Source organism: Brasilonema sennae CENA114, assembly GCF_006968745.1.
GTDB classification, from domain to species: Bacteria; Cyanobacteriota; Cyanobacteriia; order Cyanobacteriales; family Nostocaceae; genus Brasilonema; species Brasilonema sennae.
In genome coordinates this window covers 2,916,066-3,031,408 of the sequence record NZ_CP030118.1, presented here as the reverse complement: position 1 = coordinate 3,031,408, position 115,343 = coordinate 2,916,066, and the positions used below count along the sequence as shown (strand labels likewise).

General features: G+C 42.3%; 89 protein-coding genes, 1 tRNA gene and 5 pseudogenes (2 of these 95 cut by a window edge). 53 read left to right on the top strand and 42 right to left on the bottom strand.

The features are described 5' to 3' along the window. Positions 1–12 carry the 5' portion of a hypothetical protein gene (locus tag DP114_RS12915; RefSeq protein WP_171976271.1) on the bottom strand. It extends 189 nt beyond the left edge of the window, so only the first 12 of its 201 coding nucleotides appear in the window; it begins with the start codon at positions 10–12; its stop codon lies off the left edge, out of view. A 517-nt stretch (positions 13–529) separates the two neighbouring features. On the opposite strand from DP114_RS12915, the gene DP114_RS12910 reads away from it, so the two are divergent. From DP114_RS12910 to DP114_RS12885, 6 genes are all read left to right on the top strand, one after another. Next, positions 530–2,602: a hypothetical protein gene (locus tag DP114_RS12910; protein ID WP_171976270.1), complete on the top strand. Its 2,073-nt coding sequence runs from the start codon at positions 530–532 to the stop codon at positions 2,600–2,602. Beyond that, positions 2,589–3,665 (top strand): hypothetical protein, encoded by a 1,077-nt coding sequence (locus tag DP114_RS12905; RefSeq protein ID WP_171976269.1) that lies wholly within the window; start codon positions 2,589–2,591, stop codon positions 3,663–3,665. Before DP114_RS12910 ends, DP114_RS12905 begins: the two co-directional genes overlap by 14 nt. A 6-nt stretch (positions 3,666–3,671) precedes the next feature. Further along, the gene (locus DP114_RS12900; protein WP_171976268.1) at positions 3,672–9,347 is read left to right on the top strand and encodes a DEAD/DEAH box helicase; all 5,676 of its coding nucleotides are present in this window, start codon (positions 3,672–3,674) and stop codon (positions 9,345–9,347) included. A 334-nt stretch (positions 9,348–9,681) separates the two neighbouring features. Beyond that, positions 9,682–10,881 carry a sigma-70 family RNA polymerase sigma factor gene (locus DP114_RS12895; RefSeq protein ID WP_171976267.1) on the top strand — a complete coding sequence of 400 codons (1,200 nt, stop codon included), beginning with the start codon at positions 9,682–9,684 and terminating at the stop codon, positions 10,879–10,881. Positions 10,882–10,893: 12 nt separating this feature from the next. Further along, positions 10,894–12,072, top strand: a complete 1,179-nt coding sequence (locus DP114_RS12890; protein WP_169266741.1) for a DUF1822 family protein — start codon at positions 10,894–10,896, stop codon at positions 12,070–12,072. A 158-nt stretch (positions 12,073–12,230) separates the two neighbouring features. Next, positions 12,231–13,148, top strand: a complete 918-nt coding sequence (locus DP114_RS12885; protein ID WP_171976266.1) for an ABC transporter permease — start codon at positions 12,231–12,233, stop codon at positions 13,146–13,148. An 88-nt stretch (positions 13,149–13,236) separates the two neighbouring features. Here DP114_RS12885 and DP114_RS12880 read toward each other — a convergent pair whose 3' ends face one another. Continuing rightward, positions 13,237–13,797, bottom strand: coding sequence for a hypothetical protein (locus tag DP114_RS12880; protein ID WP_171978180.1), 561 nt, complete (start codon positions 13,795–13,797; stop codon positions 13,237–13,239). Then, positions 13,794–14,447, bottom strand: a complete 654-nt coding sequence (locus DP114_RS12875) for a phycobiliprotein lyase (RefSeq protein WP_171976265.1) — start codon at positions 14,445–14,447, stop codon at positions 13,794–13,796. Before DP114_RS12875 ends, DP114_RS12880 begins: the two co-directional genes overlap by 4 nt. Before the next feature lie 1,258 nt (positions 14,448–15,705). On the opposite strand from DP114_RS12875, the gene DP114_RS34395 reads away from it, so the two are divergent. The 4 genes from DP114_RS34395 (at position 15,706) to DP114_RS12855 (ending at position 27,568) form a co-directional block, all read left to right on the top strand. Continuing rightward, entirely contained in the window at positions 15,706–20,673 is a 4,968-nt protein-coding gene (locus tag DP114_RS34395; RefSeq protein WP_216669995.1) for a hypothetical protein, read from the top strand. A 354-nt stretch (positions 20,674–21,027) separates the two neighbouring features. Beyond that, positions 21,028–24,759 (top strand): substrate-binding domain-containing protein, encoded by a 3,732-nt coding sequence (locus DP114_RS12865; protein ID WP_216669994.1) that lies wholly within the window; start codon positions 21,028–21,030, stop codon positions 24,757–24,759. A 520-nt stretch (positions 24,760–25,279) separates the two neighbouring features. After that, positions 25,280–26,203, top strand: coding sequence for a pentapeptide repeat-containing protein (locus DP114_RS12860; protein WP_246163149.1), 924 nt, complete (start codon positions 25,280–25,282; stop codon positions 26,201–26,203). A gap of 9 nt (positions 26,204–26,212) precedes the next feature. Next, positions 26,213–27,568, top strand: a complete 1,356-nt coding sequence (locus DP114_RS12855) for an AAA-like domain-containing protein (protein WP_171976262.1) — start codon at positions 26,213–26,215, stop codon at positions 27,566–27,568. 109 nt (positions 27,569–27,677) lie between these two features. On the opposite strand, the gene DP114_RS12850 is transcribed toward DP114_RS12855, so the two are convergent. Further along, positions 27,678–27,989 carry a hypothetical protein gene (locus DP114_RS12850; protein ID WP_171976261.1) on the bottom strand — a complete coding sequence of 104 codons (312 nt, stop codon included), beginning with the start codon at positions 27,987–27,989 and terminating at the stop codon, positions 27,678–27,680. Between the two features lie 156 nt (positions 27,990–28,145). Continuing rightward, positions 28,146–28,292 (bottom strand): annotated as a pseudogene (locus DP114_RS12845) (photosystem I reaction center subunit XII); the annotation flags it as partial. A 359-nt stretch (positions 28,293–28,651) separates the two neighbouring features. Here DP114_RS12845 and DP114_RS12840 point away from each other — a divergent pair. After that, positions 28,652–28,822, top strand: coding sequence for an NblA/ycf18 family protein (locus DP114_RS12840; RefSeq protein WP_169264966.1), 171 nt, complete (start codon positions 28,652–28,654; stop codon positions 28,820–28,822). 154 nt (positions 28,823–28,976) lie between these two features. On the opposite strand, the gene DP114_RS12835 is transcribed toward DP114_RS12840, so the two are convergent. Continuing rightward, on the bottom strand, positions 28,977–29,597 hold the full coding sequence (locus DP114_RS12835; protein ID WP_256379390.1) for a transposase: 621 nt from the start codon (positions 29,595–29,597) through the stop codon (positions 28,977–28,979). An 85-nt stretch (positions 29,598–29,682) separates the two neighbouring features. Next, positions 29,683–30,180, bottom strand: a complete 498-nt coding sequence (locus DP114_RS12830) for a helix-turn-helix domain-containing protein (RefSeq protein WP_169263472.1) — start codon at positions 30,178–30,180, stop codon at positions 29,683–29,685. A 290-nt stretch (positions 30,181–30,470) separates the two neighbouring features. Here DP114_RS12830 and DP114_RS12825 point away from each other — a divergent pair, with 290 nt between their 5' ends. The 4 genes from DP114_RS12825 to DP114_RS12810 all read left to right on the top strand — a co-directional run bounded on the left by DP114_RS12825 (position 30,471) and on the right by DP114_RS12810 (position 33,794). Then, complete coding sequence (locus DP114_RS12825) at positions 30,471–31,028, top strand: globin family protein (RefSeq protein ID WP_169264968.1); 558 nt, start codon at positions 30,471–30,473, stop codon at positions 31,026–31,028. Between the two features lie 72 nt (positions 31,029–31,100). Next, entirely contained in the window at positions 31,101–31,592 is a 492-nt protein-coding gene (locus DP114_RS12820; RefSeq protein ID WP_169264969.1) for a globin family protein, read from the top strand. Positions 31,593–31,887: 295 nt separating this feature from the next. After that, positions 31,888–33,180 carry a HEAT repeat domain-containing protein gene (locus tag DP114_RS12815; protein WP_171976260.1) on the top strand — a complete coding sequence of 431 codons (1,293 nt, stop codon included), beginning with the start codon at positions 31,888–31,890 and terminating at the stop codon, positions 33,178–33,180. Continuing rightward, complete coding sequence (locus DP114_RS12810) at positions 33,177–33,794, top strand: HEAT repeat domain-containing protein (RefSeq protein WP_171976259.1); 618 nt, start codon at positions 33,177–33,179, stop codon at positions 33,792–33,794. Before DP114_RS12815 ends, DP114_RS12810 begins: the two co-directional genes overlap by 4 nt. Positions 33,795–33,842: 48 nt before the next feature. Here DP114_RS12810 and DP114_RS12805 read toward each other — a convergent pair whose 3' ends face one another. The 5 genes and pseudogenes from DP114_RS12805 to DP114_RS34940 all read right to left on the bottom strand — a co-directional run. Then, positions 33,843–35,219: a protein kinase domain-containing protein gene (locus DP114_RS12805; protein ID WP_171976258.1), complete on the bottom strand. Its 1,377-nt coding sequence runs from the start codon at positions 35,217–35,219 to the stop codon at positions 33,843–33,845. A gap of 57 nt (positions 35,220–35,276) precedes the next feature. Next, complete coding sequence (locus DP114_RS12800; protein WP_171976257.1) at positions 35,277–35,675, bottom strand: type II toxin-antitoxin system VapC family toxin; 399 nt, start codon at positions 35,673–35,675, stop codon at positions 35,277–35,279. Positions 35,676–35,681: 6 nt separating this feature from the next. Then, positions 35,682–35,918, bottom strand: coding sequence for a hypothetical protein (locus tag DP114_RS12795; protein ID WP_169264974.1), 237 nt, complete (start codon positions 35,916–35,918; stop codon positions 35,682–35,684). Between the two features lie 132 nt (positions 35,919–36,050). Continuing rightward, entirely contained in the window at positions 36,051–36,800 is a 750-nt protein-coding gene (locus DP114_RS12790; protein WP_171976256.1) for a serine/threonine protein kinase, read from the bottom strand. 120 nt (positions 36,801–36,920) lie between these two features. Beyond that, a pseudogene (locus DP114_RS34940) lies at positions 36,921–37,031 on the bottom strand (DUF4351 domain-containing protein); the annotation flags it as partial. Positions 37,032–37,507: 476 nt separating this feature from the next. Between DP114_RS34940 and DP114_RS12780 the strand changes: the two are divergent. From DP114_RS12780 to DP114_RS12770, 3 genes are all read left to right on the top strand, one after another. Further along, the gene (locus DP114_RS12780; protein ID WP_171976255.1) at positions 37,508–38,539 is read left to right on the top strand and encodes a ComEA family DNA-binding protein; all 1,032 of its coding nucleotides are present in this window, start codon (positions 37,508–37,510) and stop codon (positions 38,537–38,539) included. Between the two features lie 187 nt (positions 38,540–38,726). Continuing rightward, positions 38,727–39,695: an FTR1 family iron permease gene (locus tag DP114_RS12775; protein WP_169264977.1), complete on the top strand. Its 969-nt coding sequence runs from the start codon at positions 38,727–38,729 to the stop codon at positions 39,693–39,695. Between the two features lie 98 nt (positions 39,696–39,793). After that, a complete protein-coding gene (locus tag DP114_RS12770) occupies positions 39,794–40,594 on the top strand; it encodes an MOSC domain-containing protein (RefSeq protein WP_171976254.1) in 801 nt (266 codons plus the stop codon). A 13-nt stretch (positions 40,595–40,607) separates the two neighbouring features. Here DP114_RS12770 and DP114_RS12765 read toward each other — a convergent pair whose 3' ends face one another. Then, entirely contained in the window at positions 40,608–40,835 is a 228-nt protein-coding gene (locus DP114_RS12765) for a hypothetical protein (protein WP_171976253.1), read from the bottom strand. Positions 40,836–41,034: 199 nt separating this feature from the next. Further along, positions 41,035–41,433, bottom strand: a complete 399-nt coding sequence (locus DP114_RS12760; RefSeq protein ID WP_169264980.1) for a hypothetical protein — start codon at positions 41,431–41,433, stop codon at positions 41,035–41,037. 652 nt (positions 41,434–42,085) lie between these two features. On the opposite strand from DP114_RS12760, the gene DP114_RS12755 reads away from it, so the two are divergent. Further along, a complete protein-coding gene (locus DP114_RS12755) occupies positions 42,086–45,703 on the top strand; it encodes a WD40 domain-containing protein (RefSeq protein ID WP_246163147.1) in 3,618 nt (1,205 codons plus the stop codon). Positions 45,704–45,865: 162 nt separating this feature from the next. After that, positions 45,866–46,756, top strand: coding sequence for an ion channel (locus DP114_RS12750; protein ID WP_171976252.1), 891 nt, complete (start codon positions 45,866–45,868; stop codon positions 46,754–46,756). A 135-nt stretch (positions 46,757–46,891) separates the two neighbouring features. Here DP114_RS12750 and DP114_RS12745 read toward each other — a convergent pair whose 3' ends face one another. From DP114_RS12745 to ssuD, 4 genes are read right to left on the bottom strand one after another with little or no spacing between them, the layout of a single operon-like run. Further along, positions 46,892–48,046 (bottom strand): PstS family phosphate ABC transporter substrate-binding protein, encoded by a 1,155-nt coding sequence (locus DP114_RS12745; RefSeq protein WP_171976251.1) that lies wholly within the window; start codon positions 48,044–48,046, stop codon positions 46,892–46,894. A gap of 7 nt (positions 48,047–48,053) precedes the next feature. After that, complete coding sequence (locus DP114_RS12740; RefSeq protein WP_169264984.1) at positions 48,054–48,857, bottom strand: ATP-binding cassette domain-containing protein; 804 nt, start codon at positions 48,855–48,857, stop codon at positions 48,054–48,056. 23 nt (positions 48,858–48,880) lie between these two features. Next, complete coding sequence (ssuC, locus tag DP114_RS12735; protein WP_171976250.1) at positions 48,881–49,663, bottom strand: aliphatic sulfonate ABC transporter permease SsuC; 783 nt, start codon at positions 49,661–49,663, stop codon at positions 48,881–48,883. 24 nt (positions 49,664–49,687) lie between these two features. Continuing rightward, positions 49,688–50,821 carry an FMNH2-dependent alkanesulfonate monooxygenase gene (gene ssuD / locus DP114_RS12730; protein WP_169264986.1) on the bottom strand — a complete coding sequence of 378 codons (1,134 nt, stop codon included), beginning with the start codon at positions 50,819–50,821 and terminating at the stop codon, positions 49,688–49,690. A gap of 153 nt (positions 50,822–50,974) precedes the next feature. On the opposite strand from ssuD, the gene DP114_RS12725 reads away from it, so the two are divergent. Further along, positions 50,975–51,238 (top strand): hypothetical protein, encoded by a 264-nt coding sequence (locus tag DP114_RS12725; RefSeq protein WP_171976249.1) that lies wholly within the window; start codon positions 50,975–50,977, stop codon positions 51,236–51,238. Between the two features lie 72 nt (positions 51,239–51,310). Here DP114_RS12725 and DP114_RS12720 read toward each other — a convergent pair whose 3' ends face one another. Next, positions 51,311–52,435: a sulfonate ABC transporter substrate-binding protein gene (locus DP114_RS12720; protein WP_246163145.1), complete on the bottom strand. Its 1,125-nt coding sequence runs from the start codon at positions 52,433–52,435 to the stop codon at positions 51,311–51,313. Between the two features lie 349 nt (positions 52,436–52,784). On the opposite strand from DP114_RS12720, the gene DP114_RS12715 reads away from it, so the two are divergent. Both DP114_RS12715 and DP114_RS12710 read left to right on the top strand, forming a co-directional pair. After that, positions 52,785–53,003: a hypothetical protein gene (locus tag DP114_RS12715; RefSeq protein ID WP_171976248.1), complete on the top strand. Its 219-nt coding sequence runs from the start codon at positions 52,785–52,787 to the stop codon at positions 53,001–53,003. Positions 53,004–53,298: 295 nt separating this feature from the next. Beyond that, positions 53,299–53,967 (top strand): Fe2+-dependent dioxygenase, encoded by a 669-nt coding sequence (locus tag DP114_RS12710; RefSeq protein ID WP_171976247.1) that lies wholly within the window; start codon positions 53,299–53,301, stop codon positions 53,965–53,967. Positions 53,968–54,097: 130 nt separating this feature from the next. On the opposite strand, the gene DP114_RS12705 is transcribed toward DP114_RS12710, so the two are convergent. Both DP114_RS12705 and DP114_RS12700 read right to left on the bottom strand, forming a co-directional pair. After that, entirely contained in the window at positions 54,098–56,068 is a 1,971-nt protein-coding gene (locus tag DP114_RS12705; RefSeq protein ID WP_172195205.1) for a WD40 repeat domain-containing protein, read from the bottom strand. A gap of 171 nt (positions 56,069–56,239) precedes the next feature. Then, complete coding sequence (locus tag DP114_RS12700; RefSeq protein WP_171976245.1) at positions 56,240–57,811, bottom strand: P-loop domain-containing protein; 1,572 nt, start codon at positions 57,809–57,811, stop codon at positions 56,240–56,242. Positions 57,812–58,244: 433 nt separating this feature from the next. Between DP114_RS12700 and DP114_RS12695 the strand changes: the two genes are divergently transcribed. The 8 genes and pseudogenes from DP114_RS12695 to DP114_RS12665 all read left to right on the top strand — a co-directional run bounded on the left by DP114_RS12695 (position 58,245) and on the right by DP114_RS12665 (position 64,829). Next, a complete protein-coding gene (locus DP114_RS12695; RefSeq protein WP_169264991.1) occupies positions 58,245–58,613 on the top strand; it encodes a BON domain-containing protein in 369 nt (122 codons plus the stop codon). Between the two features lie 334 nt (positions 58,614–58,947). Continuing rightward, positions 58,948–60,067, top strand: a protein-coding gene (gene prfB, locus DP114_RS12690) for a peptide chain release factor 2 (protein WP_171978177.1) whose coding sequence is annotated in 2 segments (ribosomal slippage) — positions 58,948–59,019 and positions 59,021–60,067 — 1,119 coding nt in all. Because the reading frame shifts where the segments join, the coding sequence is not laid out codon by codon here. Between the two features lie 155 nt (positions 60,068–60,222). After that, on the top strand, positions 60,223–60,378 hold the full coding sequence (locus DP114_RS12685) for a DUF3285 domain-containing protein (RefSeq protein WP_169264992.1): 156 nt from the start codon (positions 60,223–60,225) through the stop codon (positions 60,376–60,378). 38 nt (positions 60,379–60,416) lie between these two features. After that, complete coding sequence (gene ybeY / locus DP114_RS12680; protein ID WP_171976244.1) at positions 60,417–60,944, top strand: rRNA maturation RNase YbeY; 528 nt, start codon at positions 60,417–60,419, stop codon at positions 60,942–60,944. A gap of 141 nt (positions 60,945–61,085) precedes the next feature. Further along, positions 61,086–61,565, top strand: a complete 480-nt coding sequence (locus DP114_RS12675) for a diacylglycerol kinase family protein (RefSeq protein WP_169264994.1) — start codon at positions 61,086–61,088, stop codon at positions 61,563–61,565. Positions 61,566–61,753: 188 nt separating this feature from the next. Beyond that, positions 61,754–61,972: pseudogene (locus tag DP114_RS34935) on the top strand (glutamine amidotransferase-related protein); the annotation flags it as partial. 12 nt (positions 61,973–61,984) lie between these two features. Then, on the top strand, positions 61,985–62,755 hold the full coding sequence (locus tag DP114_RS12670) for an MBL fold metallo-hydrolase (protein WP_171976243.1): 771 nt from the start codon (positions 61,985–61,987) through the stop codon (positions 62,753–62,755). A gap of 400 nt (positions 62,756–63,155) precedes the next feature. Beyond that, entirely contained in the window at positions 63,156–64,829 is a 1,674-nt protein-coding gene (locus DP114_RS12665) for an MBL fold metallo-hydrolase (protein WP_171976242.1), read from the top strand. A 132-nt stretch (positions 64,830–64,961) separates the two neighbouring features. Here DP114_RS12665 and DP114_RS12660 read toward each other — a convergent pair whose 3' ends face one another. From DP114_RS12660 to DP114_RS12650, 4 genes are all read right to left on the bottom strand, one after another. Then, positions 64,962–65,222: a DUF6679 family protein gene (locus tag DP114_RS12660; RefSeq protein WP_246163144.1), complete on the bottom strand. Its 261-nt coding sequence runs from the start codon at positions 65,220–65,222 to the stop codon at positions 64,962–64,964. After that, complete coding sequence (locus DP114_RS34930) at positions 65,140–65,454, bottom strand: hypothetical protein (RefSeq protein WP_246163502.1); 315 nt, start codon at positions 65,452–65,454, stop codon at positions 65,140–65,142. Before DP114_RS34930 ends, DP114_RS12660 begins: the two co-directional genes overlap by 83 nt. 509 nt (positions 65,455–65,963) lie before the next feature. Beyond that, positions 65,964–66,764, bottom strand: coding sequence for a Nif3-like dinuclear metal center hexameric protein (locus DP114_RS12655; RefSeq protein ID WP_169264998.1), 801 nt, complete (start codon positions 66,762–66,764; stop codon positions 65,964–65,966). Positions 66,765–66,996: 232 nt separating this feature from the next. Next, on the bottom strand, positions 66,997–67,413 hold the full coding sequence (locus tag DP114_RS12650) for a secondary thiamine-phosphate synthase enzyme YjbQ (RefSeq protein WP_169264999.1): 417 nt from the start codon (positions 67,411–67,413) through the stop codon (positions 66,997–66,999). 346 nt (positions 67,414–67,759) lie between these two features. Here DP114_RS12650 and DP114_RS12645 point away from each other — a divergent pair, with 346 nt between their 5' ends. Further along, a complete protein-coding gene (locus tag DP114_RS12645) occupies positions 67,760–69,616 on the top strand; it encodes a hypothetical protein (RefSeq protein WP_171976241.1) in 1,857 nt (618 codons plus the stop codon). A gap of 184 nt (positions 69,617–69,800) precedes the next feature. On the opposite strand, the gene DP114_RS12640 is transcribed toward DP114_RS12645, so the two are convergent. Both DP114_RS12640 and DP114_RS12635 read right to left on the bottom strand, forming a co-directional pair. Then, positions 69,801–70,883: a glycosyl transferase gene (locus DP114_RS12640; protein ID WP_171978176.1), complete on the bottom strand. Its 1,083-nt coding sequence runs from the start codon at positions 70,881–70,883 to the stop codon at positions 69,801–69,803. Positions 70,884–71,212: 329 nt separating this feature from the next. Next, positions 71,213–72,433 carry a S8 family peptidase gene (locus DP114_RS12635; protein WP_216669993.1) on the bottom strand — a complete coding sequence of 407 codons (1,221 nt, stop codon included), beginning with the start codon at positions 72,431–72,433 and terminating at the stop codon, positions 71,213–71,215. Positions 72,434–72,757: 324 nt separating this feature from the next. On the opposite strand from DP114_RS12635, the gene DP114_RS12630 reads away from it, so the two are divergent. The 6 genes from DP114_RS12630 to DP114_RS12605 all read left to right on the top strand — a co-directional run bounded on the left by DP114_RS12630 (position 72,758) and on the right by DP114_RS12605 (position 84,425). Next, the gene (locus DP114_RS12630) at positions 72,758–75,088 is read left to right on the top strand and encodes an ATP-binding protein (RefSeq protein WP_171976240.1); all 2,331 of its coding nucleotides are present in this window, start codon (positions 72,758–72,760) and stop codon (positions 75,086–75,088) included. Then, positions 75,066–75,518, top strand: coding sequence for a response regulator (locus DP114_RS12625; protein WP_171976239.1), 453 nt, complete (start codon positions 75,066–75,068; stop codon positions 75,516–75,518). Before DP114_RS12630 ends, DP114_RS12625 begins: the two co-directional genes overlap by 23 nt. Positions 75,519–75,639: 121 nt before the next feature. Continuing rightward, positions 75,640–79,014: a PAS domain-containing protein gene (locus DP114_RS12620; protein ID WP_171976238.1), complete on the top strand. Its 3,375-nt coding sequence runs from the start codon at positions 75,640–75,642 to the stop codon at positions 79,012–79,014. 314 nt (positions 79,015–79,328) lie between these two features. Continuing rightward, a complete protein-coding gene (locus DP114_RS12615; protein WP_171976237.1) occupies positions 79,329–80,936 on the top strand; it encodes an NHLP bacteriocin system secretion protein in 1,608 nt (535 codons plus the stop codon). Between the two features lie 286 nt (positions 80,937–81,222). Further along, complete coding sequence (locus DP114_RS12610) at positions 81,223–82,149, top strand: MauE/DoxX family redox-associated membrane protein (RefSeq protein ID WP_171976236.1); 927 nt, start codon at positions 81,223–81,225, stop codon at positions 82,147–82,149. Positions 82,150–82,205: 56 nt separating this feature from the next. Next, positions 82,206–84,425 (top strand): NHLP family bacteriocin export ABC transporter peptidase/permease/ATPase subunit, encoded by a 2,220-nt coding sequence (locus DP114_RS12605; RefSeq protein ID WP_171976235.1) that lies wholly within the window; start codon positions 82,206–82,208, stop codon positions 84,423–84,425. Positions 84,426–84,453: 28 nt separating this feature from the next. Here DP114_RS12605 and DP114_RS12600 read toward each other — a convergent pair whose 3' ends face one another. Then, entirely contained in the window at positions 84,454–84,699 is a 246-nt protein-coding gene (locus DP114_RS12600; RefSeq protein ID WP_171976234.1) for a type II toxin-antitoxin system YoeB family toxin, read from the bottom strand. Then, a pseudogene (locus DP114_RS34925) lies at positions 84,674–84,799 on the bottom strand (type II toxin-antitoxin system Phd/YefM family antitoxin); the annotation flags it as partial. The gene DP114_RS12600 and the pseudogene DP114_RS34925, both read right to left, overlap by 26 nt. On the opposite strand from DP114_RS34925, the gene DP114_RS12595 reads away from it, so the two are divergent. After that, the gene (locus DP114_RS12595) at positions 84,799–85,032 is read left to right on the top strand and encodes a hypothetical protein (protein WP_171975124.1); all 234 of its coding nucleotides are present in this window, start codon (positions 84,799–84,801) and stop codon (positions 85,030–85,032) included. The pseudogene DP114_RS34925 and the gene DP114_RS12595 sit on opposite strands and share 1 nt — an antisense overlap. Here DP114_RS12595 and DP114_RS12590 read toward each other — a convergent pair. Continuing rightward, positions 84,950–85,126, bottom strand: a pseudogene (locus tag DP114_RS12590) (type II toxin-antitoxin system Phd/YefM family antitoxin); the annotation flags it as partial. The gene DP114_RS12595 and the pseudogene DP114_RS12590 overlap by 83 nt on opposite strands. 122 nt (positions 85,127–85,248) lie before the next feature. Here DP114_RS12590 and DP114_RS12585 point away from each other — a divergent pair. Beyond that, positions 85,249–85,443, top strand: a complete 195-nt coding sequence (locus tag DP114_RS12585; RefSeq protein WP_171976233.1) for a hypothetical protein — start codon at positions 85,249–85,251, stop codon at positions 85,441–85,443. Positions 85,444–85,792: 349 nt separating this feature from the next. Here the strand turns inward: DP114_RS12585 and DP114_RS12580 are convergent, their stop codons facing one another. Beyond that, positions 85,793–86,062 carry a hypothetical protein gene (locus DP114_RS12580; protein WP_169267412.1) on the bottom strand — a complete coding sequence of 90 codons (270 nt, stop codon included), beginning with the start codon at positions 86,060–86,062 and terminating at the stop codon, positions 85,793–85,795. A 513-nt stretch (positions 86,063–86,575) separates the two neighbouring features. Between DP114_RS12580 and DP114_RS12575 the strand changes: the two genes are divergently transcribed. After that, positions 86,576–89,335, top strand: coding sequence for an NHLP bacteriocin export ABC transporter permease/ATPase subunit (locus tag DP114_RS12575; protein ID WP_171976232.1), 2,760 nt, complete (start codon positions 86,576–86,578; stop codon positions 89,333–89,335). Positions 89,336–89,519: 184 nt separating this feature from the next. Here DP114_RS12575 and DP114_RS12570 read toward each other — a convergent pair whose 3' ends face one another. The 3 genes from DP114_RS12570 to DP114_RS12560 all read right to left on the bottom strand — a co-directional run bounded on the left by DP114_RS12570 (position 89,520) and on the right by DP114_RS12560 (position 93,441). Beyond that, positions 89,520–90,077, bottom strand: coding sequence for a DUF4334 domain-containing protein (locus DP114_RS12570; protein WP_171976231.1), 558 nt, complete (start codon positions 90,075–90,077; stop codon positions 89,520–89,522). Positions 90,078–90,216: 139 nt separating this feature from the next. Next, positions 90,217–92,178, bottom strand: coding sequence for a serine/threonine-protein kinase (locus tag DP114_RS34920; protein WP_171976230.1), 1,962 nt, complete (start codon positions 92,176–92,178; stop codon positions 90,217–90,219). A 63-nt stretch (positions 92,179–92,241) separates the two neighbouring features. Continuing rightward, entirely contained in the window at positions 92,242–93,441 is a 1,200-nt protein-coding gene (locus tag DP114_RS12560) for an aminotransferase class V-fold PLP-dependent enzyme (protein ID WP_171976229.1), read from the bottom strand. 402 nt (positions 93,442–93,843) lie between these two features. Here DP114_RS12560 and DP114_RS12555 point away from each other — a divergent pair, with 402 nt between their 5' ends. Then, positions 93,844–95,394 (top strand): TM0106 family RecB-like putative nuclease, encoded by a 1,551-nt coding sequence (locus tag DP114_RS12555; protein ID WP_169267628.1) that lies wholly within the window; start codon positions 93,844–93,846, stop codon positions 95,392–95,394. A 348-nt stretch (positions 95,395–95,742) separates the two neighbouring features. Here DP114_RS12555 and DP114_RS12550 read toward each other — a convergent pair whose 3' ends face one another. Further along, positions 95,743–96,627 carry a DUF4394 domain-containing protein gene (locus tag DP114_RS12550; RefSeq protein WP_171976228.1) on the bottom strand — a complete coding sequence of 295 codons (885 nt, stop codon included), beginning with the start codon at positions 96,625–96,627 and terminating at the stop codon, positions 95,743–95,745. Positions 96,628–97,265: 638 nt separating this feature from the next. On the opposite strand from DP114_RS12550, the gene DP114_RS12545 reads away from it, so the two are divergent. The 7 genes from DP114_RS12545 to ftsH2 all read left to right on the top strand — a co-directional run bounded on the left by DP114_RS12545 (position 97,266) and on the right by ftsH2 (position 105,429). Further along, positions 97,266–98,453 (top strand): esterase-like activity of phytase family protein, encoded by a 1,188-nt coding sequence (locus DP114_RS12545; RefSeq protein WP_171976227.1) that lies wholly within the window; start codon positions 97,266–97,268, stop codon positions 98,451–98,453. 300 nt (positions 98,454–98,753) lie between these two features. Then, positions 98,754–98,827 (top strand) — tRNA-Asp (locus DP114_RS12540). 131 nt (positions 98,828–98,958) lie between these two features. Further along, the gene (gene gltX / locus DP114_RS12535; RefSeq protein WP_171976226.1) at positions 98,959–100,407 is read left to right on the top strand and encodes a glutamate--tRNA ligase; all 1,449 of its coding nucleotides are present in this window, start codon (positions 98,959–98,961) and stop codon (positions 100,405–100,407) included. A gap of 300 nt (positions 100,408–100,707) precedes the next feature. After that, positions 100,708–100,884 carry a helix-turn-helix domain-containing protein gene (locus tag DP114_RS34915; RefSeq protein WP_256379369.1) on the top strand — a complete coding sequence of 59 codons (177 nt, stop codon included), beginning with the start codon at positions 100,708–100,710 and terminating at the stop codon, positions 100,882–100,884. 12 nt (positions 100,885–100,896) lie between these two features. Beyond that, positions 100,897–101,799: an RNA-guided endonuclease InsQ/TnpB family protein gene (locus DP114_RS12530; RefSeq protein WP_248277369.1), complete on the top strand. Its 903-nt coding sequence runs from the start codon at positions 100,897–100,899 to the stop codon at positions 101,797–101,799. A 705-nt stretch (positions 101,800–102,504) separates the two neighbouring features. Then, positions 102,505–103,002, top strand: a complete 498-nt coding sequence (locus tag DP114_RS12525) for a hypothetical protein (protein ID WP_169267632.1) — start codon at positions 102,505–102,507, stop codon at positions 103,000–103,002. 540 nt (positions 103,003–103,542) lie between these two features. Further along, complete coding sequence (ftsH2, locus tag DP114_RS12520; RefSeq protein ID WP_171976225.1) at positions 103,543–105,429, top strand: ATP-dependent zinc metalloprotease FtsH2; 1,887 nt, start codon at positions 103,543–103,545, stop codon at positions 105,427–105,429. A gap of 308 nt (positions 105,430–105,737) precedes the next feature. Here ftsH2 and phoU read toward each other — a convergent pair whose 3' ends face one another. The 4 genes from phoU to DP114_RS12500 form a co-directional block, all read right to left on the bottom strand. Then, positions 105,738–106,424, bottom strand: a complete 687-nt coding sequence (phoU, locus tag DP114_RS12515) for a phosphate signaling complex protein PhoU (protein ID WP_171976224.1) — start codon at positions 106,422–106,424, stop codon at positions 105,738–105,740. An 11-nt stretch (positions 106,425–106,435) separates the two neighbouring features. Then, on the bottom strand, positions 106,436–107,749 hold the full coding sequence (locus DP114_RS12510; protein WP_169267634.1) for an ATP-binding protein: 1,314 nt from the start codon (positions 107,747–107,749) through the stop codon (positions 106,436–106,438). Positions 107,750–107,790: 41 nt separating this feature from the next. After that, entirely contained in the window at positions 107,791–108,543 is a 753-nt protein-coding gene (locus tag DP114_RS12505) for a response regulator transcription factor (protein WP_171976223.1), read from the bottom strand. A gap of 366 nt (positions 108,544–108,909) precedes the next feature. Further along, positions 108,910–109,926 carry a metal ABC transporter solute-binding protein, Zn/Mn family gene (locus tag DP114_RS12500; RefSeq protein WP_171976222.1) on the bottom strand — a complete coding sequence of 339 codons (1,017 nt, stop codon included), beginning with the start codon at positions 109,924–109,926 and terminating at the stop codon, positions 108,910–108,912. Positions 109,927–110,010: 84 nt separating this feature from the next. On the opposite strand from DP114_RS12500, the gene DP114_RS12495 reads away from it, so the two are divergent. Together DP114_RS12495 and DP114_RS12490 are read left to right on the top strand one after the other, a co-directional pair. Continuing rightward, a complete protein-coding gene (locus DP114_RS12495) occupies positions 110,011–110,757 on the top strand; it encodes a metal ABC transporter ATP-binding protein (RefSeq protein ID WP_169267637.1) in 747 nt (248 codons plus the stop codon). Positions 110,758–110,896: 139 nt separating this feature from the next. Then, positions 110,897–111,775, top strand: coding sequence for a metal ABC transporter permease (locus tag DP114_RS12490; protein ID WP_171976221.1), 879 nt, complete (start codon positions 110,897–110,899; stop codon positions 111,773–111,775). A 286-nt stretch (positions 111,776–112,061) separates the two neighbouring features. On the opposite strand, the gene DP114_RS12485 is transcribed toward DP114_RS12490, so the two are convergent. Next, positions 112,062–112,430 (bottom strand): hypothetical protein, encoded by a 369-nt coding sequence (locus tag DP114_RS12485; protein WP_216669992.1) that lies wholly within the window; start codon positions 112,428–112,430, stop codon positions 112,062–112,064. Positions 112,431–112,547: 117 nt separating this feature from the next. Here DP114_RS12485 and DP114_RS12480 point away from each other — a divergent pair, with 117 nt between their 5' ends. Then, on the top strand, positions 112,548–112,856 hold the full coding sequence (locus DP114_RS12480; RefSeq protein ID WP_169267640.1) for a hypothetical protein: 309 nt from the start codon (positions 112,548–112,550) through the stop codon (positions 112,854–112,856). A 986-nt stretch (positions 112,857–113,842) separates the two neighbouring features. Beyond that, the gene (locus DP114_RS12475; RefSeq protein ID WP_318284472.1) at positions 113,843–114,535 is read left to right on the top strand and encodes a hypothetical protein; all 693 of its coding nucleotides are present in this window, start codon (positions 113,843–113,845) and stop codon (positions 114,533–114,535) included. Here DP114_RS12475 and DP114_RS35745 read toward each other — a convergent pair. Both DP114_RS35745 and DP114_RS12470 read right to left on the bottom strand, forming a co-directional pair. After that, positions 114,532–114,660, bottom strand: a complete 129-nt coding sequence (locus DP114_RS35745) for a hypothetical protein (protein WP_256379368.1) — start codon at positions 114,658–114,660, stop codon at positions 114,532–114,534. The genes DP114_RS12475 and DP114_RS35745 overlap by 4 nt on opposite strands. Before the next feature lie 100 nt (positions 114,661–114,760). After that, positions 114,761–115,343 carry the 3' portion of a sulfate ABC transporter substrate-binding protein gene (locus DP114_RS12470; RefSeq protein ID WP_171976220.1) on the bottom strand. 524 nt of this gene lie beyond the right edge of the window, so the window shows 583 of its 1,107 coding nt (coding positions 525–1,107); its start codon lies off the right edge, out of view; its stop codon occupies positions 114,761–114,763.

Below are 115,343 nucleotides of genomic sequence, written 5' to 3'. Positions count from 1 at the left end.
TTCATTTTCCATTTTTGTCTATGGAAAATGAAGCGGAATTTCATGTTCATAAACTAAATGTGATTGCTGTAGGGAGGAAATTACTTTTGAACAATTTTGTCTCCAAACTAAAGTTCCAATGGTATTTGTCCCATCAGAATCTATTTATACCAGGCTTACCGTGTGGAAACCTGCCTGCTCGATCCCCAGATCTAAACCAAAAGCTCCCGCAAACAGACTAGTAGATATAGGTTTATCGTTGCTGTCCCACTCGTATCTCAGAAATTATACCGTGACGTTTTGATTAATCCAGAAGTGGGGAGGTAGAGAGAAACTCTCCCATAACTGCATCTGTACCATCCCATCATTACGCCGTTATACTTCCCCATACCTTCATTACCTCGTCATAGCGTGTGTGGCGAACTACTAGGTTCAAAATTCGCGTCAATAAGGCGCGCATAAATCTTCTATGAACTAAACTCTGTTTTTCACGTCTTGTGAAAAGTAGACTTTATGCAATATCAATAAATATACACATTATAATAAGTACATGAAAACTATAAATCTATCTGTAAAAACTACTATAAATTACTCAGAGTGGAACGATAAAATCGCACAGCATTTCTTCAACCCAGAAATGGCTGGGCGTACTGTTTGTCTTTACGTCACAGAGGATTTAATTAATTCCTTAGGCGCATCTAAAGGCGTTGCCTACCAAGACTTTATCCAAACAGTAAAAAATGCAATAAATATAAATGGTATCTGTAAAAAAGCCTGGGGGAGTATGCAAAACCCGCAATGGCGATACCAACGACAAGGTTATCCTCCATACATAGGCTACTTAGCTTTATTTGTTTTGGCAGCGGGTACTAAAGGTGATTTTTCTTCTAAAGCCTACTATCCCCGCTTGCGGGAATTACTGGGTGAAGAACCGACATCCCGACCATTTCCCCACTTTGACCAGATGCAAACACTCTGGAAAGATTTAGAGAAATGGGCAAATGTCGATAAATCAGGTGAACTGGGCATTTTCAACGCCAACATTACTGGTAGGTTGGTTCACGTCGGTATACCCATCGCCCAAACTCTTTTGACGCAGAGGGAACTGAAGGCACTACCCGTTATTTTTGCACAAGCAGGCTTAGAACCTATTTCCCTTGCCTCTGAAAGACATACAGCTTGTTTGTTAGTCAAACACGGACGTAACTATCTGCGAAGACGAACGTTGCGATTACTGGAAGAAACCAGCGAAGGCGATGAACTACGTCACGCACTGATTGAAAGGATTGTTGATGAGTTATGCACTTGGGATGGAACTACCGAAATACCGTCTGAGGGAAGAACTCAGGTTTACGGTGTTTTAAGACTGTGTTGCAAACTCGACTTGATTGCCAAACGTGCCAGCTTCACCTTACGTTGTACGACAAAGCATGAATTTCCTGAAGATGGTCTGATTTTGAATTCTAATCACGATTCTTACTCTTGCACCGAACAGGGTAATGGTTGGTCTTCACCCATCCGCTGGGAATTAAATAGTAAAAATATCGACGCATCCCAGTTGGATTGGCGTCAGGGTTTGCGGATGGAATCCACTGACAAACAATGGTGTTTTAAGTTGCCGGCTTCCCCAATCCGAGTGTTTGTTGAAGGCAGAAGTTTGGGGTTAGCAGGACTTGTAGAAGTAGCGCGAATTCCTAAAGGTTTGCCCTTTTATTTAGCAGTTCAGCAAGAGTGTTGCAGTTTGCTAGAAAAATGGGGTGCATCCAGTTGTGAAGGGTTTGAGAAATTGCATACTGTCAAAGGTTTACCTACCGGATGGCACTTATTTAAAGTGGCTGCTGCCCATAGTGATGAAATAGTAAAAAGCGAATATCCTATCTTGTCATTTTCGACTAGCATCAGGCTTTATTTAGAAGGTGGTGTACGCCTTGACAGAGGAAACTATTTCTTTAAATTCGCACCACCAAAATTAGTTTTACAAGGTGGTGATGAATCGGTAAAAGTATATTGCAATCGCAAACTGTTACAAGACAAATCGGGAGAAGGTATTTATGAACTCTCTCCAGATATCCCAGCCGACACCAAGCTTGAAATTGAAGCCTGTAAGGGTAAAGATATTATTAAGCGTTTCTCTCTGTTTTTAGTAGAACATTTTCCTTTACTCACCAGCATTAAGACGCCATATATTGACAATTTTAGTTCGTCGGTGACAACAAATCTAGATGACAATTCTCCAGGGGTGATTGGAGCATTGGTAAAGGGAGTTGATTGTCCTGCTTTTAACTTCAATACTCTCTTGCCAATTCAAGGAAAGCAACGCATTGTTTTTGTGGGTAAAGAACCAGGGCAAGTTGCAATTTATCCAGAAGAATCATTACCTATTGATTGGTATCCTGTTTGGGCTATTGCCAAAGGAAGTCTATTTGATCGAGCAATGTTTTGTGGCACAAGCTTAAAAGAATCAGAGCCTAAGCTATCAATTTGTAAGGATAAGAAAAAATTGTTTGATTGGAGAAAAAATTTATTGGATAATCACAAACGAACTCTGCCTCCTATCGGCGATATTCGCCTGAATCAATTATGGGAAAAATTCCAAAAGGAGGCAAAGCGTGTCCAGGGATAGCGACGAACTACTCTATGTCATTTCTGCTAAAAAGGAAATGCCTTGGTTATCTTTTAAACAGGCATTTAATTATCTTTACAGTCTTAATCGAACTGCTTGTAGTGAGGAGGGAGATGACATTAAAGACAAAAGATTATCAACTGTTCGTGGGCTGGATTCATTGGGTCACTGTGAATTTGATTTCACTGACAATAACAGAAAAGTTTATGTCACTCCCCCTGTATTAATAAGATTACCTAGCGCTGGTTTTCCCCAAGCTATTTTAGCAGGATTTAGAACACCAAATACTATAGATAAATTAAGAAAAGTTTGTCAATCTGTTGAACAAAACATCAAGATTGAGGTAACAGAACAAAGGGAAGAATTAGTATTAGTACCTAAGCGAATAGCTGTGCAAGTTGAGAATGTATCAGAATTACAGGAAATTGCTTCTCAATTAGCAATAAATTTTATAGAAACACCATCTGCTTGGTCGCTTTTAAATTTTTCCGCCTCCCTTGAAGATTATTTAAGTAATTGCCAATGGTCTAATGAGTCAGAATTAAACTGGAAACATCAAACATTTGACCCTAATATATTACGCTTTCTCCCCTCTCCCTCATCAATGGGAGGTGCGTCGGGAATGAAAGTGCCGAATATCCGTCTCAGCCAATATCAACATCCCTCTCGCAATACCCAAATATATTATCTTTGGCAAGAAGAAAGATGTACCCAAGTTGAACGTGACTGGGGACGATATGCTGTTATTAATGCTGCTAATATTAAAGTTCTAATTTACGACAAACGTCGATTTCTGATGGCAGTTCCGGTCGGCGCTAAACTACCAAAACTGCTAGAAAGAGCTTTAACTTTATGCTCAGGATACGTACCAAGATTTGTAGAAAAATTACCATTACAAAAACTCACTTCTAATTCTTCTATCCCAAAGCCTAAGGAAGTGGTCAACGGTTTTAATGTAAAAGGTTTCAACTTATTTCGAGACGTTCCTCCTCAAATAGCAGAAATGACTGCTGCTAAATTAGGTCAAACTCTATTACTACAATCTTTAGATGTCAAATTGTGAGGATAAATGAAAGACCCTATCGGCGCTTTTGAAAAGCTACGCGACAACTTAATCCTTTATGTTAAAACGGCTTTCGGTACACAATTTCCTGAAATTGAGAAGGAACGGGAACGACGTTTGCGTGAACCGGGAGTATTTTATCAAGAACCTTGGATCGAACCTTTACCTCGTTATCAAAAATCTGGGAAAACAATCAATAATTTACAACTTTCAGATGTTCCAGGTTTAGATGAGTCTGCACTGCTAGATTTTAAAGAATTAGCTTCCTGTGGACTGGTTGGTGATTTTGAATTATACACTCACCAACTGGAAATGCTCCATAAAGGATTATCGGGTCAAAATGCAGTTGTTACTGCTGGTACTGGTTCAGGTAAAACAGAATCTTTCCTCTTACCGTTGTTTGCTTACTTAGCGAAAGAATCAAAAAATTGGGAAGCGCCGGGAACTCAGCAACCTCACATTAATGATTGGTGGGAAAACAAAGATTGGCAAAATAAATGCAAACCACTTGTTAATAAAAAACGCAATTTTAAGCAACCTTATCGCGTACCTCAAAGGAATCATGAAAAACGAGATGCTGCGGTAAGGGCACTAATTTTATATCCGATGAATGCCCTCGTTGAAGACCAGCTTACCAGGTTACGCCGCGCTTTAGATTCTGACAAGGCGCGAGATTGGTTTAAAAATAATAGAAAAGACAACAGAATTTATTTTGGCAGATACAACGGCGTCACACCTGTACCAGGACATGAGTACAAGCAAAATGGTAAACCTAACGGGGACAAGATAGAAGAACTTCTTGAAGAAATGCAGCAGATGCAAAAATCAGTCCAAGCTGCTGAGGAACATTTTAAGAAAACTGGTGACAAGGATGTGACATTCTTTTTCCCGCGTTTAGATGGGGCGGAAATGCGCTGTCGTTGGGATATGCAAGATGATCCACCTGATATTTTAATTACTAATTATTCCATGCTCAGCATTATGCTGATGCGAGATATTGATAAAAATATTTTTGATAAAACACGGGAATGGTTAAAGAAAGAAGGCAGTGTTTTTCACTTAATTCTTGATGAATTACACCTTTATCGTGGCACTGCTGGGACAGAAGTTGCTTACCTGATTCGCCTGCTGCTGCAACGTTTGGGACTTTATCCTGGTCATCCTAAATTAAAAATTCTTGCCTCTAGTGCGTCTCTTGAACCAAATGACCCAAAAAGTTTAAAATTCTTATCTGAATTCTTCGGTACAGAATGGCATTCCGAACAAATTATCCCTGGTCATCCTGATCCAATTCCAGCAATTGTCGGACAAAAATTTTTAGAGAGTGAACCATTTATCGCCTTAGCAAACGCACCAGAAGACGCCAATTTACTCAAGAAATGTTTATCATTATTTTCATCACAAAGCGACACTGTTGGCGCTATAATGCTTAACGCTTGTAAGCTCGACAATATAATTCGTGCAGTATCTCTCACGCAATTTGCTAAAGGGATTTTTGGTGATAATTTAGATGATTTAGATGAAGAAAATCTCAATTTAGCAGTAAAGGGATTGCTAATTGCTCGTGGTTTATCTGAAGACAAATCTTTAGAATCATTTCGGTTTAGGTTGCACTGGTTTTTTAGAAATATTGATGGACTTTGGGCTTGCACTCAGCCAAATTATGATTGTGATAAGGATGAAAGTAGTAAAAACCGACCAGTAGGTAGACTCTTTGTAAAGAATCCACCAATAGTTCATGAGGGATTTCGAGTGCTAGAAATGCTGTACTGCGAACAGTGCGGTACTGTTTTTTATGGTGGAAACCGTTTGGAACTAGAGAACGGTAATGGTTGGGAACTTTTGCCTACAGAACCAAATATTGAAAGCATTCCTGACCGCCAAATTGGTAATTTTTTGGAACGGCGAACATATCGTGAATATGCTATATTTTATCCTTCCAGAGATATTCATGAAGATGCTAAAAAATTATGGAAACAGCCACCAAGAAGTGGTGTACGTACAGAGAATGCTTGGTGGGATAAAGCCTGGTTAGACACTCGTAGTAGTCGCGTTATTTTGGGAGAACCTGATTCAGATACAGCAGATAATCAATGGGTTGAAGGCTATATCTATAACTTGGGAAAAACATCACCAGAAACGCAAGCATTTATGGCAGCACAACCCTCTATTTGCCCATGTTGTGGTGCAGATTACACTAAGCGAAGGTCTTGGAAATCTTCAATTAGAGGCTTCCGTACTGCATTTTCTAGGTTGAGTCAACTGCTATCTAAGGAAATATTTTATCAGTTACCAGAAAAATCAGACTCTCGTAAATTAGTCGTATTTTCTGATAGTCGTGAAAATGCCGCTTCAATATCAAATGGAATTGAACGTACTCATTACTCTGACCTTGTTCGTGAGGCGATATTTGATGAACTTAATCAATTGGCAGTTGGTGAAGTTTACCTATTAGAAGATATCCAAGAACATGGTCAAGCAGTTCGGCAAGAAGCAAGAGAATTTGCTCGTAACTCTGATGCGATTAAGCAATTGCAAGAAAAAATTCAAGTTGCTAACTATCCAACCACTGGACTTCCGCAAGCATTCCAGAATTTACGAGAACAAGCACAAATAGAACTTAGTGAAATTAAACAAAGAGCTAAAACGCGCATCGTTTCACTTAAGGTTTTATTTGAAGGAGAAAAAGACACACCAGGAGTACTTGTTCAGAGATTAGCTGGTTTAGGCATAAATCCTGCTGGTAACGATATCAATGACCAAGAGTTTTATTACGACAATAAATTACATCATTGGACAGGATTTTTTGATTTTGCGTCTCAACCACCAAAATGGAAAGCTGGTTCTTCTAGGGAAGCAATTGACAAGCGATATACTCTTAGATCAAAAACACAGTCTGAAGTATGCGATGCCTTCTTTAGTCGTTTATTTTATAGTATTGAAGCATCTGGCTTAGGTTATGCTTGTCTGAAATTGCCACAAGAAGAGGTCAACAAATTAGCTGCACAATGCAAACTTGCACCACAAGTTTTTCTCGAAATATGCAACGGATGCTTGCGCGTCATTGGTGATTTGTATCGGTATCCTAAGTATGATGTTGAGGACTGGAACAGTTGGCAAGATGCAAAAGCCAGATTGAAAAAATATGTCACTAAATGCGTGACACAGCATAAGCTTTCTGAGAAGCAATTATTTGATGCATTGTGGTCAGCTATTTGCCAACATGGTAAACATGAGCATTTAAAAATTAACCCGCTGCATTTATGGGTACGAGTTGCAGTTCCCGGTGATCCAGTTTGGCAATGCACATCATGTGGACGCCCTCACCTACATCGTGCCGGCGGTATCTGTACAAATTGTCTTGCAGAATTACCCACATCACCTAATAAAAAATGCTCAGATTTATACGCTCGTAATTATTACGCGACAGAAGCAGTTAATAAGCGCCAACCTGTGCGTTTGCATTGTGAAGAATTGACAGGACAAACCGACGATCAAGCAGAAAGACAGCGCCATTTCCGCAATATTGTTGTCAACATCGGCGAACAAGATAGAGATTTTATCCCAGTGGTAGATACTATCGACATCCTTAGTGTTACTACCACAATGGAAGTAGGTATTGATATTGGTAGTTTAATGGCTGTAGTCATGGCAAATATGCCACCCATGCGTTTTAATTACCAACAAAGAGCAGGTCGTGCAGGTCGTCGAGGTCAACCTTTCGCCATTGTATTAACTATTTGTCGTGGTAACAGTCACGATGAATTTTATTATCAACATCCCGAAAAAATTACAGGTGATCCGCCACCAGTTCCCTTTCTATCGATGTCAAAAATTGAAATTGCACGACGTCTATTAGCAAAAGAATGTCTGCGACGTGCGTTTCTATGTGCTGATGTTAAGTGGTGGGATGGTCCCACGCCGCCAGATAGTCACGGAGAATTTGGTACAGTAAAAGACTGGCTAGAAAAAGAATCTCGTCGTCAGAAAGTTTGTCAATGGTTGCAGAGTTCACCTAAAGTTACCGAGGTAGTAAATGATTTGCTTATTGGTGTAAAAAATATCGACCCCATCACCTTTGAAAATTATGCGCGTCAGAACTTGTTTAACAAGATAAACGAGTGTGCAAATAATAAAGAATTGACAGGAAAGGGATTAGCAGAACTACTTGCAGAAGGTGGTGTTTTGCCCATGTTCGGTATGCCATCCAGAGTTCGGGATTTGTATCATCACAATCCATCAAAAAACAAGAAGATTGCTACTATCGACCGTGATTTAGATTTAGCTGTTGCGGAATTTGCCCCAGGTGCAGAAAAGACTAAAGATAAACGAATTTACACCTCTATCGGTTTTACTGCACCGTTACTTCCAGACAGTAAAAATGGTGTTGTTCCTGCTGATAATGACCCGCTTTCTCAGCGAAGATGGATGTTAAGATGTCAGCGCTGTCAACATACAGATACTTCTGATAATGAATTGAAAAATACAGTCTGTCCCAAATGTGGAGCAACACCAGAACAAGGTTTTAAAGTTTTTAAATACGCTGTACCATTGGCTTTTCGTACCACCCTGAAGCCAGGTTCTGATGCTAAGGAAGAACACGATGTATTAATCTCAGGTGCGGGTAGTGTTGCTGAGTCACAGCAAGAAAATGTTATTGACCCAATACCGGGTACAAATACCAAGGCAGAGTTTTCTGAAACTGGCAGAGTATTCCGTGTAAATGATAATCGCGGGAATTTGTTTAAAGGAGCAGTAGGTAAAGCTTCTTTTGGACGTGGCGGCGAAAAATTTTTAGAATTTCAATGGATTGATGAGCGATTTCAAAATCAACCCAATGGGGTAAATTTTCAAGAACCGACCGAATCTGAAGCACTGGCTATTGTTGCTCCGAAAACAACTGGCGTTCTCCGCATCAAACCCGCATCTGTACCCACTGGATTATGTCTCGATCCCATTGCACCTGGTTCTGCTATTAAAGCTGCTTTTTATTCTGCGGCTTTTATTATCCGTGCTGTCGCAGCACAGGAATTAGATATTGATCCAGATGAATTAGATGTGAGTGGTTTACGGCAGGTTGAACTAGAAGAAACTGGTGAAAAAGTAGGAGAAATTGTAATTAGCGATCGCCTCCCCAATGGTTCTGGTTTTACATTATGGCTTGCCGAACATTGGCAACACATCCTCATAGAAAAAATCATCAAAGCACAAAATACTTTTGTTTCTGCCATGATGTCACAGGAGCATCGCAATAAATGTGATTCTTCCTGTTATCAGTGCTTACGACACTACCGCAATATAAACTATCACGGCTTGCTCGATTGGCGTAGTGGTCTCTCTTTACTTAGGGCATTAGCTGATAAGAATTTTGGTTGCGGCTTGCACGGCGATTTTTCTGCCCCAGACTTAGAAAACTGGCTACAAAGAGCAACTGAACTTCGAGATAGTTTTTCTGCATCTTTTAGTAGTTGTTCTCCGCAAAATATCGGAGATCTGCCTGGTTTTACAATGGATGAGATAACAGTTATTATTGTTCATCCGTTGTGGAACCTCAATAACCCCATTGGCTTATTAACTGATGCTGTTGCTACAGTAGCACCAGAGAGCCAAATTCGTTACATTGATACCTTTAATCTTTTGCGTCGTCCTAGCTGGTGTTATCAGTCACTAGGTTCGCCGTAGGCATATTCTGAAAATTTTTATTGTATAAATGCCATTTCATGATCGCGCCTGATACAAATCATGGGTTTCTAATTCTTTCTCCCTCCTCCCCTCTTCCTGCCCCCTGCCAATACAGTTAAAGGGTGGCGCGGGAAAGGTGCTTTATTTCACAGCAAAGCATTTAGCGTTTTCAAATGCAAAAATGATTCAAGTATGATACCTTAAGGGCAAAACCTGGCTGTAAGTGTTGTCGCACCCTTAGGGACTGCATAAGTGTATTTGTCATGCGCCTATATATTTATGTCATGATCCTTTTTTAAGTTATTTAGTAGACCATTTACGAGTTGCTTAGTTTATGCGTCCCCGTCAAGGTATTACTGAGCTATTTACAACTTTCTTACAATTCGACGCTGACAGAGTCATTGGTTGGGCTAGCGATGCTAAACTACGTCGAAATATGCTCAACTCTCAGGCGCGTCTATCAGAACCAGAAAATTCTGATAATTTTTGGGTTGCTTTTTGGTATAAATTGTGGCATGAAAAACCTGAAAGTCTGGGAAGAGGACATCTGTCAGCTTATTTACAAGAAGTATGCTATTGGGCAGCTCACAAAACAGTTGCTAGTTTTTCCCCTGGACAAAACACTTTGTCAGACTGCTTCCAAATGGTAGCAACTCGCACAGATAAAGTTTTGAAAGGCTTTAAACCCGAAATGGGTTTTAACCTCAAGAATTACGCCAGTGCGATTTTTAGCAGCGAGATCAAGGAAATGCTGCGCCAGCAGAACGAAGTTGATATTTGTACTGATTGGCGATTGTTGCGCAAAATCACTCAAAAGCGGTTAGTGGAATCTTTACAAAATGTTGCACTGAATCCGGACATAATAGAGCGTTATGTATTAGCTTGGAAATGTTACCAGTCCCTATATGCTCCACAGCAACCAACTAATACTCGCAAACTGACAAGACCAGATGATGCTACATGGAAAGCGATCGCCCAACTTTATAACTTTCAACGCCAGACTCAACTTTCACAACCAGGAGCAGAGTCTAGTATTGAAACAATAGAAAAATGGCTACTTGCTTGTGCAAAAGCTATCCGCGCTTACTTGTACCCAAATGTGAATTCCCTGAATGCCCCGAAAGGGGAGGACGATTCTGGGGAATTCCAAGATTTTTTACCGCAACTCCAGCAGGAATCCTTACTGACAGAAGTGATTGCTCAAGAAGAACTGCTTGAACGACAGTCAAAGCAATCACAAATCAGTACTGTCTTAATCGCATCTTTGAACGAACTGGATCCAGAAGCGCAAAACATCATAAAACTTTACTATAGCCAGGGGTTGACTCAACAGCAGATTGCACAAGAATTAGGAGTGAAGCAGTACACTGTTTCTCGTCGGCTCGGCAAGTCTAAAGACACATTATTACTCAAACTTGCTACTTGGACTAAAGAATCGCTGCATATTTCTCTAGACTCACTGGTACTAAGCTATATCAGCACAACTTTAGAGGAATGGTTAAAAGTTCACTATAGCCGTCCCTCCCTACAATAGGAGCACATCACCATGACATTCAACCAAAGCACACTAACACTGACAAACTCTACAGATTTGTGGTTAGAAATTCCTGAAACCGAGCAAACAAAGGCTTGGGAACAAAGCCAAGCTTTTTCTAGTTCTAATCGTCGTTGGATTGCGTATCTCAACCGCTTAAGCTTAAACACTTTTTTACCTTGGGTACGGGATGAATACGCTCCTGATGCGACTGCTTTTCCTAAAGCAGCGGCTAATCCAAGCATTTGGGAAGTCGTCAATGGTACAGGTATTTCCTTTGGAACGTCACGAATGGTATTGATCCCGACTGAGGCGGTTGATTTGGACGAATTGCGTGTTCCTCAAGAATGGGTGGACATTCCTAGCTGGAGTGCTGATTATTATGTAGCAGTGCAAGTCAATTTGGAAGAGGGCTGTATTCGGGTTTCGGGGTATACAACCCAAGCGCAACTTAAGAATATGGGAACTTATGATGCGGGCGATCGCGCTTACTGTTTAGATGCAGAAAATTTGATTTCTAATCTAAATATCCTGTGGATGGCGCGTCAAATATGTCCAGAAGAAGTGACTCGCACAGAAACTGCCCCCTTACCAACTTTATCTGTCACACAAGCAGAAAACTTGCTTAAACGTTTAGGAAATTCCGCGCTTATCCTACCACGCCTGGCAGTACCGTTTCAAACGTGGGGAGCACTCCTAGAACATGGAGGTTGGAGACAACGTTTGTACGAACAACGTCAAGGAATGCAACCACAGTGGTCGATTCGTGAATGGGTGCAAGGTGGTGTCTCAGATTTTGCCCAAAAATTTGGTTGGGGAAGTATCGAGTTACAGTCCAGTTTTCAAGGATCACGGGGTTCAGTACAGGAAGCTGAATTGCCAACAATGGTACGGAGATTAACCATTGATGGACAAGGATACGAATTGCGGTTACAACCTAAAGGTAATATTGAAAATAATATATGGCGCTTTGAACTGCGAAATGGAAATAGAGACGAGCGGATTCCCAGTGGATTTATATTGAAACTCCTGACTGAAGATTTACAGCCATTCGATGGTAATCAAGTAAAAGCTACAACTCCTAAAGAGAGACTTTACATTGAAGTCGCTTTGGGCGAGTCTCGCGAAGGATTGGTTTGGCAGATAGAGCCAACTCCAGAAGACTATGAATCTGAAATATTGTATTTTTAAGTAGTCATTATAAACTGCGTTCACCAACATACAAAAAAATCTTCTTTCCCTGACTTCTTATTTTCAAAACGCTGCGTTCAGCAACACACAAAAAAAATCTTCTTTCCCTGACTTTTTATTTTCAAAACACTGCATGAAAAAATTAGTTTTAGAAACTTGTGTCTACTCAAATTCCTCATCCTCAATTACATTCCCCAAGTGATATTGCCAAAGCGCCAAAATGGGAGCATCCACGGCTAAGCTGGCTACAACCCTTGGTACTGCTTGCACCAGCGGGAATTTGGTTGTTACTTTTGCTGGTGCTACCAACACTGATCATTTTTGAGTTGAGTTTGGTACCAAATATTCGACCTGGGGATTTAGTCAATCCCAGTGGATTGGATAATTACATCCGGATATTTGACCCTTTATATTTGCAAGTTGTGGGGCGATCGCTCTTTTTTGCACTCACCTCCACAATCATTTGTTTAACCTTGGGTTTCCCAGTCGCTTATTGGATTGCTCAAATGGCACAAGAGCGTTGGCGAAATTTGCTTCTGATTGGCTTTGTCTTGCCTTTGTGGACTTCCTCTTTACTCCGCTCTTATGCTTGGATTACAATTTTGCGTCCGACTGGATTACTCAACAGTGTTCTTAGCAGTTTGAGTTTACCAACTTTAGATGTCCTTAACAGCAGTCCAGCCGTCTTAATTGGCATGAGCTACAGCTTGCTGCCTTATATAGTTTTGATTTTATATGCAGCGCTAGAAAAACTAGATAAGCGTTTGCTAGAAGCAGCAGCTGATTTAGGCGCGAATCCTATACAAACTTTTTGGAAAGTCACGGTTCCACAAACTCTCACTGGAATTACCAGTGGTTCTTTTTTGGTATTTATCACTGCATTTGGGGATTTTGTCAATCCAGAATTACTTGGCGGTGCTTCTAGTATGACAGCAGCGCGGCTAGTTTATAATCAGTTTCTTGGATCTACTCAAAATTGGGGATTTGGTTCGGCTTTAAGTATGACGATCATCTTGGTTGTCAGTCTGGCTATTGCTCTTTTAATTAAGTTTGGCGAGGCGACACCAAGGCAATAACAATTCAAAATTCAAAATTCAAAATTCAAAATTCAAAATTAAAGACAGTTACAGTTGGGGATAGTTCTACAGGCACCATTAATTCAGTTTAATCGCCGTGGTGAAGGGTTTCTCCTCTCCAAAATGCCAACGGGTCTAGGATTGAAGGGTAGGGGGGCCAGCTACGTAAGATTGTCGCGTCCATTTGCGCCCCAGGTGTTTCTAGTCCTAGCCCGAGACAGAGATGGAACAGAACCGCTGCAAAATCTTGATGATGACCGGGAGTACCTAGATGAGCATGGGCATATTCATGAGCAACAATACTCAACCAATTCTGTGGAGCGACTCGACCTGCATCGATTAAGATTGTGATTGGGATTGTCGAAATGTTACATAAACCATCTAGCCCAAATGATTGAGCTAGGGGAACTGCAAAGATTCTCATAGCGCGACGTACTTCAGGGTAGAAACATTCGTGGCAAGCTTCTAGACAGTTTCGCAGAGATTCATTTACCACATCAATGTTTTTGCCAATCCAAGTACAGATGGTCATGCGATCGCGTAGGTTCTCCATCACATCCACCATCGCTGGATCTAGCACAAAGCTTTGTGCCACCCGCAGATACTCGACTCCACGGGTGTATGCGTCAGTGCTATGACAATCAATCACCAACCTAACAAAGAGAAATATTGTGGGGAGGTGTCTTGTCGGGCTTGAAGGACTTCTTGAGCTTGAGTCGGGGTTACATCCGATACGATCGCATCCCCCTGATTAACTTCTGGATGGCTCAATGAATCTGCCCCAACGCGGCTTTCAGTGCAGAATGATGCTGTGTTGAATCCGCCGAAGCGTTTCACTGTACTGCAACGCATTCGCAAATCAGGACTGGCAAACCAGAACCGCTCAATTGAACTCATGGTGTCATATTCGGTGATCAGAACCAGTCCACCATCATCATCCATGTGGTACTGACCAACAACCGGCACGATTTCAGCATAGCCTCTATCGCGCAGTAATCGACCTTGCCGAGGATTATCTGTATCAGGTACCAAAGCGAATACAGTGTTTCCCTCGTGATTTTCGCCCTCTTGATCCCAGCCCATTGAGCCTCCCCATCTGACGCTGCAACCCCCAATAGCCAGACTTGCATCAATCTGATGGAATTCACATAAAGCAATGATTTCTGGATCGTCCGCCGCCAGAGCATCTACCTGGATTTGCGACTCACCAACCTCAGATCGTTTGAAGGCGAGGTGATGGGTTGTGCGTTGCGATCGCCAAGAACCAGCACTTTGTTGAAAAAACTCCATTGCGTCCATCAATAAGTCCAAGCCTCCAAACTCAAATATTTGTTCCCTAGTCTACTCTTTATCATAAAGCTTGAAAGATTTGATTGAAGCGACCTATTACGCACTTTATAAATAAACTATTATATGAATTGCGCAAAAAGTGCCAACTTCCGTGCGGTTCTGCAATAGTCAGATTTCGCAAGAATTTCCCTCTATCTACTGGTGCATAAGTTGATTTTGCTTGCATTTATATAAAGGAAGGACAGCAAATAACTGTCCGTTTGCTCATTTTCGCAATGCCAGAGATAATTATGCCTTACCAGCTTGTAATCCTGTCGATTAAAGAGATTCAGCCATTTTCGTTTCCAACAGACTTTGCAGCCATTTCATTAAACTTCGTGGCAGTTGTCGGGAACGCTTAACGCTTAACAGAACCATCAAAAATCTCACTTTTGCAATCTTGTCTATTATTTACCGTTCTACAACACTTGGACAAAGCTAGTACCGCTGGCGTAGGCATTGTATTTTTTTAGATAAAATCGGAAAAATTATAATTTTGGATAAAGTCTCGCTTAGCAAAATCTTATTTTTTGTTCACAAATATGTGAATTTTATGAATTGACAATAGCACATATCTTATGATTACTATTTAAAATTTCTATCTTTTTTCTTAGTAAAAATCAATACCAAGTATGTTGAAAAATAAGCCAAATTGTGTAGTAAGATATATGTGAATATCTATCAAGAAATAAAAAAATATGAAATTTATATATTTTTGTATTCCAACAAAGCAAGTAACCTAATAAAAGATGTAAAGTCTTCTAATCATTTAATGCTCAAAAATATTTGAGATAGTTCTGTAGCTATTTTCACGTAAGTAAACCACAGTCCTAGCGAGCCAAGGCATTGTTGGTTCATTTATGATAAAACTGCTGTCAAGCCAAAATGGTAGGAATTAACACTGTTTCAATAAAAATTCAATCTAAGTATCCCAAACATATAAATTTTCCTGCGCCTTGGCGCAGGGGAGTTTGAACAGGCTTAAAGTGTAGACGGCAGACGGCAGTTTGCATATATGAATAATTTTGCGTACGCTTTGCGCTTACGTAACAATGTGCATTGACAGAGTTTGGAGGAGTTCGCAATTTCCGTGCTAACTCCTCTGTAATACTCCTGCCAAAAGATTTGCCTTGGGTTACCAAACTAAATCTGCCTATGAAGTTCAAACGGGATCTGTATGAAATTATTCGGTTTCCAATTCAACCAAAAGGGAAAAAAAGAAAAAAGCATGAGTAAACAAGCAAACTCTATACCTCCTGTTGATTTAGTCATTGTTATCGATACGAGTCCATCGATGAAAGACGAAGCACAGGGTTTGAGTAATGCTGCTGCTGCTGCGATCGCCAAAGCCAAATCCAGTTGTCCTTCAGACTTAAGGGTTGTTTGGTTAGGCATAGAAGGTACTTGGAAAGGTACAAGCTTTGATCAAACTATCAGAGCCTATCTGACTCAAAAGTGCAAGGTGTCAGAATCCAAGCTCAGGGGTCGAAAAAAAGGACAAGTTGCAGACGCAGGAGCTCAAGAAGATGCAGCTCGCGCCATTGAAGATATCTCAGATTATTTTGACTGGCGCTCAGATGCAACACGCGCGATCTTTTATCTCGGCGATGAAGCGCTCGAAGGGGGCGGAGATAAAACAGATCGAGAGGATATTAAAGCTGCTGATTTAGCTATTCAAAAAGCCCAAGCAGCAGGAGTGACTGTTCACACCTATTTTGGAACTTCAAAGAGCAAGCATCAAGAAAGTATCAAAACCGAATACGCCAGACTTGCAACCTCAACAGGTGGACAATCTTTTACGGATAAAGACGCTATCAATGGTTTTAGTGAAGTCTTAGAAAAAGTTATCTGTGGGAGTCGCACAGCTAAAACTATTAAACTCAAACCCGGCGCAGTTTACATTCAAGATTGTGTCTCCAATCGATTAAGCAAACTTTACACTCTGGATTTAGCCAGAGGTAAAGCTACTTTTATTGGCGAGATAGTCACAGAGGTTTCTGACATTGCTTTTGTCGGTTCTCAACTATATGGACTTACTCGAGATGGCGACAAGACTCGACTGGTTAAAATTGACCTAAATTCAGGTGATGCCACTGTAGTTGGTGATATTGGCTTTGCCTGTGCTGGCTTAGCATATAATCGCCAGCGTCAAACCCTCTACGCCACAACTGCTAAACAGCTGATTGCTATTAATCTCGAAACAGGTAAAGGTACATTAGTATTTGCGGTAGCAGGTAAAGACTACAACTGTGGCGAAGTTGCCTTTGATGCTGATGGCAAAGCTTATATTACCTTGATTGGTTACAACAAGAAGAAGTTATTAGCAAGCTGCAACCTCGATACAGGTGAAGTCAAAACTATCGGGGACATTGGCTTTGCTGCTCTTGCCAGCATGGAATTTGTTGGTGATGTTCTCTATGGCGTGACTGGCAACTTCTTTAAGTTAGGTAAAGACGGTCAGTTAATCCGTATCGACACTACCACAGGTAAAGGAACTTTAGTTGCCACAACCGATCCTATCTGTCGTTGGGCAGGCATCACTCTTTATGAACCAGCAACGGTAGTAACGACGAAAACCACTTCAGAAGTTAACTCACCAGCAAGGGTAGTAACAACCCAAAGCACCTCAGAAGTCAACTTACCAGCGACGGTATTAACGACCCAAACCGCTTCAGAAGTCAACTCAGAGGAAAAATCTGAAAAGACAAAAGTTTCTCAAGAAATTAAAGCTATCAACGAGGAAGGTATGAGCGTTTTAACAATCGATACCAAAAACAATTGTTATGTTATCAACCCTGATCAAATGAACAATCTGCAACAAAATGTTGCAACTTCATTTACTTTTCAAAAAGGGACTTTTGATATCAGAATTACTAGCGGTCACTACAGATATGCCAAAGCAAAAAAAGAAGGAGAACCTTTTGTTCTACTCTGGATATATGGGGCTGATGGTAGTACATTTATCAATCAAAATACAGGGTTTGAGGTTGGCGCAACTTGGACAACCTTAAATGGTTATAATGATAGTTTGAAATTAGAAGTAAAACAAAAAGCAGTTCTTCATGCCTTGTTTTTTGATGTTAGCAACAATGACAATAGTGGATCAATTAGCCTTTTAATAACCAGTAATAAGGCTTTCTTCAATCCTCAAACTTTAACAGTAGATAGCAAACGCAATAGTTATGTTCTAGATGAAAACTACCTGTCGAGTTTGAAGCAGTCGGAAGGTAACTTCGTTGAGTTAAATCCCGGAAACTATCGCATCAAAATCCGTGAAGGCAGTGCTAGCTATTGGTCAGATAGCAAGAAGTTTAACATAGAACCTTGGGCTTTACTTTGGGTCAAAGGCGGAAAGTTTATTACAAAACTAACTGGCATTGAAGTTGAAGAAAGTTGGTCTTCCTTGAATGGTCTCAAAGATGAAGTCATTTTAGAGGTCAAAGAAAAAACAACCATTACAGGTTTATTTGTTGACACCTATAAGGAAGATAACGAAGGACAAATTATTCTGGCAATAGAACCAGTGAGTGCAGCTGAACTGGCTGAGAAGAAAAAGCAAAAGACAAACACAACAAGCACAACCAAGACTGTCACAAGTCAAGGACAAACCACTACAACGAAGACTGTGACAAATATTCAAAGCACAGGTGGACCTGTCAGTCGTGAACCAGTGGGTGCGAACAGCTCAAGCGAGACTGTGACAAATATTCAAGCCACAGGTGGATCTGTCAGTCGTGAACCAGTGGGTGTTAACAAGTTCACCATACAGATTAACGAAGCCGAGTACAAGCAGAAGTTAGAAGAACGCTTGCAGCAGATTAGTGCATCTTTCAAGGTGATAAATGAAAATGATGCTGAGCTAGAAGCTAAGTATTGGGATCAGCTCGAACATTGGCTCTTGAAGAATTATGAGAAACACTTCAAGAACCTGGCTATAGAAGTAGAGAAAGTCAGGTACACGATGGATGCCTATGTAGAGCAGATGGAGTTTAGTGTCACTCAGCACTTGCAAGACTGGTCTGGTTACATAGATAGGCTTCTGCAACAAAGGATTAACGTTGAGATATCTCAGAGAATTAACCAGCAGATCAGCCAGTACTTTGACCAAAACTTTGAGCAAAAGATACGCAGCAATATCGGATTAATTGTCAACAATATTCTCAATAAACAGGAACTCAACCAGTACATTGATCGGCATGTTAATCAGCAAATCGACCAAATCTTTGAGCAAAAGATACGTAGTAATATCGGATTAATTGTTAACAGTGTCTTACGTAAGCAGGAACTTAACCAGCACATCGACCAACATGTTAATGGGCAAATTGACCAAACCTTCGAGCAAAAGATACGTAACAATGTCGAATTAATTATTAACAACCTTGTAAATCAGCAGCAACTCAACCAATACATAGATCGCCATGTTGATGGGCAAATCGACCAAACCTTTGAGCAAAAGGTACGCAATAACATCAACCTAATTACTCAAAATATTGTCAACAACAATACTGACCTTGACCAGTACGTCAGCCAGCAAATTGACAACACCTATGAGCAAAAGATACGAAATCACATCCCTGCGATAACTCGCAACATTGTGAATAACAATGAGCAATTAAACCAGTACTTCGACCAGCGCTTACAGCACAGTGTCACCAACAACACTGACGTGAACAACCAGATTGTCAACTTGGTTGCCAACAGTACTGAAATTAACAACAAGATTTCAAACCTGCGCAACGAGTGGAATCAGACATTCATCAATCTGGCTACACAGCATGTGGATGAACTGAGCAACATCGTCGGTGGTACAGATACATTCAACAGACTGATTATTCAGAAAATTGTCAATAATAATACTGACATTGACCAGTACGTCAGCCAGCAAATTGACAACACTTTTGAGCAAAAAGTACAAAATAACATCTCTGCGATTACTCGCAACATTGTGAATAACAATGAGCAGTTAAACCAGTACTTCGACCGACGCTTACAGCACAGTGTCACCAACAACACTGACGTGAACAATCAGATTGTCAACTTGGTTGCCAACAGTACTGAAATTGACAACAAGATTTCAAACCTGCGCAACGAGTGGAATCAGACATTCATCAATCTGGCTACACGGCACGTTGATGAACTGAGCAACATCATCGGTGGTACAGATACATTCAGCAGAGTCATTACCCAGAAGCTTGTTAATCATAATGCTGATATTGACCAGTACGTAAGCCAGCAAATCGACAATACTTATGAGCAAAAGGTACAAAATAACTTGCATCTGATTACTCAGAAGATTGTCAATAATAATGAGGGCTTAAATCAGTACATCGACCGACGCTTACAGCACACTGTAAACAACAACACTGAAGTGAACAACGAGATTGTCAACTTCGTTAGTAATAGTCCAGAAATTAACAACAAGATTTCAAACCTACGCAACGAGTGGAATCGGACATTCATCAATCTGGCTACACAGCACGTCAATGAACTGAGCAACATCATCGGCGGTACAGATACATTCAACAGACTGATTACTCAAAACCTTGTCAATGATAATATTGAACTCAACCAGTATATCAGCCGACAAATCGACAACACTTATGAGCAAAAGGTACAAAATAACTTGCATCTAATTACTCAGAAGATTGTCAATAATAATGAGGGCTTAAATCAGTACATCGACCGACGCTTACAGCAAAATGTAACCAACAACATTGAAATAAATAATGAGATTGTCAACTTCGTTGTCAACAGTCCAGAAATCAACAACAAGATTAACAACGTCTACAGAGATATTGACATCAAGATTGACAACGTCCGCAACGAGTGGAGTCAGACATTCATAAATCTGGTGAGACAGTACGTTGACCAAGTGATCAACATCATAGGCGACACAGACACATTCAATACCCGGATCGCAAATATCATCAACATCAAGGTGGATGATCTTGTCAATCAAATCATCACAACCAAGAACGAATTGACTGTGCTGATGAACAATTCAGACAGACAACTCTATGAGTGGACTCTGGGAGAACTCATGGCAATCAAAGGCTGCTTAACCGACCGTGAGGTTCTTGTCGAGATGCTAGTCACCTTTAGCGCTGAACTCAGAACCAAGCTGGATGGAACCGCCTGCGTAGACATCAAGAGCGTCAAGCCGTTCAAACCTGCCTTGCTACAACCTAAGCAATAAGAGCAGATTGTCATCATCAACAAACAGACTTGTTCATAACTGCGGTCTGGATGAGCAAGCCAATGTAATTGCCACCCTGAATAACTACATCAAATTGTCACCCGTGCAACCACATTAGTATTTAGGAGGTTAATAACCAGAATTACATGATTTGATTGTGGGACGGGCATTTTGCCCGTCTTTTACTAAAATAAGGAAAATTAAAAAAAATGAAACTAATGAAACATCATACTGTTCCCAAGCATGAAAACAGTATTTGCTTTCGTCCCTGCGTAAAACTGCTAACTGTTATTGAGGTCAATATAAATGTTTCGCTCTAAAAAATCCTTTAGGAAAAAATTTGCGCAGATTGTGATGGCAGTGCTAGGCCTGACAGCTACTCACTCGCTAGTGGCATCTTTGCCATCGATTCTGCTCGCTCCTGTTGTTGCTCAATCTAACAGTCCAAGCCCCTCTTTCCCGCTTCCCAATTCACTACCGAGTGGGACAACGGTGAAAGTGGACGGTTCGAGCAGCATGACAGTAATTAATCAAGCGTTGAGAAAACGGTTTGAACAGAAGTTTCCGGGCACCAAAGTTGAGCTGGCATCGGGTGGAACAGATGGAGCATTAGCAGCACTGCTGCGAGGTGACATCAATATGGCAGCCATTGGACGCCCACTCACGGATAAGGAGAAGGGTCAGGGACTTGTTGCCACTCCTGTTAGTCGGGAGAAGATCGCGATTATCGTAGGTTCTGACGATCCATTTAAGAAAAACCTCACCTTCGAGCAGTTCGCCAAGATGTTTCGAGGGGAGATCACAAACTGGTCACAGGTAGGAGGCACTCCTGGTAAGATTCGATTTATTGACCATCCCGAGTATAGCGACACGCGGCGTTCGCTGAGCACTTACGCTATTTTCAAAAAAGCCCCGTTTAAAAATGGAGCTAACACAACCAGGCTGTCCCAAGACGACACTGCAACGATTGTGCAGGCACTGGGTAAGGATGGAATTAGTTATGCGATCGCAGATCAAGTACTGAATTTGCCGAATGTCCGGGTTTTGCCCATGCACAAAACCATGCCTACTGATCCCCGTTATCCCTATTCCCAACCTCGGGGGTATGTTTATCGAAAGGAAACTGCTACTCCAGCAACCCTAGCTTTTCTGGGCTTTGCAACTTCAGCACCGGGACAAGAAATTTTAGCAGCTGCCAAACAGCAGGAAGCTGAAGCAGTGCGCCAATCTATAACGAGTGGTTCTAGTGCAGCAATCAGTGGTTCCGGTTCAGCAACCAGTGGTTCTGGTTCAGGAACATCAGTAGTAGCCACTGGTTCTTCTCCCAACCCTGCATCTACTGCTAATGTTGCGCTTGTACCTACAGCTAGTGAGGCAACCGGGCAAGGATTTCCCTGGTGGTGGCTTCTCTTGTTAGCAGGAATTCCTTTACTAATATTACTTTGGTGGTTACTTAACAGACGGCGACGCAGAACAACTGAAATTAACAACGAAATTGTGAACTTGGTTGCCAACAGTCCTGAAATTAACAAAAAGATTGAGAGCCTGCGTAACGATTGGAATTTGGCTTTTATGAGTCTGGCTGCACAGCACGCCGATGAACTGGTCAACACAATAAGTAGCCGAGAGGCATTTAACAGAATTATTGCCCAAAAGCTTACCAATAATGATGCTGATTTGAACCGCTACATCAACCAGCAAATCGACAACACCTATGAGCAGAAGATCCAAAATCACATTCCATTGATTGCTCACAACATTGTCAATAACAATGAGGAATTAAAGCAGTACATTGACCGACGCTTACAGCATAGTCTAAACAACAGTCCGGAAATTAACAAAAAGATAGAGAGCCTGCGTAACGATTGGAATCTGGTTTTTATGAGTCTGGCTACAGAGCATGCCGATGAACTGGTCAACACAATAAGTAGCCGAGAGACATTCAACAGAATTATTTCCCAAAAGCTTGTCAATAATGATGCTGATTTGAACCGCTACATCAACCAGCAAATCGACAACATCTATGAGCAAAAGAGCCAAAATCACATTCCATTGATTGCCCGCAACATTGTCAATAACAATGAGGAATTAAAGCAGTACATTGACCGACGCTTACAGGATAGTGTAAACAACAGTCCTGAAATTAACAACAAGATTGTAAACCTGGTTGCCAACAGTCCTGAAATTAACAAAAAGATTGAGAGCCTGCGTAACGATTGGAATCGGACATTCATTACTTTGGTTACACAGCATGTGGATGAGAGAATGAACACAATAGGTAGCCGAGAGACATTCAACAGACTTATTACTCAGAAGCTTATCAATAATAATGCTGAATTTAACCAATACATCAGCCAACAAATCGACAACACCTATGAGCAGAAGATCCAACATCACATTCCATTGATTGCTCACAACATTGTCAATAACAATGAGGAATTAAAGCAGTATATTGACCGACGCTTACAGGATAGTGTAAACAACAGTCCTGAAATTAACAACAAGATTGTAAACCTGGTTGCCAACAGTCCTGAAATTAACAAAAAGATTGAGAGCCTGCGTAACGATTGGAATCGGACATTCATTACTTTGGTTACACAGCATGTGGATGAGAGAATGAACACAATAGGTAGCCGAGAGACATTCAACAGACTTATTACTCAGAAGCTTATCAATAATAATGCTGAATTTAACCAATACATCAGCCAACAAATCGACAACACCTATGAGCAGAAGATCCAACATCACATTCCATTGATTGCTCACAACATTGTCAATAACAATGAGGAATTAAAGCAGTATATTGACCGACGCTTACAGGATAGTGTAAACAACAGTCCTGAAATTAACAACAAGATTGTAAACCTGGTTGCCAACAGTCCTGAAATTAACAAAAAGATTGAGAGCCTGCGTAACGATTGGAATCGGACATTTATAGATCTGGTTACACAGCACGTGGATGAGATGATCAACACAATAGGCGATCAAGAGACATTCAACAGAGTTATTTCCCAAAAGCTTGTCAATAATAATACTGATTTGAACCACTACATTAGTCAGCAAATTGACAACATTTATGACCAAAAGCTCCAACATCACATCCCATTGATTACCCACAACATTGTCAATAACAATGAGGAGTTAAACCAGTACATTGACCGACGCTTACAGCATCGTGTAAACAACACTGAAGTGAACAACGAGATTGTCAACTTAGTTGCCAACAGTCCTGAAATTAATAACAAGATTGAGAACCTGCGTAACGATTGGAATCGGACATTTATAGATCTGGTTACACAGCACGTGGATGAGCTGATCAACACAATAGGCGATCAAGAGACATTCAACAGAGTTATTTCCCAAAAGCTTGTCAATAATAATACTGATTTGAACCACTACATTAGTCAGCAAATTGACAACATTTATGACCAAAAGCTCCAACATCACATCCCATTGATTACCCACAACATTGTCAATAACAATGAGGAGTTAAACCAGTACATTGACCGACGCTTACAGCATCGTGTAAACAACACTGAAGTGAACAACGAGATTGTCAACTTAGTTGCCAACAGTCCTGAAATTAATAACAAGATTGAGAACCTGCGTAACGATTGGAATCGGACATTTATAGATCTGGTTACACAGCACGTGGATGAGATGATCAACACAATAGGCGATCAAGAGACATTCAACAGAGTTATTTCCCAAAAGCTTGTCAATAATAATACTGATTTGAAATACTACATCAGTCAGCAAATTGAGAATATTTATGACCAAAAAATACAAAATGAAATCTCTGTGATGATCCAGAATATTAGCCAGGAAATCGATAACACTCATATCAACCAAATCATAACAACTAAGAACGAACTGATTGTACTCATGAACAGTGCAGACAGACAGCTCTATGAGTGGATTCTGGGAGAACTGATGGCAATTAAAGGCTGCCTAACCGACCGTGAAACTCTTGTCGAAACGCTAGTCACCTTGACCACTGAACTCAGAACCAAGCTAGATAGAACTGCCTGCGTGGACATCAAGACATTTAAGCCGTTTAAACCTGTGTTAGAGTTAAACCAATAAGTAAGTAATTGCAATTACAGCCATTTTCAGGTAAATAAACCACAGTCCAAGGGAGGCAAGGCATTGCACCCTTACAAACGGTGTGGTTCATTTAAATGAAAACTGCTGTAAATATAAGATGTCTGTAGCGTTAATGTAGCGGACAAGCGAGAGCATACGGATCCAAGTGAAGCTGGGGTCAGTCTTTGCTCAGCCTTCACTTGCATCGCAATGACAAGCGATCTTATATTTATAGCAGTTGCCAGGTAGATTAGGACATCAACTAATGAGAAAACACGGAAACCACGGGATTTTCAAGCCTGCTCCCTGCTCCCTGCTATATTTTGACCCATCTACTTAACAGCAGATTATCATTATCAACAAACAGACCTCTTAATAACTGCGCTCTAGACTAGCAAGACTACGAATGAAAAAAAGAGAAGTCTGATTTCATACAGATCTCCTAGTGGCAAAAACTGAATATCCAAACGGGACTCCCCTGAATCTATTGAAAATGAAAAATCAAAAATCAGGAAAGAATGTGAACCCAAATGACATTCCTCAAGACTATGCAGCAATGGAAAGAGAATTCCAGAACCTGAGCTTCAGTGAAGCTTCCTTGAGCGGTGTAGATCTTAGTGGTACAGATTTTAGTCATGCCAATTTCAATGGTGCTGATCTCAGTAAGGTAAACTTGAGTGGAAGTAAATTGGTTTGGGCAGACTTGAATCGAGCTAATTTGAATCAAGCTAATTTGAGTTGGGTAAATCTATTTCATGCTTCTCTGTTATGGGCAAATCTCAATGAGGCGACTTTAAGCGGAGCTAACTTAAGTAGCGCTCGATTAAATCATGCCAACCTAAAGTTTGTTAAATTAATAGAGACAAATTTAACAGAGGTTGATTTGCAAGGAGCAGTTTTAACTCACGCTGATTTAACTAGGGCGAATCTTTTCAAAGCAATTCTCAAAGAAACTGATTTGACTGACGCAAATCTTGATGATGCCATTCTCAGGGAATCTAACTGTGAAGGTGCTATTTTGCGTGCGGCTTGCTTGCGGCGGGTTGACTTGGAGAAAGCGCAATTACAAGAAACAATTTTGAATGAAGCTGACTTGACTAAAGCTGATTTAATTGGTGCAGATTTGAGTCATGCTGATTTAACTAATGCAATATTAGTGGAAGTTTCTTTGGAATTAGCCAGTTTGTTAAACACAGATTTGAGTGGATCCAATTTAGAACAAGCTTCCTTATTTAATGCCAACCTAGAAGGTGCAGTGCTAAAGAGGGCAAATCTGAGAAATACAGATTTAAGACACGCGAATTTTAAAAACGCCTACCTTGAAGGAGTTGATTTTTATGGTTCTCGTGTCAAAGGAGCGCTTTTTAATGATGTTGTTGGTTTAACCGCTCAACAAAAACAATGGCTAAAAGGAAATGGAGCTTTAAATATATGTTACCTGTAAAAATAGATAATGATCACAGAAAAAATTCTCGAATCAATAGAAGGGATGATTCTTGACAAAACAGGAAAATCGCTCTCGTTTATCCAAAAAACTATTTTGTCCGAATCGATATCTGAAACAAAAAAAACCTATCCACAAATCGCGACAGAAAACAACTACTCAGAAACCTATATTAAACAAATAGTTGCCCCTAAATTATGGCAACTCATTTCAGATATTGTTGGGGAAAAAATAAATAGAACGAATTGTCGTGCTGTTCTAGAGCAACGACTGGAAACTTTATCTTTGCAGATAACATCCGAGCCTGCACAGACGCAACGAAAGATAGCTTTAGAATCTCCAGAAGGACAAGTTCCTCTTTCTTCTACTTTGTATATTGAGCGGGATTTAGAAAAAATCTGTTATCAAGAAATTCTCCAACCTCGTGCATTGATTCGCATCAAAGCACCTCAAAAGATGGGGAAAACTTCCCTAATGACAAGAATTCTCGCTTATTGCAACTCTCATAATTATTATACAGTACGGTTAAGTTTAAATTACGCTGAAACAGAAGTTTTCACCTCATTAGAAAAATTTATGCGCTGGTTCTGTGCCAATGTTACTCATCAATTGAAACTAGAATCAAAGCTGGAGGATTACTGGGATGAGGAAATAGGTACTTTGATGAACTGCACTATTTATTTTCAAGAATATCTATTACAGCAAATCTCTAGTCCCGTTATCTTGGCATTAGATGAAGTGAATAAGTTGTTTGAATATCCGAAACTAGCTCGTGATTTTCTCGCACTATTACGCTCATGGCATCAGGAAACGAGAGATATTTCGATGTGGCAAAAAATTCGGTTTATCATTGTTCAATCTACCGATATTTATATTGCCTTGGACATTAATAAATCTCCCTTTAATATAGGATTAGCAATTGATTTACCTCCTTTTACAAGATTCCAGGTAGAAAAGTTAGTACAGCGTCACGGACTCCAGATGACATCTTCTGTACTGGAACAATTAATGGAACTCACGGAAGGATTTCCTTACTTAGTGCGGCTGGCGTTGTATCATACTGTAAATGATGATATTTCATTAGAAAGTTTACTGCAAAATGCCATAAATGATAACGGTATTTTCAGGAATCATTTACAAGAACAATTGTGGTATCTCCAACAATATACTGACTTAGCAGATGCTTTTCAACAAGTCATAATGGCGACTGCGCCGATTCCGTTAAAACAAGAGATAGGGTTTCAGTTAAAAAGTTTGGGATTGGTAAAGCTTTTAGGAGAACAAGCAAGTATTAGCTGTGGATTATATCGAGAGTATTTTAGTTATTACTTTAAACGGAATTCCAAAAAAAAACCTTATAGTTAGTCTAAAATAGTCAATAATTATGTGATTTCCAGCAATTTTACAAGCTACATCAACGATTAAAATGTGTTCGGTCTGGTATTAAACCCCAGAGTTGTCCTGGGGTTATTCATTAGCTATCTTCAAATGTAAACCACTTACCTTTAACCAGTTCTTGACGGTGTTCTGGTAATATATCTGCCATAGCATCTAACCTAGATAGGTATATAAGGTATCGTCCTAAATGCTGGGGTTTTAATAGATCGAGTGGTCTTAAAGGAGTCTGTTTGTCGTCTTGATCTTCGTATTTCCAGTCTGATATAACTCGGTAATGCTCACCCATTTTGGCTACTACACAGTACTGTAAAACAGGCTGCCCTAGGAAAAGTGTGGAGCGATAAATACGAGTTAACTCTGGCTCTACACAGATGTCCTCTTGGTTCATTAGTTTTTCTCCTGGAACTAGTAGTGGTACTTATTAGGTTGCCCAGCCAGTCAGGCAGTGCTGCAGTCCTTGTTTCTCTTATTCGTTTGTCGTTGCGATTGTCCGGATAACTGGCAGCGATACGCACAAGCTAAAGCCTCTGGCTTATCGCACTTTGGCATAGCCCCGATACAGACGAAACATGCGGGTAAAACCAACTGTTTTCTGACCGAGTTGGGTAGAAAAACCGCGATAGCAGGGGACAATGAAATCGCCAAAGCTGACATCATACTCCGCCGAGTCGATATAGGAGTCGATATCTGCATTAAAGCTTTCATTTTTGATGACACCAACTTTAAAAAAGTTAACTAAACTTTAGATAATTTGCCAAGAACAATATGTGGAGTGAACTACCTACACTCTTCACAAGCCGAGGTAGTTTATACGATCAAATCTTCATCCCATCGGTTGATCTTTTTTCCTACCGGAGTTCCTACCGGAGTATCATATTCAGGTTGGTTCTATTGTCAATTTTTTGTTATATTAGTTAACAACAGGATAAAGATCTAAATACTTATAAAAAAGTGTAGTGAAAGGTTGTATTTAATACAGTGATAATTGAAGTCTGAATTTTATTGGTTATTTCACATCTCACTAAATTCACACCATTTGAGGCAATTATCATGGAACTTCCGATAGAACTTAGCTTAGAACAAGAATTTAGCCTGAAAACATATGAGCGACAGGTCAAAGGACTGAATGAGGAGCAGGCTCAGGGGCTGCTGTTGGAAGTCCTGCGGCAATTAATGATTAAAGAGAATGTGATTAAGCACCTGATCGCCCAGATAGAGTAGGTTAGACGCTCATTGGCTTTGAGTCAAAAGTCCATAACAAAAACAAAGCCGACAACAGGACTAGGCGTCCGACTCACCCCGCCCATAAATTTGATCTGCCCCACACTGTTAGGCGCGATCGCTCTAGTACAGCACGGCGTAAATAAACCAAGTATTAGACAGCTAACACTTTACCCTTATATGTCCACTGAAAAGGTTTAGCCATTGTTTTATTAAAGTAGTCGATAAATTCAAGAATTCGGGTTTTTAGGTCATCCTGACTCTTGAAGCTAGCACGCTGAAGTAACTTACGAACCAAAATACTGAACCAAATTTCAATCTGGTTGAGCCAAGAAGAGTGTTTAGGGGTGTAATGGAAAACAATTCGATGTGTTTTGTCACTTAAAAAAGCAGCACGGGATTTCATGGATTTGAGTATTCCCCTTTTTCCTTTAATACCCAGATCGATATTCAAACCTTCTTTTTCTGCAACCAAACGAACCAGCGATTCAGACTGATGCGTATTCAGACAATCCATGATTAGATGCCATTTTTTAGCATTGGGTTCACTTTCAATGATTCGACGAATATTGAGAACAAAATCAACTTCTGTTCGAGAATCTCCACAAGTAGGCTCGATAATCTTACCAGTAGCGACATCAAAATTAGCAATTAAACTCTGTGTACCGTGACGAATATACTCAAACTCCCTTCTTTCAACTTTACCAGGTCGCATCGGTAAATCTTTTTCTAGACGCTCTGTAGCTTGAATACCCGTCATTTCATCAATTGATATTGTACGCTCTGCGTTTTGATAACGTTCAATCGCACTTATGTATAAACCAGTAATATCTTCAACTTTTACGTCAAATTCTTCGTCCTTAGGGGGGGGTTAACCAGTAACTACTCTGGTGGGGTTTAAGTTCTGCCTCTTCTAGTAATCTTCCAACATGGCGGACAGATATGCTTTCAATAATCCCTTGCTTTATAATTTCGTCTGCTAGTTCTCTTGGTGTCCAATGACTTATTGGTCGTCCGTAGTCTTCGGGTTTTGAACATGCAAGGGCAAACAGTTTGATTACTTGCTCCATACTAAATTTTACTGGTGCCCCAATACGCTCCGAATCTCGTAGTCTCTCAAAAGTAGGCAACTTTTTATCGCTAGTTTTAAACCATCGGTTTCGCCATAAACGAGCCATATCCAGACTTATATTTAATGTTCGAGCAATTTCGCCATTATTTTTCCCCTCTGACGCTAGAAGAATTATTTTTGCACGTAGTACTATTTGTTGCCCTGTATTGTGTCGGTTTACCAACTCTTGCAGTTCTGAGCGATCGCCATCGCTTAAGTTTAATTGTTTTGGAGCTAATCCTGCCACATCCTAATTCTCCGCTTCTCAGCAAAAACTACTTTTAATCTAATTACTCATTCTCCCACAGTAATACCTGGTTAACTTACGCCGTGCTGTACTAGGCATTGCCCTTACACTGCTAGTTTTTGTAACTGTTAAAGGGTTAAGAGCTAACTTTCCTTGGCTTAAAAAATATAGCAATTGTTACAGATTATTACTTTGTTTCTCAGAAGTGAGACACTAGCATACCTCTTCTTTTATCTTCAAAGATGTCTTGTCCAATACAAGATAAGAACTTAGAAGATAGGGAGAGTTCAATGGTACTCGACGCATTTTCCAAAGCCGTAGTTACAGCAGACGCTAAAACTGGCATCTTAAGTGGAGAAGAAATTAGTAAACTCCGCAGTTTTGTTAGCGAAGGTAACAAGCGTCTTGATGCTGTAAACGCGATCGCCAGCAACGCTAGCTGTATCGTTTCTGATGCTATCGCTGGGATGATCTGCGAAAACCAAGGCTTGATCCAAGCTGGTGGTAACTGCTATCCCAACCGCCGCATGGCTGCTTGTCTGCGTGATGGTGAAATCGTCCTGCGTTATATCACCTACGCTTTATTGGCTGGTGATGCTTCCGTTCTTGATGACCGCTGCCTCAACGGTTTGAAAGAAACCTATGCTGCTCTTGGTGTACCCACCACCTCCACAGTCAGAGCTCTTCAAATCATGAAGGCTAGCTCACTGGCTCACATCAACGACACCAATACAGAAGCTAATGGTGGTAAGAGATTCCGCAAAATGGGTTCTCAGCAAGGTGACTGCTCTGCTTTGACAGCTGAAGCAGCTAGCTACTTCGATCGCGTTGTTTCTGCTCTGAGCTAAGCAATAGCCAAAGCAATTGACGAATTGAATTGAAATAAACGCTTAAATATCTATTTCTGGAGATAGCAAAACATGAAATCAGTTGTGACTACAGTCATCGCTGCTGCTGATGCGGCTGGTCGTTTCCCCAGCACCTCTGACCTAGAATCTTTTCAAGGTAGTATCCAGCGTTCTGCTGCCCGTTTAGAAGCTGCTGAAAAGCTGAATAACGTGGACAGCGTAGCTAAGGAAGCTTACGATGCTGCTATCAAAAAGTATCCTTACCTGAACAATGATGGTGAAGCTAACAGCACTCAAGTCAAGAAAGATAAGTGTCTGCGTGACATCAAGCACTACATGCGCCTTATCCAATACTCCTTAGTAGTTGGTGGTACTGGCCCATTGGATGAGTGGGGTATTGCTGGTGGTCGTGAAGTTTATCGCGCGTTAGAACTGCCCACCGCTCCTTACGTTGAAGCACTCAGATTTGCTCGTAATCGTGGTTGCGCTCCTCGCGATATGTCTGCTCAAGCTCTAGTTGAGTACAACGCTCTTATCGACTATCTGATCAACTCCCTCTCATAGGTTCATAATCTCTCATAGCTGATTGGACTTAGGTTCGTCAGTCCTGGGGATTCTTAATCTAGTGCTTTGCCCAGAAAGGTTAAGTATTGGTTTGAGAATCCCCAGGTTCATGTTTTTAATCAGTTATCAGTCATCAGTTATCAGTGAAGGAGTCACCAAGTCACCAAGTCAGAAGTTCGGAAGTAGGAAGCCGGAAGCCGGAAAACTAAATTTTAATTTCTTTCTTCTGAATACTGAATTCTTCTTCAAATTGATAACTGTTAACTGTTAACTATTAACTGTTAACAGGTAACTTATGGATAAGCGCTTTTCCAATCTTTTTGGATTCACCGAAGAACAAGCTATTACTCTCTTGGATACGCCTTTAGACCAGTTAGCGGAAGATGACTCTCGCTACGTGGCTGCCTCAGAGTTGGTAAACTTCGCGACAGAGCGCTCTATCAACGCGCTGATTCGGGCAGTGCAAAACACGGATCCGTCCTTAGATAACCGCATCGTGCGACGCAAGTCAGTGGAGTCGCTGGGAAAGTTGCGCTCATTGCAAGCACTGCCAGCCATTAGCGGCTGCTTGGCAGATGAAGACTCCTATCTTGTGGAAAATGCGGTATGGGCGATTGGTGAAATAGGCACCCAAGACTCAGATATCCTCGAAGAAATTGCTCAATTACTCGAAAAGCCAGGACAAACCTATCGGGTGATTATCCATACCCTGGCAAAGTTAGATTATCCGCCAGCAGCGGAGCGTATCCGTAAATTTGTGGATGCTACCGACAAACCCACAGCAAGTGCAGCCATCTCTGCCGTTTGTCGCTTCACTGGAGACTACTCCCCAATTGAGAAGGTGCTTGCCTTACTTGAACACCCGAATGTGTATGCACGTCGGTTGTGCATCCAAGATTTGATCGATTCTCGGTATTACGCTGCTATTCCTCAGATTGCTCAGTGTCCGGTATCACTTGTGTTTCGTCTGCGGGGGATTCGCTTGTTGGCAGAAGCTGGTATTCCAGCAGGAGCGATCGCCTTTACAGATATTCAACCATCACTAGAGCAAGTCATTTTTGACCATCCAAGAGATTTGAAGTTGGTACATGGCTACGATCAGACTCCAACACTGGAATTTGTGATTAGAGAACTTTATGATACCGATTTTGGGCGTTGTTATCTGGCGACACAGACTATATTAGAAGAGTATCGTGAGAGTGCAGGTGAAGCCCTGATGGCAACCTATGCCGCTGAAGCTCACAATGACTATGGAGCACACTACCATGTGATGAAACTCTTGGGTTGGCTCAAGTATGCTCCAGGTTACGATTTGCTTGTTGAAGGTTTGAACAATCGCGAACCTCAGTTTCAGAAATCTCGGGCGGGGGCGGCGATCGCTCTAGGTGAATTGGGCGATACGAGTGCGATTCCTGCTCTGGTAGCCGTTCTGGAAACTAAAATCTGGGATTTGAAATATGCTGCATTAATGGCTCTGGAGAAACTTGGCGATACTAGTGCTCACACAATTGCAGCAAATGACCAAAACTGGTTGATTCGAGCCAAAGCAACTCACACTCCTGCATCCAGCAAAGTAATAAACCCATGACAGTAGATTCGCTATTTGAACAACTCAAACACCCAAATCCCAATCTACGGGAACGGGCAATGTCACAGTTGGCAGAAAACCGTGATCAAAATACGATTCCTCGTTTGATGAGTGTTCTCAATGATGAAGACGTCGTCTTTCGTCGAGCAGCAGTCAAAGCTTTAGGTATGATTGGCGTAGATAGTGTGCCACCTTTGGTAGAATCATTACTTAACAGCGACAATGTGACTGTCCGGGGTAGCTGTGCGAAGGCGCTGGCACAAATTGCGGTAAACTATCCAGATGTTCCTTTTCCAGCTGAAGGTTTGCAAGGATTACAAACTGCCATCAATGACTCCAATCCAGTGGTTCATATTGCAGCTGTGATGGCGTTGGGTGAAGTTGGTTCCCCTGCTTTTGATATCTTGGTTGAGGCGCTGAAAACCACAGATAATGTAGCGGTGGCGGTGTCAGTCGTCAACGCACTTGCAGCATCGGGAGATGAACGAGCAAGAGAAGTCCTCAAACCGTTGACTAATGATGAGTCTGCTGATTCTTATGTGCAGGAGTCAGCGGTGAGTGCTTTATCTCGCTTGGAGCAAATTATTAATTTCAAAGCTAGGCGACAACAGTGAACAGTTAACAGTGAACAGTAATCAGTCAACAGTTAACAGTGGTTTATATCACAACACATCCAACAACGCCTGCTTAAACTGAGTCGCACTCTTAAAGTAAATCTCTGGCTTCTCCACCAAAGCTAAATCAATCACCTCCGCCAGTCGTCGAGGTATACTTGCATCACGCTGGCGGATAGGTACAGAGTCATCTTCCAATACGGCTTTCCAGACGTCTCTGTCAGTGAAATTACGAGGATAAAATCCAGTCAGCATATAGTAGAGACAACCCGCAGCAGCCCACACATCGACTTCTGGTTTAACACGCTTATAATTTAAGAGTTGTTGGCGACATATCAAAACGGGAGTACCCGCTCTAAAACCTGTAAAAGTTTGACCACTTAAACCTGCTAAATCAAACGCCTTTGATAAACCGTAGTCTCCGATTTTTACTGTTAGTTTACCATCAACATTGCCCAGGAAAATATTACTTGGTTTGAGATCGCGGTGAACCAAACCCCTACCTTTACCAAATCCACCATTACCTAATTTGACATTAGGAATTTCTGCGTTGTGGGTATATTCTAAACCGTCTAAAACTTGGAGAGTAATTGGGACAGCAATATCTATTGATAACTTTCCTCCCTGTCGCTCCATTAAGTCAGCAACAGTACCACCTTCACAATACTCCATTGTGAAAAAGAAAATGCTCTCCGAGTAACCATAATCAAGCAATTTAACCACATGAGGATGTCGCAACGCTTTCGTATTTTCTGTCTCCCGCATAAACATTTGTACAGCCCAGTCATTTGCAGCAACAGCTGGTAGCATGACTTTCAGGGCAACAAAGTTTTTTGTTTGATTATGCTGTGCTAAATAAACTTCGCCACAACCGCCTTTTCCTAATAGTTTGATAATGCTATAACCGCGAATTGCTATGAGATTTTCGTCGCCTTTTTCTGCTAAACCCAACAAGCGTTTAATCAATTCCAAGAAAAATGGTGCTTGTGTTGGGCGTTGATTGACATTATGGATGTTAGCTGTACCAGGGACGAAATCAGGAATATTAAGTGATTGTAATTCAACTTCAATTCCAACGACAAATACTGTATTACCCAGTTTAATTTCATCTCCATCTTGCAAATCATACTCTGTCAATTCCAACTTCGCGGCTTCTTCTGGAGTTTGCTTGGATTGGCGTTGTCCAATTTTTTTACCGTTTACATAAGTTCCATTTCTACTACCAAAATCCCGCACGCGAATATTTGGCGGGTTGATATCTAATAAGCAGTGATAGCGGGAAATGGTAAGATGATCATCATCATCTGGTAGTTGCGGGTTGCAGTCTTTTGCTCTACCAATGATACAAGTTGTGCGGGAGTCGAAGGTATATTGTCTTCCTGGTGATTTGCCTTCAGTAATTGTGAGGGTGACTTTGGCAGGCATATTATATTTTTATATCTATTTGATATATCTTTGATATTATCATCACTAAATTTGAAGTTACCAAATAATAGTTACCAATCCTGATGCGGTAATATTTTGGTCACAGGTTAACAAAACAACTGTTTCTCCTTGATTGACCAAAACTATCGCAGTTGCAACAATTTGTCGGTCGTGCATTTCTGCGATCGCAGCTAAACCGATAGTTTGTTGAATGACATTTGTACCTAATGGATATACTACGATACGACTGTCCGCATTGACTGCTGAGAGTAAAGCAGTTGCTGAAGAAATCGATGTTCGTCCACGTTCCACAATCCAAACAGCCTCAGCTAAAGCTGTAGCAGGTATAATTAATTGGCTCTCAGGGTTGGAAAGAATTGTTTTCGCGTTACTTCCCAAGCGGGGATTACCTTCTAGAAACCAAATGAGAGCATGAGTATCGATAACATACTTCACTTTTATCTAAGACCAGTTTAATTCATCGCCAAAATCACCATGAAATTCTGCTATTTTGAAATCTTCCTCGCTTGATTGTTGATTTGAACCAGCCAACATACCAAAGTACATCATTTGTGGAGTAAATTGAACTGGCTTTGCTTCTAAAAAAGTAACAATGACGCGGCTTTCTACTACATCGGATGGTACTTCAGATAACTCAATCGTACCGTTTTTATAAACTCCTTCAACTGACTTCAACATTACCGCTAACCTCGTTGTTGGAATATAGTCTGATGGTTATTACATTTTATAGCAATCCTAAATCATTCGTGAAAAACAAGACCCCGACAACTCTTACGAAGTCGGGCATCTGTTGTATTTTTCCGGTTACTTTTAATTGTTGGGATTGGTGCAAAATATTATAAGAAGATAAGCTGACAGACTTTGGGAGGAAAAATGAAAGCACAAGAAGTAATGGGAAGCGTTGACGAAAACGGTAAACTGTGTTTGGATGAACCGCGTTGCGGCTAAACCATAAACATCAGTATAAGCACCAAAATTGCCCTTTCTTCTGTACTGTTCAATGGGTGCATAACCTTCAGTTCCATCACTCGTCATGCTGATGGATTTTTCACCAGTGCTAAACTGACGAGCAAGACCAAAATCAATCAATACTGCTTCTTGTTTGCCACGGCGTAAGAGAATATTATGAGGCTTGATATCCCGATGTAAGAATCCTTGTTGATGGACACATTCTAAAGCTTGCCCAATTTGGTTAATGTAAAGTAAAGCTTCATCCTCTGACAATTGCCCACCCTCATCAACATAAGTCTTTAAATCCACGCCATCAATATATTCCATCAGCATCCCCCACAGTCCATCTTCTTGGATGACATCCTCAAATTTCACAATATGGGGGTGAGCGCATCGTGCTAACCGCGTCATCTCTTGGACAAATTTTACCTGTCGTTCCGAGAAGTCTTTTCTTATTTGCTGAAGGTGGTTGAGGGTTTTCAGGACAAATAATTTACCTGTACGCTGTTCGAGGATGCTATAGGTAATACCAAAGCCACCGCTACCAAGGACTTTTTGAATGATGAAGCGTCCGTTTTGCAGTGATTGATTGGGCGTCCAAATTTTCATTGTTCCAGCTTGCGGTTTGAGAGCTATATATATACTGAGCTTAATACCCTCGCTTGGAAAAATGTTTCCTGACAACATTCTTTGTGATTCAAGATGTGGGGAAGCCTGTATGGTAAGCTGCTACTCGCTTTGATTTGCTTGCAACCAGTTGAGCAAATCCTCCATCGCCGTAAAATCTAACAAAGCTTCGCCAAGTGCTTCTAGCTGAGAAAGAGTTAGAGATTGGATGTGCGATACCTTCGGTGAGCTTCGCTAACGCAATAAGAGTGATAATTCTCCCACCCGTCTTTGTAGTATAAAATCAGCGTCTGTGTCTGTAAGCGCGGTATGGGCAATTGAAGAGTGGTTGCTCATACCGTACTTTTTACACATTCAAACATACTAAGAATTTATATTAAATCATAATCAAAAAATTAGCAAGTAGTTGAAAAATGATATCATTTGTGGGAAAGTATCATAGCAAAATCTAAGATCCACTGTCAAATTCAGAGATTGACACTCGTACAAAAAGTATGCAAAAAGCAGCACGTTATGTCAGGCAAAGCGCAGTATGTGCCTTGCGCTCAGCTTTGCTGTTGGATAGGCGAAAATGCAATATTGCAAAGCTTTTTGTATCTTTTTAACGGTGAAAGGTAAAAGTCTTTTTCCCGTGAAAATAGCAAAAAAATGTTTCAATGATTACCTTTTAACTACTTTGAGGAGCACAAATGATAAGATTTCGTTACATCTGCCTAACTATTGCTAGCGCAATCATCTTCGCTTTGACTTCCTGTAACGGTACACAAACCGCAGAAAATTCAACAACACCAGCGGCTAACTCCAGTCCCCAGGCTGCTACTGAAGCAGTTAGTCATAGCGGACACAGTAGTAAAAAGAAAATCAACATCAACAATGCGATCTTGTCGGAATTGGATAAGTTTGAGGGACAGCTTGGTGTTCCAGCATTATCAAATAAAATTCAGGCAAGTCGTCCCTATGGTAGTCCTGAGGACTTAGTTTCTAAAAAGGTAATTACTCAAGAGCAATTCGACAAGATTAAGGAGCAGGTTACGACTCAGGAAGTCGTTCTAACTGGGGAACCAAAAGACGTAGACTACATGACCAAACTAGGACTGATGAAAGGACACCTTTTGGTAGCAAAAGAACTGTTGGATCAAAATCAACCGAAAAAAGCAGAACCTCACATTGGTCATCCAGTTGAAGAGATTTATGTTGATGTAGAAGACCAATTAAATGAGCGCAAAGTCAAAGAGTTTAAGACATCTTTGGTTAGTTTGCAAGATTTTGTTAAATCCAATCCCAAAAGTCCCAAGATCAAAACTGATTTTACCTCTTCGATGCAAGCAGTTGATGGTGCTGTAAATGCTTTACCAGCAGATCAGCGATCGCAACCCAGATTCGTGCTACAAGTCATTAACGGATTGCTAGATGCAGCCAACTCAGAGTACACTGCGGCAATTGCAAATGGAAAAATTTCTGCAGAAATTGAGTATCAAGATTCCCGTGGCTTTGTCAACTACGCTGATGACTTATATAAAGGGATTTCTAGCAAAGTGGCTAAAGACTATCCCCAAGAATCTAAAGGAATTGAAGCCAGTATCGCTGAACTGATAAAAGTTTGGCCCTCTGCTATTGCACCCGCTAAACCAGTCAAAACCCCTGAAGATGTTACCAAGCTAGTGAAAACTATTGAGGAAAATTCCCAAAAAATCATAGATAGTTCCAGCACATCTACATAGCTATAGTATTTTGAATTGTTTGTAAGTGAAAAAGATGTTACGCGATTTCACTAAATAGTTATTGGTTATTTAGTCATTAGTCATGAGTGAAATAAAACCACTCATGAACGGCGGGTGCACTCAACGCTTAAAGTCGCAAAGGTGCACTGCCTCATTCGCACCCAGAACAAAAGAAAAAGGACAAATAATGAACTTTAGTGCTGCCTTACCCACTTTTGTGATTACACTCCGAGAAGGAGTAGAAGCTGCTCTCGTAGTTGGCATTGTACTAGCTTTGCTAAAAAAAGCTAAGCAATCTCGTCTGAACCCTTGGGTTTATGCTGGTGTCGGCGTTGGCATTATTGTCAGCGCACTCATAGGTTTTCTTTTCACTTGGGTGGTTCAAGCACTCAGTGCAATTAATCCTCAATACTCAACCGTGGTTGAGCCAATGATGGAAGGTGTGTTCAGTCTGTTGGCGATCGTTATGCTCAGCTGGATGCTAATCTGGATGACCAAACAAGCCAGATTTATGAAGGCTCAAGTTGAAGGAGCAGTAACAGATGCTTTAAAGCAGAATAAGGTTGCTGGTTGGGGTGTTTTCAGTTTAGTATTTATTGCCGTTGTACGGGAAGGTTTTGAAACGGTTTTGTTCGTTGCTGCTAACCTTCAACAAGGGCTTTTTCCTGCTTTTGGCGCTCTTGCTGGTATTGCAGTCGCAGCGGGAATTGGTGTGCTTTTATTTAAATGGGGTGTTAAAATTAATATCCGCCAATTTTTCCAAGTCATGGGTATTTTCTTGGTGTTAATTGTGGCGGGGTTAGTGGTGACTTCTTTGCAGAAGTTTGACGAAGCTTTTGCAACCCTTGCTCTTAGTAATCGCGCCTCGGAAGGTCTTTGTTTTTATTACGAACGGTTCACAAGAATTCACTCTTGTATCTTAGGTCCAATGGTTTGGAATACTTCCAACATCTTGCCTGATGAAAAGTTCCCTGGCGTTATTTTTCAAGCCTTATTTGGTTACAGGCAATATCTTTATGTTGTGCAAGCTGTGGGATATGTCCTGTTTTTAGGAACAGTTGGAGGTTTGTATTTCCGCAGCATCATGGGTGGAGGAAATAGTCGTCCTAAAAAGCAGTCAGTTGCACAAAAATCGATGGGTTCTGTAAAAGATTAGTCAAAATGAATAAAGGGTTTACCCTGACCGTAGTCGAAGGGTTCGTAATGAGCGCTGAAACGCTCATTACAAGCCAAATAATTAACAACTAATTTCCAATGACTAAGATTTGTGTCCAAGAGTTATTTATCTATCCATTTAAAGGTTTGAGCGCCCAGAAATGTGCTTGCGTTGAGTTGCAAGTTGGACATGGTATTCCGGGCGATCGCTCTTTCGGCTTAATGTTCAAAGAAGACGCACAATATCCCGACTCAACAAAAGTACCTTGGATGAAGAAGCACAACTTCGCCATGCAAAATGACTGGGGAGGACTAGCAGCGTTAGATTGTGATTATGAAGCAGCTACTAGCACCTTTACAGTGAAGCGCAAGGGTGTGGAGTTATTAGTTGCTGATACGACTAGCACAAGTGGACGCGACAGCATTGCAACCTTCTTCACAGGATACCTTGCAGGAATTTCCCCTAATCAAGCTGCGAGACATCCAAACCGCGCACCCTTGCAAGTTGTGGGAGAGTTTGGCAAAACTCGATACCCTGACAGGGAAGCCCTGCATATTTCTCTTGTCAGTCAAGCAACTCTCAACCATTTGAGTGAGATAGCAGGACAACAAGTAGATGTTCGTCGGTTTCGTCCTAATATTGTTTTAGATGCTGTACCCGCTTGGGGAGAATTTGACTGGGTAGGCAAAGAAATGCAGCTTGGTACAGCACGAATTGCTATTACAGCCAGGATTAATCGCTGCTTAAATATAGAAGTGAATCCAGAAACAGGAGAACGTGATATCTCCTTGTTAAGTTTGCTACAAAAGAATTTTCAACACACACAGACGGGTGTTTTGGCGCAGGTTATCAATGGTGGTACAGTGGGAATTGGTGATACTTTAAGCTGGGCTGAGTAAGTACTAAATTAGCTTAACGGAAGGAATCAAAAATGACTGTTATTGCTATCACGCAAAATAGGATAAGTCCCAATCGCCAAACTAAGCTCACAAATAGCGACGACAGCATGAAAGCAATCTTTGCTGCGCCAAAAGTCATTAACACAATATAGGCGATCGCAAAGCCGAAGAGTCCTAGTACAAAAAATTTGAGAAAATAAGCAGCCAATGTAAATAGGCGACTATTCTGATTTGGTTTCATAGTTCCTGTTCTCCATGTAAATTGGATTTAAGCAAAAAGCCGGGATGTGCTTTTATCACATCTCCGGCTTGTAAACTTCTCGTTTCTCGAAAGCCAAATGTCTCATAATTTGTAGATATTTTGTTGTACTATTAAGTCCGCCTCAGCTCTTGTATATTTTCTGAACTCTCAAGTAGCTGTAGAAATTGGATGCAGCTTTTTAGGTTTTTTTATGAGATAACCTCCATGCAATCCAATTTTCTAGAATGTGTTCGTACATCTGTTGGATTTCTTGCAGTTCCTTGTGATCAAGATGGTAGCGGTGACTTATGTGTCCACCAAGTTCAACAATAGTTTCGTAATTACCTTTTTTACTACGGGTGATGAACTCACCATGTTGAGTCGCAGACAATGCCTCAATCAGTAGAAAGCTCATGTGAGAAAAAACTGGGTGCAATTCAATCAAGCAGGGTTGCTCCAAAAAATTATCTTGCTTTCCTTGTTCTTGTAGTGTGACCATTGGCAAGGCTTCCAAAGGCGAATCTCCAATTTTTAACTGCATTTTGATGCCACTAAAACCGCTGAAAAACTCAGGAAATCGTGAGCGTGAGAAGGTCATATCAGTTGCTCCGTGAGGTTGACCGTTAATCTCGACTGCAATTATCTTGTGATGGAAAGCCGTAAATTATTTAGATTCAAAAGAAACAAGACTGTTACTGCTTACCTCACATATATCTAAGTTACATATAAGTATAAACATTTTTTTTCTCATGAGCAAGTTTTAAAAAAATATTCTGCTCCATGTAGAGGCTTTTATGAAGTATCGTATACTATTTGACTATACTGTTCTCACACGTATATAATTATTTTAGTTACCTTTGATACAAAAAACTGCTTAGGAGATAAATGCGATAAAACAAGAAAAGTTACGTTTTTCTATAAAATTATCTGATTTTATGGGTAAAACCATCTTATTTATGATGAAAAATCAGTCTATATCGTAAAATCTGCTTTATTAGTCTTCTAAAAAACAACATTCTTTGATATGTCGCGTATAGCTATAGAATAAGTGAGTTTTATTGCGACATCGTTATTATCACTGTATGTGAGAAAAAAAGAGAGTGGAAAATGAAAAAAAGTTCATGAAACAGAGTGATGCAGTCCCAACATACCATATACTCTTTTCTGAATTATTCAGCCATGCTATAAAAAATTATCTCACATACTAATATGTTGTATGGAGTAAGGGTAAAATGGAGGATGCTGCCCATATGTCTCAGCTTCCAGAAAATTTCATCATAGAGTTCGCAACTAACTCTGGTGTAACTAAGACAGAGCTAGATGCCCTGCTCTTGGCATTGAATGACTTCTCAGGTGCGCAGATAGCTTCCAAGTTGGAGATTTCTCAAGCAGCAGTCAGAAAAAGATTAGGAGAAAACTACCGTAAATTAGGAATAGAAGGCAGTGGCAACAAAAAACTCAATAACCTCAAACAAAAGCTCTTAGCACAATATCAAGCAAGTAAAACAATTGACAGAATACCCCAAGAAGATTGGGGAGAAGCAGTTGATGTAGATGGTTTTTGGGGTCGAGACAAGGAAATTTCAGAGTTAGAACAGTGGATTGTGGGTGATAGTTCTGTTCGCTGTCGGCTAGTAGCGGTGTTAGGAATAGGAGGCATTGGCAAAACTGTATTCGCAGCACAAGTTGCCAAAAAAGTGCAGAAAAATTTTGATTATCTCATTTGGCGATCGCTAAACAATACTCCAGCTGTAGGTGAGCTTCTCACACAGCTGCTACGATTTTTACCTAAAGGTAGTGAACCTGACATACCAGATAACGATAACAGCAAGATACTACGGCTGATTGAGGTTTTGCGGAAACATCGTTGTTTAGTGGTTTTAGATAAAGTAGAAGCAGTGCTGCGTAGCAGCGCAGGCAGTACTTACGAAAGAGCCGGAGAATACCAACCTACGTATGAGAAATACGGCTACTTGTTTAAAAAAGTGGCAGAAGCGGGACATAAGAGTTGTTTACTGCTCATAAGCCGGGAAAAGCCCAAGCAAGTTGCACTGCTAGAAGGAAAAAACCTACCAGTAAAAGTGTTGCACCTTTTGGGACTAAACCTAGAAGAAGCTAAGGCAATGCTGAAAGATAAGGGGTTTTCCTGTCCAGATAATCAGTTAAGGGAATTAGTGGAGCGATATTCTGGCAACCCCTTAGCGTTAAAAATTGTCGCTACCACCATCTATAACTTATTTAGCAATAACATTACTGAATTTTTAAACCAAATTCAGCAGGAAACAGCAGTTTATGGAGATATTCGCTCTCTTTTAGACCAACAATTTAATCGCCTGTCGGAGTTGGAAAAACAACTGATGTACTGGCTAGCAATTCATCGTGAATATGTTTCTCTTAAAGAACTCAAAGATGACTTAATCACAACACAGCAGCCAGCAATCAGTATATTAGAAGCTGTAGAGTCTCTATTACGGCGCTCTCTCATTGAAAAAGAAGCAGGTTCCGGCAGGTTTCGCCAGCAGTCTGTTGTGATGGAATATATCACAGAGCAATTGATTGAAAAGGCATATCAAGAAATGCGTCTAGGAAATTGTCTAGGAGTTATTGACAATTATCCACTGATGAAAGCGCGATCGCTTGACTATATTCGCAAAACACAAGAGCGATTAATTCTTGAACCAGTTACAAAAAAGCTACTGAGTGCTTTTGGCAAAGAACTAGAATCCAAGTTACGTCGGATGCTAGCCCACTTACAACAGCAATCTCCTTTACAGAGGGGATATGCTGCTGGAAACTTGATCAATCTGCTGCGTCAACTTCAGATTGATCAATCAAGAATTGATTTGAGTGGGCGTGATTTTTCCAATCTGAGTATCAGTCAGACATATTTTAAAGATGTCAATTTACAGGATACTAGCTTTACAAATGCTGATCTAACGAGTTCGGTATTTACTGAAACATTGTCAAGTCTGGTATCAGTCAGATTTAGCACAAATGGAGAGTTTTTTGCCACAGGTGCAATTAATGGAGAAGTGCGTCTGTGGCGAACTTCAGATACCAAACAACTCCGTATTTATAAGGGTCACACTGCTTGGGTCTGGTCATTTGCCTTTAGTCCAGATAACCAAATTCTAGCCAGCGGTGGTGCAGATTACGCTATTAAATTATGGAATGTAGACACAGGCGAGTGTCTTCATACATTGACAGAACATACTAATAAAGTATATTCTGTTGCCTTTAATCCTCAAGGCACTATCTTGGCAAGCGCTAGTGAAGATCAAACCATTAGATTGTGGGATGTGAGCACTAGACAGTGCTTAAAAATCCTCTATGGTCACACGGATTGGGTTTGGTCCGTCACCTTCAATCCTGTTCAATATGACATCCTTGCTAGTAGCAGCGCTGATGGTACAATCAAGCTCTGGGATATTAATACGGGTGAATGTTTAAAAACCCTAAAAGGACATAGTAGCGAAGTTTACTCTGTGAGTTTTAGTCCAAATGGGCAAATACTAGCAAGTAGCAGCGAAGACCAAACTATCAAACTTTGGGACATTATCACAGGAAAGTGTAAGAAATCCTTAAATGGGCATAGCAAAACAGTATACTCTGTCCGCTTTAGTCCAGATGGGAAAATCATTGCCAGCTGTGGCGAAGACCGAACAATCAAGTTATGGGATATTGAGACAAGTAAATGTCTGAGAACCTTACGAGGGCATAGTAGCCAAGTATGGTCGATCGCCTTTAGTCCCGATGGGCGCACACTCATCAGCAGCAGTGATGATCAAACAGCAAGGCTTTGGGATGTAGCAACAGGCAACTCTCTCAATGTATTGCAAGGTTATACCCGTGGTGTCTATTCAGTCGCATTTAGTCCAGACAACCAAGTTCTAGCGAGTGGTCTTGATGACTACACAATAATCCTGTGGGAATTACGTACAGGAAAATCCCACTTTGTGGGGAAACATCAAGGACACGTTCGTTCGGTTGCCTTTAATCCAAATGGACAAATTCTTGCGAGCGCCGGTGGTGATAATAATATCAAGCTTTGGGATGTTCAAGATGTAAGTCAGAGCAAGTGCTTAAACACTCTTACAGGACACACGAACTGGGTGTGGACAGTGGTTTTCAGTCCAGATGGAAAAACTCTTGCTAGCAGTAGCGAAGATCAAACTGTGAGGATCTGGGATACTTGCACAGGTGAATGTCTCAAAATATTGCAAGGACATAGTCATTGGGTGTGGACAGTTGCTTTCAGTCCTCAAGGTACTCTCCTTGCTAGCGGCAGTGCTGACAATACTGTTAAACTTTGGGATGTTCCCACAGGGAAATGCATTGCAACTTTGGCAGATCATAAAAACTTAGTTTGGTCGGTCGCATTTAGTCCTGATGGAGAGTTTCTGGCAAGTGGTAGCGAAGACCAAACTGCTAAGCTGTGGAAGATCAGTACAGGTGAGTGCCAAAAAACTTTAGAAGGGCACACTCAGCAAGTTTACTCAGTAGCATTTAGTCCGGATGGGAAAACCCTTGCTACTGGTAGTGGTGATGGAACTGTAAAGTTATGGCAAGTTAGCACAGGTATTTGTTTAGACCCGCTCACTCGTGGACATACAGGAGCAATTCGTTCGGTGGCGTTTAGTTCTGTTAGCGCAGCGTCCCCGGAGGGGATTGGTCGCTTACTTGCTAGTGGTAGTGAAGATGAAAATATTCAGTTGTGGGATGTACACAAGTGTAGCCGACTACGCCAACTGAAGTCTGACCGACTTTATGAGCGCATGGAAATTACAGGTATTACTGGTTTAACAGATGCAGAGAAATCTTCTTTGAAAGCTTTAGGTGCAATTGAAACAGGTGAGCGACTGATTTAAATAAGTCGCAATTGTTTATTGACAGAGATTTGCTGGCTTTTGGTCTAGAGAAGCGATGACAAGGGAATATATGCGATCGCTCCTCTAGAAGATTTCGCTGGTATTTAATTAGATAATAAGTAATAAACATCCTTACTTCCAACTACCATAACTCAGTCGTCGATGAAAAAGACCCGTGGAAAAATCCCAAAAACTCGGAAGATTAACCGGGAGGGCAGCTACAACGTAGTGCGTATAGGTGCATCCAACAACCATTGGCGGGATCCATATCATGTGCTACTCACTCTTTGCTGGTATAAAACTCTAGGACTTATCAGTTTTGGGTATATACTCGCTAACGCTTTGTTTGCCTTGGCATATCTTGCAGGAGGCAATGGTATTGAAAATGCGCGTCCGGGTAATTTCCTGGATGTCTTTTTTTTCAGTGTCCAGACTATGGCATCTATCGGCTATGGCGCAATGTATCCCAAAACACTTTATGCTAACATCTTAGTGACTATCGAATCACTGTTAGGGCTGATGGGGTTGGCGATGGCAACTGGGTTAATGTTTGCTCGCTTTTCTCTTCCCACAGCGCGAGTCTTGTTTAGCCATGTAGCGATAATTACCCCGTATAACGGTATACCAACTCTCATGTTGCGGGTTGCCAATGAACGTCAAAACTGGATTTTAGAAGCACAAGTCAGAGTCAGCTTGGTACGCACCCAAATCACCAAAGAAGGAGATCTGATGCGTCGATTTTATGATGTGCATTTGCTTCGCAGTCATTCTCCACTTTTTGCCCTGACTTGGACAATCATGCACCCAATAGACGAGAGCAGTCCTTTGTACGGAGTCTCAACAGAGGAGATGGTTGAGGATGAGATGGAAGTGATAGTCACCTTCACTGGGCTTGATGAAACTGTATCCCAAACTATCCATGCCCGTCACTCGTATATTCCAAAGCAAATTCTTTGGAATATGCGGTTTGTCGATATTTTATCGAAGACACGGGATGGCAAGCGCAGCATTGACTACTCCCGCTTTCATGATGTCATGCCGATAGACAATTAACTCATCAGTTATCAGTTACCAATTATTAGTTATCAGTTATCAATTGTTCACTGTTAAGCGTTAAGCGTTTCCTAGCGAGACGAGTTCCTATGGCTTTGCCACGCAAGCTAACATAAACCAAACCGGATTCCTATACTAATTACGAATAGGAACGAAACCAGCCTTCTCAATATACTGCTGTCCTTCTTGAGACAGCAACAAATTAGTATATGCTACTCCGGCAGCCTCATCGATAGTACCGTCTCGGCGAATGACTATAAACAGACGCCTAGTCAGGGGGTATGTGCCATCCCGCAAAGCTGTAGCGTTAACCTGCTTGCCATCATCTGTAAAGGGTGGCACGTAACTCTTAGAGTTGCCATGAGCGATCGCAAGAGGGCGGATTGACTTTTGACCGAGAATTGCTCCAGTAGAGCCAATGCCGAGCGCACCTCGAATTGAGGAAACTTTACGAACACCATCAGTGTAATCGCGCATAAACTGTACTTTAGGACTGAGTTGATCCAATTCTGGACCAAGAAGAATGTTGAGTGAGGAACCAAACTTCGGGTTGAAAGCAAAAGCTGTGATTGCTAAGTCCGGTCCTCCCACCTGGTTCCAATTGGTGATTTTTCCTTTAAAAATATCTTTAACTTGCTCAACAGCAAGTCCAGGGATAGACACATCTGGATGGGTAAACAACAGGAAGCCGTCGATACCTATTGCCACCTGCTGTAGGGAAAAACCACGTTCTTTTGCCTTGCTGTAATGAGTATCCTCTAATGGCTTAGAAGACTGGGCAAAGCTGAGTTCGCCATCAAGCAACATAGTGATCCCAGTATTTTGACCAGGGTTGTTGTACTTAGGTTCGGTGAACCGCAACCCAAACTTTGGGTAAACTTGATTGATAGCCTTATGTAAACTGTTCCTCAGAGGTGCGAAGACGACAGCACCACCGTAATTGAATGTTCCTTCGGGCACCTTCGGAACTTCCTTCATAGAATTATAGAGTCGGATATCCGAGGAAATGTTATCGGCAGAATTGTTGAGATTGCTTGGGGTTGAAGCTACTCGGACTTGCTGCCAGAAAAAATAACCTCCGATAGCAAAAAATAACACTGTGGCTACTACACTAATCCCACCTACGAGCAGTGTAGAATCAGAGGCAGGGCTGGGATCGCTGTTAGGTACAGAAGCTATAACAAGGGGCGTACCACACTTTTGACAATGTGTAGCCCCACGAGGATTTGCATCGTAGGCACATCGACCACAGATGATGTTTCCCTTGTTATTCGATTCGTCAGTATTCATTTCATTTTTAGGGGAGTATGTTGTAGGTAGCAATTGGTGCTATGGTAGATTCCCCTTTTGTCGATTTTTCGGAACTGGGTTTTGTACTTAACACCCGCTCCAAGATTTTATCGACTAATGTTGCAAATATAGCATCACTTCGCTGACGAGGACGAGCCAGGGGCACAGATAAATTCATAGCCACTTCACCTCGTTCTATGAGAATAATTCTATCAGCTAAAGTAACTGCCTCTTCTACATCATGAGTAATTAATAATGCAGTAAACTGCTGTTGTTGCCAGATGTCTTCTATCAGACGCTGCATCTCAATCCGAGTTAGGGCATCCAACGCTCCCAAAGGCTCATCTAGTAAGAGTAAACGTGGTTCACTCACCAATGCTCTTGCCAGTGCTACCCGTTGGCGTTGTCCTCCTGAAAGCACACTCGGCCATTCAAAAGCACGTTCTCCAAGTCCGACTTGTTCTAAAGCCCAATGTGCCTTTTGTCGCCAGTGTTCCTTTAATCCCAAGCCTACATTTTCTATCACTCGCTTCCACATTAAAAGACGAGCATCCTGAAACATCACTCGTGTTTCTGGATTGAGCTTACGCAATTGCTTGCCATCAAGTAATATACTGCCGTCACTTGGGGGTTCCAATCCTGCTAATAGCTTTAATAGGGTAGTTTTTCCACAGCCACTACGCCCAACAATCGCTACAAATTCCCCTTTAGCTATTTCTAAATCCAAGTTTTGCAATACACGAATATTCCCAAAGGTTTTACTTAGACCGATTACTTTTAAATCGACTCCTACGCGCTTGGATTTAATCATAAAAAACTCCTATCAACTTTGGGTTAGAGATTTTGGTAACTAGGATGCCAAGAAAGCAATTTCTTTTCTAAAAATTTTGCAAATACATCTGCTAACTTTCCTAACAATGCATAGAGTAGAATGCTCAAGACGACTACATCTGTTTGCATAAATTCACGAGCATTCATTGCCATATAACCGATCCCAGAGTCATAAGAAATTGTCTCAGCAACAATCAGAGTCAACCACATAACTCCCAAAGCGTAACGTACGCCAATCAAAATTGAGGGCAATGCGCCAGGAAAAATGATTTCCCAAAACAAAGACCAAGGCTTGAGTCCGTATACTTTTCCCATCTCAATCAAGTTTGGATCAACGGTTCGGACACCATGAAACGTATTTATATAAATGGGAAACGATACACCGATCGCAACCAAAAAAATCCTCCCTTCTTCTCCAACTCCAAACCATAAGATAACCAAGGGAATCATGGCTAAATGCGGAATGTTACGCAACATTTGAATCGGTGTATCTAACAACTTTTCTGCTATGGGAAGGATGCCATTTAATAATCCCAAAACAAAAGCAATGCTACCACCAATTAAAAACCCAAGAACTGCCCGTTGTGCGCTAATGCCAAGGTGAAAAAAAAGTTCTCCCGATTTAGCAAGACGAATTCCTGCCAGGAAAACATTTGTGGGAGCAGGTAATACTCTTTGAGAAACAAAACCAAATTGCACAAGTAACTGCCAAACGACAACTAACAGAAGAGGGACGCACCAAGGAGCTAATCTATCGAAGTATGGCTTGAGAAATTTGATTTTCATTATCCAGGTCCCTTGGACTATCTGTTATTGCTGTTTTGGAAAGTTTTCAAAGCCAATAAGTTCGCCAACAGGACTGAACATTTGTGTTTGATTTATATTAGACGGTTTTTGCAGCGGTAGGCGAGGAAATAGTAATTCAGCAACTCGATAGGCTTCTTCTAAGTGAGGATAACCAGAAAGAATAAAGATATCAATTCCCAGTTTTGCATACTCCTCCATTCTGGCAATGACGGTGTCAGAATCTCCTACCAAAGCGGTACCAGCACCACCGCGCACTAAGCCGACTCCTGTCCATAAGTTGGGGCTGATTTCTAGTGCTTTGCGATCGCCATTGTGCAGCTGCGTCATCCGGCGCTGTCCTTCAGAATCCATTCTGGCAAAGATTTTTTGTGCATTGGCGATCGCCTCATCACTCACATATTTAATCAGATCATTTGCTGCGTCCCAAGCTTGAGTTTCAGTATCCCGCACAATAACATGTAGCCGAATACCAAAGCGTAGAGTTCTGCCCTGTTCTGCTGCTAATTTACGCACAGATGCAATTTTTTCTGCCACTTGTTGCGGTGGTTCTCCCCAAGTCAGATAGACATCAACATGCTTAGCAGCAATCTGTTGTGCAACAAATGACGAACCTCCAAACCATAAGGGTGGATGAGGTTTTTGTACAGAAGTAAATAATAGTTTACCACCTTTTATCTGGAAATACTTCCCACTAAAGTTAATTTCTAAACCACTTGAAATGTCTTTCCACACTCTCAAAAATTCGTCGGTTAATTCATAACGCTCATCATGAGAAAGATGCACGCCATCCCCTGCCAATTCTACGGGATCACCACCAGTTACAACGTGAATTTGCAAGCGTCCGTTAGATACGCGGTCAAATGTCGCTGCCATTCGTGCTGACAATCCAGGAGACATTAACCCAGGACGGATTGCAATCATAAAACGCATTTGACGAGTCACAGCAATCAGAGACGAAGCCAATACCCAAGCATCTTCACAAGAGCGTCCAGTGGGTAGCAAAGCCCCAGAAAATCCCAAATTATCTACAGCTTGAGCAATTTGCTGAAAGTAAGAAAAATTACATTCGCGACCACCAATTGCTGTTGCTAAATAACGACCATCTCCATGTGTTGGAATAAACCAAAGTAATTCCATGTTCCTCTGTGCTCATTATTAATTACGTTTTTATAGCAGTCTTCTTTGAGTTGTAAAATTCATGATTATGAACGTCCTTAGTTATTTGTCTTTTTTTTCTACTTTTAACTAAGGACACTAGACTTTTTACAGCCTCAATCGAATATTTCACAAATGCGAGTTGTGCCCGTTGCGGCTCAGGATTTAGGATTACTATATCTGTTTGAACTACTAAAACAATCAAACATTTCCATCTATTCTGAATACCACGCTATAGCAGTTTTATTTGATGAGTGGCTTGCATTCATACGCATCATCTCACCCCATATTTATGCGTCAAAATTATTTGTCTCACGCTTACGAATACATGAATTTGAGCATAATGACTGGGCTGAAATTATTGAGCCACTTAGTTATAGCAGTTGCCAGGTAGATTAAGACATGAACTAATGAGAAAATACCAACACTACGATACTTTCACATGCCTGTTAAGCGTTCGTTGCTATATCACTATTTAGGTTTCCAAACAGCATCTGCTACTTTGATTTGTTTGGGTATTAATTTCTGACTTAAGAAAGTATCAGCAACTTTTTGTTGCTCTGCAACCACTTCATTGCTAAAGGGTAGTACATCGTAGCGTTTGCGGCGAGTTTCTGCTAACTCTAACGAAGCAACATCAATACCCATTTGCGGCGATAATACTTCAGCAACTTGGCGGTGATTTTTCTTTGCCCACTTCCCTACCTTGTCAACTGATTCGAGAATTTGCTTGACAAGCTGTGGGTTTGCGTCCGCAAAGCTTCGCGACGTCACATAAAATTCCCTCCATGACGCCAAACCCTTAGCATCTCTTAATATCCGCGCTCCTCCACTCTTTTGAGCTGCTGCTAGAAATGGGTCCCATATTCCCCAAGCATCAATCTTGCCTTGTTCAAAGACAGCACGAGCATCTGCTGGAGAAAGATAAGTCGGCTGAATGTCACTGTACTGTAATCCTGTAGATGACAACGCTTGCACCAACAAGAAATGAGCGCTTGAACCTTTAGCAACGGCAACTTTTTTACCTTTGAGGTCGGCTAGAGTCTTAATTGGCGAATTATTGCGAACTAGAATTGCTAAACCTTCTGGACTTGCTGAAGAGTTACCAACATACACCAGTGGAACACCAGCTGATTGAGCAAATACTGGTGGTCCCTCCCCTACAGCTGCGAAGTCGATACTGTTTGCATTCAAGGCTTCCATCATCGGAGGACCAGAGGGAAATTCTAGCCACTTGACACTAACCCCAGAAGGGGACAATTGTTTTTCTAAAGTGCCTTGTTGCTTCACCAAAGCGAGAACTGCAGATTTTTGATAACCCATCCGCACAACGTTAATAGCAGCGATTGAAGTATTCGCTGCAGGATTCGCACCAGAATTTTGAGTAGAACTTTTTGCGTAACTCGGACTAAAAGCAGAAAAGCTCAAACTTAGGCACAAACTAAAAGTAAATAGCACAGCAAAAATTTTGGCTGAATCTAGCTTCAGTACCTTGATAGATTGACGAAAAAAACTTGTGATGCTTGAAAGCAGCTTTAAGATAATGAAAAGATTCATAGCTCCACCACAACCCTGATTATATTGAGATTCTCGCATGGTAGACGTAAAAATCTATCATCGAATTTGATAGTTTCTGTAGCCTGTTGAATATTTTATTGAAAACACAAAATTGCAGGTGCAGCATTGACGACTCCCGCCATCATAGTATTATGTTGATTGAATGTTATAAACTGTAGAAAAAATATTTAGTTGCTAACTCAACCACGTACGTAAACTGAAATGATACAGAGTGTAACGGGTTTCTCTTTTTGTGCGTTTTAGAGGTGGCGTGTTCATAGAGTATTTTCTCTCTAGCAAAAATTAAGTGCTTGTTTATCGTTTGTAACTGCCTGATTTTGTACAATTAACAATGTGCAATTATTCACAAGCAACTAGGGAGTCTATTATGGGTTCTAAAAAAGCAATTGCATTATTTCTTGCCCTAGGTCTCGTAGGTACTACTGCTGCCTGTAGCCCAGCAAAGGATGCTGGGGAAGGGGGTGAAGGTGGCGAAGGAACGGAAAATACCCCTAAAACGGAACAAACTAAAGCACCTACAAAATCAAATGACGCTGGTGAAGCGGGTGAAGCGGGTGAACGTGGTGAAGGTGGAGAAGGCAAGTAATTACAGCAGAATTCAGAATTCAGCAATTCTTGAGTCAGAAGTAAAAAGGGTTGATAAGTCTGCCTTTTAGATCTCAGTACTGTACTTCATTTATTTGCAATGTGCTGTATTTTGAGTTTTGATGAGAGAAGTTAACTCCTAAAAGTCTAAATGCTATAACGTTGATATTTTTTTTATTTCACAGGTATAAACTGAGAGTACTTTATTCGTTTTTCATGCCATAAATGATAGTTTTTACAGGTTAATAAACAAAATTATTTTGATAGTTGGAAATAAATAAAAAATACTTATTATCATGATTATTTGTATTGATAATATTCTTAACTCTGAGGAGTTAAAGTTAATTCATTCAAAATTAACAAATTCGGAATTTAGAGACGGCAAAGAAACAGCAGGATGGTACGCAAAAGAAGTTAAAAATAATCTACAACTACCATCAAATGAACTCACAGAAGAAATGAGAAGCATTGTGATGCAAGCACTGCAACGTAATCGCTTATTTCAAGCAGCCGTCAGACCAAAAATTATTCGACCTATTATATTTAGTCGCTATGAACCGGGAATGTACTACGGTTATCATACCGATAATGCCCTGATGGGAAATCAAGTTTTGACTCGTTCTGATATCTCATTAACTCTATTTCTCAGTTCTCCTAGTAGTTATGTTGGCGGAGAATTAATGATTGATACTTCTTTGGGTGAACAAGTTTTCAAACTAGAAGCAGGTTCGATGATTGTTTATCCATCTTCAACGCTGCATCAAGTGACAACTGTAACTAAAGGTACGAGATTTGCCGCTATTAGTTGGGTACAAAGTATTATTCGCGATCCTGGAGAAAGAGAAATTTTATTCGATTTAGAAACTGCACGCGAAGCCCTTTTTCAGAAGCATGGAATAACGCCAGAATTTGACTTGATTTGTAAAACTCATGCCAATTTGTTGCGGAAATGGGCTGATATTTAACAGTTATCAGTTATCAGCTATCAGTTATCAGTTACGCGAACATGTGAATGACGCGTGCAGGACGGTTCACTGTTCACTCTTCGGGTTTGCCAATTGATTTGGGTTGGGGATCGAAGTGGAGTGTTCATGGTTACGTCTGCATTCCTTCGAGGCGGAGGAAATGCACACCTCCAAATTGATCGCCTGCTACTATTGTCACTCCATCGCGTGCAACCGCACAGCAACGTAACGGATTATCCGCAGTGAAACTAGCAATGACCTGCGCCGTTTCCAGATTCCAAACTTTGATTGTGTTGTCCCATGAACCAGAAATCACGTGCTTGCCATCAGGAATGACAGCGACTGCAATAACTGAGTTGCTATGACCAGTGAGGGTACACTTTTCCTCCCCCGTTTCTAGATTCCAGACTTTGAGTGTATTGTCACCTGAACCAGAAATCACCTGGTTGCCATCAGGGGTGACAGCAACTGCAATAACTGAGTTGCTATGACCAGTGAAGGTAGACTTGTGCTGTCCCGTTTCCAGATTCCAGACTTTGAGTGTCTTATCCCTGGAACCAGAAATCACCTGCTTGCCATCAGGGGTGACGGCGACTGCATAAACTGAGTCGCGATGACCAGTGAAGGTAGACTTGTCCTGTCCCGTTTCCAGATTCGAGACTTTGAGTGTGTTGTCCCTGGAACCAGAAATCACCTGCTTGCCATCAGGGGTGACGGCGACTGCATAAACTGAGTCGCGATGACCAGTGAGGGTAGACTTGTCCTGTCCCGTTTCCAGATTCCAAACTTTGAGTGTGTTGTCCCTGGAACCAGAAATCACCTGCTTGCCATCAGGGGTGAGTGCGACTGCTTCAACCCAGCTGCTATGACCAGTGAAAGTAGACTTGTGCTGTCCCGTTTCCAAATTCCAGACTTCAAGTGTGTTGTCCCTGGAACCAGACATCACCTGCTTGCCATCAGGGGTGATAGCGATTGCTTCAAACCAGCTGCTATGACCAGTGAAAGTAGACTTGTGCTGTCCCGTTTCCAGATTCCAAACTTTGAGTGTGTTGTCCCTGGAACCAGAAATCACCTGCTTGCCATCAGAGGTGACAGCGACTGCATAAACCCTGGAGCTATGACCGGTGAGAGTAGACTCCTCCTGTCCCGTTTCCATATTCCAAACTTTGAGTGTCTTGTCACCTGAACCAGAAATCACATGCTTGCCATCAGGGGTGAGTGCGACGGCTTCAACCCAGTGGCTATGACCAGTGAGGGTAGACTTCTCCTGTCCCGTTTCCAGATTCCAGATTTTGAGTGTATTGTCATTTGAACCAGAAATCACGTACTTGCCATCAGGAGTGACGGCGACTGCATTAACCCATCTGCTATGACCAGTGAGGGTAAACTTCTCCTGTCCAGTTTCCAGATTCCAGATTTTGATTGTCTTGTCCCCTGAACCAGAAATCACGTGCTTGCCATCAGGGGTGAGTGCGACTGCATTAACTGAGTTGCTATGACCAGTCAGGGTACACATCTCCTGTCCGGTTTCCAGATTCCAGATTTTGAGTGTGTTGTCCGATGAACCAGAAATCACGTGCTTGCCATCAGGGGTGAGTGCGACTGCATTAACCGAGGCGCTATGACCAGCGAGAGTGCGGATTAACTGTCCCCCAGGCGGCGTTAAGTTAGGGGTCAACGGACGCAGCCAAGGAATAACTTTCCACTGTTTTGCTACCTCCAGCATTGCCTGAATCTCAGGCACTTCAAAAGACATCAAACGCCCCAACAATTGCTCTATCAGTTGCGTTTTATCCTGAGAGAAAACATGCGCTGACAGTTTCAGCGCTCCTTGAATCAATTTCAGCGCTTTTACCTTATGGGGGTTGTACTCTGGATTTGTTAAAACTTCTGGATCATCAACAAAATCATAATCATTAATCAATGGATCTACCCCAAACTCAGGATGGTTAATCTTTTCTGCTATGAACTGAAAATGAGTCAGGAGATTGTAATACTTTTCTAAGTTTCCTGACTGCACAAAATTATAGGGAAATCTGCTGAGATAAGCTTTTTGGAAGTAATATTTTTTTGATGTTAATTTGTGAGCGATTTCGACCATTTTTTGTTATTTTATTTTTTAATATATGAGCTAAATCTGGTTTCTAGGTTCTACCTGGAAATGCAGTTCTAGCAGCTCTGCCGCTTTCTAAGGGAGGCAGAGCCTCGCAATAGGCATTCCCAGTCTGAGACTGGGAACGAGGGAACTGGGAACGAGGTAAATCTTGTTTTATCAAGCCATCTGCCTTTCCCAGTAATCAACAATGCGTTGATTAACCTCTTTAAATAACTGTCGCTTGGAATCCAAAACCCGTTTTTTCTTCAAAAAATCTAGAAAACTAGCATGATAAATGCTATAGCAAATTTCCTCGTCAATTTCTTGCGGCTTTAAAAACTCAATCAATTCCTTCAAAACCTCTTCTACCTCATAGATATCTTGCTCTGCAATATCCGCTATCATCTCTAAGGGAATCGGTGTACCAATCTCCGCTAAAATAAACAGGATAATCACCCTTAATTCCTTGGGTGCTGTATTCATCCCCATTTGTACCCAATCTTGTTGATAACAGTCTTCAAGACCATCGGGCAATTGATTTAAGGTTAGGTCATTATAAAAACCGCGAGCAATTCCTGGTAAAACATAGCGCAGGTACATAAAATTGTTTTCGCTTTTTTGTGCTACCTGCTCAATAAACGTTTCATAATTGAGATTGCGATCGCGTATCCACTTTTTCAGGTTATATTTATAATTTGAGTCTTCATTAAGAAATAACCGAATATACTCTTTCACATCATCATGACTCAAATCTTTATACTCACCAGCCCTTAAATCCAACTCCTGCATCGGAACACCAGGAGAAACAGATAATCGCTTTGTTTCTTTAGTATAGTGTCGTCTCGTGAGCAGGAAATAGACTTTTTCTGGAAGCGCCGTAGGTAAATATAAAAGATTATCTCCTGGTTCTTGCTCCACTTCATCAAGCGCATTAACCACAATCACCAGACGTTCGTTAGAGAGAAGTTTTTTACTCACTTTTTCCAGTAAAGTTGGCAAATCAGCTTTCTCCGAATTCTGCAACTGGTAACGCTTAATCAGTTGTTGACGAATACTTTCTAAAAACTGTTCAGGTCGATTTCGACCTTCAGCGCGAATATTAAAATAGCAAGGAGACTTGTGGTCAAAGACGTATTTAGCAGCAATAGTGCTTTTCCCGCTTCCCGGATCCGCTATAACTGTAAAGTAACCGTTAGGGTTGTCTTTCAAGAATTGAGCAAAAGCATCAAAAACAAATTCACGACCACAAAAAAACCGATTTTTTTCTTTTATTAATGATTTAAACTCCTCTGGATACTCATCCATATTCCAGTCTGGGTAAGGCTGAAATTCTGCTGATTTCGTACGTTGTGCTACATCGATAAAAACTCTGCCAAACTCTTCTAACTCAGTTTGGATTTCAATTTCCGCTTCTCGTATCTCGTTCCCCAAAGTGTTCCAATTCAGAAATTTTCTGACTTCATTTAAAAAACCTAATGAATTCTTTGAAGTATAAGCTTGCCAAAAAGCATTTTTAATCTCTTTTTCTCTAAAAAGCTTCAGAATTGGCTCTGGCTTATACACCCCATACTCTACTAAAGCGTAAGCATAAACACCATCAACATCTTTGGGGGGTTGTGTTGGATCAAGTTTCAAACTTTTTAAAACTTGGATCACAGCTTCATTACGTTGAGCGTTTTTGATGACTTGCTTTCCAACAGAACCGGCAAAAGGTTTAATCGCACTCATTACGGAATCAATATTTATCATTTTTCATATTCGGTATCACTAGACACTTGTCACTTATTCTAAACTGTGCATTAGAAGTGCGTCGGTGAGAAGTAGATTGGTGAGAAGTGCGATACGCTCAGCGTCAAGCCTCCGGCTTATCGCCACTCAGCAGTCAGCGCAAAAAACATAAAACTACTACAATTTTTCTTCGTACTAACCAGTAAATTCCCCTCTCCGCGAATTCGGAGAGGGGTGCCCGTCAGGGCGGGGTGAGGTGAGACCACCAGCGTAACGCACTGGCTTCTCTGCGCCTAGTGCGGTTCATTAAACAAACCCTCCGACAGAGAGATTATAAATTTACCCCCAAAGCAGTAATTAATAATACAGCATATATTTTTCCAGGCAGATGTCGCCATTTATCCAGCCTTCTATATTCAAATGTAATGAAACCCTTATAGGAGGCAATAGTATTATGGGCTGGTTAAAAAGACTTTTTGGAATGGAGAAACCTCAAGAAGCACAAGTCAATCCAGAACCACAACCTGTAGAACAAGCGCAGCAAACTGCTGCTCCTGCTGCGACAGTTCAACAAGTTCCCCCAGAACGCGTAGGATTGAATGGAGAATATGACCAGAGCGGTTTGGCAAAGCGCGTGGCACTTGCATTTGACCAAGACCAACAATTAGATGATATAGAAACTCTGTGGGTAGCTCAAACAGGTGGCACTGTAGTCCTCAAAGGCAAAGTTCCCAGCCAAGACATTCTCAACAAGATGGTTTCTGTAGCGCGTTCCGTTAATGGTGCGACTGCGGTTGACAGCAATCAAGTTACCGTCGGCTAAAGGTTTTTCATCAGGTGGGTATAACAAAATATTACCCACCCGACAAAATTTCTACGCCCCCAGATCTGGTACAACCCAAAGTCTCCTGCATAGTGCTAGTTCATAATTCATCATTATGACTACTCAGTTGTGTAGAGTCCAAGGGCGCAGCCCATTGTTTACTTCGGTCAAGGTTGTCAAGAATCAGTAAAATTAATGTAAAATTTGTTACGCTACAAATGCCGCACAGGTCTATATTTGCTAAAGTAAAAACAAATAAAATAGAGAGCAATAGTGCAAAGCAGCCGCCGGGATGCAATTGCACCTTCAAACCGATTATTATCAATTAGGTAGTATGGAAGTTTTAGAACTCAAACGCGAAATCGAAACGTTGTCTGATCGCCTGGGTAAAACCCAGGACTATCTTTGACATACCCGCACTTTCTGCCAAAATTCAAGATTTAGAACAAATAGCAGCTCAACCAGAGTTGTGGGATGACCAAACGCAGGCACAAAAAACACTGCAAGAACTCAACGATCTTAAAGCACATTTGCAACAGTATCACCAGTGGCAAGCGAGTTTGGAAGACACTAAAGCAGTTTTAGAACTGTTGGAGTTAGACACAGATGAAGGGCTTTTGCAAGAAGCTGAGTCTAATGTTGATAAGCTTAAGCGCGAACTGGATCAATGGGAGTTACTCCAGTTGCTTTCTGGTCCTTATGATCAAAAGGGCGCTGTACTCACAATCAATGCTGGGGCTGGTGGTACCGATGCTCAAGACTGGGCAGATATGTTGCTGCGAATGTACACCCGTTGGGGGGAAAAGTATGGCTATAAAGTCAGTTTAAGCGAACTTTCCGAAGGTGATGAAGCGGGGATCAAATCTGCGACTGTAGAAATTGCTGGGCGCTATGCCTATGGTTACCTGCGTTCAGAAACAGGCACACATCGTCTTGTGCGGATTTCACCCTTCAACGCCAACGGTAAGCGGCAAACAAGCTTTGCTGGCGTGGAAGTGATGCCCGAGATAGATAACAATATACAGCTAGAAATCCCAGAGAAAGATTTGGAAGTGACCACAACTCGTTCTGGAGGTAAGGGTGGGCAAAACGTTAACAAAGTAGAAACCGCAGTGCGGGTTGTTCACATTCCGACTGGAATAGCGGTGCGTTGTACGGAAGAGCGCAGCCAATTACAAAATAAAGAAAAAGCCCTCGCCCGCTTGAAGGCAAAACTGCTGGTGATCGCTCAAGAGCAACACGCCAAAGAAGTCGCAGAAATCCGGGGGGATATGGTAGAAGCCTCTTGGGGTAACCAAATCCGGAACTACGTTTTTCATCCTTACCAGATGGTGAAGGATTTGCGGACTGCGGAGGAAACAACTGCGATCGCGGATGTAATGAACGGTGAAATCGATATGTTCATCCAAGCCTATTTACGGCAAGAGAACCAGTTGGTAGAAGCTTCTGCATAATTAGAATCAGCAAGAGAAAGTCTGGGAGTGTGGGAAGAAATCCTTTGTTCGGTGTTTCCCTCCCTCCTTCCCTCCTTTCCAAAGGGGGCACAATGGCAACTTGGTGCTATAAGAACTGTTACATTATGAGAAGAGTTTGTTAACAAATCATCATTATGAGTGACTCTCGTTCTGCAGAACCTCAACCTTCCTACGTCAAACTCGCCATGCGAAACATGGTGCAAAAGCGTCTGACCTCTTTGAAGCATTTTGTATTAACGATAGTAGGTCTTTTAGCAGTACTTGTAGGTCTGGCTTACTTAACTCGTTAAAGTATAAAAAAACGTATAACTAGGAGACTTTGTAGCTGGTGCAAGTTGAAGTGTATGTGCAGGATTACTATCATGAATCATCCGCTCCAGAAGCTCTGCAGTCTGGAGAAAAGGATGCGCATATTACTGTTGAAACTTGGGAAGACTGGTTTGAGTGCTGGTTAGAAATACTACAGCCAAGTATTTCTCCAGCACATACTTATGAAGTTGGACTACGTTTAACAGACAACAGTGAAATTCTGACACTCAACCAGCAGTATCGTCATCAAAATAAACCGACAGACGTTTTATCTTTTGCTGCATTAGAGGTAGATGCCCCTGATGTGACAGAAATAGACGCCGAGGAACCGTTATATCTCGGTGATATTGTAATTTCTGTCGAAACTGCTCAACAGCAAGCTCAACAGCAAGAACATCCTTTGCCAACAGAGCTAGCTTGGTTAGCAGCTCATGGGTTACTGCATCTTTTGGGTTGGGATCATCCTGATGATGAAAGTTTGAGCCAAATGCTTAAGCAACAAGTCATATTACTGAAGGCGATAGGTATTGACACTGACTTTGAATAGCAATGACTTACCATTAGAATCTAAGTGTTATTCTGTATTTAATATTTGATATTTTTCTGTTACATATTGCTAATAAGTGCACTATTCTCCTAACATCTGCTGTCTGTTCCCCACCTACTCTGCTGTTTGGTCTTTACACTTATGTCTCAACAAGTCTCATCTCCACCAAAAGCTTCGCTACCGCCAGTACCGGACTGCTTAGAAACGGTTGTTAGTAGCCAACGTCAATTATCGTGGCAAGTTGCCTCTAATTTATTTGTCAGTTTTAAGTATGCTTGGTGCGGAATTAGCTACGCTTTTCAAACACAACGTAATTTTCGCATTCATATTTGTGTTGGAGCTTTGGCAATTACCTTGAGCATTTTCTTGCATCTTAAATCTGTGGAAATCGCTGTGATTGGACTAACGAGCGGTTTAGTTTTGGCGTTGGAGTTGCTGAATACGGCGATCGAGTCAATTGTGGACTTAACAGTTAAACAGACCTACCATGAGTTGGCAAAAATTGCTAAAGACTGCGCAGCAGGTGCTGTGCTTGTCTCTGCCTTGGTAGCAGTGATAGTAGCTGGCACACTTTTACTTCCTCCCCTGTTAGCTTTAGTGTTGGCATCTGTATCATTCTAAGTGCTGGGCAGAAGTGTCTTTTTTCAAGATGACTGAAACTAAAGATGAAAATCTTAGTCGTGAGAATGACTCACAATTATCACAAATTGCCATAAACCAGGAAGAATAACTTTTGATAATAGTTATCGACGGTAACTACGAGAGTTTTATGCGTATCATACAGACGTGGAAATTTTCACCCAAATAGAAATCCGATGACCGCAACCAGGTATCATAGTTTAGTGATTTCGCGTGACACTTGTCCAAATGTGCTAGAAATCACTGCTTGAGTTGAGGATGGCGCAATTATGGAGGTATGACACTGGAACTATCTTCATATTGACGGCGTCCAGTTCATCTATGAAAGTGTCCTGATAACTTCAAGCAAGCAACTACTGCAAAACTTTTACAGAACAATTGCGGTCTAGAGAGAAGAATTCATGAAACGACGACAGTTATTGGGCTATGCAGGAGCCGGATTAGCGACAACATTAGTTACAAGCTTGGGTTCCTCCCTTCAAGCTAATGCCCAATCTGGCGGTTCATTATCAATTCAGTGGCTCGGTCATACTTGCTTTCTATTTACTGGTGGTGGAGTCAGAATTCTCACGAATCCCTTTCGGACTGTTGGCTGTACCGCTCGTTATCGTACGCCAAAGGTTGGGGCTGATTTAGCTCTGATTAGCAGTCAATTGCTAGATGAAGGTGCTGTAGAAAACCTTGTTGGAAATCCAAAGCTTATCTATGAAGCGGGAGTTTACGACTTTAATAACATTAAGTTGCAGGGAATCCCCATAAACCATGACCGTAAAGGTGGCAGGCAATTTGGTGTAAATACGGCTTGGCTTTGGAAGCAAGCGGGAATTAATATCCTTCATTTAGGAGGAGCAGCAGCACCCATTTCCATTGAACAAAAAATCCTTATGGGGCGTCCTGATGTGGCATTAGTGCCTGTAGGAGGAGGTGCAAAAGCTTATAATCCTGAAGAAGCCAGACTTGCAATTCAAACCCTCAATCCCAAAATAGTGATTCCTACCCATTACCGTACACAAGCAGCAGATGCTGCAAACTGCGATATCTCACCTTTGGATGACTTCCTAAAACTCATGAACGGAATGACAGTACGTTCTAGCAGTAGTGACACGATTACTGTCAGCTCTGGTAAATTACCGGAGAAGACTATAATTCAAGTTTTGAGTTATAAGTTTTAGCCGTAGTCCAAAATCAGCCTCACACAAGTCTTATAATAATATTTGTAAAGAGTATATTTACTTATACCATAATTTTCATAAACAATAGTAGATAAAGATTTTCTGGGGATTTCTTGAGATATAGAAATCACTCTATTAAGATCAGAAAGTCTTTCGTAAACGGCAACAAACACATGGATGTAAAGCTGGTTTTAGCTGCACTAACAATTGTCTTCACAGTTTCGTGCTTGTTCTTTGGTACGAAAAATGGATTCTACGATTCGGATAACTATCATGGGAATGGCTCAGCCCACTGAAGCCACAAAAAACAATCAGCACCGCCCCTAATCCGTAACTTAGAAGAATTTTTATTACCCATTGGGCAAATGTCCATAAAAATGAGCTTAGAGGGGAAAAGAGCATGAGCGATCGCCTGTCAGTATCCTTCAGATTTGATGCGGGGGAGACGGCGAGTGAACTAGAATGTTTGCCTTTTGGGGTTCATCACGATGATGAAGGTGTTTGTCTATTAATACGGATGGGACCACATCGCATTTTGCTTGACTGTGGTTTGGCGGATATCTCAACTCTAGTGAACAGATTTCAAAAATCGGCACCTCGAGGAAGTTCGCCGTTACCAGCAGATTTTGTCCTGGTGAGTCATGCGCATCCAGACCATGCTAGAGGATTGTTAGCTCTGCATAAGGCATTTCCGCTGTTACCAATATACGCCAGCGAAGTGACTAGCAAGTTGCTGTCTCTAAATTGGCAGGAGCAAGCTCCCCAGGAAGTACCATCATTTTGTCAAGCGTTGCCATTGCGATCGCCTGTAGAATTCAAAGATGGTCTGGTAGCAGAAATAATTCCTGCAGGTCACCTACCAGGGGCGGTAGCAATTCTACTCACGTATACCACAAAAGAGCGCTCTTACAGGCTACTGTATACGGGCGACTTTTTTTTATCCAATTCGCGGCTTGTAGAAGGTTTACGTTTGGAAGAATTGCGGGGAATAGAGTTGGATGTGCTGATTATTGAAGGAAGCTATGGAACTTCCCGTCATCCCCACCGCCGGACTCAAGAAAATCAACTTGCTGAGAGAATTAACCGAGCGATCGCAGAGCGTTGTTCTGTGCTACTTCCGACACCAACTTTGGGACTCGGTCAAGAACTGCTGATGCTTTTACGCAGTCATCACCATTTCACAGGAAGAGATTTAGATATCTGGGTTGATCGTAGTGTCGCCGTTGGATGTGACGCTTACCTGGAATTGCTATCCCATCTTCCCCCTTCGGTACAAAACTTTGCTCGCCATCAACCCCTATTTTGGGATGAACGGATACGCCCACGTGTACGGCGGATGCAGCCACAACAGATCCCTGATCTTAGCAGCCCTTGTATTATCCTTACTGACTCCACGGCTGATTTAAGCGAATACTGCCAAAAAGGCACAGGCTATTGGCTCACCCTTGTTCCAGAAAAAACCAATATAAAAATTCACGACCAATACTCACGCCTAATGACCGTCGAAACCTATCTTCTTGCTCAACATAGTGACGGTCCAGGGACAACCCAACTCATTCATAATTTGCGACCGCAGCACGTCATCTTCGTCCACGGTTCTCCTACTTACTTAGCAGACCTAACAAGCCTAGAAGAGTTACAGAATCGTTACCATTTGCATTCTCCCGCAGCTGGCACACTTGTGGAACTGCCTATTGGTGAAACATTTTTACAACCAGCTGCCCCAGAAACAAATTATGAAGGTGAACTGACGGAATTAGGAACTGTAGTCACAATCACTCTACCCGATGCAATCACTGCCGACCCCCGGTGGCGACACTTTGCGGATACAGGTTTAATTGAAGCCCGATGGCAAGGCGAAGATCTGGTCTTACGGGGACTATCGCAAAGAGAACTGCTGAACCAAAATAGCGATCGCTTTACCTGGTCTGATCTTGAGTGCTGCGGTACTTGCCGACATCAAAGGGGACAGAGGTGTTGGAATCCTGTGTCTCCACTGTATAATTTCAAAGTCACTCTTGAAGGTTACTGTCCTGCATTTGAACGCAACATCGAAAAGAGTCCTGAGTCTTGAGTCCTGAGTGTGTCAGTTTCAACAGATAAGTGCTGAGTTATTAGCATGCGAATTTCCTAAATTTTACTCAGCACTTAAGTGTTGCTAGGAGCAAGGGGTTCGACTCTTCAAGGACTGAACCCCCAGCACTGATTACTCTGGGTTTGAATCAGTAAAACGATTACGGATACGTTCAGCTTCTGGACAGTCTTCAGTTAAAAGAGGTTCTACGTTACCGCGTGGCACTGAAGCTAATTTTTGCGTTACAGCGCCAATGCTTTCAAGGCGAACCATTTCCTCCCAAGAACAAACTTCGTCTTCTTCTTCTGTTTCATAACGTAGGGTGACCAAATCTCCCTCTATATCGGTGATGCGGGCACGCTCGATCCAGCGTTGCTGGTCCCGCAAGAACACACAGACCTCCCGCCCGTCGCAACACAATTGATAAATCTTGCGGTGTAGCATCTACTGCTTCTGCCTTTTTATACTTAGTTAAATCTGTCAACAACATCTGGGCTTTTCCCCCAGCATATAATACCCCTTTATGGTTCGTTAAGTGAACCAAGCCAAGGTATCTTTCTTGACCCAAACCAGGAATTCGTTTTTCCTTGTCTGCTTTGTCAGCTTTTTGGACTAAAAAGTTCACGGTTACTGCACCAGCTAAACTTCATTTTTGTCGGGTCATTCAAAAAATGTTTACTTCATAGAAGTCACAGATTTCGGGATTTTTCCTGGCAAAGACAAGATGAATTGGTGAGTGGTGACAAGCATTATGTAATATTTTATACTCCAAAACAAACGTTAGTTGCGGTTGTTTGAATTGCCTGCTTATAGTCCTTGACATCGCTGGGAAGTCTGGGGACTTTGCTTTACTTTTACCCCTATGTAGTTGATCTTAGCTTATTCTCTTGTAACCTTGATGGTTTTAAACAACAACACCTGAAGTTTACATTCTTTGGTGAATATCAGCTTCTACTACACAAAGCAAGCTTTGGGGAGATCCATAAAAATAACTCTCCAGCCTGAGCGTGCCTTCGGCAAAGCCGAACGTGGTTGATCGTGGGCGTAGTCGGTTATTCGTTTTAATAAGGCGCTTTGATTTATTTACGCTTAAGTGCTTTGACACTTTTGCTATATCAGTTTTGTTTATCATAATTAATAAAGCAATCTAAAATCCTCATCTTGTTGACTTAGCTGTACCGAATCTAGGTTTAAATCTTGAAACTTTTGCACCAGGCGATCGCATGCTGGACGTTCTGTAGCATAGTGTCCGGCGTCAATCAAAATCACACCGCGATCACGGCTTTCCTGAAACTGATGGAACTTACAGTCAGAAGTCAAGTAGGCTTGAGCACCTGTTTTTACAACCGCTGAAAGATAACTGGCTCCTGAACCACCCAAAACAGCAACTCGGGAAATCGCCTGCTTTAAATCTACCACTGGAGAGGAAATCAGATGAGAAGGTGCGAGTCGGGTTTGAATGATTGTGAGTAACTCTTTTAAAGCTATAGACTGATCTAAATTTCCAACGCGTCCGTATCCTAATCCTGCTTGAGTGGGTACAACAGGAGAGACTTCCTTAAGTTCTAGAATTTGAGCCAAAACGTCAGCAGTTCCATCATCTACTTGGTCGAAATTTGTATGAGCAGTGTAAATACCAATATTGTAGGTAAACGCTAACCGTGCCATTTCGCCGATGGCGTCGCCACAACGTAAGGACTTGGGGGGACTGAAAATCAAAGGATGGTGGGCAAAAATTAGATTCACCGGGATACCAGCATTTTGGAGGGCGATCGCTTCTTGCATCACAGCCAAAGTTGGTGTCAAACAAACCAAAACACGTGCACTTTCTTGCAAAACTCCTGGCTCAATTTGCCAGCCACAATTATCCCAGCTTTCTTGCCAAGCCGGATTTGCCCATTTTTCAAACCAGGTTATGAAATCAGCTATTTTCATTAGTCATTAGTCATTAATATTAAACTATAGGATTCCTATCTGATTTTTGCTCAGTTACGTACAATTTATCTTTTTTATTCCCTGTTCCGGTTCGGCTACGCTCACGGCGAGCCTATTAAGAGCGATGGACTGCGCCGCCCTGACTAGCACTCTTGCTAGTCGAAGTGGCTTGTCGAAGTGTTAACGGCGATGCACTGAGCGTGGTCGTTGTGTTCCCTATTCAAGGTTGCTTTCACGATCCAGAGATATGAATAACCAGTTCTCGTGCGTGATTTCTTTGTCTATGTTCCCAAATATAAATTCCTTGCCAAGTTCCCAGTACTAAGTGACCTCTATTGATCGGAATCATTTCTGATGTATGAGTCAAAACTGTACGGATATGTGCTGGCATGTCATCAGATCCTTCAGTATCGTGGATGTACTGGGCTGATTCTGGTACGAGTTTTGCCATAAAATTAGCTAAATCTTCCAGCACATCTGGGTCAGCATTTTCTTGAATCAGCAAACTGGCTGAAGTGTGGCGCAAAAATATAACACATAGTCCTGTTTCAACTCCTGATTCAGCGACTGTATCTTCAATTTTTCGGGTAATGTTATGCAAAGATTTGCCCGTCGTAGAAATCCTCAGTAGCTTTTGGTAGTCAGTCATTTTTGCATTAATGATTATTCATTCCCTAGTCATTCTCTATTTTACCTAAAACAAGCTTACCCCCTGCTCGTTACAAGAGGGTGTCCGTAAGGACTCAGGGCATTGACTTTAAGAAGTGGTGGCAAGAATGACACGGTTAATTACTTGGTATAGGAAAAAGCCGTATAATCCTTTACAATAGTTACCGATAATATTTCCGCGAAAGTTTATTTACACAAAAATAAGCGTAAGCCGCCAAATGCAGGTATTTCAAAGCATCACCAAATCGTTTTTCGTTGTTTTCTACCTACTCGCCAGCTGGCAGTTTAACTTCAACCAACTACTTTTCATTACAGGGAGAGAAGTAATGGCGGCTCCACTCGAATTACTAGGGCAAAACAACACCCTACAGAATAAGATTCAAGCTAAGTTTAACGTGGCTAACCAGGCGTTAGCTGATGGACTAGAACAAAACCAGGAACTTTTAGGTAACACACAACAAACCTTTAGTCAGGCGAACGCGGCGATACGTCAATCGATTGATCCACAACAAGCCACTAGCGCCCACGCACAAGCGATAAGCCGGAGGCAAGACAGCGAGCGTATCGCGCACAAACGGTTGCAAGTCCCGTCAACACTACAAGACTCCACAGCTAACGAAGCACAAAAACCTGTAGAGCACAACTTACAGCCTACTGACAACATCCTTAAGATACAACAAGCCAAGTTAGTTAACGAGGCAAAAACACAAACCCTCTCTAATCAAAGCACAGGCACTTTTGCTTGGAAGTTCATCAAAAACGGAGTTGGTGTTGCTTCCGAGTATTCCGGCGACATCAAAGAGCAACAGCAGATACAGCTAGAGTTAAACAGCCTTCGCCAAAATATCGCCGATATTAACGTCAATGGCGTCGAATGGCTCGTGCAAAACTCAAAGGACGAAAGTGTACAACAAGCGCTAAACATTGAGGGGTTCAACATACCCTCTCAAGGTCTAACCAAAGAGCAAGCGCAACAGTACACCGGGGCTTTACAACAGTTAGTTCTGAGGTACGAGGAACAGGCGACGCTTCTTGAGATGAGAATCAACACGATAGCAGAGAAATACACTCCCTACCGCTTAAACAGACCTCAAGCGCAACAAAAGAAAACATTCCCCCTGAAACTAAAAGCTGCGGAACAAGAAACACAAAGCCTAACGCAGCAAGCAAACCAAGTCAACGAAAACAGACAGCAACGGATTTTGAGTATTCAAAGCCCTTTGAACCAGAATCAAGAACAACCAGCGCGAACCCTTGACTCGTCGTTGAGTATTGGTGGGCATCTTGACTCGAAAATACCAAAAGCAAACACCTTCTTCGCAAACGACACCGTAGATCCTGGCGAGTATTTAGCTGGCTTAAACACAACTAGTAGTGTTGCTCGAAAAGTTCTCACTAATAGAAATTATTGGCAACACTACCCTGACAACGTAAAAACACAGGGAAGTATGAGTATGGCTCAAAACTCCCTAAACGCGGGCAGTCGTTTATATATTCTTGACGACAATGTTGGAAATCAGAACCAATCGGGTTATCCAGATTTAACACAACAGTGGTTTAATTTTCAAGTGCCTGCAAAAAAAGGGTACGTTCCAAACATCGCTTACCCCGAAGACAACATAGACAATACACACGGCTACGCGTATCTTCATAAAAACGTTGCCTTCCGACGAGCGATAAACACTACCGCTAACAAACTCGGTATTCCTGGCTCATGGATAGCGGACGTTATCGCTGTTGAAACTAGTTTCAACCCCAGAGAGTTTCACAGGACTAACTCGTGTGGGTACGGAGGTTTGATAGGTTTTGGCACAGATGACGCACAAGAGTTTGGTACGACGCTTAGACGGATACTTTCGTTACCACCAGAAAGACAGATGACGTACGTCGAAAAGTATTTAAGCAGACCGAACATCAAACGTCACCTAAATAGAGGTGTTGAATACGTAGCAGCTGCTGTTTTCGGTGGTAGGGGACTACTCAACAAACTCATAAAAAATCCATCGAAAGCCTTACGCACAAGCGATGGTGCTATTAACTTACAGATCTATATGCAAAGGTTGGGGCGCGACGTAGGGCGACGCTACGACTTTAACGCCAGACTTACAAAGCCAACTACTTTCGCCAGTTCACTAGACTTACAAAGCAGGGTGCGCATTGTCTCAATAAATCCAGCAAACTAAATGTTTTGCAACTAGCCCCTCATTTTTGTTAGTCCTAACCGGAAAACCTTAAACGTTTGGCGGGTTCCGGAATAATACTTACTGCGATTATTCTTAATAACCCGCCAAATTGGGTAAACGCATCTAAATTAGTCTTAAGAAAAAGTTTTGTTTATGCGTATATGATAAGAATCACAATTTCTCGTTAAGAACTTTGTAAATAATCAACAACAGCATGAGCGATCGTTTCATTTCCATCCTTAGCAATGAGTTGAGATTGCTTCGGTTGATTGGGTGATTGGTTGAGAAAATCCCAAGTTCCTTGGAAAAACTCAGATGGGTTGAGGATTTGATGTTGGTTGTAATTACGAATACCTTCTAATAAAAAAGCGGCTTCTGCAAACTCGTCACGAGTGACTGAAACAATCGGCACGTCCAAACGTGTTGCTTCAGCAAAGGTACTGAAACCAGGTTTAGATACAACTCGCCCACAAATAGGCATAAAATCAACTGGGCGGTATTTTTGGTCAGTAGCTGACACTAAGTTTGGCAAATCTGGGGCAGATTTATCAAGTGTGATAAACTGCCAATCAGGAAATTGCTTGAGGTTCTCGTAGGGAATTTCCTGCAAACCCAATCCACCAAAGGTGAGTAAGATAGTTTTATCTTTTGGGGTTGTGATTCCCCATGTGGATCGTACTTCCTCAGGAGCATAACGAGGAGAACCGCCTGTTAAGCCGACGTCTGTGATATTGTTGAAGGCTTGCATCGGTTCGTGGAAAGGAAGACGAAACAGGCGATCGCACTTCGAGTAACAATCACTTATCCAATCAGCAATGTCTGTAAAACGACTACCCCAATCTCGATAGATAAAGTCAAAGCCAAAGTTACTCATCATCCAACAGGGTATCTTAGCTGCTTTGGCAATTTCGCAAGCGAGGAAGGGGACATCTGCCAAGATAAGATGAACACGATTTTGGCGGATAAAGTTGACTTCAGAAGCAATGATAGAATTTTGATTTTTCTTAATCTCAAGTAACTTTTCTAGAGTTGCAGTCTTATCCATTGTTAAGCTATCTGCTTGCACCACACCTAAATCCATCGCACGGGGACGCTGGATAAAATCGCCTTCTATGTAGCACTCTAGCAACCATCGTGGTGCAGTACTCACTATGATCAGCAGGATTTCTGGACATAACTTTTGAATTGTTGCGGCGACAGCTGCTGCGCGGGTAGCATGACCAAAGCCATGATTGGTAATTGCTATGTATAAAATTGGTCTATCCATTGAAGTCATTGGTTAACCGTGAGCGTTTGCGTAGCGCCCCCTATGCCTAACGGCACGGCTACGCCTATCGGGGCTAGCCGAAGGGTCATTTAGCTAGTTCGGGCAGAAGCTTCACGCCTCCTGTTCCGCTTAGGCGTTGAGATGAATGCCCGGACAATCAAAGCAAGACCCTTAACTAATTTTCCGTGTTGCGGAAATAGAGAGGGGGTCAGTGTTTTGATTGTTTCTTTCCGGATTCTAAATTATAGAGAAAGCTGACATTTTTAGAGTCAAAACATAGATCATTAATAGTTCGAGAAAGGCACGAGGGCGCGATTGACTTAACCTATTCAATTGAGTGGTGCCTGTACAAGGCCAGCACCCACATCCAGAGGATTGAAGCCAGCGGCTAACCTGTCTTTCTTGGCTTGACCAATTAATCGAGAACTGAGTTCGAGCCGATTGACAGTGGTATTCTGTTTCAACAGTTTTTCAGCCCAGAGCGCTGCAATACCTGCAACGTGAGGAGTTGCCATGCTTGTACCGTTAAGGTACCGATAGCCGCCTCCTGGTTTAGCTGAGTAAATCTTAACACCCGGAGCCGCAACGTTCGGACCAGTGTTGGAAAAATAGGCAACCTTCAAAGCGTTATTCGGTTCACCTGGCGTTTCAAGCGCTCCGACCGAAATAATTCCATCCGCCGCCGCCGGTGGGGCAACGGATAATATGTAGTTCGGATCAATGTTACGCTTGCTATCGTTTCCGGAGGCTGCAACAATTACAGTACCTTGTTGAAATAGTGCATTGCGAGCATTGACTAGATCAGCTAGCTTATCAAACAAGCGAACATTTGCCCGGTAATTCTCTAGCGCTTTAGACGTAGCAAGAGGTGCTGGAAAATTTTTCTCTTTCATAAGATTCTCAACCTGAGCTGGAAAATTCATACCCAGTGACATGGAGATGACATGTGCCCCCTGATCTAAAGCCCACAGAATAGCTCGATAAATTTGCTCAGTTCCTCCACGCCCTTGCGAATCCAGCACTTTACCAATCAGTGCACGTTGTACGCCTGGTGCCATGCTGAAGCGGTATCCGTTAACGACCTGACCAAAAATGGTACCAGCACAATGGGTACCATGTCCGTTCTTATCCCCGTTGCCTTCACCTGTGAAATCTTGCTCTATCAGTTGAACTCCTTTAAAGGCTTCGTGGTTAGCGTCGATGCCAGTATCCAGAACCGCTACGGTTACGCCCTGACCTGTAAAAGGACTATCGACAGCACCAGTTACACTCACTCCCCACGTTGTTGTTCCAAGCTGATCATGCGTCTGTGCTTCCTCACTCGCAGTTGGCTCAATCAGAGCAACTGGCATAGGTGGAGCAATACTGACAACTTGAGGATCGCGCCGCAGATCGAACAGATCTCGCGTATCGAGTGATTCAATGTCAATGCGGGGAGTGGGTGCTTCCACAGTGCGACTCGCTTCAAGAGTGAAAGAGCGTCCTGAAAAAGGCTCACTTAAATCTACACGACTGGTGTCACGAAGGATAATGTATTGATCTGATTCCATAAAAATGACTCCGATGTGTCTAGTTTGCGATGCAAAACCCAAAAAATACCAAAAAATTAATGACCCAAAAAATTAATTGCTCGATAAGCGCAAGAAAGTTTAGGACTTATGCATTGACATGACTTGTATTATATGCATGTCCCTACTTGTTTGCTAAAGGTCACTTAAGCTTGGAAAGTTTTCCTTCTTCCTTGTGTTTTTTATAGGTGTTAGCACAACAAACTCATGCACTTGCGGTATTGCCCAGCAATACATAATCGCTGCTGACTCTGTTGGAATTTTCACTACAATTAGAGAGCAGAGCAAAAATTTGCTGCCTAAAGCATGAGCGAGAACGAAACGATTACACCAGAAACGCTCGACTTAACCAATTGCGAGCGCGAACCAATTCACATCCCCGGTTCCATCCAGCCTCATGGTCTTCTGTTCGTTCTCCAAGAACCAGACCTAAGGATCATTCAGATCAGCAATAACACTGCTCAACTTTTGGGACGCGAACCAGAGGAATTGCTAAATACGCGATTGCACGACTTGCTTGACTTGCAGCAACTCGACGCGATTGAAAAGTGTTTGTCAAAGGATTTTGAAAGTGTTAATCCGTTGAAAATTGTTCTGGATCAACAGGGCAAAAACCTGATTTTCGATGGAATTGTACATCGCTTTGATGGCGTACTTATTTTAGAACTAGAACCGAGTAAAAGCCAAGAAAATGTGAGTTTCTTCGGGTTTTATCATTTGGTAAAAGGCACGATTAGTAAAATTCAAGCAGCATCGACAACTGAGGAAATGTGTCGAGTTGCAGTGCAACAGGTGCAACAGCTAACGGGATTTGATCGTGTCATGGTCTATCAATTTGACGCAGAGGATGCAGGTAACGTTATAGCCGAAGTTGCAAAAGATGAGTTGACACCCTATCTTGGTTTACGTTATCCTGCCTCGGATATCCCTGTACAAGCAAAGCAACTTTACCTATTGAATAGGTTGCGCTTGATTCCCGATAGCAATTATCAACCTGCTACCTTAGTTCCACCGCTGCATCCGGTGAGCCAATGCCCCACAGATTTAAGCCTAGCGGTTTTACGCAGCGTGTCGGCGCTCCACGTAGAGTACTTGCACAATATGGGTGTAAGTGCATCAATGTCAATATCTTTGGTCAAAAACAAACAACTTTGGGGATTGATCGCTTGTCACCATACATCGCCCAAATACTTGAGTTATGAAGTGCGGACAGCTTGTGAATTTATTGGTCAAGTTATGTCTTTGGATTTAGTCGCAAAACAAGCCAATGACGACTTTGATTTCAAGATGAATTTAAAATCGATTCTGGCTAGATTCATAGAATTGATTCCTCAACATGAAAATTTACTGGAAGGGTTAACCCAGTCTGAAGCTGATTTGCTGGGTATAGTTAGCGCCCAGGGAGTTGCGATTTGCTGGAACGACGACTGGACGCGCATCGGTCAGACTCCCGAACCTGATGAGTTGCAAAAGTTGCTGGCTTGGGTGGGAACGAAGATTGACGGCGACAACCTTTTATATACAGACGCTTTACCCAAGATTTTTCCACAAGCGGAAAAATTCAAACAGCTTGCTAGTGGATTGATAACATTAGCCATTTCAAAAGTCAAGCACAACTACATTTTGTGGTTTCGTCCGGAAGTGGTTCAAACTGTGAATTGGGGAGGGAATCCCAACAAACCTGTGGAAGTGCTGCAAGATAGTAGTGTGCGAGTATCGCCGCGTAAATCCTTTGCTTTGTGGCAAGAAACAGTCCAAGGACGATCTTTATCTTGGAAGCCTTGTGAGATTGAGGCAGTTTTAGAACTGCGGGGGGCAATTGTCAGCATTGTCTTGCGCAAAGCAGATGAATTGGCGAAACTCAATTTGGAGTTAGAACGAAGCAACACAGAACTAGATGCCTTTGCTTATATCGCCTCTCACGACTTGAAGGAACCCCTACGAGGAATTCATAACTATGCCAGTTTTTTGATCGAAGATTACGCCGATATCCTCGATCAAGATGGGGTGGAGAAGTTACAAACGTTGTTGCGCTTAACTAGTCGCATGGAAGACTTGATCGAGTCTTTGCTGCACTTCTCCCGCCTGGGACGGATGGAACTCAATTTGCAACTGACAGACACAAACGAACTGGTGCAACACGCAATACAAGTGATCAAACTGAGCATGACATCAGAGGACGTGGAGTTTCGCATTCCTCGCCCTTTACCGACACTCAAGTGCGATCGCATCCAACTTGCTCAAGTTTTCACTAACTTGATTAGCAATGCGATGAAGTACAACAGCCGTTCGGAAAAATGGATTGAAATTGGCTATTTAGATGAAGCTGACACGCCCAAAAACTGCCTACAACCACAAAACTCTCACGATGGAGAGATAGCGATCATATTCTATGTGCGCGACAATGGCATCGGAATTAAAAAACAGTATCTTGAAACTATTTTCCGTATTTTCAAACGACTGCACGGCAAAAATCACTATGGGGGTGGTACGGGGGCCGGATTAACCATTGCAAAGAAGATAGTTGAACGTCATAACGGTAGAATATGGGTTGAGTCAACTTATGGAGAAGGCAGTACTTTCTACTTTGCCTTAGCGCGAACAAATCAACTTTATGAAGCCAGTGCAGAACAATAGCTTATTAGTAGTTGAAGACAGTGACGAGGATTTTGAAGCGTTTAGACGGATACTCCGCAAATCCTCACTTCATGCTCCCATCTACCGTTGCGTAGATGGGGAAGATGCATTAGAGTATCTCTTTCAAGTAGGTGAGTACGCGAATCATACCTCGCGATCGCGTCCAGGTATAATTCTGCTCGATCTGAATTTACCAGGTATGGACGGACGAGATGTGTTGATTACAATCAAGCAAAACGCAGATCTTAAAATGATTCCCGTCATTATTTTTACAACATCTTCTAATCCTAAAGATATTGATGTATGTTACGAGCATGGAGTAAATGGTTATATTGTCAAGCCGATAGATCTTAGCAAGCTTAAGGAAACGATCGAGGTATTTATTCAATATTGGTTCGAGATCACTACGCTTCCACAAGCTTATGGATAGTTATGCACAGCTATCCATCAAAGACGAAAAATCGAGAAAGCGGTCTCGAACAAACTAAAATTAAAGAATTTTTTGAGAAATTTTTCTAAAATATTGAAACTCCTACTTCTTGCAGCAGTGGATGGATACACAACAACCAGTGAAAATTTTGATTATCGACGATAGTGCAGAGGACAGGTTTGCCTATCGCCGCTACTTACTGCAAGAAGTCGAGTATCAATACAGGATTTTGGAACAAGAAACTGGCGAGGCAGGGTTGAGTTTATGTCTCCAAGAACAACCAGATGTGATCTTGATCGATTTCTTGTTGCCGGATTTAGACGGATTAGAGTTTTTGAGCCAGTTGCAGGATCAGATTGGCAAGAATCACCCACCTGTGGTCATGTTAACAGGCCAAGGCGATGAATTCGTTGCCGTGCAAGCAATGAAACGTGGCGCTCAAGACTATCTGATTAAGGGTAAGACAACTTCAGAGGCATTACGGTTGGCAGTCAAAAGCGCCATTAAGAATGCGCGATTACAGCAGCAATTGCAACAAAGCCAAGCAGCCCTGGAACAACAACTAAAGTCAGAGCGGATTGTCACACAGATAGCTGGGCAAATTCGGCAATCCCTCGACTTGGACACAATTCTCAACACCACTGTAGAGCTAGTACGGCAGTTCTTACAAACAGACCGGGTGATTATGTTCGAGTTGCAACCAGACGGCAACGGTAAAGTGGTTGTAGAGTCAGTAGAGTCGGGTTGGACACCAATCTTGTCAACTAGCATGTATGATACATGCCTTGCCACAAGCGACATCAGTTCTTATCTACAAGGGCAAGCCACGGCAAGAACAGACATTCATAATGGCGACATCGATCCCTGTCACGTCAACTTACTCGCTCAGTTTCAGGTACGAGCAAACTTAGTCGTACCAGTTTTATTGAATGTAGGAAATAACACTCAAGAATTAGAAATTGATCATGCCTCTTCTACACCTCAACTCTGGGGTCTGTTGATTGCCCATGAGTGTAGAGCACCTCGGCAGTGGCAAGCAATGGAAATTAGCCTGCTGACTCAATTGGCAACTCAGGTTGGGATTGCCATCCAACAATCACAGCTGTATCAGCAAGCACAAATGGAATTGTTGGAGCGTCAGCAGACTCAGCAGGCGCTACAAGTAAGTGAAGAGCGATTGCGGCTAGCACTCGATGCAGCAAGGATGGGGATTTGGGACTGGAATATCCTGACCAACCAAATTGTTTGGTCTGCTAGCCTCGAACGCTTGTTTGGAATGGAAGCGGGAGAGTTTGATGGTCGCTATGAAACCTTTCTTAACTTGCTGCACCCAGAGGATCGAGCACAAGTACAGAAAGCGATCGCCCGTGCAGTAGAACACAGAGAACCGTATGACATTGAGTTCCGCTTTTTCTGTCCTAGTGGTAGAATTCGCTGGGCAGTCAGTCAAGGGCAGGTCTTTTATGATCAAACTGGCAGACCAGTCCGCATGACAGGGATAGACTTGGATATCACCGCTCGCAAACAGGCTCAAGAAGCCCTACGCGAGAGTGAGGAGCGATTTCGCTTGCTTAGTGCCTTCGCTCCGATTGGGATTTTTCAAACTGATGGGGCAGGTCATTGTCTTTATACTAACCCTCAATGGCAAGCAATTGCTGGTTTAAGTTTACAAGAAAGTTTGGGTGATGGCTGGGCAAGGGCAGTTCATCCTGATGATCGCGAGCAAGTTTGGGCAGAGTGGAACCGTTGCACGCAAGAAGGAAGTGAGTTTTCAATGGAGTTCCGCTTCTTAACGCCTCAAGGCGGAACGCATTGGGTACAGGCAAATGCAGCAGCTATCCGTTCTCAGTTAGGCGAAATCATCGGCTATGTTGGCACCGATCAAGACATTACTGCTCGCAAATACGCAGAGGAAGCATTGCAAAATGCTTTGCAAAAGCTCAACTTTCATGTCGAAAATTCTCCCCTAGGGGTGATTGAATGGGATAGCGACTTGCGAATTATCCGTTGGTCCGAGTCAGCAGAGAATATTTTCGGCTGGACAGCGCAGGAAATATTGGGCAAGCAAATGAGTGAATGGCAATTCATTTATCCGGAGGATGCAGCCGCCGTGAGTAATGTTGTCCGGCGTATCCTCAGTGGTGATGAAGCGCAAACTGTTTGCTGTAATCGCAACTATGCTAAGGATGGCTCGGTGGTTTATTGTGAGTGGTACAACTCAACGTTAACAGACGAATCGGGTAATCTGGTGTCTGTGCTATCTCTAATTATGGACGTAAGTGAGCGCGTCCGCTTAGCCAGTGAGCGCGATCGCATCCTGCAACTCGAACAAGTCGCCCGAAGTGAAGCCGAACGAGCAAATCGAGTTAAAGATGAGTTTTTGGCAGTTCTCTCCCATGAGTTGCGATCGCCGCTTAATCCAATCTTAGGCTGGTCTAAAATCTTGAAAACCCGCAAGCTTGACGCAAACAAGACGACGCAAGCTTTAGAAATTATCGAACGCAATGCCCAAGCACAAGCTCAACTGATTGAAGATTTGCTGGATGTTTCGCGGATTTTACAAGGCAAACTCAAACTCAATGTTTCTGCAATAGATTTAACTACTGTGATTTCCTCCGCCTTAGAAACTGTCCGCTTGGCAGCACAAGCAAAATCTATTGAACTGCAACCAATATTAGAAGTTGGTGTGTGGCAAGTTTCAGGCGATGCGACTCGGCTGCAACAAGTATTTTGGAATTTTCTCTCCAATGCTGTCAAGTTCACTCCCAATGGCGGTCGAGTAGAAGTTCGCTTGCAGGAAGTTGCGTCAATAGCTCAAATCACAGTGAGTGATACAGGTAAGGGCATCAATCCAGAGTTTCTGCCTTACGTGTTTGAATCATTCCGTCAAGCAGATAGCACCACCACGCGCCAATTTGGTGGCTTAGGATTGGGGCTGGCGATCGCCCGTAATATCGTAGAAATGCATGGCGGTACTGTGATGGCGGATAGTTTAGGGGAAGGACAGGGGGCGACTTTTACAGTGCAGCTACCACTGATTCAAACAACCAAGGACTACGGCGACAAAAAAGACCAAGGCAAAAATTTCTCCTGTGCTGAGAGTTCCTCAATTCTAACTGGCTTACGGGTCATGGTTGTAGACGACGAACCTGATTCATTGGAATTCACTGCCTTTGTGTTGGAGCAGGAAGGGGCAGATGTGATAGCAGTATCATCAGCAGAAGAGGCGCTACGAGTTATACAACAATGGCAGCCAGTTCTGTTGATCAGCGATATTGGGATGCCAGAAATGGACGGATATATGCTCATACGTCAAATCCGGAAATTACCTCAAGACCAAGGAGGACAGATTAGTGCAATCGCACTCACAGCGTATGCTAGCGAAGCTGATTGCCAAAAGGCTCTGGCAAATGGGTTCGATGCACATATATCTAAACCAGTGGAGCCAAGTCAATTAATTGCAGTTGTCACCAAGCTCTTAAAACAACGAGTGTAGAAATTAGTTGCCAGCTTCTTATCTTACAAAGGAGTTGAGTTTTGCCAGAAGTGCGACTCGTTGTAGAGTTAAAATGGAAACATATACAGGACTTACGCACAAACAACGTAACTATTGTCCACAGCGACTATTAGCGCAGCGTGCCGTTAAGCATAGGGAAGCAATTCCCATCCTGCTTTTTTTCGTAGCGAGTGCGTAAGTCCCAAAATAGCTGTATGTGAAGAATGTGGGCGCTGACGACTACACTCGTGCAATGCGTGAAAACTATGTATATTACCTGACAGTAGCGTAAGTCCTGATAAGAATAGATTAAGATGCAAGATAAAACAAGCAAACTCTTCCGAGAAGAAGCGCTAGAACAGCTGTCATCACCAGAACAACTTGACCAGATGATGCAGGTCACAAGCCAGCAAGTTTGGTTACCTTTGATTTCTATGGGCTTTTTGGTCGTTATAGCTGGTATTTGGAGTGTAGTCGGGCGAATTCCACTCACTGTCACAGGTTCCGGCGTGTTGAGCCGACCTCGTCATGTGGTGCCATTTCAAACACTCAGTGCTGGTCAATTATTAGCTTTAAATATCAAGCCAGGAGATGTGGTTAGACAAGGTCAAGTACTCGCCATCATCGACCAATCCAATATTAGGCAACAACTACAACAAGAACAAGGAAAGTTAAACCAACTTCTAGAGCAGAATCTAAACACCGATAGACTGCAAAAGCAGCAAACAGTGCTGGCGCTAAGAACGCTTCAACAGCAGCAAAAAGACTTTGAACAAACCTTGCGTCGAGAATCAGTCGCACCAGTGCTACATTCACAAACCCTTGAAGCGTTAAAGCAAAAACGAGAAAGCCTTGAGCAAAGTGTGTCCAGAGAAAAAGTCGCACCAGTGCTGTACAAACAAACTCTCACTGCACTAGCACAAAAAAGCAAAAGCCTTGAACAGCAAAAGCAACAAATCACTGCATTGCTACAAACCTTGCAACAACGAGTTGAAACTCGTCGTAGTCTTTTTGAACAGAAGATTATTAGCCAAGATACACTACTGCAATCTCAGCAGGAATTATTAAGCGCTCAGAAGGAAATATCAGAGATTTCAACACAACTCAAAGACCTTGATGTTCAAAAAACAACTAGTGAACGTGAATATCTACAAAATTTGAGTAAAACTGACGAGATCAAAAATAATATTCAAGAGCTTGAAGTTCAAAGAACAAATGCAGAGCGCGATTATCTACAAAATATGAATAAGCTTGATGAAATCAAAACCAAAATTCAAGATATCGAAACCCAAAAAACTAAATTAGTTCAACAAGATTTAGAAAAGTCAATCAATCAATTAAATCATATTCAGGATGTTAAACGCAAGATTGCTCAGTTAAAATTGCAATTAGCTCAATCAAGCCAAGTTATTAGTAAATACGATGGTCGCGTTTTAGAAGTAGGGGTTCTGGCTGGTCAAATTGTCAATTCTGGCACTCGTATTGGGACAATCGAAGCTCTTGACTCCAAAGCCAAACTAACAAGTCTTGTTTACTTTGCTGATAAGGATGGCAAACAAATAAAACCAGGTATGACAGTACAGGTTACACCTAGCGTTGTTAAGCGCGATCGCTTTGGTGGAATTGTTGGAACGGTAACAAGAGTTTCTCCCTTCCCTGTGACAACTGGCGATATTGTGGCGCAAGTTGGCAATGAAGACATAGCTAAAAGCCTTGCTAATAGTAACGCGGCTCGTGTGCAAGTTTTCGTCGAACTACAAAAAGACCCAAACACTGTCAGCGGTTACAAATGGTCTTCTTCTAATGGACCAGCACTACAAATCTCGTCAGGTACGACTACGCAAGTCCGCGTCAAAGTTGGAGAAGTGGCACCTATTTCTTACATTATTCCTCTTTTTCGCTCTTGGACTGGTGTGTATTAAATTAACAGTTATCAGTGATCAGTTATCAGGCAGGAAACGGACTCGTCCACCCCTTGTTTACCCTTCGGGTGTGCGCAGAGCGCACGCCTTACGGCGTTCGCGCAGCGTGCGCTTTGCGCTTACGCCAGATGCCTCTGTCGGGAAACCCTCTCCGAAGTTGCCACAACGCGGGGAACCCGCGCAAGGCACTTCTCTCTGCAGCACTGGACTCACTGTTTACTGTTCACTGTAGTAGCCTTTTGTGCTTTAATTATCTATTACAATTAAGTGGCGATCGCTCTTCAGTATGTATTCAATTTCTCTCATCAGTACTTTAGTGGTTGGTAGTGTATTTCTGGTGACAGGTATTGTCAAAGCACTCGCACCTCAGACGTTTATTATCCACATCACTAAATTACAGTTGTTTTCCCAAAAGGTGAATCTAGCTGTTGCGATCGCCTTCACAATTCTAGAGTGTGTCCTTGGGATAGCCTTAATTTTACAGCTGTTTCCACAGTGGCTTTTTCCCGGTACGATTGTTCTGTTATTGGTGTTATCGTGTTTAACTTACTGGAGTACCTCGACTAAACGCACAAATAATTGTGGTTGCTATAACGGTCTAATTAATATTAGTCCCAACCAAAGTTTACTCCTCAACATCATCTACACTGCTTTGATTGGGTTGGCTTGGTTTTATCCCGTCGTCGATATTTTAACAGTTTCCCAGCAAGTGAGCGCATTACTCATTTCTTTAGCAATCAGTTGTCTCGGGACTGGTGTTTCGTATTTGTATTTGTGGAAGAAAGAAAAACCTTTATTAGACTTATCTCTGCTTAAGGTTGATCGCCTTTGGCAACCCAAATGGATAGAAGAATACGCCGATAGCTTAACAACAGGTGACAAACTAGTTGTGTTTTTAATGCCGGGTTGTCAAATGTGCAAAAGCTGGATCAAAGTGCTAAAAATAGTTCACAAAAGACCTGATCTACCAGATGTAGTGGCAGGAGTTGCCCGAACGCCCGAAGAAGTTCAAGAATTTGTTCAACTTTATAATATCAACTTTCCGGTAGTGGCGATGAACCCGTTCGTCATGAGTCGCTTCGCTGAAGCCTTTCCAACTGGTGTATTGCTGGAGAACGGCATAATTCGGGAAAAATGGTTGGGGGTGATGCCACTAGCCTTTGTTCAACGCATCAAACCAAATTTATCTGTTGCTGAAGTTGCCAAGTCGTGAGAAAGCTAATTTTGATGAACTTGCAGCTAACTGGCTAACTAGGGCAAAATTATCTTATGTCCTTTGCCTTCATTAAAAGTCTCCTACCTCGACCTCAAACGAATCGCGTCCGTACCCCCACGCTACTGCAAATCGAAGCAACGGAATGCGGTGCTGCTGCTTTGGGAATTATTCTAGGTTATTACTCGCGCATTGTCCCTTTGGCAGAATTACGGCGTGAGTGTGGCGTCTCGCGAGATGGTAGCAACGCCTTTAATGTCATCAAAGCAGCGAGGAACTATGGCTTAAATGCCAAAGGTTTCAAACCGTCTTTAGAAAACCTCAAAACCCTTCCTCCCCCCTACATAGTCTTTTGGAATTTCAACCATTTTCTTGTGGTGGAAGGGTTCGCGAAAAACCGCGTTTACCTCAACGATCCCGCCGCAGGACGCCGAACAGCTTCCCTAGAAGAGTTTAGCCGCGCCTACACTGGAATTGTCCTGGCTATGCAACCAGGATCAGACTTTCAAAGAGGAGGTAAAAAAAATAACGTTGTTTCTGCTTTAGCCTCACGCTTGCAAAATTCGCAGAACACCATTATATTTTGCCTATTGGCAGGACTATTACTGACTTTTCCCAGATTAGCTGTGCCAGCTTTTACTCAGGTGTTTGTTGATGAAATTCTCGTCACTGAGCGCTCTGACTGGATACGACCGCTGATGTTAGGAATGGTTCTCACCGCTGTACTCCAGGGGTTTCTTGCTTGGCTGCGGCTGACTTCTTTGCGGCGGTTGATGCTTAAGTTGTCGGTGACAACGTCGGGGCAGTTTCTCTGGCATATTCTACGCTTACCAGTTGGGTTTTATGCTCAACGCTTTGCAGGTGAAATTAGCTCTCGTGTGCAACTGAATGACAAAGTTGCTAATCTCCTTTCAGGAACCCTTGCCACCACAATCATTGACACGGTGATGATGGTGTTTTACTTTCTGATTATGCTCCAGTACGATTGGGTACTGACGAGTGTTGCTCTTGGTTTTGCCGCGATAAACTTTTTTGCTCTACAGTTTTTATCGCGAACAAGAGTAGATGCCAATATGAAGCTGGCACAGGAATATGGTAAGGTCAACGGGGTGGCGATCGCCGGTATTCAAACCATAGAAACAATCAAAGCTTCCGGGCTTGAGTCTGACTCGTTTGCTAAATTCGCGGGGAACTATGCCAAAGCCCTCAACGCTCAGCAGCAATTAGCTTTACAAACTCAAATTCTGACAGTATTACCAACACTTTTGACGGCGCTGACAACCACTTCTATATTATTTCTCGGCGGTTATCGAGTGATGAACGGTAACCTGAGTATTGGGATGTTAGTTGCTTACCAAAGTTTAACAGCCAGCTTTCTAGGGCCAATTAACAGTTTGATTAATTTTGGCAGTATGTTGCAAGATTTAGAGGCTGACTTAAACCGCCTTGATGATGTACTGCAAAATTCGGTCGATGCAGAAGCCTTACGGGGAGCACCCCAGCAGGAAGCAGGGGAAGCAGGGGAGAATTACCAATTACCAATATCCTTTCGGTTGCAGGGTTATGTTGAGTTACAAGATATTACCTTTGGCTATAGCCGTGTAGACAACCCTTTGATTGAGAACTTTAGCCTAACTCTGAAGCCGGGACAACGAGTGGCGATCGTGGGAGGGAGTGGTTCTGGTAAGTCTACAATTGCTAAGCTAGTTTGCGGTTTATACGAACCTTGGTCCGGGGGAATTTGCTTTGATGGCGTACCGAGAACTCAGATTCCTCGCTCTGTTTTGGCGAATTCTTTGGCGATGGTAGAACAAGATATTTTTCTGTTTGGTGGGACGGTTCGGGAAAATCTTACCTTATGGGATTCAACAGTCTCACAAACTGATTTGGTGCGGGCTTGCTCTGATGCAGTCATTCACGATTTGATTGAATCTATGCCTGGGGGATATGATGCAAAGCTGATTGAAGGAGGAATGAACATCAGTGGCGGACAGCGCCAACGTTTAGAAATTGCCCGTGCTTTAGTTAGGAATCCTTCAGTATTGGTCATGGATGAAGCGACTTCGGCGCTGGATGCTCAAACAGAACTCATTATTGATAGGAATTTGCGGCGACGTGGTTGTTCTTGTATTGTCATCGCGCACAGACTCAGCACGATTCGCGATTGTGATGAAATCATTGTATTGGAGCAAGGTAAAGTTGTGCAGCGGGGTACTCATGAAGAGTTATGGGACTCAGGGGGGAAATATGCTAGCTTGCTGCGTACTGAAGAATGATTAAATTGCTGCGTTGAAGAGAGGATGGTTACAATCCTGCACGGACTGCTATATATGAAATATACTTTAGTGGTTCTGGTTTACCGATACCCTCAAAGGGATTTTGCATCACACCCGTCACCAAATCCAAGATTTTCGACGCTTTATCAAAATCTTGCTTAAACCACCAAGCCAAATCTTCTTTGAATTTAGAACTAAAACCAGGAATGCGAGTCACTACAACTGGCTTAATTTCCTCAGCTTCAGCTTTATTTTTCTTCTTCTTCTTGTTCAATCCCCAACTCCTGCTGAAGTTCTGCTATAGTTTGAGGTTGAATCTTTCCTGTTTTTGATTCTTCTATTGCATCTAGTAGGCGACGTGCATTTGAAGGCGATGTCTAACGACAAGCCCTATGCCTGCGGCACGGCTGCGCCTATCGGGTTCGCAGTCGCCTGCGGAGGAGCCAGTACTGCAGGAGGGTCTCCCTCCGTAGGTATCTGGCGTTGGAAACCCTCCCGCAGCGCTGTCTCACCGCTGCGCGTCTACGCAAAAGATAAACCGTTTCAACCAAACTCACTAAATCTGACTCAGCAATCAAGGCTACATTTTCGCTATCACGACGATTGATGATATACACTTGATGATTTTCTACTACCAAGTCTAACAACTTAAAAAAGTCATTTCTGGCATCGGTTGGGGATGTGATTTTGTAGGATAGCATCCGTTTATGTACAAACTTCTGTACATATATTCTAAATTGTCAATCATCTTGCTGACAATTTCTAATATTACAATTAGGCAAAACATTAGACATAGGCGTGAAAAACAATGTAGAGACGTTTCATGAAACGTCTCTACAAGGGTTGCAGACAACGCACAATTAATTTCTGGAGATGTCTATTAGATGAATATGCCAAAAAGTACCGAGGCTTTTGCCAACAGTATAAACCCAAACCAAAACCAGCTAGCAAGTCTTACTGGGTAAGTAAGCTGCTAGCTGGTCAGAAAATTATTATAAAATTAGCTGGACTCAAGTAAAGCACAAATGCTCACTTGGTCAATTGATACTTGCCAGGTATCAAATGCATAATTCAACAGGTTGTTTCATTCGATATCATGAGCGAGAAATTTGAGATGTTGGAAATAGAATAATTGCTACTTAAACTAACCAGAAATTTAAGTGCATCGCCATGATAATTGTCTAATCAGATTCTAATTTATTTCCGTCTCTTACCCTACACGGCCATAAGTCAGCGTCTTTTAGTGAATGAAACCGCTCTGCCCTGTTGAGTGGACAAACAAGTTTGTCAGCACTAGTTGAACTTTCTGTATTTAATACAGATTTGGGTAGATGTGAAATTAAATTCTAGCTATACCACAGGTAAAACTAGGGACTAGGGTAAGTACCCAGGCTAAAAAGTAAAGGACCTGTTAAACCACCAACAAGAGGAAGTCCGGCAGTTGAAACACCAAGACCTGTAACAAGATTATTAACAGGGCGAGGGAGGCCTTGACCAAGAACATCAACAGCAGCGGCAGCGGTTGTAAGAACACCGCCAACATCATCACCAATTGCTCCACCGTTGATTGCCATTAAATCAGCATCAGACAGTTCTTCAAGCTCAAAAGTGGTTTCAAATTCGTTACGTGCGTTCATTTTTTTGTTACCTTGTCTTTTGTGTGCTTTCACTCGGTCTTGAGTGAATGTCTTTTATAGTACTTGGGTTGTGACTAGATTTGTATCTACTTATTGAAATATTTATTATTAGTCAAATTTATACTAAAGTGTATTTACTTGTATGCCAAAGTCTGATATTATGTGCTTTTTTTTAGTCTGAAGTTTATCCATGCGTATGTACTAATAAAGCCTGAAAACCTTGCTGTACAATCAATCTAAAGTGTGGTTCTTGCACTGTACCCATGTTGTCATTGCTGGAAATCAAGGCACATTAATAGGTAGGCGAAAAAGTTGAGGAAATGTGTTGCTATCAACTTGCTGTATAATAACTATACTGTATTACTGCCAATATCTGTGCAAAAAGAAATTTATTATTAGCGCGAATAGTCCGCAGTGGGTGGAACAATGTAAAAGTACTACCACGGGTGCGCGATCGCCGTTGATCTACCGTAACGCTTGTTGAGCAGAGCTACGCAATAACAGTTTAGAAATATGGAAGTCCTGTACCGCCTTAAAGGAAATGAACGACTACTGCTAGATGACCCAGAAAAAGTTTGGGTTGTCGTGAGTGGACATGTATCATTGTTTGCCACAAAAGTCTCCGATGAGATGCCAGAGGCTGTTAAGCGTAGCTCTGCCGTAGGCAATCGCCTCACACAAGCTCAAAACGAGCATCGCCGTTATTTATTCAGTGTAAGTGCAGGTGAGGCGTTGTTTGGTGCAGCAACCAAAATCGGTGAATCCTTGAGTTTAGTAGCAATAGCAATTGAGGCAACAGAATTATCCCAAATTTCCATCGCAGATTTGGCAGCATCAGGTGCAGTAGCGGGTGAAACAGGAGCGATCAGCCGGAGGCTTGAGGCTACGCATATCGCCCTTTTACAGGGTTGGATAAACCACTTAAGTGAAATATTCAGCACCGAACCCACAGCAGGAAATTTTTCTCATTATTTATCCTTAATAAAACCAGAAAATGCCGCTTCACTGCCAAGCTTTTTGGCTGAGTTACATTCTGAATTCTTCAACTATTTAAATTCACTGCAACAGCAGGAAACTATTACTGCCTTTCGCCAATTTCAACAACGAGAGCAACTCAACCGTCAGGTTGTCAATTCTGCACTCTCGAAGTTAGCTTCTGTGTTGCAACCAGAGCAAGAAGCTGTATCTTTTCAAGGAACACCGCTGCTGGTGGCGGCGGGTGCTGTAGGACGAGCAATGGGAATAACGATAAATCCTCCGGCGCAGTCTGAGGATATCAGTCGAGTAAAAGATCCAGTGGAGGCTATTGCTCGCTCCTCCCGAATTCGCACTCGTCGCGTGGTGCTAGAGTATAACTGGTGGCTGAGTGAGTATGGTCCACTCTTAGCTTATACCCAAGAAGAACAACGTCCAATCGCTTTGTTACCAGCAGGTAAACGTTATATTTTCTTTGATCCGGTTGCACAAACTCGTACGTTTGTCAATCATGCAGTAGCGGCAACCCTCGCACCGCAAGCATACCAGTTTTACCGACCGTTACCCAAAGTTATCAATAATGCAGTTGCGTTGTTTCAGTTTGGCATTAAGGGTTATGAAAAAGACATCATTTTAATTCTGGTAACTGGGATAATTGGTAGCTTATTGGGGATGGTTGTGCCGCAAGCAACAGCGCTTTTGGTGGATAATGCAATTCCAGATAGCGATCAGAGTTTATTATCGCAAGTAGGACTGGCACTGTTTGCGATCGCCTTTGGAAGATCAGCTTTTGGCTTGTCCCAAGGGATTATTTCATTGCGAGTGGAAAACGCTGCTGATAGTAGTTTGCAGCCTGCGATTTGGGACCGACTCCTGAGATTAAGTCCAGCATTTTTCCGCTCTTATTCCTCTGGCGACTTACTAAACCGGACTTTATCAGTAAACCAAATTCGTCGGCTACTATCGGGAGCAACGCAACGCACCCTGTTAAGCGGACTGTTTGCTTTACTCAACTCAGTGCTAATGTTTGTTTATAGTTGGCAACTCGCTTTAGTTGGGGTGGGCGTAGCTTTGCTAACAGCTGCAATCACTGCTGTCTCTGGCTTGCTATTAGTTCGCTTTTCGCGACGGCTGCAAGAATTGGATGGTGAAATTAGTGGGTTAACAATACAACTTATAAATGGAGTCGCCAAGTTGCGAGTAGCGCAGGCAGAAGAACGAGCGTTTGCAGCTTGGGCAAATCAGTACAGCCAAAGAACAAGACTAACAGCAACATCGCAACAAATTCAAGACAGTGTTTCTGTGTTGAACGAAATACTCTCTTTGCTTACTTCGGCACTGTTGTTTGGGTTGGCGGTGGTGTTTCTGCAAAAGGCTCAAGCGAGTGGTAGCGGCGGGTTCACAACAGGAACATTTTTGGCGTTTAATTCCGCGTTGGGAATTTTTATCGGGGGAGTCAGCAACCTCAGCAATACTCTGATTACTATTTTGGCGATTGTACCACTGTGGGAGCGGGCAAAGCCGATTTTGCAGCAGGAGATGGAATACGATTCTAACAAAGTTGATCCAGGACGCTTGACGGGTCGTGTCCTTTTAGACCATATTAGCTTTCGTTATCGTGACGATGGTTCGCCAATTCTTGATGATGTCAGTGTTTACGCACAACCAGGGGAATTTGTGGCGATAGTTGGACCATCAGGAAGTGGGAAGTCAACAATATTGAGGTTGTTGTTGGGGTTTGAAACTCCACTCTCAGGAAAAGTATACTACGATGGTTTTGATTTGGCAGAATTAGACCTTGTGGCAGTGCGAAGACAGTTCGGGGTGGTGCTGCAAAATGGTCGAATTGGATCTGGCTCAATTTTTGAGAACATATCTGCCTCTGCGTTGATATCGCGCACTGAAGCTTGGGAAGCCGCGCGGATGGCGGGGTTTGCTGGTGATATTGAGCAAATGCCGATGGGGATGCACACAGTTATCAGTGAAGGTGGTACCAATCTTTCAGGAGGACAACGGCAGCGATTATTGATAGCTAGAGCACTTGTCAATAAGCCAAAAATTATTTTAATGGATGAAGCGACCAGTTCTTTGGATAACCGCACACAAGCGATCGTTACTGAAAGTTTAGATAAATTAAATGCAACTCGGATAGTAATTGCTCACCGCCTCAGCACGATTCGCAATGCTGACCGAATTTATGTCATGGAAGCAGGGCGCGTCGTACAGGTGGGTACATTTGAGGAACTAGCCGAACAAGAGGGGCTGTTTTCTCAACTGGTAGCCAGACAAATGGAATGAAGAAGGTTTTGTGCTTTGTTTCCAGTTGTCCTTTCGATAAGGTACTACCTGTCATTGCGAGTGAAACGAAGTGGAGCGTAAGCGCAAAGCGCACGCTAAGAGCGAACGCGCAGCGTGTCCCCTTGGGACTCAGCAATCTCCCCTAAAGCGCTACTACAACAGAACGCAACTTGATATGACAACATTATTGACCGCTGCTGAGCGATCGCCGAAGAATAAAAAAGAAAGGTTGGGGTGAATTTTTCAAGTCCATAATTCCTAACACCGTATTGTCATCTACTTTCCGAAAAGAGTCATTAACTGGAAAATGATCGTAAATCATTGTGGCGCTGACTTTTCCTCGATATTCCATCATGCGGAGTCTAGCTTGACTTTTCTGTGTTTTCAGTAAGGAATTAGTTAGAATCACCAAAGGTTTCAGAAAATCATTTTTGAGGATTGGAAACTTCAAGATCCAGTTCGTTAGTCCGATGTAACTGGGCGCAACTTTTATAACTTTTCCTTGGCTATCTAAAAATAACAAAGGGTGAACATTCTCAGGATCAACAAATTCTTTTCCATACCAATTAAATTTTTCTAATAAGCCATCCATAGGGTGATTGGTATGAAGCCCAGATCCTTGCCAACGACCGAGCATAAAAGCTAAATCAACGGGTTCGAGAGCGTCAAACAGCTCTAAAGCTTTTTCGGTTGTCGTTTGACCAGTTTTAAGAATCAACTTGCAGGTTTCTAATGTTTGCATTTTTTCCGTGTGTCTTGCTTGTTTTATAAATAGCTTACACAACTTTTTTTGCCTACTGGGGAGCACTGACTGGTGAGTTGAAGCTGCTCTGTTTTTGAAGGATAGACAAACTCAACAAAATCCAAAACCGCTATAAACTTCAACGCGACGCCCGCCAAATTTTGATAGTCTTGTCTTTACTACCACTCACTAAAGTCTGCCCATCCGGGCTGATGGCGACAGAATGAACGAAGTCGGAATGACCAGTGAGGGTGCGCATAAGACTGCCATCTGCGAAATTCCAAATTTTGATAGTTTTGTCATCACTGCCACTGACTAAAGTTTTCCCATCCGGGCTAATGGCGACAGAATAAACCGAGTCGGAATGACCAGTCAGAGTGCGCATAAGACTGCCATCTGCCAAATTCCAAATTTTGATAGTCTTGTCCCAACTGCCACTCACTAAAGTTTGCCCATCCGGGCTAATGGGGACAGAAGAAACCGAGTCGGAATGACCAGTGAGGGTGCGCATAAGACTGCCATCTGCCAGATTCCAAATTTTGATAGTCTTGTCTTTACTGCCACTAACTAAAGTTTGCCCATCCGGGCTGATGGCGACAGAATTAACGTAGGAAGAATGACCAGTCAGGGTGCGGATTAGTTTGCCATCTGCCAGATTCCAAATTTTGATAGTCTTGTCATCACTGCCACTCACTAAAGTCTGCCCATCTGGGCTGATAGCGACAGCATTAACATAGTTGGAATGACCACTCAGAGTGCGGATAAGACTGCCATCTGCCAGATTCCAAATTTTGATAGTCTTGTCTTTACTACCACTAACTAAAGTCTGCCCATCCTGGCTGATGGCGACAGAATAAACCGAGTCGGAATGACCAGTGAGGGTGCGGATAAGACTGCCATCTGCCAAATTCCAAATTTTGATAGTCTTGTCATAACTACCACTGGCAACAGTAGAATTATCGCGGCTAATAGCGATGCAATGATCAACCCAGATTGCGTTGCTATGCCCAGTTAGAGTTTGGGCTAAAGAAAGATTTGCTAAGGGATTTTGAATTTTCGCAGCCGGACTGGTTGTTAATATAGGGGACGGTGGAGACTGACCGATTTTAGATGCTAAATACCCAACTCCTCCCCCTAATAACAGCAGCGCCGCAACTGCAACCGCTACAAGTAAATTTTTATTTGAACGCTTGCCCAGCTTTTGTTCAATTTCCCCTAGCCGCTGCAAAAGTACCTGAGTATTCAGAGGACGTTTCCCAGGTTCCCGCGCCATCAGATGATCAATAAAATCCAACAGCAATGGTGAAATACCAGAGGTACTATTGCGCCAGTTCAACAAAACATTATCATGGGCATCCCAAAAATCTGCGGGAGGCTGTCCCGTCAGCAAATGCACAAACGTGCGTCCCAAGGCAAAAAAATCTGATTGCGGCACAGCTTGACCATTTTTTTGTTCTAACGGCGTGTAGCCAAATGAAACTAGTGCCGTGATTTGATGTCCCACACCCAGCTTGGCTAAATATGTATGTGTCGCATCCCTCGCTGTGCCAAAGTCAATCAACACCAACTGTCCATTGCTTGTCAGCATGACATTTGCTGGTTTAATATCCCGATGAAACCACTGTTTGCCATGCACCATCTGCAAAATTTCAGCCAGTTGCTTTAACCAGGCTATAGCCTGCTTTTGTGAAATAGGATTATTATGGTGCTGTTGTAGCCATTGTTTTAAATTCACACCATCAATTTTTTCCATCACTAAGCAGTGCAACAGCAGACCATTGTTGGTCTGATACTGGAAGTAGCCATCCACCTTGGGAATACCGGGATCAATTAACTTCTCCAACACCTGTGCTTCTTGCTGGAAGAGTTCTACTGCTTTGGGTTGGTGATTGAGATGTTCTTTGAGGACTTTGAGGATTTTGGGTGTACTTCCTTCGTATGCTTCATAGATTTTGCCAAAGCCGCTACTATCACTCAAAAGGCGCAGCACCCGATAGCGCTTTTCCAGGAGTAGGTGAGAACCACAACTTTGACACAAGCGGTTGTTAGTGTTCTCTGGATGGTTTGGTTTAGGGCAGGTCGGGTTAATGCACAGGCTCATAGCTGGCTACGGGAAGCTGTATCCGTAGTATAAGGTAGATTATCGTCATCATCTACCCAGCTTTTATCCACGGTGAGTGTCAACAAATCGCTGAATTCCTTCCACCAGTTCGTCGATTTCTGATTCTAGAGTCAAATAGTGAACACAAGCACGTACGCAGTCAGGATCGGCTATTGTTCTGGTTAATAACTTTTGTGACTCTAAAAACATCACAAGTTGACGACTAGGGTTGGGTGTTTGATTTGTCAGTTGAAACGAGACTAAACCGCTTTCTGGTGGAGAAGTTCGCAAACATTTGATATCGGCTAAAACTTGTAATTGTCGCCACAGGTACTCACTATTGCGGCAAATTTGCTCTATACGTTCTTGTGGTGTTCCCCACTGCTGATGAGTTGCGATCGCCTCCCTCAGCCCCGTATAAAGTGGATAATTCGATGTCGCCACTTCATAACGTTGTCCATCGCTTTGCCAATCCACAGGCTTTCCTTTACTGTCTAAAGTAACCCCGCGCCAACCGATAAACGTAGGTTTTAAACTCTCTCGGACTTCTGGTCGGACATACAAACCTCCCGTACCACCAGGACCACACAGCCATTTGTGACCCGTAAAGGCGTAAAAATCCGCTTTCAATTCAGTAAGATTTAATGGCAGTAAGCCTACAGATTGAGCCGCATCTATCAGAAGTTTGACTGATTTACTTATGCATAACTCAGCTATCTTGTCAATAGGCAAAACTTGACCAGTGTTCCAAAGAACGTGACTCAATATCACAAGACGAGTCTTTGGACGTAAGTGTTGGGCAATGACTTCAACAGGATCGCCTTCATTTAAAGTTGCCATTAGGGGACAAGTGGTGAGTTCAACACCGAACCTCCGCCCGATTTCCTGAGCTGTCGCTATAATACCAGGGTGTTCGCAGTCGCTAAGTAGTATATGGTCACCAGCTTGCCATTCAAGACCCCACATAGCAATATTACAGCCAACGGTGACATCCTCAGTCAGGGTGATTGTTTCGGGTGGGACACTTAACTCAGAGCCGATCGCATTTCTTACAGCTTTTGTCTCCTGTATGATCCAACTGTTCACCTCAGTCCCAAAAGGACCTACTTGTTGGATATAAGCTTGCGCCTCAGATATCGCATCCAAACCCGTTTGTGGCATTGGTCCTTGACCGCCGTAGTTAAAATATGCTTTATTTGCTAAACCTGGGAAGAGCTGTCGATGGTGAAGTAATTTGGTTGGTGATGCAGAAATACTAGTCATCAGTGATTAATTATTGAGTCATGATATATTAATTATTTTTATACAAAAATTTCAAATTATTTTTGTCAACTGCGTGTCCGTAGGCCATACTTTGTCAAGTGCATGTCTGTAAGGGTAAAGCGTGCCCTAGTAGTTCGCCAAGGAGATGCCTGCGGGGTAAGGGGTAAAAGAATAAAAAAACCTTTCTTTTTTCCCAGCCCTCACAAGCGCATTTTCGAGTTGGCAAACCACTAGAAGGCTTTGCCAGATACCACCAGATCTGGGGTAATAGCCTGATTTGGTGATTGTGCCAAACTCAGAAATTTTCAGGTAGTCCCTGATTTTTCTGTCTGTTGAGAATAATCTTCAACTTTAGTTATCGGCTCACTACCAGAAAGTAATAATTCTTGTTACCTTAAAAGAATGTTAATCAATGCTGAACTGCTGCTGCAATACCAACGTTGTAAGCGCCGACCTTTTTTAGACATTCACGGGGAAAAAAGTCGGCGAGAACCTGAGAATGAGTTACTGTTGAAACTTTACCAGGACAGGATTGCTCATCACAGGAGTATTTTGACACAGTTTACGTATCAGCGACCAGTCTATCGACACGGAGACTGGAAAACAGGAGTGAGAGCAACCTTAGAGTTAATGGAACAAGGGGCTGAGTCCATTTATCAAGGGGTGCTGGTGCATGGTTATTCTCAAACACATACACTACTAAGCCGTCCAGATATTCTTGTCAAACATAGAGGAGAGTCCCGCTTTGGAGATTGGATGTACGTTCCAGTTAATATTGAACTGGGTAAGCGTCCTAAACAGGAGTATCAAGTTGTTGCAGCATTTCACGCGTATGTGTTGGCAATGGTGCAACAAAGTGAGTTAGAAATAGCTTGGCTGATGCTGCGTGGAAAAGAGGCGGGTTATTCTGTGGATCTACTTAAATGGATGCCACAAATGCATCGTTTTCTGGAAGAGTATATTCAAACTTTAGAAACAGAGGAAGCGCCTGAAGTCTTTATCTCTCGTCAACGGTGCAATCTTTGTCCTTGGTACGATTATTGTTATGCTGTTGCCCAATCTCAGAAACACCTTTCTTTGTTACCAGGAGTCACACCTGTTCGCTACATACAACTGCAAGCGCTGGAAATCACAACAGTAGAATCTTTGGCAAAAACTTACCCGACTCAATTAGAAAACTTGCCAGGTTTCGACAGCGCAGTCGCACCCAAGCTGATACTACAAGCAAAATCTATTGTGGAAAACCGTCCGTTCATCATACCGAATTTGCCACCAAAGCAACAATATGTCTTAAATTCTTGTACGGTTGACACTTCTGTTTGCCTCGACAGAACTATAGAAGTTGATAGAGAAACTACACAGTTGCTTTCCCCCAGGAGTGACATTTTATCTACAGCGCCTGTAGAAATGTTTTTTGATATTGAGGCGGAACCAGATTTGAATTTAGATTTTTTGTTAGGAGTTTTGGTTATTGATAGGCAAGCCAAAACAGAACAATTTTATTCCTTTTTAGCAGAAAGCCCAGAAGAAGAAGAATTGGTTTGGCAGCAATTTATGAATTTGGTTTGGCAATATCCAGATGCACCTATTTATCATTTTTGTGTTTACGAACTTGATACAGTCAAACGACTGGCAAAGCTTTACCAGACTCCACAGAGTTATGTATCGCCCGTACTGAATCGGTTTGTGGATGTCTACAAAATATTAACGCAAAACGTGGCATTGCCTATAGAAAGTTATGCTTTAAAAGCGATCGCTCGATGGTTGGGGTTTGAGTGGCGTGATCCAGAAGCCAGCGGTATGAAGTGTATTTACTGGTATGACAAGTGGTTAGAAACGGGCGATCGCTCTTTACTTGAAATTATCCAACGCTACAACGAAGACGACTGCCACGCAACCCGCAGCGTCAAAGATTGGCTGGTAAACTTTTTTCAAAAAAACAATGGTTCGTAAACCCCCGCACAGAAGTTACTCTGGAGGGAGACCCTCTTGCTGCGCTGATCTCACCCCAACGCACTAGCTCCCCTTACCAAAGGGCAGGGCTGTTTCATTCAATAAGGAGGGAGGATTTGTCAATACGTAGCGCGATGATTTTTGGGACAGAAGTGATAGAAAACCTACATTTTGATCCAAAAAATTCAATGATTCTCCAGAAAAATTAGAGCAATTGCGCTTCACAAAGCCTTGACATTATGAGCCTTTGAGGGAATGAAACAGCCCTGCTTACTAAGGGGAGGGTTAGGGAGGGGTTTTATCCATGTGTTGCATTCTTTTTTCAAATTGGTATGAAGTAAAGTGTGACTAAATGACCGACTTCAGACGACGACGGCAGCGACCTAATAGAGCAATACCAGCAGTGAGCACACCAAGGGCAAAACTAGACTCAGGGACAGGCTGAGCTGTCACTCCTACGATTTTCCTACTACCATCGCCGATGGTGCCTATTTGCGTAGCAGCACCTGTAGACAAGTTGATGTTGTATAGATTGGAGCCATTTGAATTGACTGGAGTCAGTGCCGCAACGGCAGTATTCACCCCATTTTGTGTGAAGATGTCGAACCCTCCTCTTGAGTCGATGTCGATACCGAGGGAGCCTACCCTTTGCAAGGTGCCATTATTCGGCGGGTTCTGTATAAATAATGCGTCACTGATGTAGTCAATGTCGTACAGCGTAGTTCCGGTGGTCGGGTCATTATCTGCATTGGTGTAAGCTGCACCAGTAATGTTGGGGTCCCCAGGGTTCAGTGTTCCATCAACAATGACCGCGCCAGTATCCACATTGATGCGCAGGTTCTGGTCATTGCCACCGACGACCCGTAGGCGATCAGGCACTGGGTTGAAGTCTACTCCGGAAACAAAGCCTCCAGTGAATGGAGTGGAAAGTTGACTTACGAAAGTAGCAGCACCACTAAACGGGTTAATGGTGTAAATGTTATTGGTATCTGACAAACCATAGATTTGATTGTTAGCTGGACGACGGTCAATGCCCAACACGCGACCAGTGACCCCAGTGATTGAGACATTGGTAGTAGCGGTGGGATTATCGGAGTCAAAAAGAACTAGATTGTTGTTGTCAGTTAGACCAACCAAACCCAAAGCAGCCGCAGGTTTGGTATCACTGACCAGATTAAATATCGTGACTACAGCCAGTGCGGATATGACTGTTCTAAACCGATTAAGTTTCATTAAAAAGCCCTCAAGTGCTAACTTTTACGAGTTCTTTGAGCAAACTTTAGACAATAACGTTGTGTTCTCATTTACGTAATTGTATTTAGTAATTGTCAATACAACTTTACTACGTCAAAAATCCTACATTATATAACAGAGTCAATTCTACAAAAGAGATATACCTTTATTAAATCTTTAATTCTTTGACCAAGGCTTTAGGGCAATCTTTTAAATCAAGACTCCAGCAATACAAATAGAAGGGGAGTTGGTATTGCTAGCATGGTAGATTACAGCAGTTTTCACCTAAATGAACCACAGCGTTTGTAAGGCCGTAATGGCATGCACTCCCACGACTATGGTCTATTTTCCTGAAAATGGCTGTATAAATTGGGCTTGAATTGTAAGTAATTTACCGAACATGATATGATTTCGTTTAAAAGTCAAAATTTATACAAATACAAACTTGCAACTCAATGCTGCTGACAATAGCGACCCCGCCCCGTTCCCGTTCAGTTTTGCTCTGAGGCAAGCGGTATGCTCAAATCTGCTGCGTAGCGCTCAAACCCATCGACTACGAAAAAATTTGCAATAAAAATGCGTATTTGCTTAACCATGATATCTTGTTTGTGATTTTCACTGTTTAGCAATGACTCACAATGCAGCACCTCAAAAAACTTTTGAAGTTTCCACGCATTCTTTTCTTTTTTATTCCTATTCTAATTCTTCTCAGCATCTTTATCATTAACATCCCTGCCCCAAATTATCCCATAACTGGAATAGATTTTATTAGTTCTGTAACTTTTCCCACTGATTACACTTTCAAAAAAACTCCCATGGGAGGGCTTTCTGGAATAACGTACGATGCCAAAAAACAACTTTATTACACGATATCTGATGATCGCAGCGAAAAAGCTGCGGCTCGCTTCTATACATTAAAAATTGACCTAAGCAATGGAACACTAACAAATGATAAAGTTGTCCCTCTTGGTGTCACGACACTCTTAAATGAAAGTAGTCAAACTTTCCCGACTGGTACTATCGATTCAGAAGGCATCACCTTAACTAACCACGAAACTGTTTATATTTCTTCTGAAGGTGATAATTTGAAACAAATAACGCCTTTTCTGAAAGAATTTTCCCTTTCTTCTGGAAAAGTTTTGAATACACTACCAATACCCAACAAGTTTTTGCCAGATAAAAGTCGTAAACAAGGTGTCCGCAACAACTTAGCCTTTGAATCTCTGACCATCACACCCAACAACAAATCTTTGTTTACAGCCACAGAAAATGCTCTGATTCAAGATGGTCCAGAAGCCAAACCAAAAGTCAGTAGTCCTTGCCGGATTTTGCAATACAATTTACTCACTCATAAACCAGAGAAAGAATTTCTTTATCAAACTGAAGCTGTCACACCAATTTTTAATTTTTCTCCTAAATTTGCCAGCGGTTTAAGTGATTTAATGGCTCTGGATAATCAAGGTCATTTCCTAAGTTTAGAGCGGACTTTTTCTGGCTTTGGGTTTTCTATTGCCCTGTATCAGATTTCTCTAGAAGGTGCTGATGACATTCATAATATCGACAGTCTTTTAGCTGTTGATATTAACAAAATTAAACCCACCAAGAAAGAGCTACTTTTGGATTTGAGAAAATTAAATGTAGCGCTAGATAATATCGAAGGCTTAACTCTCGGTTCAAAACTACCTGATGGTCAGCTTTCATTAATCCTTGTGAGCGATAATAACTTTAATCGTCTTCAGCGAACCCAGATACTCGCCTTTAAACTTAAGATGGAACCACCGCTTATCAGGTTATTTCGGCGTTTTGTTCCCAATTTCAATCGTTGATAATATTAGGATTACTCCACAGACTTTTGCTCAACTATAGCAATCCTAAATCATTTGTGAAAATTATATATTTCTTTCTTCTTTCTTTCCTTTGCGTCCTTGGCGTCCTTGGCGGTTCGTTTCCTTGTCTATATTTTTCACGAATCAAATAGGACTGCCATAGCTACAGTGTATGTCAAGCGTTCCCTGTTCCCTGTTAAGCGTTCCCTGTGAATCATCACTCAATAACTAATAACGAATTTCAAAAAAAGCTTGACAATGTTCAGGAGAATAGTGATAATAAATAAAGTGACCAATTAAGGGACTGTAGTTCAATTGGTTAGAGCACCGCCCTGTCACGGCGGAAGTTGCGGGTTCGAGCCCCGTCAGTCCCGTTAAAAGTTATGAGTGCTGAGTTCTGAGTAGTGAGTTACAAGTGATTCAGAACTCAGCACTTATTGCTGAAAGCTTAATATTAAGCTAAATGAGTTGTGCTTTACAAATATAGACAAGAGAGAGAACGCCCGTGACTGTTAGAGTCCGTATAGCCCCCAGTCCAACTGGGAATCTACACATAGGAACAGCAAGGACAGCTGTATTTAACTGGTTGTTTGCCCGCCACCACGGTGGTCAGTTTATTCTGCGCATTGAAGACACAGACTTGGAGCGATCGCGTCCCGAATACACCGAAAATATTTTCCAAGGTCTGCGCTGGCTAGGACTGACATGGGATGAAGGACCATTTTTCCAAACTAAGCGTCTGGAAATGTACAAAAGTGCGGTTCAAACCCTTTTTGATAAAAAACTTGCATATCGCTGCTACACCACGCCAGAAGAATTAGAAGCGCTGCGTGAGGCTCAAAAAGCTAGAAATGAAGCTCCGCGCTACGATAACCGTCACCGCAATCTTACACCAGAACAAGAAGCCGCATACAAAGCCGAAGGACGTAACTTTGTCATTCGTTTCAAAATTGATGACGACCGGGAAATTGTCTGGAATGACCTGGTACGGGAAAAGATGGTTTGGCGAGGTAGCGATTTAGGCGGTGATATGGTTATTGCTCGCGCCGCAGCAGATGGTATTGGTGTCCCACTCTACAATTTTGCGGTTGTGGTGGATGACATAGATATGCAAATTACCCATGTCATTCGCGGAGAAGACCACATCGCCAACACCGCGAAGCAAATTCTGCTGTATGAAGCTTTTGGCGCAAAAATGCCAGAGTTTGCCCATACACCTTTGATTTTGAATCAAGAAGGACGCAAGCTTTCCAAGCGGGATGGAGTCACATCCATTTTTGACTTTAAGCAAATGGGCTTTATTGCTCAAGCTATGGTGAATTATATGACACTACTGGGTTGGTCAGCCCCAGACTCGACTCAGGAAATTTTCACCTTGGAAGAAGCAGCTAAGTTATTTAGTTTTGAGCGTGTTAATAAAGCCGGGGCAAAATTCGACTGGGCGAAGCTGGATTGGATAAACAGTCAGTATCTTCACAATATGTCAGTGGATAAGCTGACAGATTTGCTCATTCCATTCTGGGAAGAAGCAGGATATCCATTGACACAAGGACGTGACCGTGCTTGGTTAGAGGAGCTTGTCGTTTTAATTGGTCCGAGTTTGACTCGCCTTGTTGATGCAGTGGCTATGAGCAAACTGTTTTTTGTTGAAACAGTTGAATTTAGTGATGAAGCAACTGCTCAATTAAAACAAGAAGGTTCTGTAGCTACCCTCAACAGTGTTATTGCTGCTTTGGAAAATCATCAACTCACACAAGCCAGCGCTCAAGAAATTATTAAGAAAGTCGTTAAAGAACAAAACGTCAAAAAAGGCGTGGTGATGAAAGCACTTCGCGCTGGCTTAACAGGAGATTTGCATGGTCCTGACTTAATCCAATCCTGGTTACTTTTGAATCAAATTGGTTTAGACAAGCCGCGTTTGATTGAGGCGGTAAAACAAGTGAGGTTGTCCTAAGCCGCCAATAACCTAGGCAACGTTTGTCATTTATTGACAGCCATCCCCATCTTTTTCGATGAAATCATCTACAAACTTCCTTAACCGTTCCTTCCAGTCTGGGACGGTTTTTAGCTTTTCCCTGACTCCTTTTCGCACGTTGAAACACACAGGTGTCTTATCAAAAGGTTCAGCATTTAAAGAAGTCGCACCAAGTTTATTTTTTTATGGAATGGCATGGATTTGAATTGTATATGTTACTCTATTCACATATATTACAAGTGTTGAGGTCGAACAATTTACAGTGAGCGGAGCCGAACTGTGCTTTTATCCATCAAAACAAAGTTAAAACTGACAAGCGAGCAAAAAACCATAATGAGTAAGCACGCAGGTATTGCGCGTTTCACCTACAACTGGGGTTTGGCGACTTGGCAAAATTTATATCAAGATGGATATAAGCCAAACAAATTTCTTCTCAAAAAGTTCTTTAACAACTGAGTTAAGACTTCGCTGGAATGGATTAAGGAAAAAGGAATTTGTCAAAAAATCACTCAATATGCTTTTGACCAATTAGGCGCAGCTTACGACCGATTTTTTAAAGGGCTGGGCGGGTATCCAAAATTCAAAAAGAAAGGTCAGAATGATTCTTTCACTATTGATGCAGGTGGTAAACCTATACTTGTAGGTGGTATGCGCGTTAAGCTCCCGACCATTGGTTGGGTCAAAACTTATGAAGGTTTACCTCATACAACAACTACCAAACTATCAATATCCCGAATAGCTGATGACTGGTACATTGCTTTTGCATATGAAGCCGAAACTGAGATTACGTCAAAGTTAGTAGATGTTGTAGGCGTGGATTTAGGAATAAAAGAACTGGCTACACTTAGTACTGGTGTTACGTTCCCTAATCCAAAAGCCTACTTGAAGTTTATCCAAAAACTTAAACGATTGTCTAAGGCTCATTGTCGAAAAACTAAAGGCAGTAGCAATCGTCACAAGTCAAAGATTAAATTAGCAAAGCATCATAACCGAGTTTCAAACATTCGCAAAGATTCACTTCATAAAGTCACCAACTACTTATGCAAAAACCACGCTGCGATAGTAATTGAGGACTTAAATGTTTCGGGTATGATGCAAAATCGTAAGCTTGCTCAATCCATAGCTGATTGCGGATTCCATGAATTCAAAAGACAACTTGAATACAAATGCAAGAAGTTTGGAAGCAAGCTAGTTTTGGCGTCTAGGTGGTATCCATCTTCTAAAACTTGTAGTAATTGTGGTTGCAAGAAAGAATCCCTATCATTAAGTGAACGTGTCTATTCATGTAAACATTGTGGACATGTAATAGATAGGGATTTAAACGCAGCAATCAATTTGAGCCACTGCTCGACTAGGGTTCCCCCGGCTTAAAGCATGTGGCGTATCGCGCAGGGCTTTGGCGTGAATGCTTTCTGAGGGCTAACCGCTCCCATGCTCCCGATGAAGAAAGAAGTAATGTCTAGACTTGTCTAGGATTTATATAGCAGTTAGCAGCAATTATGCTTTGGGAACGTGCTCAATTTGGGAGCAGGCCAATTTTGCACAAAAAACGGTGAGTAAGCGCGCTGCGGGAGGGTCTCCCTCCGGCGCAACTCTTGGCACTACAAAATAAAATAAACTTACACATTTGGGATGATCCCCTCAATTTCTACATATAAAACCCAGTCTTCGCTCAATTTGATGGGTAGTTTTTCTATTTTAACAAGCGTGTCCTCTAGACATAAGTTACTGGATTTTTACATGAGTTTTACCCAACTCCAATTGGTATGACCAACTGAAAACTGCTGTAGTAATAGTAGGGGGTGCATTCATCTGCACCTGGTGCTTGTGAATCTCATTTTACTTTAGTCAGCGAATTGACAATTAATCAGAACTTACGCAAAAATTGCCAAAAATATTAATTTATCGAACCGCCAAGACGCCAAGAACGCCAAGAATTGGTAGGGTGTGCGTAAGTCCTATTAATGAGTTATTTGATATTTAAAAAGTAAAAAAATAAGTCAAAAATCCTTGTCTTGGGAACTTCGAGTGTAGTATTCATGTCTCTAAAAAGACTTAAAAAAGTATGTTCTTGGAATGCTGACAAAAGAGATATCTCGGGGAATAAGATTATCTTTGATGGTAGCGGTGCTGGCGATCGCGTCAGCAATCAATACAATATCTCATGCGCAGGAAAGGTCCTCACCCTTTTTTGAGGATGTCGTTATCGGTCAAAAGTTTTCTCCAGATCCGTTTATTGTTCGTGGTGTGAGTGGCGGTTCTATATCGGGGAGGGAAATTGCTGGTAGAAGAGAAACTCCCACAGGGACTTGCACTGGATATTTTGATGAAGACCCAGACCATACTATTGAGCTAACAAGTAAATTTGACTACTTAAAAATAGAAGTCAGAAGCCCTGAGGATACCACCTTAATTATTAGAGGTCCTGGAGGTAGCTGGTGCAATGACGATTTTGATGGCAAGAATCCTGGCATGATTGGAGAATGGTTACCAGGAACATACTATGTGTGGATTGGTTCGTTTAAAAAAGATAGGTACTTTCCTTATACCCTACGAATTACAGAAATTAAGTAGGGTGCGCTGATAAAAGAAAGGATAATGTGGGGACAATGCGTCACCACAGATATTTGTGGGTGGCGTAATTGTACTCGTGGGGGATGTTGTCCTGTGCGTGTCATTGTACATTATCCAACTGAGCGATTTGTGAACTGAGCTTGAAAGACCTCTTCCTTCTGAGCTCTATATGGTTCTTAGCCATTTTCCTCCATCTAGCTACAGCATGAGAAACCGTATTTATTTATATAAAATCTCCAATACATTTCTTATCAAACGGCAAATGGCATGATTTTGAGCTATTGACATAAACTTAACAGCCAAGCAGCGTTACCCGCAGGTTTGCATATTTACATGAGATACCCATAGTAAAATGAAGCAAAATTAAGTTAAATTTAATGAAGATTCTTAATAATGTTTTGGCTTGTTAGCTCAGACGCTAACGAAAAGCTTATCGTGTGTCATAACATTGGATAAAAAATGCTGTTATAGACATCGATTTGAATAACTCTATCTGTAGACTGTTGATTTGTTGTATATGCATCTAGAGGCAAAATTAAGATGAAATTCTCTTGGAGAGTCCTAGTACTCTGGACATTGCCTGCATTGGTGATTGGCTTTTTCTTCTGGCAAGGAGCTTTTTCTGGTACTCCGACAGACATGAGTAAGAATACAGCCACCACCCGCATGACTTATGGTCGCTTTTTAGAATACTTGGACTCTGATCGGGTAAGCAACGTTGATTTATATGAAGGCGGAAGGACGGCGATCGTGGAAGCCGTCGATCCAGAACTGGAAAACCGCGTACAACGGGTACGGGTGGATTTGCCTTCTAACTCTCCGGAACTGATTACCAAGCTCAAAGAAAAAGGAGTTAGTTTTGACGCCCATCCGATGCGCAATGATGGGGCAATTTGGGGACTGTTGGGTAATCTGATTTTTCCTATTTTATTGATTACCGGGCTGTTCTTTTTGTTCCGTCGTTCTAGTAACATGCCTGGTGGTCCCGGTCAAGCTATGAACTTCGGAAAATCAAAAGCTCGCTTCCAGATGGAAGCAAAAACTGGAGTGAAGTTTGACGACGTTGCAGGTATTGAAGAAGCCAAAGAAGAACTGCAAGAAGTTGTCACCTTCCTCAAACAACCAGAAAAATTCACAGCTGTAGGTGCACGCATTCCCAAAGGAGTTCTGTTAGTTGGACCTCCCGGAACAGGTAAGACATTGCTTGCAAAGGCGATCGCTGGTGAAGCAGGCGTACCATTCTTCAGCATTTCTGGTTCAGAATTTGTAGAAATGTTCGTAGGTGTAGGTGCATCCCGCGTCCGCGATCTGTTTAAGAAAGCAAAAGATAACGCCCCCTGTATCATCTTTATTGATGAAATTGACGCCGTAGGACGGCAAAGAGGTGCAGGTATCGGCGGTGGAAACGATGAGCGGGAACAAACCCTCAACCAACTGCTCACCGAAATGGATGGTTTTGAGGGTAACACTGGTATTATTATCATTGCTGCTACCAACCGTCCTGATGTTTTAGATGCAGCATTGTTACGTCCCGGACGATTTGACAGACAAGTCACTGTCGATGCACCCGACGTTAAAGGACGTTTGGAAGTTTTAAAAGTCCACGCTCGTAACAAGAAACTAGACCCCAGCGTTTCTTTAGAAGTTATTGCTCGCCGCACCCCAGGTTTTACAGGTGCAGATTTAGCAAACTTGCTCAATGAAGCTGCTATTCTCACAGCCAGACGCCGTAAGGAAGCGATCACGATTTTAGAAATCGATGATGCTGTGGATCGGGTTGTTGCTGGTATGGAAGGCACACCTCTGGTCGATAGCAAGAGCAAACGCTTGATTGCTTACCACGAAATTGGACATGCGATCGCAGGTACATTACTCAAAGACCACGATCCAGTCCAAAAAGTGACTTTAATTCCAAGGGGACAAGCACAAGGGTTAACCTGGTTTACTCCCAATGAGGAGCAAGGCTTAATCACTCGCGGTCAACTCAAAGCCAGAATTACTGGTGCTTTAGGTGGTCGTGCAGCAGAAGACGTGATTTTTGGTTCCGCCGAAGTCACAACTGGTGCTGGAGGCGACTTACAGCAAGTTAGCGGTATGGCACGGCAAATGGTGACAAGGTTTGGGATGTCTGATTTAGGACCGATATCCTTGGAAAGCCAACAGGGAGAAGTCTTCTTGGGTCGTGACTGGATGACTCGCTCAGAATATTCAGAGTCAATTGCATCTCGTGTTGATGCACAAGTCCGCATCATTGTCGAAGAATGCTACCAGACAGCAAGGCGGTTTATACTGGAAAATCGCATCGTAATGGATCGCTTAGTGGACTTGCTGATTGAGAAAGAAACTATTGACGGTGAAGAATTCCGTCAAATTGTCGCTGAGTACACTAGCGTACCTGAAAAGCCGCAGTTTATGCCCAGTATTTAATCTCAAGTTTGGTAGGGCATAGCCCTACTGTAGTAAATAGGGATGGTTTACACCATCCCTATTTTTGTTTTAAGCAACCTTTGTGCTGAGCTTTTGTTTTATAGCTGGGAACGCTTAACAGACTTTCAAGTCTGTTGATGACCGTGTTTTCTGATTAGTTCGTGTCCTAATCTACCTGGCGACTGCTATATATCTTTGCAAAATAGCTAGGTCTAAATGTGAATAAAGGTTGATTTATCTAGAGTAATGAACTAGCGAGGATCAAAGCAAGAATAGAAACTCCCTCTCCAAACCCCACATCCTGAGATTCAACCCCGTTGACCAGTCACAATATATGCCACACGTTGACCGATGTTGGTCGCGTGGTCTGCCATGCGTTCCAAACAACGAATCGCCAGTACCAAGAGCAGAATCGGCTCAACCACACCTTCGTCGCATCGTTGATGAGCTAAGGTGTGATAAAGCCGTTCATAAGCATTATCTACAGCATCATCGAGTCGCTTTATACTGCGCCCGTTGACTTCATCTAAATCTGCCAACGCCACTAAACTCGTTGCTAACATTGCTTGTGCATGCTGAGACATGACTGCAATCTCTGGTAAACAAAAATGAGGCGCATAGGGAAAAATTTTGATTGCAATTTTAGCCAAATCCTTAGCATAGTCGCCAATGCGTTCTAGATCACGCACAAGTTGCATGAAGGCACTTAAACAACGCAAATCTTGAGCTGTAGGAGCTTGCTGCGTCATGATTGCCGTACAGTCTAATTCTATTTGTCTATAAAAGCGATCAATCTTTTTATCTAAAACAGGAAGTACCTCAGCTGTTGTTAAATTGCGGGTGAATAAGGCTTGGTGACTTAAACGAAATGATTGTTCTACCAAAGCCCCCATACGCAATACATCTTGCTCTAAGCGTCTAATCTCACGAGCTAGCTGGGGTCTTTCAGTATTGGGACTATAAAGGGGGACTTTCACTCTTGTAGTCTCAAACATGAAGATATTTTCTAAATATAATCTTGGCTCGAGGAAATTGCCACGACGCCAGGGAGTTCAACTTGTAACCATGCTCCTCCAGTATGAGGATGATTCATGGCTTTTATGCAACCGCCGTGGGCAAGAACAATTTGCCGGACAATTGCCAAACCCAAACCACTACCAACAATTGTCGTAGTCGAATGGCTTTGTGAGCTTGTTATACGAGAGCGTGATTGATCCCCCCGATAAAATCTCTCAAATACATGAGGTAAATCTGCTTGAGAAAAACCCGTACCGGAGTCAATAATGTTGATTTGTAGTACTGGTTCTTGGTTGTTGTGTTCGGAAACGATTTTTGCTTCAATGACAATGGTTGTATTTGGTGAGCTGTATTTGATACTATTATCTAGCAGATTGAGAAACACCTGGTAAATGCGAGACTCATCAGCGTTAATCGAGACAGTATCTGGACCAGAATAGGTGATTTCAATCTGGTGTTGTTGTGCTAGAGGTGTTAGAGTCTCCCAGACAGACAAAATCAGCGATCGCACTTCCACTGATTGGCGATGCAATTCAATGGTAGGGTTAGTTTCTAGTTGAGTCAAATCTAGCCAACTTTGCACTAAGTGAATCAATCTGTCAACCTCCTGCAAAAGGCGGTTAACCCAACGATCCAAAGGTGGTTTCACGCGGTCTTGTAATGTTTCGACAACCAGACGTATTGAGGTGAGTGGAGTTCTCAGTTCGTGTGCTAGGTCAGAAAAAGCACGCTCACGTGCTTTGTTTATATCCACCACTGGCTGATGGTTTTCTATAAAGACTCCTACTTGCCCAAGGGGCAAGGGTAAGCTTGTTGCTTGTAACATAAGAGATTTCACCTCCGACATAGCTGTCACATCTTCGCAAGAAGGATGAAATACCCACTCTTTGACCTGTGACTTTTGGCGATCGCGCGTTTGTCCAATTAATTGGTCAAGTTCGTAGGATCTTATTAACTCTAACAACAAGCGCACTTGTCCAGGTTGCCATCTTTGCAGATACAACATTTTTTGTGCCTGTTCGTTACACCAAAGCAGTTGATTTTCTTCGTCAACCTGCAAATACCCCACTGGTGCGAACTCTAGCAGGTCTTCGTATGTTTGAAGCAACTGCTGCAATTGTTGGCGTTGCTGGACAAATAATCTAATTCCGTGGCGCAAGTCAGGAATTAGCAGCGCCACGTCAGAAGAATGGGCGGTTAACGGTCGCAATACTTTCTCTAGGTAACGGTTCAGTTGAACCTGTTGCCACACCCAAAAAATTGCGCCTACCGCTAAACCCAGTAAAAATCCTAGTATCAGCATTGCTAGTTGTTAGTTGTTCTCTGACAACTAAAAACTAACAACTATCCAAATCGATAGCCAAAACCTCGTACAGTCACAACATATTCTGGACGACTGGGGTCTATCTCTAGTTTTTCGCGTAGCCAGCGAATATGCACGTCCACAGTTTTGCTGTCTCCAACAAAATCTGGTCCCCAAACCTGGTCTAGCAATTGCTCGCGCGACCAGACCCTACGGGCGTAGCTCATAAACAATTCCAGCAGCCGGAATTCCTTTGGTGACAAATTCACCTCTTGAGAGCGAACCAACACCCGACATTCTTGGGGATACAAAGTCACATCTTTATACTGAAGGACTGGTAGCTGAGGCAAACAGCTCAAGCGTTGGCGACGCAGCAAAGCACGACAACGAGCCACTAACTCCCGCATACTAAAAGGTTTGGTTAAGTAGTCATCTGCTCCTACCTCCAGCCCCAGAACACGGTCTGTTTCACTTCCTTTAGCACTTAGCATTAAAATTGGAACTGGGTTTCCTTGAAATCGGATCAAGCGGCAGATGTCTAATCCGTTAATGTGAGGCAGCATCAAATCAAGAATCACCAGGTCAAAGGAAAGCTCTGGTGAACTGAGTTCATAACTTTTGAGGTATTCAACAGCCACCCGCCCATCAGTGGCACTTACCACTCCATAACCTTCCTCTTCCAAAGCTAGAACAAGCATTTCCCGGATAAGCTCTTCATCTTCTACTACCAGAATGCGGCTTCTTTGTCCGATTTCTGCTGTGTGGGGATACTTGGTCGATTCGCTGGTATACATTGATATCACAAAATTACTTGAGTGTGATGGTATCAATATTTGTTATTTTAGTTCAGCGTTTATACGCTGATTTTAAAATATTTAACTTTACAATTTACGAAGTACGTAACAGAACTGATAGTATTATAAACCAATGCAATACAAAGCCAGTCATTGTTTTTTTACAAATTTGCTTTTTGATCCTTAAAGTTAAGAAAAATAGCTAAACCTGAGTCACAAAGCTAAAGTTTTACTATGCAGCAATTAACTTGATAGTTAATAAATATAATTTGAGTAAGCCTGCAAACGTGAGTCCGTGTCGCAGGCATAAGCTTAAGGCTGTATTTCTCCTCTTACCGACGTTTCGAGGATCAGACTTAAACCAAACTACTTTGCTTGAAAAGGCGTGTATTTGCCTCCCAGTCCTTCCACAATCGTTTTTGTATTGGAAATTAACGTTTTTTGATAGGTGTCACCCTGACTGCCTTTCTCGCCTAATCCATCAGCAAAGAGTTCTTGTTGTGCAACTTTGACGTTAGCTTCTTTTGCCACTGTTGAAATCAACTTAGGATTGATGCTTAACTCAGCAAAAATTGTAGGTACTTTGCTGTCTTTAATTTTTTTCACCAATTCTTTAACCCTAGCCGCTGTGGGTTTCTCTTCTGTAGAGATACCTTCTAAAGCTCCTTCAACAGGAATATTATACGCCTTAGAGTAGTATCCCAAAGCATCATGAGTTGTCACCAGCTTGCGGGATTGCTGAGGAATAGTAGCAACCTCTGATTTGATCCAAGTATCGATTTGTCCTAATTGGGTAGTGATTGCTTGGGCATTTTTCTGGTAAAGTGAAGCATTTTCCGGAGCAACCTTGGCGAAACTTTCTTGAATAGTTTTCACCATAGCAATCCCATTTTGAGCATTGTGCCAAACGTGAGGATCAACAACCGTCTTACCGTCTTCCTCAAATTTCTGGGGAGTGGGAACAGCGATTTCATCAACCGCAACTTTGGGAGCAATATTCGAGGTAGATTGAATCAACTTGATCAGACTCGGTTCAAAGTTGTAACCGCCGTATAAAATTAGCTTGCCATCTTCAATTGCCTTACGGTCTTCTGGCGTTGGTTGGTAAACGTGGGGATCTGCTCCTGGCTTCATCAAGCAAGTCAAATCAATCGTACTCGCTGCAACTTGCTGAGCCATGTCACACAAAACTGTATTGGTTGCTACAACTTTTAGACCTTTACCAGTCGTCGTAGTAGAAACTTGCGTAGAACTGGCATCTGGTGCTGTTGTGCTGGTTTGATTGTTTTGACTGGTGGATGGAGAAGAACTGCAACTTGCTAACAATCCCATACTTAAAGCAAGGACTGCTGATTTCCAAAATTGACGCTGCGGAATATACATGATTTTTTTTATTTGCTCTAAAATTTGATAATGAAATCTAGTTTAAAATGATTATCGTTCTATTTAAAAAAATTAAAAAATTATATGTTAGAGGTTCAGTGCCTAGCTGTTAATTATCGAGGTGTTAGTGGTTTAGAGCCTGTGAGCTTCCAGATTGCGAACAGCCAAGTCGTGGGGATTATTGGTCCCAATGGTGCAGGGAAAAGCACGATGATGAAAGCAATGCTGGGCTTAGTTCCAAAAGTCAGTGGAAGTGTGCAGTATTGTCTGAGTCCACTGCATCAACAGCTACAAAAAGTTGCGTATGTACCGCAGCGATCGCAAATAGACTGGGACTATCCCATCACCGTCTGGAATGTAGTCATGATGGCACGTACACGGCAGATTGGCTGGTTTCGCACTCCAGGGAAAGCGGCAAGAGAAATTGTAACATCAGCATTAGAGCAAGTCGAAATGCTTGCGCTCAAACATCGTCGTATTGGTGAGCTATCCGGTGGACAGCAACAGCGAGTATTCTTAGCGCGTGCTTTGGCGCAACAAGCAGAAATTCTGCTGTTTGATGAGCCATTTACGGGAGTGGATAAGAAGACTGAAGCGATTATTTTTGATGTGTTTTCAGAGTTGCGATCGCTTGGCAAAATTTTACTGGTGAGTAGCCATGAATGGGGACAGGCATTGCACCGATTAGACCGATTACTCTTATTGAATAAATGCTTGATTGCTGATGGTTCACCACAACAGGTGATGACTCCAGAGAATTTGCATCGAGCGTATGGCACAAGCTTGCAGAATCCCTTATATCAAGATTGGGATTCATCGTTGTTTTGTTGATTAGACCTCTCCAAAAATGGCTATCAAAGCTTTACGGCGCTTGCACTAAAAATCGATTTTTGGAGAGGTCTATTAGTCAAAAGTTGATCCTCAAATCCCAATAATATAACGACTAATAACTAATAACTTTTTACTCTCCATGTTGAGCTTGCTGCTAGAACCCCTAAGTTACGAATTTATGCGGAATGCCCTGGTGATTGGCATTCTAGTTGGTATTCTCTGTCCTGTTGTTGGTAGTTATTTAATTGTCCAACGCATGGCATTACTAGGAGATGTGATTGCTCACTGTGTACTGCCTGGACTTTCAATTTCCTTTTTCTTGGGAATTGATATTTTGATTGGGGCTTTTGTATCCGGGATTATGAGTACATTTTTAATTGCCTGGATTCGCTCGCAATCTCGGGTGAAAGTGGATGCAGCAATGGCACTGACATTTTCCAGCTTCTTTGCGTTGGGAGTGACACTAATTACAGTTTTGAAAAATAAGATAGATCTAGATAGTTTTTTATTTGGAGATATTCTTGGCGTTACCTCTAGTGATATTTACCGGACACTCATTATTACCTTACTCATTCTGAGTGCAACTAAGCTGTTTTACAAAGAATTGTTATTCTATACTTTCGACCGTACAGGTGCTCAGGCAACTGGTTTACCCGTTAATGCTATTCACTTCGGCTTTATGGCGGCAACGACCCTGACGATTATTGCTAGTATGCAAGCAGTCGGTGTTATCCTCGTGATTTCGCTGCTGGTAGGACCTGCCCTCACCGCTTATCTTTTAGTCAAAGAACTGCATCAGATGATGGCAACAGGAGCATTGATTGGTGCGATCGCCAGCATAACGGGGGTCTACATTAGCTATTACCACAATATACCCTCTGGGCCTGCGATTGTGCTGGTTTCATCCATGCTGTTTTTGCTGGCGCTCTTTTTTAGCCCATCTGGTGGTATCCTCACCCGACCGGATTTAGCAGCTCATTCACTGAGCATTTTTAACAGGTTCAGGCGAGATAGATGACCGCCCTGCGGGAAGTCAAAAGTCAAAAGTCAAAAAAAGAAAAAAGAAAAAAGGATATAAGCCCCTAAATTCATTTATGGAGAAAGATAAAATGTATTTCGAGACGCGCCGCGCAAGAAATACGGCGTCCTTGTTACAAGCCCCCAACTTATGGTATGGGGTTCTTACTTTTGACTATGCTGGCAGTTAAATCAGTGAACAGTAAACAGTGAACAAGGGGTGGACGAGTCCGTTTCCTACCTGATAACTGGTAACTGATAACTGGTAACTGATAACTGATAAAGTCCTATTGTGGAAGAGTTAGCTTACCACTTTGCAACATTTGAAGCGCCGAAGCACGACAACCAGGGCAATCACAGCCCAATTGGGCACTCGCTAGATTCCCAACTGTTTCGCTACTAGGATCAAGGGAAAAAACGCGAGGATTTACTTGCAAAGTATGAGTTTGTGTGGTTTGTGTCGTCCGACTGTTTGTTGGCAAAGCGACAGTACCAGCCACTTGAGGGTTAGATTGAGTGTTGTGTTGGTACTGTGGTGTGTTAGTGGTTTTTGGTACAGAAGGTAAATCTTCTGCGACAGCAGCATGACTTATCAAAACTAAGCTGGATAAAACATAAGAGCCGCCAAGCAGTGCCAGCATTATTTTATTCATCACGGAAATCTCACTTTGAGGCGTACTAAGGTTGGAGTTTAGCATTATTCACAGATACATCTTAGTACTGAGCGCAAAAAGTTTCGTTATACTAGCTACATTGAATTAAGATTATGCACCATGAATACTAAAGTTTTAACATTACTCGGCTGCTCTGGCTCTCTTGCTGCAGTACTTATTGCTGCTCACCCAGCTCAAGCGATTACAAAGAAAATTCAAGATGAAATAGCACCCCGTTCAGGTGTGACTAGCACCAGTACCTCTTCACAGCAAGAATTCCCTCAAACATCCAATATCTCTGAAGCCATAGTTAAACAGTATGCCCAGGCGAAGTATGGCTGCAACTGTGGTGGTTGCATGAACTTAGCGCGTCAGACACTCCAGCAAAGCTCTTCATCTCCCACCAATACAATCATGCCAGGATTTTGAATTCCCCATTTTGCCCAGTTGCAGCGAGAAATTGAGGTTCACAGATTCTAAATTCATAATTTAGATTTTTAGAACAGAAAGACTTTTTCTGAGCTTGCCCCACGGATGAATCCGGGGGGTTCTAATTTGCGTAGCAAGTTTAATTTACGGTGTAAATTTAGATTATCTGTTTGAGTCGAAACACAGCTAAACCTCAAGCTCAAGCCAAGCAAATTAACTTGATATAGCTATCGCCAACTCCTTTAGGACGTAGAGAACAGGAAACGCTTAACGCTTAACGCTTAACAGGGAATAGGGAATAGGAAATGTTTAACTCGTCAAGAAGTTTGAAAGTCTCGTAATGTCCATATTTTTTCATGAGTTCATGTCCTAATCTACCTGGCAACGGCTATATTGCGACTGATATTGAATAGAAGACAAGATCCGCTTTTCTTGAGTCCATCAAATTCAATGGCTTGGATAACCTTTTGACTTATATCGTAACTGTAAGGTTTAGGCATAGGTCAAAGCGATTGCCTACGGCAGAGCTACGCTTAACGCCGTGCAAGAAAAAAGACTACTTCTAGTATATGTCTTAATCGCCTGGGCGATTGCTATACTAATGCTACATTCACAAATGTACTATAGGACTCCTCCGCAGATTTTTGGTTAGCTAGGTACACTTTTATTCCTTCTTAAGCGTTAAGCGTTAAGCGTCTCTACTTTGTGATTCACAAAAATCAGATAGGATTGCTATAGTCATTTCGAGTGTATTCTTTGTGCTTGTTAGAATTTTGTGCTATGTAGCTCGTCTATTGACATTTGCTGACTTTTTATTTTTCAAGTTTAAGAAATGACTTTTATGATTTTGATAAATAAGAATATTTGATGCCATCAAAGGTGGTTAGATATCATAGGGTCAACAAGTGCATTTTGTAAAAAAATGTTTCAGGCAGAATAACATACTTTTTAGTGGAAAAGACTATTTCTTGTTAAAAAGGAGAAAAATGGTGAAAATATTCAAGCCAATTTTAGTGTTTCTTTTCCTGCTGGTCAATCTAGTTATTGCTCAGCCTTCATTTGCAGATCCAATTGCCGAAAAGAGTCCTGAGTATGCTCAGATTACTCAACAACTTAATCAACTCTTGCAGGCAAGAAATAACCCATCAGCAGCTGGTTACAATACCGTAGAGCAAATTCAGAAGGGCATCTCTGATTTGCAATTCCAGAAGTATATTATGGAAACCACAGAGGACTGGGGCGTCTGTCGCAATGAAACTGGAAGGACATTAGCTGTTTACGCTCATAAACCCAGCAAATATGGCTCTTCTGCCAACACCCTCTTTTACCTGGGAAATGGTCGAAAGACAGACGATGAATGGGACTGTGATGGCATTTACCTGCCGAGTGGTGTGAACGTAGCTGGTATAAGCATTCCTGTTACAGAAAATCCTGTTGTAGAAAATCCCGTTACAGAAAATCCCGTTGCAGAAAATCAACAGCAACAGCCAAGGCAGCCTCTATATGTCAAGATTGTGGATGGAACGAACTTAATTGTAAGAAGCAATCCATTAACTGGCGAGATTGAATTGAATGCACCTCCTGCTGGTGTTTTCAGTGTAGGCGAGTTAAACCCAGCAGTTCCTTATTTGTCTCAAGCGCAAATAGACGCACAAGTTCCCAACGCACCGATTGATTAGGTGAGACCAGTGCTTGATGAGGGTTTCCAACGCCAGATACCTGCACCAGGGTTACCCTCCCGCAGTACTGGCTCTTCCGTAGGCATCTGGCGAACCCGATAGCCGTAAGGCGTGGCGTTAGCCATAGGGTGAATTATTTTCTCTGACACTTTTACCCAATAAAGCTTTTTTTAGAGCAATACGGTTCAGATAAGCCCACAGCTACTAACTGAACCGTATTATTTTTTAGCGTCTTCCTCCCTGAATCTTGTCAAAAACAGTTCCATCTGCAAAGAACTTCTTCTGAACTGCGTCCCAGCCTCCGAAGTTTGAAACTGTGTAGAGTTTCCCAACCTTGGGGAACTGCTTCTGTGTTTCGTTCGCTACTGTAGAGTTAACTGAACGAAACCCAACTTTCGCAAATTCCCGTTGTGCTTCTGGTGTGAAGAGGAACTTGACAAAAGCTTCTGCGACTTGCCGAGTACCGCGTTTATCCACCACTTTGTCTACCACAGCAACCGGGGCGTCAATAGAAATATTGACTTGAGGAATCACTACAGAATTGTCAGCTTCACCTTTCTGTTTAGCTAGGATCTCCTCATTTTCATAGTTCAACAATACATCCCCTTGATTTCGCTTGTAAAAAGTATCACTGGCTTCCCGCGCATCCTTTGGCAGCACAGGGGTATTTTTGTAAACCTTAGAGACGTAATCCAGGGCTTTTGCGTCATCCCCTCCATTTTGAGTCACTGCACCCCACAGTCCCAAGAAGTTCCAACGGGCACCTCCAGAAGTTTTAGGATTGGCAGTTATGACACTGACTCCTGGT

What these genes read in the sequence shown, in the direction of transcription:
- DP114_RS12910 (WP_171976270.1), top strand. Translation starts at nt 530, where the DNA reads ATGAAAACTATAAATCTATCTGTAAAAACTACTATAAATTACTCAGAG.
- DP114_RS12900 (WP_171976268.1), top strand. Translation starts at nt 3,672, where the DNA reads ATGAAAGACCCTATCGGCGCTTTTGAAAAGCTACGCGACAACTTAATC.
- DP114_RS12895 (WP_171976267.1), top strand. Translation starts at nt 9,682, where the DNA reads ATGCGTCCCCGTCAAGGTATTACTGAGCTATTTACAACTTTCTTACAA.
- DP114_RS12890 (WP_169266741.1), top strand. Translation starts at nt 10,894, where the DNA reads ATGACATTCAACCAAAGCACACTAACACTGACAAACTCTACAGATTTG.
- DP114_RS12875 (WP_171976265.1), bottom strand. Translation starts at nt 14,447, where the DNA reads ATGGACGCAATGGAGTTTTTTCAACAAAGTGCTGGTTCTTGGCGATCG.
- DP114_RS34395 (WP_216669995.1), top strand. Translation starts at nt 15,706, where the DNA reads ATGAGTAAACAAGCAAACTCTATACCTCCTGTTGATTTAGTCATTGTT.
- DP114_RS12865 (WP_216669994.1), top strand. Translation starts at nt 21,028, where the DNA reads ATGGCAGTGCTAGGCCTGACAGCTACTCACTCGCTAGTGGCATCTTTG.
- DP114_RS12855 (WP_171976262.1), top strand. Translation starts at nt 26,213, where the DNA reads ATGATCACAGAAAAAATTCTCGAATCAATAGAAGGGATGATTCTTGAC.
- DP114_RS12850 (WP_171976261.1), bottom strand. Translation starts at nt 27,989, where the DNA reads ATGAACCAAGAGGACATCTGTGTAGAGCCAGAGTTAACTCGTATTTAT.
- DP114_RS12840 (WP_169264966.1), top strand. Translation starts at nt 28,652, where the DNA reads ATGGAACTTCCGATAGAACTTAGCTTAGAACAAGAATTTAGCCTGAAA.
- DP114_RS12825 (WP_169264968.1), top strand. Translation starts at nt 30,471, where the DNA reads ATGGTACTCGACGCATTTTCCAAAGCCGTAGTTACAGCAGACGCTAAA.
- DP114_RS12820 (WP_169264969.1), top strand. Translation starts at nt 31,101, where the DNA reads ATGAAATCAGTTGTGACTACAGTCATCGCTGCTGCTGATGCGGCTGGT.
- DP114_RS12815 (WP_171976260.1), top strand. Translation starts at nt 31,888, where the DNA reads ATGGATAAGCGCTTTTCCAATCTTTTTGGATTCACCGAAGAACAAGCT.
- DP114_RS12810 (WP_171976259.1), top strand. Translation starts at nt 33,177, where the DNA reads ATGACAGTAGATTCGCTATTTGAACAACTCAAACACCCAAATCCCAAT.
- DP114_RS12805 (WP_171976258.1), bottom strand. Translation starts at nt 35,219, where the DNA reads ATGCCTGCCAAAGTCACCCTCACAATTACTGAAGGCAAATCACCAGGA.
- DP114_RS12795 (WP_169264974.1), bottom strand. Translation starts at nt 35,918, where the DNA reads ATGTTGAAGTCAGTTGAAGGAGTTTATAAAAACGGTACGATTGAGTTA.
- DP114_RS12790 (WP_171976256.1), bottom strand. Translation starts at nt 36,800, where the DNA reads ATGAAAATTTGGACGCCCAATCAATCACTGCAAAACGGACGCTTCATC.
- DP114_RS12780 (WP_171976255.1), top strand. Translation starts at nt 37,508, where the DNA reads ATGATAAGATTTCGTTACATCTGCCTAACTATTGCTAGCGCAATCATC.
- DP114_RS12775 (WP_169264977.1), top strand. Translation starts at nt 38,727, where the DNA reads ATGAACTTTAGTGCTGCCTTACCCACTTTTGTGATTACACTCCGAGAA.
- DP114_RS12770 (WP_171976254.1), top strand. Translation starts at nt 39,794, where the DNA reads ATGACTAAGATTTGTGTCCAAGAGTTATTTATCTATCCATTTAAAGGT.
- DP114_RS12765 (WP_171976253.1), bottom strand. Translation starts at nt 40,835, where the DNA reads ATGAAACCAAATCAGAATAGTCGCCTATTTACATTGGCTGCTTATTTT.
- DP114_RS12760 (WP_169264980.1), bottom strand. Translation starts at nt 41,433, where the DNA reads ATGACCTTCTCACGCTCACGATTTCCTGAGTTTTTCAGCGGTTTTAGT.
- DP114_RS12755 (WP_246163147.1), top strand. Translation starts at nt 42,086, where the DNA reads ATGTCTCAGCTTCCAGAAAATTTCATCATAGAGTTCGCAACTAACTCT.
- DP114_RS12750 (WP_171976252.1), top strand. Translation starts at nt 45,866, where the DNA reads ATGAAAAAGACCCGTGGAAAAATCCCAAAAACTCGGAAGATTAACCGG.
- DP114_RS12745 (WP_171976251.1), bottom strand. Translation starts at nt 48,046, where the DNA reads ATGAATACTGACGAATCGAATAACAAGGGAAACATCATCTGTGGTCGA.
- DP114_RS12740 (WP_169264984.1), bottom strand. Translation starts at nt 48,857, where the DNA reads ATGATTAAATCCAAGCGCGTAGGAGTCGATTTAAAAGTAATCGGTCTA.
- ssuC (WP_171976250.1), bottom strand. Translation starts at nt 49,663, where the DNA reads ATGAAAATCAAATTTCTCAAGCCATACTTCGATAGATTAGCTCCTTGG.
- ssuD (WP_169264986.1), bottom strand. Translation starts at nt 50,821, where the DNA reads ATGGAATTACTTTGGTTTATTCCAACACATGGAGATGGTCGTTATTTA.
- DP114_RS12725 (WP_171976249.1), top strand. Translation starts at nt 50,975, where the DNA reads ATGCGAGTTGTGCCCGTTGCGGCTCAGGATTTAGGATTACTATATCTG.
- DP114_RS12720 (WP_246163145.1), bottom strand. Translation starts at nt 52,435, where the DNA reads ATGCGAGAATCTCAATATAATCAGGGTTGTGGTGGAGCTATGAATCTT.
- DP114_RS12715 (WP_171976248.1), top strand. Translation starts at nt 52,785, where the DNA reads ATGGGTTCTAAAAAAGCAATTGCATTATTTCTTGCCCTAGGTCTCGTA.
- DP114_RS12710 (WP_171976247.1), top strand. Translation starts at nt 53,299, where the DNA reads ATGATTATTTGTATTGATAATATTCTTAACTCTGAGGAGTTAAAGTTA.
- DP114_RS12705 (WP_172195205.1), bottom strand. Translation starts at nt 56,068, where the DNA reads ATGGTCGAAATCGCTCACAAATTAACATCAAAAAAATATTACTTCCAA.
- DP114_RS12700 (WP_171976245.1), bottom strand. Translation starts at nt 57,811, where the DNA reads ATGATAAATATTGATTCCGTAATGAGTGCGATTAAACCTTTTGCCGGT.
- DP114_RS12695 (WP_169264991.1), top strand. Translation starts at nt 58,245, where the DNA reads ATGGGCTGGTTAAAAAGACTTTTTGGAATGGAGAAACCTCAAGAAGCA.
- DP114_RS12685 (WP_169264992.1), top strand. Translation starts at nt 60,223, where the DNA reads ATGAGTGACTCTCGTTCTGCAGAACCTCAACCTTCCTACGTCAAACTC.
- DP114_RS12675 (WP_169264994.1), top strand. Translation starts at nt 61,086, where the DNA reads ATGTCTCAACAAGTCTCATCTCCACCAAAAGCTTCGCTACCGCCAGTA.
- DP114_RS12670 (WP_171976243.1), top strand. Translation starts at nt 61,985, where the DNA reads ATGAAACGACGACAGTTATTGGGCTATGCAGGAGCCGGATTAGCGACA.
- DP114_RS12665 (WP_171976242.1), top strand. Translation starts at nt 63,156, where the DNA reads ATGAGCGATCGCCTGTCAGTATCCTTCAGATTTGATGCGGGGGAGACG.
- DP114_RS12655 (WP_169264998.1), bottom strand. Translation starts at nt 66,764, where the DNA reads ATGAAAATAGCTGATTTCATAACCTGGTTTGAAAAATGGGCAAATCCG.
- DP114_RS12650 (WP_169264999.1), bottom strand. Translation starts at nt 67,413, where the DNA reads ATGACTGACTACCAAAAGCTACTGAGGATTTCTACGACGGGCAAATCT.
- DP114_RS12645 (WP_171976241.1), top strand. Translation starts at nt 67,760, where the DNA reads ATGGCGGCTCCACTCGAATTACTAGGGCAAAACAACACCCTACAGAAT.
- DP114_RS12640 (WP_171978176.1), bottom strand. Translation starts at nt 70,883, where the DNA reads ATGGATAGACCAATTTTATACATAGCAATTACCAATCATGGCTTTGGT.
- DP114_RS12635 (WP_216669993.1), bottom strand. Translation starts at nt 72,433, where the DNA reads ATGGAATCAGATCAATACATTATCCTTCGTGACACCAGTCGTGTAGAT.
- DP114_RS12630 (WP_171976240.1), top strand. Translation starts at nt 72,758, where the DNA reads ATGAGCGAGAACGAAACGATTACACCAGAAACGCTCGACTTAACCAAT.
- DP114_RS12625 (WP_171976239.1), top strand. Translation starts at nt 75,066, where the DNA reads ATGAAGCCAGTGCAGAACAATAGCTTATTAGTAGTTGAAGACAGTGAC.
- DP114_RS12620 (WP_171976238.1), top strand. Translation starts at nt 75,640, where the DNA reads ATGGATACACAACAACCAGTGAAAATTTTGATTATCGACGATAGTGCA.
- DP114_RS12615 (WP_171976237.1), top strand. Translation starts at nt 79,329, where the DNA reads ATGCAAGATAAAACAAGCAAACTCTTCCGAGAAGAAGCGCTAGAACAG.
- DP114_RS12610 (WP_171976236.1), top strand. Translation starts at nt 81,223, where the DNA reads ATGTATTCAATTTCTCTCATCAGTACTTTAGTGGTTGGTAGTGTATTT.
- DP114_RS12605 (WP_171976235.1), top strand. Translation starts at nt 82,206, where the DNA reads ATGTCCTTTGCCTTCATTAAAAGTCTCCTACCTCGACCTCAAACGAAT.
- DP114_RS12595 (WP_171975124.1), top strand. Translation starts at nt 84,799, where the DNA reads ATGTCTAACGACAAGCCCTATGCCTGCGGCACGGCTGCGCCTATCGGG.
- DP114_RS12585 (WP_171976233.1), top strand. Translation starts at nt 85,249, where the DNA reads ATGAAACGTCTCTACAAGGGTTGCAGACAACGCACAATTAATTTCTGG.
- DP114_RS12580 (WP_169267412.1), bottom strand. Translation starts at nt 86,062, where the DNA reads ATGAACGCACGTAACGAATTTGAAACCACTTTTGAGCTTGAAGAACTG.
- DP114_RS12575 (WP_171976232.1), top strand. Translation starts at nt 86,576, where the DNA reads ATGGAAGTCCTGTACCGCCTTAAAGGAAATGAACGACTACTGCTAGAT.
- DP114_RS12570 (WP_171976231.1), bottom strand. Translation starts at nt 90,077, where the DNA reads ATGCAAACATTAGAAACCTGCAAGTTGATTCTTAAAACTGGTCAAACG.
- DP114_RS34920 (WP_171976230.1), bottom strand. Translation starts at nt 92,178, where the DNA reads ATGAGCCTGTGCATTAACCCGACCTGCCCTAAACCAAACCATCCAGAG.
- DP114_RS12560 (WP_171976229.1), bottom strand. Translation starts at nt 93,441, where the DNA reads ATGACTAGTATTTCTGCATCACCAACCAAATTACTTCACCATCGACAG.
- DP114_RS12555 (WP_169267628.1), top strand. Translation starts at nt 93,844, where the DNA reads ATGTTAATCAATGCTGAACTGCTGCTGCAATACCAACGTTGTAAGCGC.
- DP114_RS12550 (WP_171976228.1), bottom strand. Translation starts at nt 96,627, where the DNA reads ATGAAACTTAATCGGTTTAGAACAGTCATATCCGCACTGGCTGTAGTC.
- DP114_RS12545 (WP_171976227.1), top strand. Translation starts at nt 97,266, where the DNA reads ATGCAGCACCTCAAAAAACTTTTGAAGTTTCCACGCATTCTTTTCTTT.
- DP114_RS12525 (WP_169267632.1), top strand. Translation starts at nt 102,505, where the DNA reads ATGCTGACAAAAGAGATATCTCGGGGAATAAGATTATCTTTGATGGTA.
- ftsH2 (WP_171976225.1), top strand. Translation starts at nt 103,543, where the DNA reads ATGAAATTCTCTTGGAGAGTCCTAGTACTCTGGACATTGCCTGCATTG.
- phoU (WP_171976224.1), bottom strand. Translation starts at nt 106,424, where the DNA reads ATGTTTGAGACTACAAGAGTGAAAGTCCCCCTTTATAGTCCCAATACT.
- DP114_RS12510 (WP_169267634.1), bottom strand. Translation starts at nt 107,749, where the DNA reads ATGCTGATACTAGGATTTTTACTGGGTTTAGCGGTAGGCGCAATTTTT.
- DP114_RS12505 (WP_171976223.1), bottom strand. Translation starts at nt 108,543, where the DNA reads ATGTATACCAGCGAATCGACCAAGTATCCCCACACAGCAGAAATCGGA.
- DP114_RS12500 (WP_171976222.1), bottom strand. Translation starts at nt 109,926, where the DNA reads ATGTATATTCCGCAGCGTCAATTTTGGAAATCAGCAGTCCTTGCTTTA.
- DP114_RS12495 (WP_169267637.1), top strand. Translation starts at nt 110,011, where the DNA reads ATGTTAGAGGTTCAGTGCCTAGCTGTTAATTATCGAGGTGTTAGTGGT.
- DP114_RS12490 (WP_171976221.1), top strand. Translation starts at nt 110,897, where the DNA reads ATGTTGAGCTTGCTGCTAGAACCCCTAAGTTACGAATTTATGCGGAAT.
- DP114_RS12480 (WP_169267640.1), top strand. Translation starts at nt 112,548, where the DNA reads ATGAATACTAAAGTTTTAACATTACTCGGCTGCTCTGGCTCTCTTGCT.
- DP114_RS12475 (WP_318284472.1), top strand. Translation starts at nt 113,843, where the DNA reads ATGGTGAAAATATTCAAGCCAATTTTAGTGTTTCTTTTCCTGCTGGTC.
- DP114_RS35745 (WP_256379368.1), bottom strand. Translation starts at nt 114,660, where the DNA reads ATGGCTAACGCCACGCCTTACGGCTATCGGGTTCGCCAGATGCCTACG.